Annotated in this window: 80 protein-coding genes and 3 pseudogenes; 50 read left to right on the plus strand and 33 right to left on the minus strand. The window is 66.5% G+C overall.

All coding sequences use genetic code 11. The features are described from left to right. Nucleotides 1-128: 128 nt before the first annotated feature. Nucleotides 129-326 (plus strand): annotated as a pseudogene (locus GH681_RS17255) (transposase domain-containing protein); the annotation flags it as partial. An 819-nt stretch (nt 327-1,145) separates the two neighbouring features. Here the strand turns inward: GH681_RS17255 and GH681_RS17260 are convergent. After that, entirely contained in the window at nt 1,146-1,934 is a 789-nt protein-coding gene (locus GH681_RS17260) for a hypothetical protein (RefSeq protein WP_153162781.1), read from the minus strand. A 177-nt stretch (nt 1,935-2,111) separates the two neighbouring features. On the opposite strand from GH681_RS17260, the gene GH681_RS17265 reads away from it, so the two are divergent. Continuing rightward, the gene (locus tag GH681_RS17265) at nt 2,112-3,071 is read left to right on the plus strand and encodes an alpha/beta fold hydrolase (RefSeq protein ID WP_153162782.1); all 960 of its coding nucleotides are present in this window, start codon (nt 2,112-2,114) and stop codon (nt 3,069-3,071) included. 40 nt (nt 3,072-3,111) lie between these two features. Here the strand turns inward: GH681_RS17265 and GH681_RS17270 are convergent, their stop codons facing one another. Further along, nucleotides 3,112-4,026: a LysR substrate-binding domain-containing protein gene (locus GH681_RS17270; RefSeq protein WP_153162783.1), complete on the minus strand. Its 915-nt coding sequence runs from the start codon at nt 4,024-4,026 to the stop codon at nt 3,112-3,114. Between the two features lie 124 nt (nt 4,027-4,150). Here GH681_RS17270 and GH681_RS17275 point away from each other — a divergent pair, with 124 nt between their 5' ends. From GH681_RS17275 to GH681_RS17285, 4 genes are read left to right on the plus strand one after another with little or no spacing between them, the layout of a single operon-like run. After that, the gene (locus GH681_RS17275; RefSeq protein WP_153162784.1) at nt 4,151-5,371 is read left to right on the plus strand and encodes an MFS transporter; all 1,221 of its coding nucleotides are present in this window, start codon (nt 4,151-4,153) and stop codon (nt 5,369-5,371) included. Next, nucleotides 5,368-5,490, plus strand: coding sequence for a hypothetical protein (locus tag GH681_RS23985; RefSeq protein ID WP_255425195.1), 123 nt, complete (start codon nt 5,368-5,370; stop codon nt 5,488-5,490). Before GH681_RS17275 ends, GH681_RS23985 begins: the two co-directional genes overlap by 4 nt. A gap of 25 nt (nt 5,491-5,515) precedes the next feature. Further along, nucleotides 5,516-5,734 carry a hypothetical protein gene (locus tag GH681_RS17280; RefSeq protein WP_153162785.1) on the plus strand — a complete coding sequence of 73 codons (219 nt, stop codon included), beginning with the start codon at nt 5,516-5,518 and terminating at the stop codon, nt 5,732-5,734. Between the two features lie 9 nt (nt 5,735-5,743). Beyond that, nucleotides 5,744-6,298 (plus strand): hypothetical protein, encoded by a 555-nt coding sequence (locus tag GH681_RS17285; protein WP_153162786.1) that lies wholly within the window; start codon nt 5,744-5,746, stop codon nt 6,296-6,298. Nucleotides 6,299-6,351: 53 nt separating this feature from the next. On the opposite strand, the gene GH681_RS17290 is transcribed toward GH681_RS17285, so the two are convergent. Further along, complete coding sequence (locus GH681_RS17290) at nt 6,352-7,242, minus strand: LysR family transcriptional regulator (protein WP_153162787.1); 891 nt, start codon at nt 7,240-7,242, stop codon at nt 6,352-6,354. 102 nt (nt 7,243-7,344) lie between these two features. On the opposite strand from GH681_RS17290, the gene GH681_RS17295 reads away from it, so the two are divergent. Continuing rightward, nucleotides 7,345-8,451: an alkene reductase gene (locus GH681_RS17295; protein WP_153162788.1), complete on the plus strand. Its 1,107-nt coding sequence runs from the start codon at nt 7,345-7,347 to the stop codon at nt 8,449-8,451. Then, nucleotides 8,448-9,464: a zinc-binding alcohol dehydrogenase family protein gene (locus GH681_RS17300; protein WP_153162789.1), complete on the plus strand. Its 1,017-nt coding sequence runs from the start codon at nt 8,448-8,450 to the stop codon at nt 9,462-9,464. The genes GH681_RS17295 and GH681_RS17300 overlap by 4 nt, the downstream gene beginning before the upstream one ends. Nucleotides 9,465-9,510: 46 nt before the next feature. Here the strand turns inward: GH681_RS17300 and GH681_RS17305 are convergent, their stop codons facing one another. Beyond that, nucleotides 9,511-14,250 carry a PAS domain S-box protein gene (locus GH681_RS17305; RefSeq protein WP_153162790.1) on the minus strand — a complete coding sequence of 1,580 codons (4,740 nt, stop codon included), beginning with the start codon at nt 14,248-14,250 and terminating at the stop codon, nt 9,511-9,513. 190 nt (nt 14,251-14,440) lie between these two features. On the opposite strand from GH681_RS17305, the gene GH681_RS17310 reads away from it, so the two are divergent. The 17 genes from GH681_RS17310 to GH681_RS17390 all read left to right on the plus strand — a co-directional run bounded on the left by GH681_RS17310 (nt 14,441) and on the right by GH681_RS17390 (nt 26,027). After that, the gene (locus GH681_RS17310; protein ID WP_153162791.1) at nt 14,441-14,578 is read left to right on the plus strand and encodes a hypothetical protein; all 138 of its coding nucleotides are present in this window, start codon (nt 14,441-14,443) and stop codon (nt 14,576-14,578) included. Nucleotides 14,579-14,665: 87 nt separating this feature from the next. Continuing rightward, the gene (locus tag GH681_RS17315; protein ID WP_153162792.1) at nt 14,666-15,100 is read left to right on the plus strand and encodes a cyclic nucleotide-binding/CBS domain-containing protein; all 435 of its coding nucleotides are present in this window, start codon (nt 14,666-14,668) and stop codon (nt 15,098-15,100) included. A gap of 115 nt (nt 15,101-15,215) precedes the next feature. After that, nucleotides 15,216-15,827: a riboflavin synthase gene (locus GH681_RS17320; protein WP_153162793.1), complete on the plus strand. Its 612-nt coding sequence runs from the start codon at nt 15,216-15,218 to the stop codon at nt 15,825-15,827. After that, nucleotides 15,824-16,924: a bifunctional 3,4-dihydroxy-2-butanone-4-phosphate synthase/GTP cyclohydrolase II gene (gene ribBA / locus GH681_RS17325; RefSeq protein WP_153162794.1), complete on the plus strand. Its 1,101-nt coding sequence runs from the start codon at nt 15,824-15,826 to the stop codon at nt 16,922-16,924. The genes GH681_RS17320 and ribBA overlap by 4 nt, the downstream gene beginning before the upstream one ends. 31 nt (nt 16,925-16,955) lie before the next feature. After that, the gene (gene ribH, locus GH681_RS17330; RefSeq protein ID WP_153162795.1) at nt 16,956-17,426 is read left to right on the plus strand and encodes a 6,7-dimethyl-8-ribityllumazine synthase; all 471 of its coding nucleotides are present in this window, start codon (nt 16,956-16,958) and stop codon (nt 17,424-17,426) included. Continuing rightward, nucleotides 17,423-17,899 (plus strand): transcription antitermination factor NusB, encoded by a 477-nt coding sequence (gene nusB / locus GH681_RS17335; protein WP_153162796.1) that lies wholly within the window; start codon nt 17,423-17,425, stop codon nt 17,897-17,899. Before ribH ends, nusB begins: the two co-directional genes overlap by 4 nt. 29 nt (nt 17,900-17,928) lie before the next feature. After that, on the plus strand, nt 17,929-18,897 hold the full coding sequence (gene thiL / locus GH681_RS17340) for a thiamine-phosphate kinase (protein WP_153162797.1): 969 nt from the start codon (nt 17,929-17,931) through the stop codon (nt 18,895-18,897). Then, nucleotides 18,894-19,373, plus strand: coding sequence for a phosphatidylglycerophosphatase A (locus GH681_RS17345; protein ID WP_153162798.1), 480 nt, complete (start codon nt 18,894-18,896; stop codon nt 19,371-19,373). Before thiL ends, GH681_RS17345 begins: the two co-directional genes overlap by 4 nt. After that, complete coding sequence (locus tag GH681_RS17350) at nt 19,373-19,858, plus strand: CinA family protein (protein WP_153162799.1); 486 nt, start codon at nt 19,373-19,375, stop codon at nt 19,856-19,858. The genes GH681_RS17345 and GH681_RS17350 overlap by 1 nt, the downstream gene beginning before the upstream one ends. Nucleotides 19,859-20,032: 174 nt before the next feature. After that, nucleotides 20,033-21,067: a recombinase RecA gene (gene recA, locus GH681_RS17355; RefSeq protein WP_153162800.1), complete on the plus strand. Its 1,035-nt coding sequence runs from the start codon at nt 20,033-20,035 to the stop codon at nt 21,065-21,067. A gap of 28 nt (nt 21,068-21,095) precedes the next feature. Continuing rightward, entirely contained in the window at nt 21,096-21,545 is a 450-nt protein-coding gene (gene recX / locus GH681_RS17360) for a recombination regulator RecX (RefSeq protein ID WP_153162801.1), read from the plus strand. Continuing rightward, a complete protein-coding gene (lptB, locus tag GH681_RS17365) occupies nt 21,532-22,254 on the plus strand; it encodes an LPS export ABC transporter ATP-binding protein (RefSeq protein WP_153162802.1) in 723 nt (240 codons plus the stop codon). The genes recX and lptB overlap by 14 nt, the downstream gene beginning before the upstream one ends. Before the next feature lie 15 nt (nt 22,255-22,269). Continuing rightward, nucleotides 22,270-23,727 carry an RNA polymerase factor sigma-54 gene (locus tag GH681_RS17370; RefSeq protein WP_153162803.1) on the plus strand — a complete coding sequence of 486 codons (1,458 nt, stop codon included), beginning with the start codon at nt 22,270-22,272 and terminating at the stop codon, nt 23,725-23,727. Between the two features lie 16 nt (nt 23,728-23,743). Continuing rightward, nucleotides 23,744-24,067 (plus strand): ribosome-associated translation inhibitor RaiA, encoded by a 324-nt coding sequence (raiA, locus tag GH681_RS17375; RefSeq protein WP_153162804.1) that lies wholly within the window; start codon nt 23,744-23,746, stop codon nt 24,065-24,067. Nucleotides 24,068-24,222: 155 nt separating this feature from the next. Next, entirely contained in the window at nt 24,223-24,708 is a 486-nt protein-coding gene (ptsN, locus tag GH681_RS17380; RefSeq protein ID WP_153162805.1) for a PTS IIA-like nitrogen regulatory protein PtsN, read from the plus strand. Then, nucleotides 24,677-25,612 (plus strand): HPr(Ser) kinase/phosphatase, encoded by a 936-nt coding sequence (gene hprK / locus GH681_RS17385; RefSeq protein WP_153162806.1) that lies wholly within the window; start codon nt 24,677-24,679, stop codon nt 25,610-25,612. The genes ptsN and hprK overlap by 32 nt, the downstream gene beginning before the upstream one ends. 115 nt (nt 25,613-25,727) lie before the next feature. Further along, a complete protein-coding gene (locus GH681_RS17390; RefSeq protein ID WP_153162807.1) occupies nt 25,728-26,027 on the plus strand; it encodes a PsiF family protein in 300 nt (99 codons plus the stop codon). Nucleotides 26,028-26,105: 78 nt separating this feature from the next. On the opposite strand, the gene GH681_RS17395 is transcribed toward GH681_RS17390, so the two are convergent. From GH681_RS17395 to GH681_RS17405, 3 genes are all read right to left on the minus strand, one after another. After that, nucleotides 26,106-26,969, minus strand: coding sequence for an FHA domain-containing protein (locus GH681_RS17395; protein ID WP_153162808.1), 864 nt, complete (start codon nt 26,967-26,969; stop codon nt 26,106-26,108). 96 nt (nt 26,970-27,065) lie between these two features. After that, nucleotides 27,066-27,992 (minus strand): tRNA 2-thiocytidine(32) synthetase TtcA, encoded by a 927-nt coding sequence (ttcA, locus tag GH681_RS17400; RefSeq protein WP_228111955.1) that lies wholly within the window; start codon nt 27,990-27,992, stop codon nt 27,066-27,068. A gap of 82 nt (nt 27,993-28,074) precedes the next feature. Then, nucleotides 28,075-28,824 (minus strand): pteridine reductase, encoded by a 750-nt coding sequence (locus GH681_RS17405; protein ID WP_153162810.1) that lies wholly within the window; start codon nt 28,822-28,824, stop codon nt 28,075-28,077. A gap of 145 nt (nt 28,825-28,969) precedes the next feature. Here GH681_RS17405 and GH681_RS17410 point away from each other — a divergent pair, with 145 nt between their 5' ends. Continuing rightward, nucleotides 28,970-30,130 (plus strand): class I SAM-dependent methyltransferase, encoded by a 1,161-nt coding sequence (locus GH681_RS17410; RefSeq protein WP_153162853.1) that lies wholly within the window; start codon nt 28,970-28,972, stop codon nt 30,128-30,130. A 76-nt stretch (nt 30,131-30,206) separates the two neighbouring features. Here GH681_RS17410 and GH681_RS17415 read toward each other — a convergent pair whose 3' ends face one another. Then, nucleotides 30,207-30,413, minus strand: a complete 207-nt coding sequence (locus GH681_RS17415) for a hypothetical protein (protein ID WP_228111956.1) — start codon at nt 30,411-30,413, stop codon at nt 30,207-30,209. A gap of 219 nt (nt 30,414-30,632) precedes the next feature. Further along, nucleotides 30,633-31,436 (minus strand): alpha/beta hydrolase, encoded by an 804-nt coding sequence (locus GH681_RS17420; RefSeq protein WP_153162811.1) that lies wholly within the window; start codon nt 31,434-31,436, stop codon nt 30,633-30,635. 272 nt (nt 31,437-31,708) lie between these two features. On the opposite strand from GH681_RS17420, the gene GH681_RS17425 reads away from it, so the two are divergent. Together GH681_RS17425 and GH681_RS17430 are read left to right on the plus strand one after the other, a co-directional pair. After that, nucleotides 31,709-32,542: a PEP-CTERM sorting domain-containing protein gene (locus GH681_RS17425; protein WP_153162812.1), complete on the plus strand. Its 834-nt coding sequence runs from the start codon at nt 31,709-31,711 to the stop codon at nt 32,540-32,542. A 78-nt stretch (nt 32,543-32,620) separates the two neighbouring features. Further along, entirely contained in the window at nt 32,621-32,818 is a 198-nt protein-coding gene (locus tag GH681_RS17430; RefSeq protein ID WP_153162813.1) for a DUF2905 domain-containing protein, read from the plus strand. Here GH681_RS17430 and GH681_RS17435 read toward each other — a convergent pair. The 4 genes and pseudogenes from GH681_RS17435 to GH681_RS17450 all read right to left on the minus strand — a co-directional run bounded on the left by GH681_RS17435 (nt 32,783) and on the right by GH681_RS17450 (nt 39,166). Beyond that, nucleotides 32,783-34,822: a transglycosylase domain-containing protein gene (locus GH681_RS17435; RefSeq protein WP_194271267.1), complete on the minus strand. Its 2,040-nt coding sequence runs from the start codon at nt 34,820-34,822 to the stop codon at nt 32,783-32,785. The two genes, GH681_RS17430 and GH681_RS17435, sit on opposite strands and share 36 nt — an antisense overlap. 70 nt (nt 34,823-34,892) lie before the next feature. After that, nucleotides 34,893-36,149 (minus strand): multifunctional CCA addition/repair protein, encoded by a 1,257-nt coding sequence (locus tag GH681_RS17440; RefSeq protein ID WP_153162815.1) that lies wholly within the window; start codon nt 36,147-36,149, stop codon nt 34,893-34,895. A gap of 34 nt (nt 36,150-36,183) precedes the next feature. Next, nucleotides 36,184-37,138, minus strand: a pseudogene (locus GH681_RS17445) (complex I NDUFA9 subunit family protein). A 78-nt stretch (nt 37,139-37,216) separates the two neighbouring features. Then, nucleotides 37,217-39,166: a lytic transglycosylase domain-containing protein gene (locus tag GH681_RS17450; protein ID WP_228111957.1), complete on the minus strand. Its 1,950-nt coding sequence runs from the start codon at nt 39,164-39,166 to the stop codon at nt 37,217-37,219. An 82-nt stretch (nt 39,167-39,248) separates the two neighbouring features. Here GH681_RS17450 and GH681_RS17455 point away from each other — a divergent pair, with 82 nt between their 5' ends. Next, nucleotides 39,249-39,878, plus strand: coding sequence for a 5-formyltetrahydrofolate cyclo-ligase (locus GH681_RS17455; RefSeq protein WP_228111958.1), 630 nt, complete (start codon nt 39,249-39,251; stop codon nt 39,876-39,878). On the opposite strand, the gene GH681_RS17460 is transcribed toward GH681_RS17455, so the two are convergent. Next, nucleotides 39,865-40,785 carry a hydrogen peroxide-inducible genes activator gene (locus GH681_RS17460; protein ID WP_153162818.1) on the minus strand — a complete coding sequence of 307 codons (921 nt, stop codon included), beginning with the start codon at nt 40,783-40,785 and terminating at the stop codon, nt 39,865-39,867. The two genes, GH681_RS17455 and GH681_RS17460, sit on opposite strands and share 14 nt — an antisense overlap. 226 nt (nt 40,786-41,011) lie before the next feature. On the opposite strand from GH681_RS17460, the gene GH681_RS17465 reads away from it, so the two are divergent. Beyond that, a complete protein-coding gene (locus GH681_RS17465; RefSeq protein ID WP_153162819.1) occupies nt 41,012-42,520 on the plus strand; it encodes a DegQ family serine endoprotease in 1,509 nt (502 codons plus the stop codon). A gap of 155 nt (nt 42,521-42,675) precedes the next feature. Further along, nucleotides 42,676-44,706, plus strand: coding sequence for a TonB-dependent siderophore receptor (locus GH681_RS17470; RefSeq protein ID WP_153162820.1), 2,031 nt, complete (start codon nt 42,676-42,678; stop codon nt 44,704-44,706). Nucleotides 44,707-44,718: 12 nt separating this feature from the next. Here GH681_RS17470 and GH681_RS17475 read toward each other — a convergent pair whose 3' ends face one another. From GH681_RS17475 to GH681_RS17495, 5 genes are all read right to left on the minus strand, one after another. Then, nucleotides 44,719-45,048 carry a P-II family nitrogen regulator gene (locus GH681_RS17475; RefSeq protein ID WP_153162821.1) on the minus strand — a complete coding sequence of 110 codons (330 nt, stop codon included), beginning with the start codon at nt 45,046-45,048 and terminating at the stop codon, nt 44,719-44,721. Nucleotides 45,049-45,177: 129 nt separating this feature from the next. Next, nucleotides 45,178-48,276: an efflux RND transporter permease subunit gene (locus tag GH681_RS17480; RefSeq protein WP_153162822.1), complete on the minus strand. Its 3,099-nt coding sequence runs from the start codon at nt 48,274-48,276 to the stop codon at nt 45,178-45,180. Continuing rightward, a complete protein-coding gene (locus GH681_RS17485; RefSeq protein WP_228111959.1) occupies nt 48,273-49,496 on the minus strand; it encodes an efflux RND transporter periplasmic adaptor subunit in 1,224 nt (407 codons plus the stop codon). The genes GH681_RS17480 and GH681_RS17485 overlap by 4 nt, the downstream gene beginning before the upstream one ends. Before the next feature lie 14 nt (nt 49,497-49,510). Then, nucleotides 49,511-50,809, minus strand: coding sequence for a TolC family protein (locus tag GH681_RS17490; protein ID WP_153162823.1), 1,299 nt, complete (start codon nt 50,807-50,809; stop codon nt 49,511-49,513). Between the two features lie 104 nt (nt 50,810-50,913). Continuing rightward, nucleotides 50,914-51,228: a hypothetical protein gene (locus GH681_RS17495; RefSeq protein ID WP_153162824.1), complete on the minus strand. Its 315-nt coding sequence runs from the start codon at nt 51,226-51,228 to the stop codon at nt 50,914-50,916. A gap of 116 nt (nt 51,229-51,344) precedes the next feature. Between GH681_RS17495 and GH681_RS17500 the strand changes: the two genes are divergently transcribed. The 6 genes from GH681_RS17500 (at nt 51,345) to GH681_RS17525 (ending at nt 56,503) form a co-directional block, all read left to right on the plus strand. After that, nucleotides 51,345-52,469 carry a D-alanyl-D-alanine carboxypeptidase family protein gene (locus tag GH681_RS17500; RefSeq protein WP_153162825.1) on the plus strand — a complete coding sequence of 375 codons (1,125 nt, stop codon included), beginning with the start codon at nt 51,345-51,347 and terminating at the stop codon, nt 52,467-52,469. Between the two features lie 137 nt (nt 52,470-52,606). After that, nucleotides 52,607-52,876 (plus strand): YbeD family protein, encoded by a 270-nt coding sequence (locus GH681_RS17505; protein ID WP_153162826.1) that lies wholly within the window; start codon nt 52,607-52,609, stop codon nt 52,874-52,876. Further along, on the plus strand, nt 52,873-53,490 hold the full coding sequence (lipB, locus tag GH681_RS17510; RefSeq protein WP_153162827.1) for a lipoyl(octanoyl) transferase LipB: 618 nt from the start codon (nt 52,873-52,875) through the stop codon (nt 53,488-53,490). The genes GH681_RS17505 and lipB overlap by 4 nt, the downstream gene beginning before the upstream one ends. 18 nt (nt 53,491-53,508) lie before the next feature. Further along, nucleotides 53,509-54,456 carry a lipoyl synthase gene (gene lipA / locus GH681_RS17515; protein ID WP_153162828.1) on the plus strand — a complete coding sequence of 316 codons (948 nt, stop codon included), beginning with the start codon at nt 53,509-53,511 and terminating at the stop codon, nt 54,454-54,456. Between the two features lie 126 nt (nt 54,457-54,582). Then, nucleotides 54,583-55,128 (plus strand): glutathione peroxidase, encoded by a 546-nt coding sequence (locus GH681_RS17520; protein ID WP_153162829.1) that lies wholly within the window; start codon nt 54,583-54,585, stop codon nt 55,126-55,128. A 142-nt stretch (nt 55,129-55,270) separates the two neighbouring features. Further along, nucleotides 55,271-56,503, plus strand: a complete 1,233-nt coding sequence (locus GH681_RS17525) for a SpoIIE family protein phosphatase (RefSeq protein ID WP_153162830.1) — start codon at nt 55,271-55,273, stop codon at nt 56,501-56,503. A gap of 75 nt (nt 56,504-56,578) precedes the next feature. Here the strand turns inward: GH681_RS17525 and GH681_RS17530 are convergent, their stop codons facing one another. Next, nucleotides 56,579-57,433 carry a TorF family putative porin gene (locus GH681_RS17530; protein WP_194271268.1) on the minus strand — a complete coding sequence of 285 codons (855 nt, stop codon included), beginning with the start codon at nt 57,431-57,433 and terminating at the stop codon, nt 56,579-56,581. Between the two features lie 176 nt (nt 57,434-57,609). Between GH681_RS17530 and GH681_RS17535 the strand changes: the two genes are divergently transcribed. The 7 genes from GH681_RS17535 (at nt 57,610) to GH681_RS17565 (ending at nt 65,976) form a co-directional block, all read left to right on the plus strand. Beyond that, the gene (locus GH681_RS17535) at nt 57,610-59,298 is read left to right on the plus strand and encodes an APC family permease (RefSeq protein ID WP_153162832.1); all 1,689 of its coding nucleotides are present in this window, start codon (nt 57,610-57,612) and stop codon (nt 59,296-59,298) included. A gap of 13 nt (nt 59,299-59,311) precedes the next feature. After that, nucleotides 59,312-59,896, plus strand: coding sequence for a dimethylamine monooxygenase subunit DmmA family protein (locus GH681_RS17540; RefSeq protein WP_153162833.1), 585 nt, complete (start codon nt 59,312-59,314; stop codon nt 59,894-59,896). Next, on the plus strand, nt 59,893-60,843 hold the full coding sequence (locus tag GH681_RS17545; RefSeq protein ID WP_228111960.1) for a PDR/VanB family oxidoreductase: 951 nt from the start codon (nt 59,893-59,895) through the stop codon (nt 60,841-60,843). Before GH681_RS17540 ends, GH681_RS17545 begins: the two co-directional genes overlap by 4 nt. 20 nt (nt 60,844-60,863) lie before the next feature. Continuing rightward, complete coding sequence (locus GH681_RS17550) at nt 60,864-61,940, plus strand: DUF3445 domain-containing protein (RefSeq protein ID WP_153162834.1); 1,077 nt, start codon at nt 60,864-60,866, stop codon at nt 61,938-61,940. A gap of 148 nt (nt 61,941-62,088) precedes the next feature. Beyond that, nucleotides 62,089-63,471: an acyl-CoA dehydrogenase family protein gene (locus GH681_RS17555; RefSeq protein WP_153162835.1), complete on the plus strand. Its 1,383-nt coding sequence runs from the start codon at nt 62,089-62,091 to the stop codon at nt 63,469-63,471. 58 nt (nt 63,472-63,529) lie between these two features. Continuing rightward, nucleotides 63,530-64,069: a flavin reductase family protein gene (locus tag GH681_RS17560; RefSeq protein WP_153162836.1), complete on the plus strand. Its 540-nt coding sequence runs from the start codon at nt 63,530-63,532 to the stop codon at nt 64,067-64,069. Beyond that, a complete protein-coding gene (locus GH681_RS17565; RefSeq protein WP_153162837.1) occupies nt 64,066-65,976 on the plus strand; it encodes a DUF1989 domain-containing protein in 1,911 nt (636 codons plus the stop codon). Before GH681_RS17560 ends, GH681_RS17565 begins: the two co-directional genes overlap by 4 nt. Before the next feature lie 70 nt (nt 65,977-66,046). Here GH681_RS17565 and GH681_RS17570 read toward each other — a convergent pair whose 3' ends face one another. The 6 genes from GH681_RS17570 to GH681_RS17595 all read right to left on the minus strand — a co-directional run bounded on the left by GH681_RS17570 (nt 66,047) and on the right by GH681_RS17595 (nt 74,896). Further along, a complete protein-coding gene (locus tag GH681_RS17570; RefSeq protein ID WP_153162838.1) occupies nt 66,047-69,100 on the minus strand; it encodes a type I restriction endonuclease subunit R in 3,054 nt (1,017 codons plus the stop codon). Then, nucleotides 69,097-69,768, minus strand: a complete 672-nt coding sequence (locus GH681_RS17575; protein ID WP_153162839.1) for a retron system putative HNH endonuclease — start codon at nt 69,766-69,768, stop codon at nt 69,097-69,099. Before GH681_RS17575 ends, GH681_RS17570 begins: the two co-directional genes overlap by 4 nt. Beyond that, nucleotides 69,765-71,141 (minus strand): AAA family ATPase, encoded by a 1,377-nt coding sequence (locus GH681_RS17580; RefSeq protein ID WP_153162840.1) that lies wholly within the window; start codon nt 71,139-71,141, stop codon nt 69,765-69,767. Before GH681_RS17580 ends, GH681_RS17575 begins: the two co-directional genes overlap by 4 nt. Then, the gene (locus GH681_RS17585) at nt 71,138-72,439 is read right to left on the minus strand and encodes a restriction endonuclease subunit S (protein ID WP_153162841.1); all 1,302 of its coding nucleotides are present in this window, start codon (nt 72,437-72,439) and stop codon (nt 71,138-71,140) included. The genes GH681_RS17580 and GH681_RS17585 overlap by 4 nt, the downstream gene beginning before the upstream one ends. After that, the gene (locus tag GH681_RS17590) at nt 72,436-74,565 is read right to left on the minus strand and encodes a class I SAM-dependent DNA methyltransferase (protein ID WP_153162842.1); all 2,130 of its coding nucleotides are present in this window, start codon (nt 74,563-74,565) and stop codon (nt 72,436-72,438) included. The genes GH681_RS17585 and GH681_RS17590 overlap by 4 nt, the downstream gene beginning before the upstream one ends. A gap of 151 nt (nt 74,566-74,716) precedes the next feature. Then, entirely contained in the window at nt 74,717-74,896 is a 180-nt protein-coding gene (locus tag GH681_RS17595; protein WP_153162843.1) for a hypothetical protein, read from the minus strand. A gap of 102 nt (nt 74,897-74,998) precedes the next feature. Here GH681_RS17595 and GH681_RS17600 point away from each other — a divergent pair, with 102 nt between their 5' ends. Next, nucleotides 74,999-75,454 (plus strand): hypothetical protein, encoded by a 456-nt coding sequence (locus tag GH681_RS17600; protein ID WP_153162844.1) that lies wholly within the window; start codon nt 74,999-75,001, stop codon nt 75,452-75,454. 31 nt (nt 75,455-75,485) lie between these two features. Here GH681_RS17600 and GH681_RS17605 read toward each other — a convergent pair whose 3' ends face one another. Next, nucleotides 75,486-76,025, minus strand: coding sequence for a DUF3455 domain-containing protein (locus GH681_RS17605; protein ID WP_153162845.1), 540 nt, complete (start codon nt 76,023-76,025; stop codon nt 75,486-75,488). 185 nt (nt 76,026-76,210) lie between these two features. Continuing rightward, nucleotides 76,211-77,980: a PAS domain-containing protein gene (locus tag GH681_RS17610; protein ID WP_153162846.1), complete on the minus strand. Its 1,770-nt coding sequence runs from the start codon at nt 77,978-77,980 to the stop codon at nt 76,211-76,213. A gap of 135 nt (nt 77,981-78,115) precedes the next feature. Between GH681_RS17610 and GH681_RS17615 the strand changes: the two genes are divergently transcribed. Together GH681_RS17615 and GH681_RS17620 are read left to right on the plus strand one after the other, a co-directional pair. Further along, nucleotides 78,116-79,642, plus strand: a complete 1,527-nt coding sequence (locus GH681_RS17615) for an ATP-binding protein (protein WP_153162847.1) — start codon at nt 78,116-78,118, stop codon at nt 79,640-79,642. Beyond that, nucleotides 79,639-80,319, plus strand: a complete 681-nt coding sequence (locus GH681_RS17620; RefSeq protein ID WP_153162848.1) for a response regulator — start codon at nt 79,639-79,641, stop codon at nt 80,317-80,319. Before GH681_RS17615 ends, GH681_RS17620 begins: the two co-directional genes overlap by 4 nt. 222 nt (nt 80,320-80,541) lie before the next feature. Here the strand turns inward: GH681_RS17620 and GH681_RS17625 are convergent, their stop codons facing one another. The 5 genes from GH681_RS17625 to GH681_RS17645 are packed head-to-tail and all read right to left on the minus strand — an operon-like array spanning nt 80,542 to nt 89,751. Next, nucleotides 80,542-83,529: a type I restriction endonuclease subunit R gene (locus GH681_RS17625; RefSeq protein ID WP_153162849.1), complete on the minus strand. Its 2,988-nt coding sequence runs from the start codon at nt 83,527-83,529 to the stop codon at nt 80,542-80,544. Beyond that, on the minus strand, nt 83,522-84,736 hold the full coding sequence (locus tag GH681_RS17630) for a restriction endonuclease subunit S (RefSeq protein WP_153162850.1): 1,215 nt from the start codon (nt 84,734-84,736) through the stop codon (nt 83,522-83,524). The genes GH681_RS17625 and GH681_RS17630 overlap by 8 nt, the downstream gene beginning before the upstream one ends. Further along, nucleotides 84,733-86,625 (minus strand): ATP-binding protein, encoded by a 1,893-nt coding sequence (locus GH681_RS17635; protein WP_153162851.1) that lies wholly within the window; start codon nt 86,623-86,625, stop codon nt 84,733-84,735. The genes GH681_RS17630 and GH681_RS17635 overlap by 4 nt, the downstream gene beginning before the upstream one ends. Then, complete coding sequence (locus tag GH681_RS17640; RefSeq protein ID WP_228111961.1) at nt 86,618-88,249, minus strand: class I SAM-dependent DNA methyltransferase; 1,632 nt, start codon at nt 88,247-88,249, stop codon at nt 86,618-86,620. The genes GH681_RS17635 and GH681_RS17640 overlap by 8 nt, the downstream gene beginning before the upstream one ends. Further along, on the minus strand, nt 88,246-89,751 hold the full coding sequence (locus GH681_RS17645; RefSeq protein ID WP_228111963.1) for a class I SAM-dependent DNA methyltransferase: 1,506 nt from the start codon (nt 89,749-89,751) through the stop codon (nt 88,246-88,248). Before GH681_RS17645 ends, GH681_RS17640 begins: the two co-directional genes overlap by 4 nt. Nucleotides 89,752-89,948: 197 nt before the next feature. Here GH681_RS17645 and GH681_RS17650 point away from each other — a divergent pair, with 197 nt between their 5' ends. The 3 genes and pseudogenes from GH681_RS17650 to GH681_RS17660 form a co-directional block, all read left to right on the plus strand. After that, nucleotides 89,949-91,064 (plus strand): aminomethyltransferase family protein, encoded by a 1,116-nt coding sequence (locus GH681_RS17650; RefSeq protein WP_228111962.1) that lies wholly within the window; start codon nt 89,949-89,951, stop codon nt 91,062-91,064. Nucleotides 91,065-91,142: 78 nt separating this feature from the next. Beyond that, nucleotides 91,143-92,009 carry a formyltetrahydrofolate deformylase gene (gene purU / locus GH681_RS17655; protein WP_153162852.1) on the plus strand — a complete coding sequence of 289 codons (867 nt, stop codon included), beginning with the start codon at nt 91,143-91,145 and terminating at the stop codon, nt 92,007-92,009. 115 nt (nt 92,010-92,124) lie between these two features. Further along, a pseudogene (locus GH681_RS17660) lies at nt 92,125-92,365 on the plus strand (IS110 family transposase); the annotation flags it as partial.

Genomic DNA, 92,365 nt, shown 5'->3' on the forward strand with positions numbered 1-92,365 from the left:
TTCCTGCAGGCTCTTTGATTATGCGCAGCCGGTATGGGCGGGGCGCCGCGGATCGGGCGGCCCGCCGCCGGCGACTCAGCATAATCGCGGACTGGACATAATTGCGCTTATGTCGAGTTCAGCATAACCGAAAGAACTGGCTCTTCGCCGGGTCGCTGCGCGCTGGCAAACGGGCGGCGGCGATCATGAGCCTGATCCAGTCCGCGCGCCTGAATGGCCACGAGCCCTTCGCCTATCTGAAGGACGTCCTCACCCGACTGCCGACTCAGCCTCAGAGCCGGATCGGGGAGCTGTTACCGCATCGGTGGAGGTCGGCGTCAGCCTGAGGCACGGTCAAGAGGGGATCGCCGGGGGCTTACCCACAACCAGACTAGAACACCGGGCCGGCTTCTAGCGGCGTGCGAGGGCAGGAAGGCTTTCCGCTGTTTAGCGTGACGTTGGCGGGGTCGCGCCCCCGCAGGCGCCCTACTTTCTTGCTTCGCCAAGAAAGTAGGCAAAGAAGGCGACCCGGCTTCACCGGTCGGCCGTTGGCCGACTCCCCTGCGCTGCTCGAAGTGGGCGGCCGGCGCGGAACTCGCCGGCGTTGCCGGCTCAGTTGGGTAGGTCAGGTTAGCGCAGCGTAACCCGACGCCACCTTTGCCTCGGCACGCGCCATCGTTCGGTGCAGGCTCCTCGCGATGGTCCGCGGTTTCTTGATCCAGACTCGTTGAGCGCCCATCGCGCAACGTCGGGTTACGCTGCGCTAACCCGACCTACCCAGAGAAGAACGCCACTCGACAAAAAATCCATGCCCCAACAGAAAAGGCTCGGTGCTTCCGAGAAGCCCGTCTGAACCGCCGAGCAGCGGAGAAGGGGGCGGGGCCTTCCGGCGCGGCTGTCTGAGCCGGCAACGCCGGCGAGTTCCGCGCCGGCCGCCCACTTCGAGCAGCGCAGGGGAGTCGTTCGCGCAGCGGACGACCGGTGAAGCCGGGTCGCCTTTCTTGCCTACTTCTTTGGCGAAGCAAAGAAGTAGGTCGCCCGCCGGGGCGACTCCCGGCCAATTCCTGCCAACCGAAGCCACCCTGTAGGTCGGACTTCAGTCCGACATCACGGCCGCACAAACCTCGGTTTGTCGGACTGAAGTCCGACCTACAGCACGCAAAACCTCACCCCTCAAAATACGGCAACAACGCCTTCGCCGCCTCGATCCGATGATCCGCACTCGCACCCGGATCATTCATCACCGCCATCAGAAAACTCTTCGGATCGACAAACCCGCTCCCCACCGCCAACCCGATGTGCGGCGCCGAGCCGGGCACGGCGGGTGGTTCCATCACCAGCCCAGCCACCGGGCCGATCGGGGCAGGCACCACCGGGCCGCCGGGTTCGAGCACCGTCATCGCCCGCACGAAATCCGCCGCGCCGATCGACTTGAAGCCGGCCAGAAGATCGGCCTGGCGCTCCGGGCTGGGCGCCATGTCGAGCCAGGTCTCGTCGGCGAACATGCCGCCCATGGCCGGATCGATGAAGGCCGTCCAGCGGCCATCGCCCGCCGCCTGGGCCGGGGCGAGGGGCACCAGCCGCGCCGACGACGACGGCAGCAGGCTCACCAGCGCTGCCGGCACGTCGGCCAGGAAGCGCGCCTGCAGGCCGGCGAGGAAAGCCTCGGCCCGCTCCAGCGGCACCGGGTCGGCCAGCGAGAACCACACCCGGAAGCCCGCGCTGCCCGCCACCGACACCGCCGGCGCGGGCAGCTCCAGCTCATTCACCACGCCTTCGCACAGGGCCGCCACCGGCGCCCAACCGGCTGCCGGGGCGATGCCGATCACCATCGTCCACACCCGCGCGTCCGGGCTCACCAGATCGAGGGCGAAGCCCGCCTCGGGCAGCGGGTCGGGCAGATCCTGCCCGGGCCGGCCAAACAGGCGCTGCAGTTCGGCAATCAGGGAATGCATGCTCATCCTCCTTCAGGAACACATCGACGGGGCGCAATTTACAAGCGCGCCCCGGGCTTGCAAAGGCCGCCGGCCGCATTCTTTGGCCGCATGCAAGCCATGCAGACGAATCGTTTGAAGCCACCGGGCCCAGCCCCTACCATTTCTTCCATCGAATCAACGCCCCGGCGCAGCCCCATGGACCCGAACACCCCATCCGCCCAGCCGATCTCCTTCACCGCCAGCGACGGCTACCTGCTGCGCGGCTTCTGCTGGCGCCACGCGGACGGCGACGCCCGCCGGCCAGTGGTGATCATCAACCCGGCCACCTCGGTGCGCTGCCGCTATTACGCGCGCTTTGCGGCCTTCCTGCACCGCCACGGCTTTGACGTGGTGAGCTACGACTACCGGGGCATCGGCGAATCCCGTCCGGTGCGGATGCGCAACTTTGAAGCCGGCTGGATCGACTGGGGCCGGCTCGATTTTGAAGCCGCGCTGCAATACGCCTTCGCGCAGTTTCCCGGCCAGCCGGTGCAGGTGGTGGCCCACAGCGTCGGCGGCTTCCTGATCGGGCTGGCCGAATCCAGCCACCGGGTGTCGCGGGTGTTCACCATGGGCGCCCAGTACGCCTACTGGCGCGACTACGCCCCCACCCGCCGGGCCGGGCTGCTCTTCAAGTGGCACGTGGTGATGCCGGCCCTCACCGCCGTCTTCGGCTACTTTCCCGGCGGCCGGCTGGGCTGGCTGGAAGACACCCCGAAAGGCGTGGTGCGCGACTGGACCGCCCGCCATCCCCGCTTCGAGGACATCTGGCGCCGCGGCGGTGCCCGAGTGCTGCCGGACGCCGAGCGCACCGAGCTCGTCCGCCGCTTCACCGCCGTGCGCGCCGACACCCTCGCCCTCAGCGTGTCCGACGACGAGTTCGGCACCACCTCGGCCATCCAGCGCCTGCTCGGCTACTACCAGAACAGCCCGCGCACCCACCTGCACCTGCGCCCGGACGCCATCGGGCAGCAGGCCATCGGTCACTTCGCGTTCTTCCATAGCCGCTTCGAGCACGACCTGTGGAAGATCCCCCTCGAATGGCTCCGCCACGGCCGCCTGCCGCCCGCGCCCAAAGGGCAGGTAGTGGGTGAATGGGGAGTGGGTAATGGGTAATGGGTACTGGGGAGTAGGGGCCGCGCCCACTACCTACTTCCTACTTCCCACTACCCCCCGCTGCCTCCTCCCGCACCCACGCCACCACCGCCGCCACCTCGGGCCGCAGCGGCGCCTCGGCGTGCAGCAGCCAGAAGGCGTGCTCCGGGTGCGGCCCCGGGCGGGGGATCGTCAGCCGCACCAGCCGGCCGTCGGCCAGCATCGGCGACACCAGGGGCAGGCGCCCCAGCGCGATGCCCTGACCGGCCACCGCCGCGTGGACCAGCTGGTCATACACGTTGAAGCGCAGCACGCCGCGGGGCTTGGCGCCCTCCCATCCGAAGCGCGCCAGCCATTCGCTCCACTGCAGCCACGGGCGGAAGGGGCCGTCGAACTCCAGCAGCACCTGCCCGGCCAGCACCTCGGGCGAATCCAGCGCGGTGAGGCCCAGCGACGGGTGCGCCACCGGCACGATGGTTTCCTTCAGCAGCAGCTCGGCGCCTTCCGGCATGGCGCCCGGCGCGCCGTAGCGGATCGCCAGGTCGATGCCCTCGGCCTTCAGGTCCACCGCCCGGCTGTTGGCCGACACCCGCACTTCGATCTCCGGGTGGCGCTGCAGGAAGTTGCCCAGCCGCGGCATCAGCCACAGCCCGGTCAGGCCCATGGTGGAGGTGATCGTCACCATGCGCCGGCCGCTGGGGCCTTTCAGCTCGCCCACCACGTCCTGCAGCTGCTGCACGGCGCTGTCGGCACTGCGGAAGAGCCGCTCACCCTCCGGCGTGAAGGCGATGGAACGGTGCCCACGCACCAGCAGCTTGATGCCCAGCGCGTCTTCCAGCGCGTGGATCTGCCGGCTCACCGCCGACTGGGTGAGGCACAGATCCTGGGCCGCGAGGGTGATGCTCATCCGCCGCCCCACCGCCACGAAGCCGCGCACGAGATCCAGCGAAGGCAGCCGAACAAGCGGTGCTGACATTCCGATTCCTCATCCCAGTTGATCGAAAAACTCGTTTGAGCCGCAGGCAGCGCCCCGCTTTAATCAAGGCACGGCGCGAAGCACGCGCCATTGTGGATTCACCAACGGAATGCGAGCAAGCACCATGACCGATCACTCCAAGCCCGGGCCCGCGTGGCTCGCCAACCCCTGGCTCATCGTCATCGCCGGCGGCCTCATCATGGGGATGGGCCTCGGCGTGCGGCACGCCCAGGGCATCTTCCAGCTGCCGATCATCCTCGACCAAGGCTGGTCGCGGGAGGCCTTCGGCTTCGCCATCGCGCTGCAGAACCTCATCTGGGGCATCGCCCAGCCCTTCACCGGGATGATCGCCGACCGCTTCGGGTCGCGCCGGGTGCTGGCCGGCGGGCTGCTGTGCTACGCGGCGGGCCTGCTGGCGATGTCCCAGGCCGGAAGCCCCGCCGCCTTCACCCTGTCGGCCGGGCTGGTGGTGGGCGTGGCCCTGTCGGGCACCGCCTTCGGCGTGGTGTATGGCGCCATCAGCCGCCTGATGCCGGCCGAGCGGCGCAGCTGGGCGCTGGGCGTGACCGGCGCCATCGGCGGGCTGGGGCAGTTCGTGCTGGTGCCGGCCTCGCAAGGGCTGATCGAAGGGCTCGGCTGGGCCGGCGCGCTGGTGGCGCTGGGCATCGCCTGCGCGGTGCTGCTCCCCTGCGCCGTTCCGCTCCATGACCGACCCGCCGCCCACGCCGCCCGCCAGAGCCTCTCCGCCGCGCTGCGCGAGGCCTTCGCCCACCGGGGTTTCCTGCTGCTGGTGGCGGGCTTCTTCGCCTGCGGCTTCCAGCTCGCCTTCATCGCCTCGCACCTGCCGGCGTATCTGATCGACCGGGGCCTCACCGGCAACCACGCGGTGGCCGGGCTGGCGATCATCGCGCTGGCCAACGTGGCCGGCACCTATGTGTGCGGCTGGCTGGGCGGCATGGCCCGGCGCAAGCAGCTCCTGGCCGGCATCTACCTGCTGCGCGCCGCCGCGATGGCCGCCTTCGTGCTGCTGCCCATGAGCCCCGCCAGCCTGTATGGGTTCTGCGCGGTGATGGGCTTTATCTGGCTCGGCACCGTGCCGCTGACCAGCGGCATCGTGTCGCAAGTCTTTGGGGTGCAGTACATCACCACCCTGTTCGGCTTCGTGTTCTTCGGCCACCAGCTGGGCGCGTTCTTTGGCGTGTGGCTGGGCGGCTACGTGTTCGACGCCACCGGCTCCTACAACCTGATCTGGCTGGTCAGCATCGGGCTGGGCGTGGTCGCCGCCCTGCTCCACTGGCCCATCGACGACAGCGAGATCGTCCGCCCCGCGGTGGCCACGCCATGAAGCTGCTGCCCATCGTCACCGCGCTGCTCCTCGCCGCGGTGATCGCCCTGGCCTGGTCGGGCTGGACCAACCCGGCCCACGTGCTGAACCTCGTTGCCGGGCTGGCCTTCTGCCAGTAGGCAGCGCCCAACCGGAGGAATTGCCATGAAAGCCCTGCACCCCACCCACGCCGCCGTCAGCCTGCCGGCCGCGGGCTTCCTCACCCACTGGCTCAACACCCTGCGCGCCCGCCTCCACCGCCGCCCCACCGACGACTACCCCCTCACCCCCGCGGCGCTCGCCGACATGGGGCTGAACGAATCCGACCTGATGGCGATCCGCAGCGGGTTGTTTGAGGGGGACGGGACGCGGCGGGGGCGGTGAAGCATCGGCATGGCGAACAGATTGACCAGCTCGGGTGGCAGGCAGCCGGAAGCGGCCTACAATTTCTCGCAACCCGCCACCCACCCGCCGAGGCTGCCCATGCACATCTCCCGGCCAAACCGTGCCCGCCTTGAAGGCCTGTTCCTGCTGGTGTTCTGTATCGCCATCCCGCTCGCCCTGCACATCACCTTCAGGGGCAGTCATTTGGACACCGGCGGCGGCGAGCACAGAACCTACTGGATCGACCCCATCGGCACCACGCTGCCCTTCGTGGGGCTGGCGGCCCTGGTCATGCGCCGCACCAGAACCCTCGCCGACCGCTCACCCCTCCCCACCTATCTGGGCGGCGCGCTGGGCTGGCTGGCGATGATGGGGTTCTCGCTCTACCTCGCCAGCCTTCCCACCGGCCCGGACAGTTCGTCAACCATGGGCGTGGCGATCATCTTCACGCCCCTCTTCTACCTGCCCTACCTGCTCCTGCCCTACGGGCTCGACCTGCTGATCAGCTCAACCACGCGCGGCAAGGCTTCCGACAACGCGGGCGACAGGAACAGCGGAACCTGAACCCGCCCCCCCCGCCAGCGCGACCGGCACAGCTGCGGGAGACACAGCCCAGGTCAGCTACCCCCAAACCCCACCTCCAGCCAGTCCAGCAGCGCCTTGATCCGGGCCGGCTGGTAGCGTCGGCTGGGATAGGCCACGTACAGCGGGGTGCGGTCGTAGATGGCGTCGGGGAAGAGGTCGACGAGGCGGCCGGCGTCCAGGTCGGCCTGCACGTCGATGCGGGATTTGTAGGCGATGCCGTGGCCGGCGACGGCCCATTGGCGGACGAGGGCGCCGTCGTCGGCGGCGCGGTCGCCTGTCACCACGATCTCCCGGTGCTGGCCGTGGTGGAACAGGCGCCAGCGGTTGAAGAGCTCGCCATTGCGGTAGAAGCAGATGCAGTTGCGCCGGGCCAGCGCCTCAAAGCTTTCGGGGTGGCCGTGGCGGGCGAGGTAGTCCGGCGAGGCGACCAGCACGCGGCCGTTGTCGCACAGCTTGCGGCCGACGAGGCCGGAATCCTCGCTGAGGCCGTAGCGCAGCACCAGATCGATGGGATTGCGGTAGAGGTCGATGAGCCCGTCGGAGAGATGCATCACCAGCCGCACCTGAGGGTGGCGCTGGCGGAAGGGTTCGAGGAGCGTATCGAGCCGGTCACGGCCCAGGTCGGAAGGCGCGCCCAGGTGGATGTCGCCGGAGAGCTGCTCGCGGCCCTGGCGCAGCGCCGAGAGGCCCTCCTCCAGCGCCAGCTGGGATTGCTGGCAGTAGGCGAGGAAGGTCTCGCCGGCCTGGGTGAGCCGCAGCGAGCGGGTGGAGCGCTCGATGAGCTGGCTGTCGACCCGCTGTTCGAGCCGTTTGATGGCGGCGCTGGCAGCGGCGGGGCTCATGCCCACGGCGCGGCCGGCGGCGCTGATGTTGCCGAGTTCGGCCACGCGGATGAAGAGTTGCACGTCGGGCAGGTGGAGCATCTTCAAATCTCGTTTGATATTGCGTCAAAGGATAGACCAATTATCAAAGCAGATCGCCCGCCCTAGACTTTCGGCCATCTTCCCCAACTGAGTGTTGCCGCCATGACCTCTCCGCTTTTCGAGCCGACCCGCATCGGCGACCTGCCCCTCCCCAGCCGCATCGTGATGCCGCCCCTCACCCGCGCCCGGGCGGCCCAGCCGGGCAACGTGCCCACCGCGATGAACGCCGCCTACTACGCCCAGCGGGCGAGCGCCGGGCTGATCATCGCCGAGGCCACCGACATCTCGGCGGACGCCAAGGGCTATTCCCTCACCCCGGGCGTGCACAGCGCGGCGCAGATCGCCGGCTGGAAGCTCGTCACCGACGCCGTGCATCGTCAGGGCGGGCGGATCTTCCTGCAGATCTGGCATTGCGGCCGGATGTCCCACGTGGATTTCCACGGCGGCGCGCTGCCGGTGGCACCGTCGGCGGTGGCCTTCCCGGGGCAGATCTGGAAATCCGGGGAGCATGGCGAGGGCGGCATGGTGGCGTGCCCGACGCCCCGCGCGCTGGAAACCGCCGAGATCGCCGGCATCGTGGCGGATTTCCGTCAGGCGGCCATCAACGCCATCGAGGCCGGGTTTGACGGGGTGGAAATCCACGCCGCCAACGGCTACCTGATCGACCAGTTCCTGCGCAGCACGTCCAACCAGCGCAGCGACCAGTACGGCGGCAGCCGCGAGAACCGCCTGCGCTTTCTGCTCGAAGTGACCGACGCGGTGACCGGCGCCATCGGCGCGGCCCGCACCGGCGTGCGCCTGTCGCCGCGCAACCGGGCCAATGGCATGGACTGCCCGGACAGCATCCCCACCGCCGTCGAGGCCGCTGCCCGGCTTGCCGAGCGCGGCGTGGCCTACCTGCACACCAACGAGCCCGGCGACGACAGCCCGGAAGCCACCGAGGTGCGCCAGCAGCTGCGCGCGGCCTTCCCCGGCCCGATCATCGTGGCCGGCGGCTACACCCGGGAGCGCGCCGACGCGGTGCTGGCCAGCGGCGACGTGGATCTGGTGGCCTTCGGCAAGCTCTTCATCGCCAACCCGGATCTGCCCGCCCGACTCCAGCACGGCTGGCCCCTCAACACGCCGGAGCCCGCCACCTTCTTCGGCGGCGACGCCCGCGGCTACATCGACTACCCCACCCACACCGCCACCGAGGAGCAGCCCGCATGAAAGCCGTCGGCTACCAGCAACCCGGCGCCATCGACCGCGCCGACGCCCTGATCGACATCGAGATCGCCCGCCCGGTGCCCACCGGCCGCGACCTGCTGGTGGAGGTGCAGGCGATCGCGGTGAATCCCGTCGATACCAAGGTGCGCAGGAGCGCCGCCCCGCCCGAGGGCGAATACAAGGTGCTGGGCTACGACGCGGTGGGCATCGTCCGCGAGACGGGGCCGGACGCGACCTTGTTCCGCCCCGGCGACGCGGTGTGGTACGCCGGCGCCATCGACCGCGCCGGCAGCAATGCGGAGTTCCAGCTGGTGGATGAGCGCCTCGTCGGCCGCAAGCCGGCCAGCCTTTCCCCGGCCGACGCCGCGGCGCTGCCGCTCACCGGCATCACCGCCTGGGAGCTGCTGTTCGACCGCCTGCAGGTGCCGCTGGCCGGTGAAGGCCGGCCGGGCACGCTGCTCATCGTCGGCGCCGCCGGCGGGGTGGGCTCGATCCTGATCCAGCTGGCCCGCCAGCGCACCGGGCTCACCGTGGTCGGCACCGCGTCGAGGCCGGAGAGCCGGGCCTGGGCGCTGGCGCTGGGCGCCCACCACGTGATCGACCACCGCCAGCCCTTTGCAGCGCAGATCGCTGCCCTCGGCGTGCCGCCGGTGGATTACGCCATCAGCCTGACCCACACCGACCAGCACTTCGCGCAGCTGGTGGACGCCCTGGCGCCCCAGGGCAAGCTGGCCCTGATCGACGACCCGGAGCCCATCGACGTGCGCCTGATGAAGCGCAAGAGCCTGAGCCTGCACTGGGAGCTGATGTTCACCCGGCCGCTGTTCCACACCGACGACATGGACGCCCAGCACCGCCTGCTGAACGCCATCGCCGATCTGGTGGATCAGGGCGCGATCCGCAGCACGGTGCAGGCGAAGCTCGGCCCGATCTGCGCGGCCAACCTGCGCAAGGCCCACGCGCTGCTGGAGAGCGGCACGGCGGTGGGCAAGATCGTGCTGGAAGGGTTTGCGTAAGCCGCAGCCCGGCGGGCCGGGCCAAAACCCGGCCCGCCGGCCGCGGTCAGTCTGACGGCTTGCTGGCGCCCCGCCGCAGCCAGCGCAGGATGGTGGTGAACAGCCGGTCGGGCTCGACGGGCTTGGAGAGGAAATCGTCCATCCCCGCGGCCATGCACTGGGCGCGATCTTCGGCGAAGGCGTTGGCGGTCATCGCGACGATGGGTACCGTCTCGCGGCCGGGCAGCAGCCGGATCCGGCGGGTGGCTTCGAGGCCGTCCATCTCGGGCATCTGCATGTCCATCAGGACCAGGTCGAAGGGCGCGTTGCCGAGCATGTCCACCGCCACCGCGCCATTGCCGGCGATCGCCACGTCCAGCCCCGCGTCGAGCAGGAACAGGCGCGCGACCTCCTGATTGACCGGCTCGTCCTCCACCAGCAGCACGTGGGCGCCGGCAAAATCGCGACGCAGGATCACGTCGGCCTGACCCGCCTCGGAGGGCAGCGCCGCCTGGGCATTCACCGCCCGGCCAACCCCCACCCAGGCGGTGAACCAGAAGACGCTGCCGACCCCCTGGGTGCTCTCGGCGCCGGCCTCGCCGCCCATCAGCTCGGCCAGGCGCCGGGTGATCGCCAGCCCGAGGCCGGTGCCGCCGTACTTGCGGGTGTTGGAGGCGTCGCCCTGCTCGAAGGCGCCGAACAGCTTGGGCAGCACTTCGGGGGGCACGCCCACGCCGCTGTCACGCACCTCGACCCGCAGCTTGATGCGCCCGTCGCGCCGTTCGAGCACCCGGGCACCGAGGGACACCGTGCCTTTCTCGGTGAATTTGACCGCATTGCTGGCGAGGTTGAGGATCGCCTGGGTGAAGCGGGTCGCGTCGCCGCGCACCAGGCTGGGCAGGCTCTCGATGTTGAGCTCCATCCGCAGGCCCTTGGCGCTGACCCGCTCGTTGAGCATCGAGGCCACGCCCGAGACGATGCTGTCGAGGGCGAACTCGCTGTCTTCGAGCAGGAACTTCTCGGCCTCGATCTTGGAGAGATCGAGGATGTCGTTGATGACGCCGAGCAGATGCTGGGCGGCGCTGTCGATCTTGTCGAGCTGCTCGGCCTGCTGGGCGCTGACGCCCTCGCGCCGCATGATGTGGGCCATGCCCAGCACGGCGTTGAGGGGCGTGCGGATCTCGTGGCTCATGTTGGCCAGGAAGGCGCTCTTGGCGCGGCTGGCGCTTTCGGCGGCGTCCTTGGCCAGGGCCAGCTCGCGGGTGCGCTCCTCGACCAGGCTTTCCAGGTGCAGGCGGTAGCGTTCGAGCTCCTGCTCGATGCGCTTCTCTTCGGTGATCTCCCGGTTGATGCACAGGTAGTGGGAGATGCTGCCGTCGGCCCGGCGCACCGGCGAGATCACCGCCCACTCGACATACACGTCGCCGTTGCGGCGGCGGTTGATGAGCTCGCCGCGCCACGAATCGCCCCGCGTGAGGGACTGCCACATCTGGCGGAAGACCTCCGGCGGGGTCTGCCCGGACTGCATGATGCGCGGGTTCTTGCCGCGCACTTCGTCGAGGGTGTAGCCGGAGACCTGCTCGAAGGCGGCATTGACGTACAGGATGCACGCGTCGAGATCGGTGAGGACGATGCTGCCCGGGTTCTGCTCGACGGCCGTGGACAGCATGCGCAGCTGCTCCTCGGCGAGCTTGCGCTCGGTGATGTCGGTGGAGATGCCGCACAGGGCGTAGATGGTGCCGTCCTCGCGGCGCAGCGGCAGCTTGACCGACAGGAAGCTGCGGGTCTGCCCGCTGTTGACGTCGCGATTGGTCTCCTCGAGTTCGATCCGCTCGCCACCGGCGATCACCCGGCGGTCGTTCTCGCGCAGCCGGGCGGCGGTGGGGCTGTCGAAGAACACGTCGTCCGACCTGCCAACGACCTCCTCGCGGTCGGCGCCAAACAGCGCGCACACCTCGCGGTTGGCGTAGGTGTAGCGATAGTCCACGTCCTTGATGTAGATGTAGGCGCCCACGTTGTCGAGGATGGTGGCGAGCATCTCCTCGCTCTGGCGGCGGCGCTCCTCGCCGAGGCGGCGCTCGGTCACGTCGAGCACGATGCCGATGTAGCTGATCAGCCGCGCCTGATCGTCGAACACCGGCTGGCCGCGGCACAGCAGCCAGCGGGGCGGGGTGTCGGGCGGCAGCATCACCCGCCATTCGGTCTCGAAGGCCGCGGCGGTCTGGCGGGCCTCGGTGACGACGGAGATGACCCGGTCCAGGTCGTCCGGGTCGATGGTCTGCCACCAGGTTTCGGACGACGGGATCACCCCGTCGGGCGGCAGGCCGTAGAGCGCCCACAGTTCGTCGGACCAGAAATGGTTGTTGCTGTCGATGAACCATTCCCACGAGCCGGCCCGGGCGGCGTCGAGGGCCAGCCGCAGACGCCGCTCGCTGGCCCGGAGCAGCGCTTCGGAGAGGCTGCGCTCGGTCACGTCGGTGACCGTGACGAGGATGTGCTCGACCCCGTCCAGCGACAGGCCGGCGAGGCTGATCTCGACGGCCAGCTCGGAACCATCCTTGCAGCGGCCGAAGAGGTTGCGCCGGTTCATCAGCGTCTGGGCCTGGCCCGGCAGGGCGCGGAACATGTCGCGCTGGATGGCGTGGTTGACGCGCAGCTGGTCGGGCACCAGCTGCTCGACCAGCGCGCCGGTGAGTTCGCCCGGCAGGTAGCCGAACATCCGCTCGAGGGCCGGATTGACCAGCACCATATGGCCGTCGCCCGACACCACGGCCAGGCCGTCGACGCTGGTGTCCCACACCTGGCGGAAGCGCGCCTCGCTGTGGGCCTTGGCTTCCTCGGCCCGGTGCAGATCGGAGATGTCGGTGAAGGTGAGCACCGCGCCGGCGTTGCGGCCGTTCTCGTCTCGGTAGGCGTCGATCTGCATCAGGTAGTGGAAGCCACGCTGATGAACGTGCTCGACGGTGGACTCGCTGCGCGCCACCACGCCCTCGACCCACTCCCGCAGGCGCGGCAGATCGAGATAGCACGGCACACCATACAGAAACTGCCCGATGTCGTTGGGCAGCAGGCCAAAAATGCGCGAGGCCAGCGGGTTGAAGCGGGTCACCCGGCCATCCCGGTCGACCACGATCAGGCTGGTGCGGATGGAGTTCTGGATGTTGCCGAGGGTGGCGTTGAGGCGGGCGTACTCGACCGACTTCACCTGCAACTCGTCGTTGAGGCTGGTGAGCTCCTCGTTGGTGGCCTGGAGTTCTTCGTTGGACGCCTGGAGCTCCTCGCCGGCGGATTGCAGCTCCTCGTTGAGGCACTGGAGTTCTTCGTTGGAGGCTTCGAGCTGCTCGATGACCGCCTGCAGGTGCTCGCGGGTGTCGGCGAGTTCCTGGCGCAGCCGGCCGATCTCGTCGGCCGCCTCGCCCGGCGGCAGCACCTCGACGACGCCCGTGGCGCGCACGGTTGGCGTGGTCCGGGTTTCCTCGAAGCCGATCAGGAACGCCCACTGGGGATCGGTCCCGCCGCTCTCGACGCGTCGCACCACCGGACGCACCTTCAGGGTCTCGTCGCCAAAGCGCACCAGGGTGCCCAGGCCCTGCAGCTCCTGGAGCTGCTCCTGGCGCATCCGGAAACACAGGGCGCGCAGCTCGCTGCGCAGCTCGGGCAGGCACAGGCCGAACACCGAGAAATCGGCGCTGCCCGCCGGCAGGGTGAAGTAGCGCCGCGACGCACCGAAGAAATGCAGCGGCTCGAAGCTCGCGTCGATCAGCACCGCCGGCGGCCCGTAGGCATCGAGCAGCACCTTGCGGCTGACATCCACCAGCGATTCGCGCCGCACCGCACTGGGCGGCCGCGGAACCACCGGCCGGGCCGGCGCCGCCAGGTGGGTGACGTGGGGCCGCGCCACCGGCAGCGCGCAGCTGCGGTAGAGCTTGCCGCTGGCGTCCAGCGACTCGAAACCGTCGCCGTCGGGGCCGACCGACTCGGACTTGCCCAGCAGCAGCAGCAGGCCGCCGGGCTTGAGGGCAAAGTGGAAGCTGCGCAGCAGCTCGGCCTGCCGGCCCGGCTTGAAGTAGATCAGGATGTTGCGGCAACTCACCAGATCCATCCGCACCAGCGGCGGATGCCCGACCAGATCGTGCACCGAGAAGACGCACATCTCGCGCAGCTGCTTGGCCACCCGCCAGCCATCGCCCTCGGCGGTGAACCAGCGGGCCAGCCGCTCCGCCGACAGGCCGGCGACCTCCGCCGCCGAATACAGGCCCGCCCGGGCCACGTCGAGGGCTTCCTCGTCGATGTCGGTGGCGAACACCCGGATGTCCAGCTGGCTGAAGCGTTCGCCGAGGATCTCGGCGAGCACGATGGTGATCGAGTAGACCTCCTCACCGGTGGCGCAGGCCGGCACCCACACCCGCAGCGTGTCGCCCGCCTGCTTGCCATCCACCACGGTCTGCAGGGCCCGGGCCAGTTCGGTGAAGACTTCCGGGTCGCGGAAGAACGACGACACCGAGATCATGAAGCTCTGCTGCAGCCGGTCCAGCTCGTCGGCGCTCACGCACAGGTGCGCCAGATAGGCGTCGAGCCCGGCCATGTCGAGGGCCCGGCAGCGACGCAGGGTCTGACGAAGCAGCGTGCTCTCCTTATAGCAGCGCATGTCCACGCCGCTCTCGCGGGACACCAGGCTCAGGATGGCCTGGAAGGCCTGGGCGTCGTGGCCCTCGGCGCCGCCGGTATCCGGTTCGGCCGGCTCGCCCGCCTGGGCAGCGGATTGTTGATCGAACTCTGGGGAGCTTTTCTTCGTTTCGTCGGTCATCTGTTCACCGGACCATGAGCCACCACGCTCAGACAGCCATGTTAAGCCGAAGCCGCGCCGGTCGACTGCGTTTTGTGCGGTAGTTGACGCAATTCGGCACAACCGGCGCGGCCGGTCAGAAAGCACGTGCGGTCCTTGCGAAAGCAGCCCGGACGTTCCATGATGAAATCACCGCCCTGCAGGAGATGACATGATGATCCGCAAGATTGCACTTCTTCTCGCCCTGGCCCTGGGCTTTGCCGCTGGCGCCCAGGCGTGCGGCGAAAACGGCGCCAAGAGCGGCAAACCCGACATGAGCAAGCCGGCCACCCCGAAGCCGAGCACCTGATCCCGGACACCACATAACAGTGAGGGCGCGACAGCGCCCCTCGCGATGATCGCCTCTGCCCATTCCAAGCCCATCAGGAGACAACCCATGCCCCACAGAACCCTGCGTCAGGTCGTTGAAGGCCAGACCCTCGTATCCGCCCTGGCCGATACCACCGTCCGCGCCGCCGCCATCTCGATGGCCAGCAACAACGTGGGCGCGATCCTCGTGGTCGACGCCGCCGGAAAGCTCGCCGGCCTGTTCACCGAGCGCGACGTGCTCAACCGCGTCGTCGCCCGCGGCCTCGACCCGGACGCCACGCCCCTCGCGGCGGTGATGACCACCAAGCTCCAGACCGCCAGCCCCGACAAGCCCCTCGCCCACGCCCTGCACATGATGTTCGAAGGCGGCTTCCGGCACGTGCCGGTAGTCGATGACGGCAAGCCGGTGGGCATGGTGTCGGCACGCAACGCCCTCGGCCTCGAAATCCACCAGTTCGAGCAGGAACTCGTCGAGCGCGACCACATCGCCGAGATTCTCTGATCCCCCGCAGCCGGGGGCGCGTCCCGCCCGGAGGTGCCCCCAGCCGTCAAGCCGGCGCGGAAATCAGCGCAAATCGCGCTAAAATTGCGGTTTCCCCTCTGGTCAGCCCAATCCCATGTTCTCCGGAATCGTTGCCGCCACCGGCCGCATCCTGAGCGTCACGCCCCTTGAAGACGGCGTGCGCCTGGCCGTCGATGTGGGCACCCTTGATCTCGACGACGTCCAGCTCGGCGACAGCATCGCCAACAACGGCGTGTGCCTCACCGTCATCGCCCAGGACGGCAAGGTCGTCAGCTTCGACGTCTCCCGCGAAACCCTCAACTGCACCGTCGGCCTCGACGCCCCCGGCGAGGTGAACCTCGAAAAGGCCCTGCGCCTGGCCGACCGCCTCGGCGGCCACCTGGTCACCGGCCACGTCGATGGCATCGGCAGCGTGCGGAAGTTCGAGCCGGTCGGCGAAAGCCACGAGCTCATCATCCGCGCTCCCGAAAGCCTCGCCGGCTACATCGCCCGCAAGGGTTCGATCACCGTCGACGGCGTGAGCCTCACCGTCAACTGGGTGAAGGGCTGCGACTTCTCGATCAACCTCATCCCCCACACCGTCCAGGTCACCACGCTCAAGCGCCTCGCCGCCGGCAGCACGGTCAACCTCGAGATCGACCTCATCGCCCGCTACGTCGAGCGCATGCAGGCCTGGCACAACGAGCAGGAAGGAAGCCCCGCATGAGCGCGCTGGCCCCGATCAACGAAATCATCGCCGACATCAAGGCCGGCCGGATGGTCATCCTCGTGGACGAGGAAGACCGCGAGAACGAAGGCGACATCGTCATTGCCGCCGAGCACATCACGCCTGAAGCCATCAACTTCATGGCCAAGCACGCCCGCGGCCTGATCTGCCTGACCCTCACCGAAGAACGCTGCCGCCAGCTGGGCATCAACCAGATGGCCCGCGACAACCGCAGCCAGTTCTCCACCGCCTTCACGGTGTCCATCGAAGCCGCCGAAGGCGTGACCACCGGCATCTCCGCCGCCGACCGCGCCCGCACCGTGCAGGCCGCCGTGGCCCGCCACGCCCGGCCCGCCGACATCGTCCAGCCCGGCCACATCTTCCCGATCATGGCCAAGCCCGGCGGCGTGCTGATCCGCGCCGGCCACACCGAAGCCGGCTGCGACCTCGCCGGCATCGCCGGGCTCGAACCCGCATCGGTGATCTGCGAGATCATGAACGACGACGGCACCATGTCGCGCATGCCCGAACTCATCGAGTTCGCCCAGCACCACGGCCTCAAGATCGGCGCGATCCGCGACCTCATCGAATACCGCGCCCGCACCGAGAAGCTCGTCGAGAAGGTCAGCGAGAAGACCGTCAGCACCCCCCACGGCGACTTCCGCCTGTCGGCCTTCGAAGACCGCACCTCGGGCGACGTGCACCTCGCCATGACCTACGGCGCCATCTCGCCCGAGGTCGAAACCTTGGTGCGCGTCCACGAACCCGTCTCGGTGCTCGACTTCCTCGACCCCACCAGCGGCCGCCACACCTTCCCGATCGACGCCGCGCTCAAGCGCATCGCCCAGCACGGCAACGGCGTGATCGTCCTGCTCTACCGCCCCCAGAGCGGCCAGGAACTCCTCGCCCAGCTCGCCACCGACCCCACCGCACCGCGCGCCGCCCTGAAGTGGGATCCGCGCCTGTTCGGCGTCGGCGCCCAGATCCTGCGCGAACTGCAGGTAGGCAAGATGCGTCTGATGGCCAGCCCGCGGAAGATCCCCAGCATGACCGGCTTCGGCCTCACCGTCGTCGGCCACGCGGCCCTCGACGCCTGACCCGGCCTCCACTCCATTTTCAGGTAACACCATGCCCCGTTACGACAACATCCCCGAAATCGAACCCAACCTCGACGGCCGCGGCCTGCGGGTGGGCGTCGTCATGTGCCGCTTCAACCTCGACGTGTGCGAAGGCCTGCTGTCCTCCTGCACCGCCGAACTGCAGCGCCTCGGCGTCGCGGCCAACGACATCACCATCGCCACCGTCCCCGGCGCCCTCGAAGCCCCCCTCACCCTCCAGGTGATGGCCCGGAGCGGCCGCTTCGACGCCCTGGTGGCCCTCGGCGCGGTGATCCGCGGCGAGACCTACCACTTCGAGCTCGTCTCCAACGAACAGGGCGCCGGCATCACCCGCGTCGCCCTCGACACCGGCGTGCCCGTCGCCAACGGCATCCTCACCACCGAAGACGACGATCAGGCCCTCGCCCGGATGCAGGTCAAGGGCGCCGACTGCGCCCAGGCCGCCGTCGAGATGGCCCGACTCCTGAAGGCCCTGGCATGAGCACCGCCAACAAATCCCCCCGCCGCCGCGCCCGCGAATTCGCCCTGCAGGGCGTTTACCAGTGGCTGCTCAACCAGTCGCCCGTCACCTCCATCGAATCCCAGCTGGCCGAAGTCGCCGGTTTCGACAAATGTGACCGCGAGCTCTTCGTCGGCCTCCTGCGCGGCACCATCACCAACGCCCCCGAACTCCAGGTCGGCTTCGCAAACTACATCGAGCGCCCGCTCAATGAGCTGTCGCCGGTCGAGCGCGGCATCCTGCTGATGTCCACCTTCGAGCTCGCCCACCGCCCCGAAACCCCCTACCGGGTCATCATCAACGAGGCCATCGAGCTGGCCAAGGGTTTCGGCGGCACCGACGGCCACAAGTTCGTGAACGGCGTGCTCGACAAGCTCGCCGCCCGCCTGCGCGCCGACGAGGTCGAAGCCAACGCCCGCGAGCGCCAGGCTGCCCGCGGCAACAAGCCGGCCTGACCCGCCAGCTGCCGGAACCATCCCGCGCGATGCCGTCCGAGTTCGCCCTGATCCGCCGGCACTTCACCCGTCCCGCCCGCCACACCGATCTGGCGGTGGGCGACGACGCGGCGCTGATCCGCCCGGCCCCCGGCATGCAGCTGGCCATCTCCACCGACATGCTGGTGGCCGGCACCCATTTCTTCCCCGATACCGACCCCACCGATCTCGGCTGGAAGACCCTCGCGGTCAACGTCTCCGACCTCGCCGCCATGGGCGCCCAGCCCCGCTGGGTGGTGCTGGCGGCCAGCCTGCCCGGCGCCGACGAAGCCTGGATCGAAGCCTTCGCGGGCGGCTTCTTCGCCTGCTGCGAAGCCTTCGACATCGACGCCATCGGCGGCGACACCACCCGCGGCCCGCTCAACCTGTGCCCGACGATCTTCGGCGAAGTGCCCACCGGCGCCGCCATCACCCGCAGCGGCGCCCGGCCCGGTGACGACCTGTGGGTGTCCGGCGCCCCGGGGCGCGCCGCCCTGGGCCTTGCTCACCTGCGCGGCGACACCCACCTCGCCGACACCTACCGCGACGACTGCCTCGCCGCCCTGCACCGGCCTCAGCCGCGGGTCGCCCTCGGCCTCGGCCTGCGCGGCATCGCCAGCGCCATGCTCGATGTGTCCGACGGCCTGCTGGGCGATCTCGACCACATCCTCGAAAGCTCCGCGGTCGGCGCGGTGATCGACGAAGCCAACCTGCCCCTCGCGCCCCTCGTGGCCGCCTGCGGCGATCCCGCCCGGGCCTTCGCCGCGTGCACCGGCGGGGGCGACGACTACGAGCTGCTGTTCACCGCTCCGCCCACCCAGCGCGCTGCCCTGGCCGATCTTTCCGCCCGACTGGCCCTGCCCCTGCACCGCATCGGCAGCATCACCCCGGCCACCCGCGGCCTGCACCTGCGCGACACCGGCGGTACCCTGCGCGAGCTCGCCGCCCGAGGCTACGACCACTTCGGCAACGGCGCATGAAGCCCAACGTCCGCTTCCTGCTCTCCGATCCAGCCCACTTCGTCGCCCTCGGCTTCGGCTCCGGCCTGTGGCCCAAGGGCCCCGGCACCGCCGGCACGCTGGCGGGCTGGCTGCTGTTTCCCCTTGTGCGCGCGCCGCTCACCGACGGCCTGTTCGCCGGACTGCTGGTGGCCTGCATCCTGTTTGGCATCCTCGCCTGCGAACGCACCGGCCGCGCCCTCGGCGTCGCCGACCACGGCAGCATCGTGTGGGACGAGATCGTCGCCATCTGGCTGGTCCTGTGGCTCACCCCCGAAGGCCTCGGCTGGCAGCTCACCGCCTTCGTGCTGTTCCGCTTCTTCGACATCGTCAAGCCGCAGCCCATCCGCTGGGTGGATGACCGCACCCGCGGCGGCTTCGGCGTGATGCTCGACGATCTCATCGCCGCCGGCTACACCCTGCTCGCGCTGGCCCTGCTCGTGAGGTTCCTCGGTTAATGGACGCCCAGCTCGAAACCCTCTCCCGCCTTGTTGGCGACCATCTCGCCGCCCGCGGCTGGCGCCTTGCCACCGCCGAATCGTGCACCGGCGGCTGGGTCGCCGAGGTCGTCACCGCCACCGCCGGCAGCTCCGGCTGGTTCGACTGCGGCTTCATCACCTACTCCAACGACGCCAAGTGCGCGCAGCTCGGCGTCTCGCCGATGACCCTCGCCCGCCATGGCGCAGTCAGCGAGCCGACCACCGCGGCGATGGTCCGCGGCACCCTCGAACGGGCCGAGGCCGACCTCGCCCTGTCGATCTCCGGCATCGCCGGCCCGGGGGGCGGATCGGCCGACAAACCCGTCGGCACCGTGTGCTTCGGCTGGGGCCGGACCGGCGAATCCCCCCAGACCGCCACCTGCCGCTTCGACGGCGACCGGGAGGCCGTCCGCCGCCAGGCAGTGGTCTTCGCGCTCACCGAACTCATCCGCCGCTACGCCTGAAATCCCATCCGCATCAAGGCCTTGGCAAATCCGGTAGACGTTCCGCCGCAACTGTATAAAATACCAGCCTGCGCGACTTTCTTCGCTCCGATACCTCTCGTGACGACGCGCGATCACCCGCACGCAAACTCTGTGCCATAATCTCCAAAACCCTTTTTACAAGGATCACGACAGATGGATGACAACAAGGCCAAGGCCCTCGCCGCCGCGCTTTCCCAGATCGAAAAGCAGTTCGGCAAGGGCTCGATCATGCGCCTGGGCGACGGCGAAGTCGAAAGCGACATCCAGACCGTCTCCACCGGCTCCCTGGGCCTCGACATCGCCCTCGGCATCGGCGGTCTGCCCCGCGGCCGGGTCGTGGAAATCTACGGTCCCGAATCGTCCGGCAAGACGACCCTCACCCTCCAGGTCGTCTCCGAGATGCAGAAGCTCGGCGGCACCGCCGCCTTCATCGACGCCGAACACGCGCTGGACGTCACCTACGCCCAGAAGCTCGGGGTCAACATCGGCGACCTCCTGATCTCCCAGCCCGACACCGGCGAACAGGCCCTCGAGATCGCCGACATGCTGGTGCGCTCCGGTGGCGTCGACGTGGTCGTGATCGACTCCGTGGCAGCCCTCACCCCGAAGGCCGAAATCGAAGGCGAGATGGGCGACCAGCTCCCCGGCCTGCAGGCCCGCCTGATGTCCCAGGCCCTGCGCAAGCTCACCGCCAACATCAAGCGCACCAACACCCTGGTCATCTTCATCAACCAGATCCGGATGAAGATCGGCGTGATGTTCGGCAGCCCCGAGACCACCACCGGCGGCAACGCCCTCAAGTTCTACGCCTCGGTGCGGATGGACATCCGCCGCATCGGCACCATCAAGAAGAACGACGAGGTGATCGGCTCCGAAACCAAGGTCAAGGTCGTCAAGAACAAGGTCGCCCCCCCGTTCCGCGAAACCCTGTTCGACATCCTGTACGGCGAAGGCACCTCCCGCGAAGGCGAGATCATCGACCTGGGCGTCCAGCACAAGTTCGTGGACAAGTCCGGCGCCTGGTACGCCTACAACGGCGAGAAGATCGGCCAGGGCAAGGACAACGCCCGCGAATTCCTCAAGAGCAACCCGCACATCGCCCGCGAGATCGAAAACAAGATCCGCGTCGCCGTCGGGCTGCCCGAGATGGCCGTGATCGCGCCCGCCGCCCCCGCCGCGGCAGCCTGAACGTCTCCGGCAGGAAACACCGTCGTCCATGGCCACCAGTCTGCATGAGCGGGCCCTGCGCTGCCTGGCCCAGCGGGAGCATTCCCGTGCCGAGCTCGCCCGCAAGCTGGGCACCCTCGGCAGCGAGGAAGAGGTGAGCGCCGAACTCGACCGTCTGGTCGAGCTTGGCCTCCTCTCCGACGCCCGCTTCGCCGATGCCTACGTGCGCGCCAAGGCGGCCCGCTTCGGCGCCTCCCGGCTCAAGAGCGAGCTCGCCCGGCGCGGCGTCGGCGCCGAGCAGATCGGTCTGGCCATTGCCGACAACTGTCCCGAGAGCGAATTCGAACGCGCCTGCGACATCCATCGCCGAAAGTTCGCCGCAGCACCGGCAGACGCGCGAGAATGGGCGCGCCAGGCGCGTTTTCTTCAAGGTCGCGGCTTTTCGACCGAAATCATTCGTAGAGTCCTGAAAGAACACCCCGGCGATGAGCCTGCTTAAAGTCAGCAACCTGCGCAAGAAGTACAAGGCCCGCACCGTCGTCCACGACGTCTCCTTCGACGTCGGCAGTGGCGAGGTGGTCGGCCTGCTCGGCCCCAACGGCGCCGGCAAGACGACCTGCTTCTACATGATCGTCGGCCTCGTGGTCGCCGATGGCGGCGAGATCACCCTCGACGATCAGGTGCTGACCCATCGCCCGATCCACCAGCGCGCCCGCCTCGGCCTATCCTACCTTCCCCAGGAGATGAGCGTCTTCCGCAAGCTCACCGTGGCCGAGAACATCCAGGCGGTGCTCGAGCTGCAGAATCTCACTAAGGCCGAGATGGCCGAACGCCTCGAACAGCTCCTTGGCGAGCTGGGCATCGAACACCTGCGCGACAACACCGCGATCTCCCTCTCCGGCGGCGAACGCCGGCGCTGCGAGATCGCCCGCGCCCTCGCCTCCGACCCGCGGCTGATCCTCCTCGACGAGCCCTTCGCCGGCGTCGACCCGATCGCCGTGATCGACATCCAGAAGATCATCCGCTTCCTCAAGGAAAAGGGCATCGGCGTCCTCATCACCGACCACAACGTCCGCGAAACCCTCGGCATCTGCGACCGCGCCTTCATCATCAATGCCGGGGAAGTGCTGGCCAGCGGCCGCCCGGAAGACATCGTCCGGAATGAACAGGTCCGTCAGGTTTACCTCGGCGAGCACTTCCGGCTTTAAGGCATCATTGTTGTCATGAAGCCCAGCCTCCAGCTCAAACTCTCCCAACATCTCGCGCTCACCCCGCAGCTACAGCAGTCCATCAAGCTGCTGCAGCTATCGACCCTCGAGCTCAACCAGGAGATCGAGAAGATCCTCCTCGAGAACCCGATGATCGAGCGGGACGAGCCGGAATCGAACCTCGGCTCCAGCCGTCTCGAAGCCCCCGGCCCGGCCGCCCCCGCCGGCAGCGAGGCCGCCCATGAGCGCGAGCAGGAGCAGGCCCGCGAATCCGACCAGCGCGAGCGCGACACCGACCGGGAGTTCGACTTCGCCGAAGGCGGCGACTGGCAGGGCTCCGGCAGCGGCTCGCGGGACGATGACGACGACAACGATTTCCAGGATCTCCAGGCCACGGTCACCACCCTGCGCGACCACCTGGACGCCCAGATCGCCCTCACCCAGCTGTCCGACCGGGATCGCGCCCTCACCCGCTTCATGATCGAGGCCCTCGACGACGACGGCTACCTCAGCCAGGCCCTCGAAGACCTCCTGCCGCTGCTGCCGCCCGAGCTCGAAGTGGATCTGGACGACCTCACGATCGCCCTGCGCCACATCCAGAGCCTCGACCCCTGCGGGATCGGCGCTGCCGACATCGGCGAATGCCTCGGCCTGCAGCTGCGCGCCCTGCCGCCCAGCCGCGAACGCGAGCTGGCGCTGGCCATCGTCGCCGAACACCTCGAACTCCTCGCCGCCCGCGACTACCTCAAGCTCAAGCGCGCACTGCGCTGCACCGACGACGAGCTGCGCGAAGCCCACGCCCTGATCCTCGACCTCAACCCCCGGCCCGGCGCCCGCTTCGCCCAGTCCGACATCCGCTATGTGGTTCCGGATGTCATCGTCCGCAAGGTCCGCAGCACCTGGGTTGTGAACCTCAACCCGGACGCGATGCCCAAGCTGCGCATCAACCAGCTTTATGCCCAGATCCTGCGGGACAACCGCGGCGCCAGTGGCTCCCTGTCCAATCACCTTCAGGAAGCCCGCTGGCTCATCAAGAACGTTCAGCAGCGTTTCGACACCATCCAGCGTGTGTCGCAAGCGATCGTTGACCGGCAGCGTCAGTTCTTCGATTATGGCGATGTGGCGATGCGCCCTCTGACACTGCGTGAAATCGCCGAACAGTTGGAATTGCACGAGTCCACCGTCTCGCGGGTGACCACCCAGAAGTACATGGCCACACCAAGAGGCATTTTCGAGTTCAAACATTTTTTCGGCAGTCACGTCGCCACCGACACCGGTGGGGCGGCTTCCTCGACGGCGATTCGGGCGCTGATTCGCCAGCTGGTAGCCGCGGAAGACAAGAAGAAACCCTTGTCCGACGCCAAGATTGCCGAGTTGTTGGGCCAGCAGGGTATCGTCGTGGCACGCAGGACCATCGCAAAGTATCGCGAGTCCCTCGATATCCCGCCGGTCAGTCTGCGCAAAACCATCTGACAGAAAGGTAAGAACCATGAACCTCAACATCACGGGGCATCACGTCGAAGTTACGCCGGCCATCCGCGAATACGTCACCTCCAAGCTCGATCGCGTGATCCGTCATTTCGACAACGTCACCAGCGTCGGCGTGATCCTCTCGGTGGAAAAGCTGCGTCAGAAGGCCGAAGTCACCGTTCACGTGCGTGGCAAGGACATCCACGTCGAGAGCGAGGATGCCGACATGTATGCCGCCATCGACGCCCTGACCGACAAGCTCGACCGCCAGGTTCTGAAGTACAAGGACAAGGCCTCCGATCACGGCCATGACTCCCTGAAGCAGCACCTCGCCGAATCCTGATCTTCGGCCCCAAGTAATCCCCTTCTCCCCGGGACCGTTGTGGCTATAATGCGCCCCAACTGACACAACGGCCCCGGCGGCACCCGCCCCCGGATTTTCCAGATTCGTTCCCGGAAACCTGTCCCGGTCCCACCGCGTACAGGAGCGTCCCGCCCATGAACCTCATCGCCAAACTTCTGCCTCCAGCCAATGTGGTCGTCGGCCTCGAGGCGAGCAGCAAGAAGCGTGCTTTCGAGCAGGCCGGCCTGCTGTTCGAGAACAATCACGGCATCGCCCGGAGCACCGTCTTCGACAGCCTGTTTGCCCGCGAGAAGCTCGGCTCGACCGGTCTCGGGCAGGGCATCGCGATCCCCCACGGACGCATCAAGGGCCTGAAGGACGCGCTGGGTGCCTTCATGCGCCTCGCCGAACCCGTTCCCTTCGACGCGCCCGACGGCCGTCCCGTGTCGATGCTGTTCGTGCTGCTGGTGCCCGAACAGGCCAACGAACACCACCTGCAGCTCCTCTCCGAACTCGCCCAGATGTTCAGCAATCGCAGCTTCCGCGATCAGCTCCTGGCCGCCCCGGACGCCCTCGCGGCCCACTCCCTCTTCGCCCAGTGGGGCAGCGATGCGCCAGACAACAGTAGCGCGGCTGTTTGACGACAACCTCGACCGCCTGAGGCTGCGCCACATCTGCGGCAGCCTCGACACCCGCATCTCGGTCTCCGAAGACCGCATCTGGCCCGCCGACATGGTCGGCCACCTCAACCTGATCCACCCCGACCGCCTGCAGATCCTCGGCTCGTCCGAGCTCGCCTGGGCTCGCCGCCAGACCCGCGACAAGGTGATCCACCATGTCCGCGAGATCCTCTCCTACGGCCCGCCAGCCATCATCGTCGCCGACGACGAAGACATCCCCAGCCTGATCCGCACCGTCTGCGCCAACGAAGACGTGGCCCTCTTCGCCAGCCCGCTGCCGGCGGCCAACGTCATCGACCTGCTGCGCAGCTACCTGTCGCGCAAGCTCGCCGAACGGGTCGCCCTGCACGGGGTGATGATGGACGTGCTGGGCCTGGGCGTCTTCATCACCGGGGATTCGGGCGCCGGCAAGTCCGAGCTCGCCCTGGAACTCATCTCCCGGGGCCATGGCCTGGTGGCCGACGACATCGTCGAGTTCTCCCGCATCGCTCCGACCGTCCTCGAAGGCCGTTGCCCGGCCCTGCTCCAGGACGTCATCGAAGTGCGCGGCCTCGGCATCCTCAACATCCGAACGATCTTCGGCGAGACCGCCTGCCGGCGGAAGATGAAGCTCAAGCTGGTGGTTCACCTCCAGCGCCGCCAGCCAGGCGACCAGGATCCGCTGCGCCTGTCCCTCGAAGGCGAGCAGCAGATGATCCTCGGCGTGCCGCTCCGCCGCGTCGTGCTGCCGGTGGCGGCCGGCCGCAACCTGGCTGTGCTCCTGGAAGCCGCAGTGCGCTCGACGATCCTGCTGCTGCGGGGCATCGACTCGACCCAGGAGTTCGTCGACCGCCAGCGTCGGGCGATGGAAGACGGCGGCTTTTGACCAAAAGACACGGCATCCGACCGCCCCGGCGGACCGGGCCGTCAACGGATTCACCCAAGCACCGTTAATGATGATGTTGCAGTTCCGACAACCCGCCCATACGAGGAGTGGCCAGATGAAAAAATTGATCCTGAGTGTCGCTGTTTCGATGTTTGCCGCCGGTCTGGCACCCGCCGCCTTCGCGGCCTCCACCCAGCAGAACAAGATGAAGGAATGCAACGCGTCCGCCGCCGACAAGAAGGGCGACGAGCGCAAGGCCTTCATGAAGGAATGCCTCTCCGCCAAACCCGCCGCCGCCGAAGCCAAGGGCACCCCGCAGCAGGAAAAGATGAAGGCCTGTAACAAGGAGGCCGGCGAAAAGGCCCTCAAGGGCGACGACCGTAAGAAGTTCATGAGCACCTGTCTGAAGGGCTGATCGCCCCCAGGCGCACATGAAACACCGAGGGCCCGTGAAGGGCCCTCTGCTTTTGCTGCACGGCCGACGTTGCCCGGCTCAGTCGAGGGCGAACGCCACCGCGTCGGACATGTTGTCACCCACCGAGAAACCGCAGCCGATGTGGCCTTTCTCGGACAGCGCGAACTCTCCGCGCTTGATGCAGTGTTCCGCCACCCCCTCCTCCAGCAGGTAAGTGCCGTTGGTGCTGGAATCGGCCAGATAGAACATGCCGTTGCGCAGCTCGATGCGTGCGTGCTGGCGGGAAACCCGCGGGTCGGACACGACGATGTCGTTGCCGGTTTCGCGACCGAACAGCAGGGTCGGATGGGCCGCATCGATCACCCACTTCTGGCCCCGGAAACTGACCCGCAGCTGCCTGACCGACTGCATCGCTTCCTGGCGGAGCTCGGCCGGCGTGGGCGGCGGCGCGTTGCCCAGTTCAAGCGCGGGAAAGGGTGCGTTGCTGGCTGCGTCGTCGAGCTTGCCGAGCAGGCGCCGCATGGACGGCGAGAGCAGCTCGGAAAGGCTCTCGGAGACGGTGATGGTGTCGGGATTGCAGCCATCCACCAGGCGGGCGGCCATCTTCTCGGCAGCGCCTTCTTCGTCGCCCCCTTCGGACTCCAGCACCACCCCGGCCCGCAGCACCAGCTTGATGCCGCTCATCGGCGGCAGCGCCCGTACCCTTTCGCGCATCTCGCGGGCCGCCAGCAGGGCAGAATCTGCATCGCCGAAACGGGCAACAATCACTTCCGGACGCAGCTCCAGCCCTTCGGCCGAATAGGCCTCCGCGCAGCGGGACATGCGGTTAAGGCAACGCTCGACGGCGTAGCCAGCCTCCGCCTCACCCAGCTTGACGGACAAACGGACACGACCTGCCACATCTGCATACAGCAGGCACCGGGTGGCGGCACGCTCATTCATCGTGGCATGCTCCGGTGATCCCCGTCTGACAGGGGGAGACAGTCACGGTGAATCCCTCAGACGTGCGCGGGAGACTGGGTGGGCGATCCATAAGCTCTAACTTCTCCAGATCCCGATGGGGATCGCTGAGGCATCTTCTTGCGCGACTGGCGGAAGTTCGGGAGTATCGAACACGATGTCGCCCTGCTCCACTTCCGTGCCGCGCGTGACGTTCAGGAAATCGAACAGCTTGCCGTCCGCCAGATGGGACGGAACGACGTTCTTCATCGCGGTGGCGATGGATACGATACGACCGGGGAAGCGACTATCCCAATCGCGTAGCATAGCCTTGATCTGCTTGCGCTGCGCGTTTTCCTGGCTGCCGCACAGGTTGCACGGGATGATCGGATATTCCATGCCCCGGGCAAACCGCTCGATGTCCTTTTCCGAGCAGTAGGCCAGCGGGCGGATCACCACGTTCTGACGGTCGTCGCTCACCAGCTTGGGCGGCATGGACTTCATCTTGCCGCCGAAGAACATGTTGAGGAACATGGTCTCGATCATGTCGTCCCGGTGGTGACCCAGGGCGATCTTGGTGGCGCCGACTTCCTTGGCGGTACGGTAGATGATGCCGCGACGCAGACGGGAGCACAGGGAGCAGGTGGTCTTGCCCTCGGGGATCTTGTCCTTGACGATCTTGTAGGTGTTCTCGGTGACGATCTTGTAGTCGACGCCGATGGATTCGAAGTACGCCGGCAGCACGTGGTCGGGGAAGCCGGGCTGCTTCTGGTCGAGGTTCATGGCCACGACGCGGAAGTTGATCGGCGCCCGCTCGCGCAGTTCAAGCAGCAGCGAGAGCAGCGTGAAGGAATCCTTCCCGCCGGACACGCAGACCATCACCACGTCGCCTTCCTCGATCATGCCGTAGTCGACGATGGCCTCCCCCGTCTTGCGCATCAGGAATTTCTTGAGGCGCAGGAAGGAATTGGAGAAACGGGATTCCGTTTCGGGAGAGTCGTCTGCCACCGGCGCGGGGACTGCCACTGCGTGTTCCATTGTTTTCCAGATGTTCGATGATTATAAGTCGGGCGAAAAGACGATCCGAAGGTGATAAATGTTAAATACGTTATAAATGCGCACTGCGCCCACCATCGACCGGAATGATCTGACCTGTGACGTAGGGCGCATCGAAGAGCAAAAAACGGACTGTCCGGGCGATATCCGACGGCGCGCCGACCCGCTGCAGCAGCGTGTGGGCCACCACGGCGTCGCGCTCGGCGGGCGGAAACTGCCCGTCCTCGGGCCACTCGATCGCGCCGGGGGCAACACCATTGACCCGGACCCGCGGCGCCAGTTCAAGGGCCAGCGCACGGGTCAGACCCAGCAGACCGGCCTTCGCGGCGCAGTAAAGCGGGTAGCCTTTCAGCGGGCGCTCGGCGTGGATATCGACGATATTGACGATCGCCCCCTGGGCTGCCTGCAGCCAGGGATTGGCCGCCTGGGCCAGGAACAGCGGCGCCTTGAGGTTGGAGCCAATCAGGTCCAGCCACGCCACCTCGTCGATCTCGCCCATCGCGGTGGGAAAGAAGCTCGACGCGTTGTTGACCAGCGCATCCAGACGCCCATAATGGGCAACAACAGCATCGACCAGACCGCCCAGCGCCCCGGTATCCAGCAGATCGGCCTGCACGACCAGCGCCGAATCGGGCCGCGCGGCATTGAAGGCCGCGGCGAGGGCATCGGCCTCATCCCGCGACTGGCGGCAATGGAGCACGACCCGCGCGCCTGCGGCATGCAGGTGGCGGGCGATTTCAGCGCCGACGCGCCGGGCTGCGCCGGTCACGAGGGCGACAGGCGCAGCTGCCGGTTGATTCATGACTGCCTGAAAAAGGGTTCTACGGGGAGCGATATCATACGGTGCCGCTGGCCGAAATGGCGCTGTCTTGCGACGTGCGGCATCCACGCGCCGCGGCACGGTAGCGCGGCAGGGTAAAATGCGGATTTTACACGCCAGCGCCGCCATGAACCTGCCCCAGCCGTCAGCCGAAGCCCTCGAACAAAGCGCTGCCCTCGTCGCCCGCCTGCAGGCCTTGATCGCTGCCGAAGGGGGCTGGATCCCGTTCTCCAGCTACATGGCCGAAACCCTCTACGCGCCCGGGCTGGGCTATTACAGCGGCGGCTCGCGCAAGTTCGGGCCGGGCGGGGATTTCATCACCGCACCGGAGCTCACGCCCCTCTTTGGCCAGGCGCTGGCCAGCCAGCTGCAGCAGGTGATGAGCCTGTCGGCGCCCCACATCATCGAAGCCGGCGCCGGCACCGGGCTGCTCGCCGCCGATCTGCTCCTCGAACTCGAGCTCCAGGGCGCGCTGCCCGAAAGCTACGGCATCCTCGAGGTCTCGGGCGAGCTGCGCGAACGCCAGTTCGACACCCTGGCCGCCAAGGTGCCCCACCTGGCCAGCCGCGTGCATTGGCTCGACACCCTGCCGGAGCGGTTCTCCGGCGCCCTGGTGGCCAACGAGGTGCTCGACGTGATGCCGGTGCATCTGGTGGCGTGGCGCCCGGAAGGCATCTTCGAGCGCGGCGTGAGCCTCGATGGCGAGGGGCGCTTCGTGTGGGCCGACCGCCCTGTCGCCGGCCGGGTGGCCGAGGCGGCCGAGGCCCTCGCGCTACCCCTGCCCTCCGAAGGCGAATACGTCAGCGAGATCAACCTCGCCGGCCGGGCCTGGGTGGCCGAATGGGCCGCGCGCCTCGAACAGGGCGCGATGATCCTGATCGACTACGGCTACCCCCGCGCCGAGTACTACCTGCCCAGCCGCAGCACCGGCACGCTGCTGTGCTACTACCGCCACCACGCCCACGGCGATCCCTTCCTGTGGCCGGGGCTCAACGACATCACCGCCTTCGTGGATTTCACCGCCATCGCCGAGGCCGGCTTCGAGGCCGGGCTGGATGTGATGGGCTACGCCGACCAGGCGAACTTCCTGTTCAACTGCGGCGTGCTGGCCTGCCTCGCGCGCCGGGCGCCCGAAGACAGCGCCGACTACATCCGCGCCTCCAAGGCCGTGCAGCGCCTCACCGGCCCCCACGAGATGGGCGAGCTCTTCAAGGTGATTGCCCTGTCGCGCAACATCGGTCAGCCCCTGATCGGCTTCCTGCGCGGAGACCGCCTGCACAGCCTGTAAGGCGGCCCAGCCAAAAAAACAGCCCGCCGACGCATCACGCCGGCGGGCTGTTTTTTGATCGAAACGCTGGGGCTGATTATTCCTGGAAGCGATACACCGCGCTCAGGAAGGCATCCACGTCGGTCGGCACCGCGTGACGCTCGTGGCTGGTGGCCGGGATCTCCTGCAGGCCAAGCGCGAGCTCGGGCGGCAGCAGGTTGGCGTTCAGCACTTCGTCATCATAGGCCGGCCCGTCGGACATCTCGGGCTCGAGGTAGCTCCGTTCACCGCTTTCCATATCCATGAAGATCACCATTTCGGCCTCCGTTCCGGGGTGAGAGACGTGTCCCCCTATTTTTCTTAACGGCTGTGGCCTCCAAAGGTTGAAGGAAATCCGGCAGACGACACCGGAAGCCCGCTTCAACGCTCCGAAATCACCGCCAGTCGCACGATTTCAGGATGGAACACAAAATGGGCGTCCGCAATGACGAAGTTCACGGCCCCGCGCGATTGGCACGACCCGTCACAGATCGAGCGACTTCAGCCACGCCAGGATTGGATCGGCCGCCACCCGCCAGTCGCTCTCCAGCATCATGCCGTGGCCGAGGCCCGGCAGGATCTGCGGTTCGACGTCGTAGCGGCGGGCGGTGAGACGCACCTGGTCGGGCGGGATCAGCACGTCGTGCTCGGCGCCCAGCACCAGCATCGGCGGCAACTCGATGCGCGCCAGGGACGGCAGGTCGAACAGCGACATGTCCCAGATCGCCCGATGGGATTCGGGCTGACAGAGGTGGTAGTAGCGCAGCAGGCGCTCGAGTTCGATGGCCTCGTGGAACAGCGCGTGGCGCAGGGTTTCCACCTGGGGCTGGCCGCCGCCCATGATGCGGTTGAGGTCGCCCAGCAAGTGCGGCTTGGAGAACGCCAGCCCGAAGGCCGAGCCAAGCAGGCCCTGGGGCGGCACCGACGACATCAGCACCACCGCCGGCGCCGTGTGACGCTCCAGGTACTTCTGGACCACCATCCCGCCCATCGAGTGGCCAATGAGCACCGGCGTCGCGGGCAGCTTGCCGGCCACCTCCGCCACGTCATCCACGTAATCCGAGATCGAGAAGCTGTCGAGGTAGGTCCGGCCGCGACTACGCCCGTGGCCCGACAGGGACACCGCATACGACGCATACCCCTGGGCGGCGAACCACGGCAGGAACTGCTCTTCCCAGCACCACGCGGCGGTGTAGGCGCCGTGCACGAACAGGAGAGGCGTCTCGCGGACCGGGCCGGAGGGGGTGTGACACAGCACTTCCAGATCGCCGAAGCGGGAACGGTTCATGGACGGAATCCTGCGGTCAGGCGGAGGGGGCTGCGGGCGGGGGAAAAGGTCATCGGCTCGGGCGTTGGAAGTGTTCAGGCGGAGAACTTACCCCAGCCGGGGAGTAGAGAAAAGCAAAAGACACGCCCGAACACCGCAGCGGCACTGTCGGGTGTCTTTACACTTTGTGGCGAATTATTTCAGCACCAAACCCAAGCCATTGTTTTACATAAACAAACCATTTTGGGCGTAAATTTTGCTTGAAATTCGTGAAATTTTTCACGGAGGCAGAAATGCGCAGGAAGCTGGCATGCAGTGCCGTTGGCAGTTTATTGTCCCTGGGCGCCATCGCGGCGCCGGTCATCTACAACAATGACGTGCTCAGTGGCCGGGCGGCCTTCGACAGCACGATCACCGGCGTCGGCGGCACGGTGCAGACGCTGGCGCTCTCCGGCCTGACGTCCAACGCCTCGAGCTGGACGCTGCCCGGATTGACGATCCGCGCCACCGACAACACCGACCGCTTCGTCTACGGTGACTACAACGGCTATCGCGCGGCGGGCCGGCCATACGCGGTCGGCGGCGCGACCATCGCGATCGCCCCGGCAGTGCCGGCGTCGGGCTCCGGGCTGACCTTCACCTTCGCCACGCCGGTCAACGCCTTCGGCCTCGAGATCGCCGACTGGGCCACCTGCTGCACCAGCGTGCTCCACCCGGACACCGGCGCGCCTGTCGGCTCCAACCTGTTCATTTCCTTCGACGGGGGCGCCACCCGCATCGTTGCCAACGCCATCAACGCCGATTCCAACCCCGGCAACAAGGATTACGACGGCGACGGCACCACCGATTACGCGTTCACCAACTTCGTCGCAGCCATCGACGACAGCCGCACCTTCTCCACCGTCACCTTCTATGGCGACGGGCTGGGCGAGGCGCTTTACGCCGGCGGCACCCTGCGCTGGGCGGCGGTGAGCACCGGCTCGGTGTCGTCCCCGGCCGCTGCGCCCGCGCCGTCGGCGATCGACGAACCGGCGGTCGTCGGGCTGGCCGGGATGGCCATCGGCGGCGCGCTGCTCAACCGCCGTCGCCGTCTGCGCTGGCAACACGGGCGGCCGGAAACGCGGTAAGGTCCGGGCTCCCGCGTTGTCGGCCGGTGCCCGTTGCGCCTGCCCGACGCTTCATTTTCGACGGCAGGTAGAGGGCCGATGCTCAAGTGGTTGCTGGCAATCGTGGTGCTGGCGGTGGTGTCGGGGCTGAGCTCCGGCTTGCCGCTGCGGCGCTGGCGCATCGGGCATCTGCCCGGCGATCTGCATTTCGACGCTTTCGGACGTCACATCCACATCCCGTTCACCAGCACGCTGCTGATGTCACTGGCGGTCTGGCTGCTGGTCCGCTGGCTTTGACGGCTCGTCGTCGAGAGGCGCGCGCACCGCGAAGGTGACGCTGTCGAGGAGCTGCCCGTCGGCGGCCATCAGATCCAGCACATGACGGCCCGCCACCGGCCGCCAGCTGGCTCGCCCGCCATTGCCGTTCGTGCTGCCATTTCCGTTGCCCACCCGCTCGCCGTTCAGACGCCACCAGGCGCCGGGCGGCAGGCGGCTGCCCTCGAAATGGATGCGAAAACCCGGATCGCCCGCCAGCGCCAACGCATCCACCAGCATGCCGTTGGCCGGCCAGGCAATCCGCGGCAGGCTGCGGGGCAGCGCCACCCGTTCCACTTCCGTGCCGCGGATGAACCACTCCCGGCGCGGGCTTTCCACCGGCGGCTCGAACACCACCAGGGTCGACACCACACCCGCCGGCGGCACCGGTCGGACGGCCGGCTGGTTGCGGTGCAGGCCGCGCAGGATCTCGTGCCAGGCGGCATTGGCCTGCGCCGGCGTGCCACGGGCACCCGCCGACCACAGGGCCACGGTGTAGCGGTCTGAAAAACCCGCCACCAGCGTCTCGCGCCCGTCGGGCACGTACTGGCGGATCACGAAGGGTTGGGGCATGCCCTCCGGGTCCAGCTCGGTGAGGATGTCGCCCACGATGAAGCCCGCCTCGGGCCGCAGCATACGCCGGGCGACCCGCTCGCCGCCGGGCGTGCTGCGCGGCGCCAGCCATAGCCCGCCATTGCCCAGGCTGCGGTAGAGGCCGGCGATGGCCAGCAGGCCGAGATCGGCCTGGCCACTGCGCCCCACATCCAGATCAGCCACCCGGAAGCGCTCGGGCAGTTGTTCGCCCACCATCCGCAGCACCGCCTGGGAGGGTTCGGAGAGGTTCTCGCCGAGGGCCCGGCGGGCGCTCACCCACAGGCGTTCGTCGGGGTTGGTGGGCGCGTGGTTGGAGAGGGAATCGTCCAGCAGGGTTGCGGCGGTGAGCTGACGGCGCTCGATCGCGATGCCGTAGACGAAGGGCAGGAGCAGGTTGCCGCTGCTGCGCAGGATCGCCGCGTGATCCGCCTGGGCCGCATCCGGCGCGCCCACGTAGGCGAGCACGTCGGCGCTGGCGTTGTCGATGACCACCGCGGCCGCATCGGTCGGGCCGAGCCGGCGGAGGGCCGCAAGGGTCAGACGCTGGGCGTCGGCGTCGAGGGTGGTGACGAGGCGCTCGCCGGGCTGCTGGAGGAGCTGGCGGGCGAGATGCGGTGCGAGCTCCCAGCGCGGGCCGAGGTGCTGCCGGTCGAGGGTCGCATCGGCCAGGCGCCGGGCAGGGCCGCAGGCCGACGGGCTACCGATGCGCTCGGCGAGCACGCAGGCCCGGCGCCCGACCACGTCGGCCTTGGCATTGGGGCCGCGCAGCAGCACCGCCAGGACCAGCGCCTCGGGCCGGCCGAGCTCCCCCGGCCCCTTGCCGAACAGCGCCCGGGACGCCGCATGCACGCCCTGCAGGTCGCCGCGGAAAGGCGCCAGATTAAGGTAGGCCTCGAGGATCTGCTCCTTGGTCCAGCGGTTTTCCAGCGCCTGGGCGGCGAGGGCCTGATCCCATTTCTGGCCGATGGAGCGCCGCGGTGCGCCGTCACGGCCGAGGGCGAGCTCCGGGTCGAGCAGCCCGGCGAGCTGCATCGACAGGGTGGAGGCGCCGCGTTTGCGGTCGTACCACAGGTTGTGCCAGAGCGAGCCGGCGAAGGCGCGCCAGTCGACCCCGGAGTGTTCGAAGAAGCGCTTGTCCTCGGCGGCCAGCAGGGCTTCCTTGAGGGCTGGCGACAGGTTGGCCAGGCCGACCCACTCCAGCCGCCGCACCCGCGGGTCGAGCCGCCGCTCGGACAGCGGGGTGCCGTCCCGGGCGAGCAGCACCCCCACCGACGGCGTGGCGCCGGCCTTCACTTCGGCAAAGGCCGGGATCGGCTGGGTCGCCCGGGCGGCGGTCGCCGAACCGGCAATCAGCAGGATCAGCGCAAATCGCCGGAATGGGGCCGGAAGCACGGAAAAAACCAGGTTCGAGGACATGTCTGGGCGGCATTGTATGCCCCCCGTCGCCAGGGTTGCCGCGGGATTACTGCCGGGCCTCCGGCGACAATCTGTCAACATTCGTTTCGTCATCCAGACCGAGCTTGCGCACCGCCGCCACCCGCGCCGCATGGACCTCCGTCGGGATCCGCGACTTGTCGGCAAGGCCCCGGGCGATGGCGCCGGCATCGACCCCGCGCACCGCCGCGAGCGCCGCCAGCAGGCGATCGCGCTGGGGATAGGGGCGGCTGGCGAGTCCGGCGCGGCCCCGGTGGTCGCAGGCGCAGGCGTCGAGCAGCGCCGCGAAGCGCTCGGGGCGGCGCAGGCCGTCGCAGCGCTCGATGAGCTTCACCACGGTGATGGCGCGCAGCACCATGGCCTGATGCACGATGCCGTGCTCGCGAGCGGTCATCAGCGCCAGATCGCGGCAGTCGGCGGGGCACTTGAGGCGTTCGCAGACTTCCTTGGCGAGCCGCTCGCTGATCGCCTCGTGGCCGTAGTGGTGGGGCAGCAGGTCGGGCCGGGTGAGGCCCTTGCCCAGGTCGTGGAGCAGGCAGGCGAAGCGCACCGCCAGCGGCTGCCCGGTGGCGGCGGCTTCGTCGAGCACCAGCAGCAGGTGCGCGCCGCAGTCCACTTCAGGGTGATGAGTCGCCGGCTGGGGCACGCCGAACATCCGGTCCACCTCGGGCAGCAGGCGGGCCAGGGCGCCGCAGTCGCGCAGCACCTGGATCATCCGGGATGGCCGGGCCTCCATCAGGCCGCGGGCGATCTCCTGCCACACGCGCTCGGGCACCAGCGCATCCACCTCGCCGGCGGCGACCATGCCGCGCATCAGATCAAGGGTTTCGGACGCCACGTGGAACTCCGCAAAGCGGGCCGCGAAGCGCGCCAGGCGCAGGATGCGCACCGGGTCTTCGGCAAAGGCCGGGCTCACGTGGCGAAAGATACCGTCGGCCAGATCGCGGCGGCCGTGGAAGGGATCGACCAGCACGCCGTCGGCGCCGCGGGCGATGGCGTTGATGGTGAGGTCGCGGCGGGCGAGGTCTTCTTCGAGCGTCACCGACGGGTCGGTGTGGAAGACGAAGCCGGCGTAGCCCGGCGCGGTCTTGCGCTCGGTGCGGGCCAGCGCGTATTCCTCGTGGGTGCGGGGGTGGAGGAAGACCGGAAAATCCTTGCCGACCGGCTTGTAGCCTTCGGCGACGAGGGTTTCAGGGGTGGCGCCGACGACCACCCAGTCCCGGTCCTTGACCGGCAGACCGAGCAGTTCGTCGCGGATGGCGCCACCGACGCAGTAGATTTCCATGGATCAGACGGGGGGTTGCAGGATCGGGGCGGGCCTAGTCGCGCCGCAACTGCGCCGCATCGAGGCGGCCGCGCTTGTTGGCGGTGCCCAGGTAGCACGGCGCGATGGCTTCCAGCGAGGTGGGCCTCCGCCCCCAGGGCTGGGGGGCGCCGCTGGCCACGTTGTCGGCGCGCATCGAGCGCACGTTGTCGCGGCTCATCAGCGTGCCGGGCAGGCATTCGAGGACAGCCGCCTGGAGCATCGCCAGCCCTTCGGGCAGCGGGATCACCGGGCGCCGGCAGCCGGTGAGCAGCCCCACGTATTCGACCAGCTGGCGCAGGGTGTAGACCTGCGGGCCGGTGAGCTCGAAGGTCTGGCCGACGGCATCCTGGCGCTCGAGGCATTCGGCCACCACGTCGGCCACGTCGCCCACAGACCGGCTGGAAGCGGGCGCTGGCGCCGCCCAGGGGCATCAGCGGAAAGCGCCGCACGAGGCCCGCGAAGAGATTGAGGAAGCTGTCGCCGGGCCCGAAGATCACCGACGGACGCAGGATGGTCCACGCCACATCGGGGCTGCCGGCGCGGATCGCGGCTTCTCCGGCGGCCTTGGAGCGCTGGTATTCCGACGGCCCGGCGGGATCGGCGCCGAGGGCGCTCACATGCACGATGCGCCCGACGCCGGCCGCCCGGGCAGCGGCGACCAGCTTGGTCGGCAGCTCCACGTGGGCGCGGGCGAAGGCCGGGCCCCACGGTGTGCCGGGGCTTGAGTGGAGCACGCCGACGAGGCTGACCACGGCATCGACGCCGTTCATCAGGCGGGCCAGCGCGGCGGGATCGAAGACGTCGGCTTCGACCACTTCGGTGCCAGGCAGGACGCGCAGGTGGCTGGCATTGGCGAGCCGGCGGGTTGGCACGATCAGGCTGACGCCGTCACGGGTGAGGCGCTCTGCGATCGCGGTACCGACAAAACCACTGCCGCCAACGAGGAGGATCTTGCGGGGAAGGGGCATGGCCGGTCTCCGGGGTAAGAAAGGGTGGGGAATCAGCTTGTTGGAGTGCGCAGCGGGCAGCTAATTCCCTACCCGCCCTTATTCGTTGCTGCCGGCGCCCGGTGTAGGCTCGTCGAGGCCGGCGCCAGGGGCCGCACTGCCCAGCCCACGGGTGCTGCCGTCGCTCGCCGCGATGGTGCCGAGCCTGGCCTTGAGGGAGGGCGCACGGCCTTCAAACAGGGCGGCATAGATGACGGCGTTGGCCATCACCTTCTTCACGTAGTCGCGGGTTTCGTTGAAGGGGATGCATTCGGCGTAGATCGCACCTTCGAGGGGCTTCACGTCCTTCCACTTCTTGGCGCGGCCGGGGCCGGCGTTGTAGGCCGCCGAGGCGAGCACCGGGTGATTGTCGAGCCCTTCGAGGACCATCCGCATGTAGGTGGTGCCGAGCATCACGTTGGTGTCCGGGTCCTGCAGCCAGCCCACGTTGTAGCCGCTCATGCCGAGCTTGCCGGCGACCCACTTGCCGGTGGCGGGCATGATCTGCATCAGCCCCTGGGCGCCGACGCCGGAGCGGGCGGCGGTGACGAAGCGGCTCTCCTGGCGCATCAGGCCATACACCCAGCCCGGGTCGAGATCGCGGCTGCGGGCGTTGGGCTCGACGCGCTCCCGGTAAGGAGAGAGGTAGCGCAGGCTGTAGTCGTGCTCGTTGCGGGTCTTGTCGGCGGCGTTGATGGCCCGGTCGTAGATGCCGAGCTGCTGGGCGAGCTGGGCGGCGGAGAGGAGGAAGCGGTCGTCCCGGTTGCGCAGGGTCCAGTTCCATTCGCGCGTGCCTTCGGTGCGCAGATCCAGGCGGAACAGGGCGATGGCGCGCTGGATGCCCGGGGTCTGGCGGGTCTGCTCGAACTCGTCGGCACTGGGCGCACGGGCCTTTTTGGGCAGGGTGAAGGTGCGGCCCAGCTCTTCGTCGGCGAGGATGCTGTAGAAGTTGGGGTGGCCGGCGATGCGCTCGAACTCCTTGCGGGCGGCCTCGCGGTTGCCCTGGGCCTGGTGGGCGCGGCCGAGCCAGTAGGTCCAGTCGGGCTGGGCGCGCTGGTCGGCGGACATGGCCTCGACGGCGGTGCGGACGGCCTTCCAGTCGCCGGCGCGCAGGGCGGCACGCACGCGCCAGGCGGCCTGCTCTTCGGACATCGGGGTGTCGCCGGCGGCCTTGAACCAGGCGTTGGCGTCGGGCATCAGTTTGGCAGCGGCCTGCCAGGCGATCTGGCCGACGGCGTAGCTGCGTTCGGCGGCGGAGAAGCGCTCGTTGAGGCCCACGTAGCGCGCGTAGGCGCCCTGGGGATCGTCACGGGCGAGGCGGGCCAGGGCGATCAGGGCGAGCTCGCGCCCGGGGCGGCTGGCGGCAAAGTTGACCGGCAGGCGGTCGAGCCAGGTGGACGGGTTGGCACCGGCGCGCTCGAGATCGAGGGAAGCGGGCTGCTGGTCGAAGGGCAGCAAGCTGGCCGCGCCCTTGGCGCCGGTGGTGCGCTTGGCTTCCATCAGGCGACGCACGCGGCCCCAGATTTCGTCCGGGCTGACCAGCGCCTCCCGGGCCAGGGCCTGGAGGATCGGCACGCAGCTTTCGGGCGTATCCACCAGCGAGAACCACATCGGGCGCACTTCCGGGAGCAGGGCGGGATCGCCGCTGCTCAGGCGGGCCTGGTGGTGGTAGCACTTGATGTCCTGGTCGGGCTGTTCGAGGTTGCCGAACTCGGCCAGCAGCGGGCCGAAATCGCCCCGCTTGCCGAGGTAGCGCAGCCAGTCGGCGCGCAATTTTTCGGCGGGCCAGCTGCCCGGGTAGCGCTGCAGGAAATCGCGGATGCGGGCCGAATCCACGTCGTTGGGACGGGCCAGCATGTTGGACAGGGCCCAGAACTCGGGATAGGGATCGAGCACGTGGCCGGTGGGCGGGGCGTAGAGGTTGAGCCGGCTGCGGTCGCCGCTGCGGGCTGCGTCCCGGGCGAGCAGGATGCGCTCGTCCCCCGGATCGCCGCCGGCCGGCATGGCCATCCACAAAACTGCCGCCAGGACGGCCCACGCGCTATTCTTCATTGCTCTACGTCTCACCAAAATGCCGTCGGAGAATAGCACAGTGACCCCGCCCCTCCCCCCTTCCGGGGGTCTTTCCGAAGCCGAAATTTCCGCGCTGCGCAAAAACCTCCGGAATGCCCGGATCGCCGCCCGTGAAACCCTGCCCGCCGCCGATCGGGTCGCGCGCACCGCGCACGTCGAATCCCATCTGGACGCCCTGGTCGACCGCCTGCGCCCCCGGCGCCTGGCCTTCTGCTGGCCGTGGCGGGGCGAGGTGGATCTGGTGCCGTGGATGACCCGCTGGCTGGCCGCCGATCCGGCCCGTCAGGCGGCCCTGCCGGTGGTGCGCGCGGCGGGCCAGCCGATGATCTTCCTGCGCTGGCACCCCGAGGCGCCGATGGCCACAGACCACCACGGGATTCCAGTACCGGCAGGGGACGAGCGGATCGAACCGGACCTGATCCTGGTGCCGCTCAACGTGTTCGACGGGGCGGGGTTCCGGCTGGGCTATGGCGGCGGCTATTTCGACCGCACCCTGGCGGCCCTCGACCCGGCGCCGGCCACCGCCGGGGTGGCCTTCGAGCTGGCCCGGGCCGACACCTGCTGGCCGCAGCCCCACGACCAGCCGATGGACTGGCTGGTCACCGAGGCGGGCTGGTGGGATGTCCGGGCGAAATCTAGCGGGGATTGATCGGGCGCACGCCGTCGAGCGGGCTGGCGAGGATCGCCTGGCGGATCACGTCGATGGCGCCGCTGCGCGGGTAGGTGACCCGCCACGCCAGCGCGATGCGGCGGAAGGGTTCCGGCGCCTCGAAGGGACGCACGGTGAGGAGCGGGTTGCCGCCGGGGATCGGCGCCGCGGCGGTGCTGGGCAGCACGGTCACGCCGGCGCCGGTGGCCACCATGTGGCGGATGGTTTCCAGCGAGCTGCCTTCCAGCGTGCGCTGCAGGCCCTCACCGGGGCGGCACAGGGGGCAGACTTCCAGCACCTGATCGCGGAAGCAGTTGCCGGCACCGAGCAGCAGCAGCTGCTCTTCGGCGAGGCGCTTGGCGGGGATCGCGGTGTCGTTCTCCCACGGGTGGCCGGTGGGCATCAGCACCCGGAAGGGCTCGTCGTACACCGCCTGGGTGACGATGCCGGGCTCTTCGAAGGGCAGCGCGATGACGATCACGTCGAGATCGCCGCGCTTGAGGGATTCGGCCAGCCGGGCGGTGTAGTTTTCCTGGATCAGCAGCGGCATCGACGGCGCGGCCTGATGCACGCGCGGGATGAGGTGCGGCAGCAGGTAGGGCCCGATGGTGTAGATGACGCCGAGCTTGAGGGGGCCGGAGAGCGGATCGCGGCCGGCGGTGGCGAGCTCCTTGATCTGGCCGGCTTCGAGGAGCACCTTTTCGGCCTGGGCGACGATGCGGGCGCCGATGTCGGTGATCTTCACGTCGGCGGCGCTGCGCTCGAAGAGCGTGACCGCCAGCTCGTCCTCGAGCTTCTTGATGGCCACCGAGAGCGTGGGCTGGCTTACGTTGCAGCGTTCGGCCGCGTGGCCGAAATGCCTTTCGCGGGCCAGCGCGACGAGGTAGCGAAGATCAGTCAGCGTCATGAAGCACTCCCGGCAATCACGATAGTGATTAACTATACATCGGAAGTCGGCCATGGGAAGCGGGTAATGGAAAATGGGTTGGAAGGGATTGCAATCACCCTGCTCCGCCCCCACCTTCGAGCATCCCGACGCCCAGCGTCACCCCCGGTTTGTAAGCGTTTGTTTGTATCGGGAACAGCACACCACGGCCAACGTCCACCGTCCCGTGAAAAAACAGGAGCCCTGCATGAAACCTGCCGTCGTCCGATCCGCCCTCGTCACCTCCGCCATCGCGCTGGCGCTCGCCGGCTGCCTGCAGGAGGGCGGCGCGATCTCCCCCTCCCACGCCGCCAACGGTGCCGCCCCGGCCACCGCGCCGGCCGTCCAGCCGGCCCAGGTGCCAGCTGGACGCCATGGCCTGCCGGATTTTTCGGCGCTGGTCGAGCAGGTCGGGCCGGCGGTGGTGAACATCAGCACCACCCAGCGCCTGACCCGCGGCAACGGTGGCGCCAGCGGCGAAGACCCCTTCGCCGGTGATCCGTTCTACGACTTCCTGCGCCGCTTCGGCGTGCCGGTGCCGGGCATGCCGGGTGGTGGTGGCGGCCGGGCGCCGGAGCAGATCCAGCAGGGCGTCGGCTCGGGCTTCATCGTGAGTGCCGACGGCTTCGTGCTGACCAACGCCCACGTGGTCGATGGCGCCACCGAGGTTACGGTGCGCCTCACCGACAAGCGCGAGTTCAAGGCCAAGGTGGTGGGCGTGGACAAGCGCACCGACGTGGCGCTCCTCAAGATCGACGCCACCGGCCTGCCCGCCGTGCGCACCGGCGACGCCGAGCGCGCCAAGGTGGGCGAGTGGGTGGTGGCGATGGGCTCGCCCTTCGGCTTCGAGAACACCGTGACGGCCGGCATCATCAGCGCCAAGGCGCGCCGCCTGCCCGACGAGAACTACGTGCCCTTCCTGCAGACCGACGTGGCGATCAACCCGGGCAACTCCGGCGGCCCGCTGTTCAACCTGGCGGGCGAGGTCATCGGCATCAACTCGCAGATCTACTCCCGCTCCGGCGGCTTCATGGGCATCTCCTTCGCGATCCCCATCGACGTGGCCATGAAGGTGAAGGATCAGCTCCAGAAATACGGCAAGGTGTCGCGCGGCCGGCTGGGCGTGGCGATCCAGGGGCTCGACGCCGATCTCGCCCAGAACTTCGGCCTCGACAAGCCAGGCGGCGCGCTGGTCTCGAGCGTGGAGCCGAGCTCGCCGGCCGAGAAGGCCGGCCTGCAGCCCGGCGACGTGGTGCTCGGGGTGAATGGCCAGAAGGTGGATAACTCGGCCGACCTGCCGCGCATCATCGGCGAGCAGAAGCCGGGCACCGTCGTCCGCCTGTCGGTGTGGCGCGACCGCAAGGCCCGCGAGGTGAACGTCACCCTCGGCGAACAGGCCGGCGAGAAGGTTGCCGCGATGGGCTCGCCGGACAAGAAGAATCCGTCGGCCAGCGGCAAGCTGGGCGTCACCGGCCGGGCCCTGACCGCGCAGGAAGCCGCGCGCCTCGGCGTGCCCGGCGGAGTGGTGGTCGAATCGGTGAACGGCCCGTCGGCCAAGGCCGGCCTGCAGCCCGGTGATGCCATCGTCGGGGTGAACAACCAGCCGATCACCAGCATCGACCACTTCCGCAAGCTCATCGAATCCGCCGGCAGCCGTTTTGCCCTGCTCGTCCAGCGGGGCAACAGCCGGATCTTCGTGCCGCTGCGGATGGACTGAGCGGCATCACGGGGCGGGCGGCGGGCGGACGGCACCGCCTCCGCCACGTGACAAGATTCAGCAGCCCGCCCCGGGAGGGCTGTTTATAATCCGGGCACCGTGGAATTTCCGGAATCGGGTCATCGTCCCGTCCGGATCAATAACAACAACACCCGATGTCCTTGCCGCCGTCACGTCGGATTCTGCTCGCCGCGATCGTGGCGGCCTTGCCTGCGCTGAGCGCCTTCGCCAGCCAGTCGGCCGACCGTGAAGGCGGGGAATCCCCGTTCTTCGAGGAACTGCCGACCGTCCTGTCGGCCTCGCGCCTCCCCCAGGCCCTCAACGAGGCCCCGGGGGCGGTGACCATCCTCGATCGGGATTTCATCCGCGCCACCGGCTACCGCGACGTCGCCCGCCTGCTGCGTCTGGTGCCCGGCATGCAGATCGGCCAGGAACGCGGCCACGCCCAGTGGGTCACCTACCACGGCCTGGGCAGCGACTACCCCACCGAAATCCAGGTATTGATCGACGGCCGCTCGGTGTATGCGCCCAGCGCCTTCGGCGGCGTCGACTGGTCGGCCCTGCCGCTCACGATCCAGGAGATCGAGCGCATCGAGGTCGTCCGGGGCACCAACTCCAACGCCTACGGCGCCAACGCCTTCCTGGGCGTGATCAACATCATCACCCGCCACAGCCATCAGGATCAGGGCGCCTCGGCCCAGACCAACCTGGGTTCCCACGGCATCGCCGACTTCCACGCCAGCTGGACGGGCAGCAGCGACGGCCACGGGCTGCGCCTGTCCGTCGCCCAGAACCGCGACCAGGGCTTCGGCAGCCTGCGGGACAGCCACGTCAGCCGCACCTTCAGCCTGCGCAGCGACTTCCGCCTGGACGCCCAGAACGAGCTCACCCTGCGCGCCGGCTACAACCAGATGAACCGCGACCAGGGCTATCCGGATTCGGTGTTCGGCAACAACGGCGAGCGCAGCACCGGCAGCGAGGGCAGCACGGTCCACCTCGCCTGGCGGCGCGTCGTCTCGGAAGACGAGGAATGGCTGCTCAGCTTCTACCGCAACCGCGAGCGCAGCATCGACCGCTGGCTGGCCGCCGCGCCGCCGAGCTATCCGGCGGTGCCCCTCGACCGCAACCGCTCCAGCGACCGCACCAACATCGAGCTGCAGCACCGCTTCGCCCTTGGCAGCAAGGCGCGCATGGTGTGGGGCCTGGAAGGCCGCCGCGACGAAACCCGGGCACCCTTCCTGTTCGCCGGCGGGCGGCCCGAGCCAATGGACCTGTACCGGGCCTTCTCGAACCTCGACTGGCGCCTGACGCCCGAATGGCAGCTCAACCTGGGCGGGCTGCTCGAGAAGAACGGCGCCGTTGCACCGCAGTTCATCCCCCGCGCCTTCGTGAACTGGCATGCCACCGCCAGCGACACCTTCCGCGCCGGCTATGCCCGCGCCTGGCAGCAGCGCAACCTGTTCGAGCTCCACGGCGACGTGCGCGCCTACGACCCCGCCACGCCCGGCCTGCTCCTCGCCTGGCCCTACCAGGCCAACCCCAACCTGAAGGTGCCGCGGGTCGACACCGTCGAGATCGGCTACCTCGGGCGCTTTCACACCCTCGATGCGACTCTCGATGTGCGCATCTTCAGCGAGCGGATCAGCGATTTCGTGATCCGCCGCATCGTGCCCTCCGGCGGCGCGGTGCTGCCGCTGCCCAGCTCCCAGTTCGTGAATCTCTCCTCACCGGTGCTGCTGCGCGGCATCGAATACCAGCTGCGGACCAAACCCCGGGCCGGCACCGAGGTGCTGTTCAGCCACACGCTGATCGACCGTCACACCGATGACCCGGAAGTCGCCAAGCGCACCGCGCCATACACCGCCAGCCTCACCTGGCTGCAGGATTACGGCAACGGCTGGAGCAGCACCGCCAGCCTGCTGCGGATGGGGCCGCTGGCCGGCGGCTACGGCTACGTGCCGGGCTGCGACTACACCTCGCGGGCCTACACCACCGGCGACCTGCGCATCGCCCGGGCCTTCCGCCTCGACGGCCGCAGGGCCGAGGTGTCCATCAACGGCATGAACCTGGGCGGCCGCCACCAGGAAATCACCGACCGCTCCGAGCAATGTCTGCCAGCCCACCTGGGCTCACCGGTCAATCCGGTGGCGGCGATGGGCTGGCTGTCCTTCTCGGTCGAACTCTGACCCCGGCGACCCTCAGCCTGCGCCCACCGTCTTGCGGATGAACACCGCGCGCTGGATGTCGGTCACCCACACCAGCCCGTCGCCCGTCTGGCCGGTGCTGGCCACCTGGACGATGCACTCCACCAGTTCGTCGGCGATCTCGTCGGGGGCGACGATCTCGATGCGCACCTTGTCGGTGAAATCGGTGAGCTCCTCGCGGATGTTGCTCGGCGCGTGACGCACGGTGGCGCCACAGCCCACCGCCTTGCTGATGGTCATCCCCGGAAAACCGGGAAGCCCCCGCAGCACCTCGCGCAGGCGGGGCAGCTTCTGGGGGCGGATGACGGCGCGAATCTCCTTCATTGCATGTCCTTCTCAAAACGTCGCCGGGCAGCCCGGTCTTTTCCAGACAGAACCGTGCGGTTCTGCATTCATTCCCCCGGCCATCCGGCCGGGGGCTGCGTCACACAGGGGTTTTCAATTGCCGGGGGATCAAGCCTCGTAGGGGGTGTCGTCGAACCACTTGTAGAGGGTCGGCAGCACCACCAGGGTCAGCAGGGTCGAGGTGATCAGCCCGCCGATCACCACGATCGCCAGCGGCCGCTGCACCTCCGAGCCCGGCCCGGTGGCGAACAGGAAGGGCACCAGCGCCAGCAGCGCCACGGTGGCTGTCATCATCACCGGCCGGAAGCGCAGGGTCGCGCCCTTGATCACCGCCTCGGCGAGCGGCGTGCCCTCGCCCCGCAGGCTGCGGATGTAGCTCACCAGCACCACCCCGTTGAGCACCGCGATGCCCCACAGGGCGATGAAGCCCACCGAGGCCGGCACCGACAGGTATTCGCCGGTGATCAGCAGCCCGATCACCCCGCCCACACTGGCAAACGGCAGCACCAGGATGATCAGGCTGGCAAGCCGGAGCGACCGGAACAGCAGGAACAGCAGGAAGAAGATTGCCCCCACCGTCACCGGGATGATGATGGTCAGGTGGCCCATCGCCCGCTCCAGGTTCTGGAACTGGCCGCCCCACTCGAGGTAGTAGCCTTCCTTCAGCTCCACCTGGGCGCCGACGGTCTTCTGCAGCTCGGCCACGAAGCCGCCCAGGTCGCGGTCTTTCACGTTGATCGCCACCACCACCCGGCGCTTGGCCAGCTCGCGGGAGATCTGCGCCGGGCCGTCGGCCACGCGGATGGTCGCCAGGTTTTCCAGCGCCACCTGCACGCCGCCCGGGGCGCTCACCAGGATGTTGCCGATCTTCTCGACCTTGTCGCGGAAGTTCTCCGGCAGGCGCACCACCGCCGCAAAGCGCCGCTCGCCCTCGTAGATCTCGGTGGCCTGCTTGCCGCCGATGGCCGCCTCGATCACGTCGTTCACGTCCGACACGTTGAGCCCGTGGCGGGCGATGGCGGCGCGGTCGATCTCGATGGAGAGGTACTGCTGGCCGCTCACCCGCTCGACGCGGATGTCGGTGGCGCCCTGGATGCCGCCGGCCACCCGGGCGATCTCCTCAGCCTTCTTCTTGAGCAGGTCGAGGTCGTCGCCGAAGACCTTGATCGCCACGTCGGAGCGCACCCCGGTGACCATCTCGTCCACCCGGTCGGAGATCGGCTGGGCCATCACCACCTGGGCGCCGGGCAGCACCTTGAGCTTCTCGCGCATGGCCTCGGCGATGGTGTCCTGGGTCCACCCGGCCGGCCACTCGTCGCGGGGCTTGAGGCTCACGATGGGGGTCGACTCGTTCTGGCCCTGGGGGTCGGCGGGCGATTCGCCCCGGCCGACGCCGGAGATCGCCGACTTGACGCCCGGCACCTCCATCACCAGCTTCATGGCCTGCATTTCCATCTTGATGGACTCGTCCAGCGAGATGTTGGGCACCCGGTTGATGCCCGGCACCACCGAGCCTTCCTTCATCTCGGGGATGAAGGCGGTGCCCAGCAGCGGGAACATCGCCAGCGTCGCCACCAGCAGCACCACACCGCCCACCACCGTCTTGCGGCTGTTGGCCACAGCCCAGTGGAGCATCGCCAGATACGGCGCCTTGAGCTTGGCGATGAGCCAGGTGTCGTGCTCGGCACCGCCCTTGAGCAGGTAGGACGACAGCACCGGCGTGAGGGTGAGCGACAGGAACAGCGACACCGCCAGCGCGATGGCGATGGTGTAGGCCAGCGGCGCGAACATCTTGCCTTCCATGCCCTGCAGGGTCATCAGCGGCAAGAACACCAGAATGATGATGCCCACGCCGAAGATCACCGGCGTCGCCACTTCCTTCACCGCGTCGAAGATGATCCGCACCTTGCTCTCGCCCTTGCCGGCATGGCCGAGGCGCCCGAAGGCGTTCTCCACAACCACCACCGAGCCATCCACCATCAGGCCGATGGCGATGGCGAGGCCGCCCAGGGACATCAGGTTGGCCGAGATGTGATAGCGGTTCATCACCATGAAGGTGACGAGCGGCGTGAGCACCAGCGTCGCCACCACGATCAGGCTCGAGCGCACGTCGCCCAGGAACAGGAACAGCACCACCACGACCAGGAAGATGCCCTCGATGAGCACCTTGCTCACCGTCCACAGGGCCGCATCCACCAGTTCGGAGCGGTCGTAGTAAGGCACGATCTTCAGCCCGTCGGGGAGCATGTTCTTGTCGTTGATCTCGGCCACCCGGGCCTTGATCCGGCTCACCACCTCCTTGGCGTTGCCGCCGCGCAGCATCATCACCACGCCGCCCACCGATTCGGTGACGCCGTTCTTCACCACCGCGCCCTGGCGCACCTCGTGGCCGAAGGTGACCTCCGCCACGTCACGCACGTACACCGGCGTGCCGCCGACCTCCTTCAGCACGATGGCGCCGATGTCGGACAGGCTCTTCACCAGGCCCACGCCGCGGATCAGGTACTGCTCGGCGTACTGGGGCAGCACGCCGCCGCCGGAGTTGGCGTTGTTGCGCGCCACCGCCTCATAGACCTCGCGCACCGTCAGCTTGTAGTGGCGCAGCCGGTCGGGATTGACCAGCACCTGGTACTGCCGCGCGTAGCCGCCCTGGGAGTTGATTTCCGCCACGCCGGGGATCGAGCGCAGCAGCGGGCGCACCACCCAGTCCTGAACGATGCGCCGCTCGGTGAGCTCCTTCTCGGTGAGCTCCCGGTCGCCGTCGTCGGGGTGGTCGAGGGTGTACTGGTACACCTCGCCCAGGCCGGTGGACACCGGCCCGAGCACCGGCACCACGCCTTCCGGCATCCGCGCGCCCACTTCGAGCAGGCGCTCCATCACCAGCTGGCGGGCAAAGTAAACGTCGGTGGCGTCGGTGAAGACGAGGGTGATCAGCGACAGCCCCGGCTTGTTCAGGGAGCGCATCTCCTCCAGCCCGGGCAGGCCGGTCATGGAGATTTCCAGCGGCACGGTGACGAAGCGCTCCACCTCCTCGGGCGAGCGGCCCTTGGCTTCGGTGGCGATCTGCACCTGCACGTTGGTCACATCGGGAAAGGCATCCACCGACAGCTTGCGCGCGGCGTTGAGGCCGAAGGCGAGGAGGATCACCGCCACCACCACCACCACCAGACGCTGCTGGAGGGCGGCGCGGACGAGGGACTCGATCATTCCAGTTCCTTCCGCTTGCGTTCGTTGTTCAGATGGAAGGCCCCGGCCACCAGGATGCGCTGATCGGGCTTGAGGCCCGACAACACCGGCCGGCGCCCGTCAGCGTCCGGCCCCAGACGCACCGGCGTGAGGCGGAAACGATTGGGGCCGACCTCGACGAACACGTTGTCGGCGTCACCCTCGCGCACCACCGACTGAGCCGGCACCACCAGGGTCTGGGCGGGGGCGGCCTGGATCAGCATGGTGGCGAGCATCGCCGGCTTGAGCTGGCGGCTGGCGTTATCCACGGCGCTGCGCACCGTGACCGTGCGGGTTTCGGGATTGACCGTGTCGGCCACGAAGATCAGCTTGCCGGTGAGCCGTGCGCCGAGGGCCGGCACCTCGATCTCCACCGCCTGACCGGCCTTGACCAGCGCGGCCTGCTGCTCGGGCACCTCGGCGGTCACCCACACCTGCGAAAGATCCGCCACCATGAACAGCGCGTCGGAGGGCTGCACCACCTGGCCCTGGGCCACCTTGCGCTCGACCACCGTGCCGGCCATGGTCGACACCACCGGCGTCACGGAGTTGATCGCCCCGTTACCGCCAAGCCGGCTGATCGCCGCCGACGACATGCCGAGCACCCGCAGCTGGTCGGCCGCGCCGCGCAGTTCAGCCGAGGCAATCGACAGCTCGCTCTCGCGTCGCTGCAGTTCGGCCCGGCCGATCACGTCGGCGGCAAACAGCTGGCGCGCCCGCTCGACGCTGCGCGACTGCAGGTCGGCCTGGGCACGGGCCTTCAGGTAGTCCAGCTGGGCCTGGCCCAGCTCGGTGCTGTTGATCACCGCCAGGGGGTCGCCCACCTTCACCTGCTGGCCAAGCTGGGCATCGATCTCGATCACCCGGCCGGTCACGGTGGCGCCGATGCGGCTCACCCGGCGTTCGTCAAAATCCACCTTGCCGGCCACCCGCAGGGTGTCGGAAAGGGCCGCCGAGCCCACCGGCGCCACCCGGATCTCGGCGCCGAAGTTGGCCGGGACGGCCACCAGCAGCGGGTCGGCCGGGGCGGCGGGGTCTTCGGGCGCGCCTTCGGTGAGGGCGGATGTGGCGGGGGCAGCGGCCTTGCCGGCGTTCTTGCCGGCGGGCGAGGCTGCATCCTTGCAGCCCGCCAGCGGCAGGCCGAGCAGCGCGGCCGTCATCACGGCCAGGGCAAAGGATTGAAGGGAAGCGTGGGGTTTCATGGGAACGGTCCGGTTCAGGGAGCAGCGCGCAGGCGCTCGATGTCGATGACGGCCAGCTGCAGTTCGTAGCGGGCGGCGATGAGTTCGTTGCGGGCGGCACGGAAGACGCGCTGGGCATCCAGGTAATCGAGAATGCCCCGCTCGCCGAAGCGGTAGGCAGCCTCGGCCACCTTCAGGGCCGCCTCGGCTTCGCGCAGAATGCCGTTTTCCAGCGCGCTCACCTGGTTGCGGTTGATCTCGTACTGACGGTAAGCGCCCTCCAGAGCCTGGATCAGCGCCAGCTCCTGGGCGGCCAGCTCGCTTCGGCTGCGGTTGAGCAGCGCACCGGCCTCGGCCACCGGGCCCTGGCGACGATCCCAGATCGGCACCGACACCACCACGCCGAGGCGGGTGTCGCGCAGCTCGTGGTCGCGATCCTCGGCCACCTTCAGGGCCACCTCGGGCTGGCGGCGCAGGCGTTCGAGCTCCAGCTGGCGCTCGGCGCGGCGCACTTCGGCCTGGTTGCGCAGCAGCTCGGGGTTGCGGGCCAGCACTTCGGCACGCAGCTGGTCGAGGGGCGACACGCTCACCGCCCCCGACAGGGAACCGTCGAGCTGGAAGTCCGCCGGCAACCCGGGGCCGACCAGCGCCCGCAGTGCCGCCCTGGCCTGGGCCACGCGCAGGTTGGCACTCTCGGCCGACTTCTGGGCGTTGAGCAGCTCGGTGTCAGCCTTGATGAGCTCGTAGCGGGGCGATTCGCCGGTATCGACGCGCACCGCCACCTTGCTGCGGATCTGCTCGGCGAGCTGGAGATCCTCGCGGGCGGCGCGCAGCTCGGCGATGCGCCGGAGCACCTCGAAGAAGCGCTGGTCGAGGCGCGCCAGCAGGTCGTTCTCAAATCCGCGGCGCTCGGCCTGACGGGCCTCCAGCCCGTGGCCGGCAGCGGCAATGCGCGCCTCGCGCTGCCACGGGTTGTCGATGCGCTGCTGAATGGTCAGCGTCTGGGCGCTGCCGCCGGTCACCCCGGGCACCCGGGCCTGGGTTCGGCCGGCGAGGAATTCCACATCAGGGTTGGGATAGGCCGCGGCGGTGGTCACCTGGGCGCTGCCGGCTTCCACCAGCGCCTGGGCGGCAGCGAGGGACGGGTGGCCGGCCCGCGCCAGCTCACGCAGGGCAGGCAGGGAATAGACCGGGGTCGAGGCGGCTGGCGCCACCGGTGGCGCCGGCGCCCGGGCAGGCGCGGGCGCAGCCGCAGGGGCCCGGCCGGCAGGCGCCGACAGGGCCGGAACTGCCGTCGCCACAAGGGCAACGGCCAGAACGGACTTGGAGAACATTTTGATCCTTCAGCGCTTGAACAAGCCGCTGGTATCGATTCACGGAGGACGCGGAAGGGCACGGCCAGAGGCCGCCGGCTCCTTCCGGAGCAGACAGACAGAACTCAGGCTCGCCTGGGCGGCGGCGACGTGGGGCGGGGAAGGAGCGAGCGGAAGGGTGGCGGAGGCGCCACCGGGCGGCTTTCGACAAGCGCAGGGGAGACCAGCGTGAAACCGCTGACGAAGGCGGGGCAGTCGAGCGGCTCATCCACCCCGGGATCCTGGGTGAAGGTGGGATTGCCCTGCTCGCTGATCTGTTCCACCAGCTCGGACGCCGAATCGAAGGCTTCCGAAGCCGTGGCCGCACCCGCCCATGCCAGCACGAGGCCAGCCAGGGCAAAGGAAAGCAGGCGAAAGAGGACCAGATGAACAGTGTGCATCGCAACATTCAAGACCGGACAGTCTACCGGGAGTTCCCGCCGAAACCGAAAATTCCGCGGCAAACGTGACTAACGGCGCGTCTATAATCGCACCTTTTCCGCTTTTGCCCCTCGCCATGCTGCAACGCATCATCCTGCTCCTGCTGGTCCTTCCGACCCTCGCCTTCGCCCAGTTGACACCGCCCCCGGTGGCCGCCAAGGCGTGGCTGCTGCTCGACGTGGGCTCCGGCCAGATCCTCACCACCGAGAAGCCCGACCAGCGCATCGAGCCGGCGTCGCTCACCAAGCTGATGACCGCCTACCTCACCTTTGCGGCGATCAAGAACAAGACCCTGGCCCTCGACCAGACCATCCCGGTCTCCGAGAAGGCCTGGAAGGTGCCCGGCTCCAAGATGTTCATCGAGCCCCTCAAGCCGGTGACGGTGGATGAACTGATCCACGGCATGATCATCCAGTCGGGCAACGACGCCTGCGTGGCGCTGGCCGAAGCCATCGCCGGCTCCGAAGAAGCCTTCGCCCAGCTGATGAACAAGGAAGCCGCGCGCCTGGGCATGAAGAACACCCACTTCGAAAATTCCACCGGCCTGCCGCATCCGTCGCACCTCACCACCGTGCGCGACCTGTCGATCCTGGCCGCCGCGATCATCCGCGACTTCCCCGAGTTCTACCCGATCTACTCGATCAAGGAATACGCCTACAACAAGATCAAGCAGCCCAACCGCAACCGCCTGCTGTTCATTGATCCGACCGTCGACGGCGTCAAGACCGGCCACACCGACAGCGCCGGCTACTGCCTGATCGCCTCGGCCAAGCGCAACGACCGCCGTCTGCTGTCGGTGGTCGTCGGCACCACCAGCGACAGCGTGCGCGCCCAGGAAAGCCAGAAGCTCCTCAACTGGGGCTACCTAGCCTACGACACCGTGAAGGTGTACGGCGCCAACCAGGCGGTCAATGAGTTCCGCGTCTGGAAGGGCAGCGAGAACACCGTCAAGGCCGGCTTCCTGAACGACTTCGTGCTGTCCCTGCCCAAGGGCGACGGCGCCAAGCTCAAGGCCAACGTGATCAGCCAGCAGCCGCTGATGGCGCCGCTGGCCAAGGGCCAGCCGGTGGGCACCCTGCAGCTGTCCCTCGACGGCAAGCCGATCGGCGACTACCCCATCGTCGCCCTCGACGAAGTGCCCCAGGCCGGCTGGTTCGGCCGCATGTGGGACGCCATCCGCCTGTGGTTCAAGAACCTCTGAGCCAGCGCTGAACAAGGCCGGGATTCATCCCGGCCTTGAACTTTCCGCCCCTCGCACCCATCTTGAGATCATCCGGTGTCCGCGGATGCCGCTTCAACGCCCCTCACGCCTCCCTTTCACGCCTCCTTATCCAGGCCATGACTGAAGAACGCCAGACCCTGCTCGAGTTTCCCTGCGAGTTCCCGATCAAGATCATGGGCGCGCGGGTCGATCACTTCGCCCAGACGGTGCTGGAGGTCGTGCTCCGCCACGCCCCCGATTTCGAGCCCGGCTCGATGCAGATGCGCCCCTCGTCCAAGGGCAACTACCTGGCGATCACCTGCACCCTCAACGCCACCTCGCAGCTGCAGCTCGACAACCTGTACCGCGAGCTGTCGTCCCACCCGATGGTGAAGGTCGTCCTGTGATCGTCCGCCGCCTCGGCCTCGCCCCCTACGAGCCCACCTGGCGGGCGATGCAGGAATTCACCGCCACCCGCGACGACGCCACCCCCGACGAGCTGTGGCTGGTGCAGCACCCGCCGGTCTACACCCTCGGCCAGGCCGGCAAGCCCGAGCACCTGATCCACGCCACCGAGATTCCGCTCGTCAAGATCGACCGGGGCGGCCAGATCACCTACCACGGCCCCGGCCAGGTGGTCGGCTACCTGCTCCTCGACCTGCACCGCCGCCAGCTCAAGGTGCGCGAGATGGTCAATCTGCTCGAACAGGCCATCATCGACTGCATCGCCGACTACGGCCTCGACGCCCGCCGCAAGGACGGCGCGCCGGGTGTCTACATCGACGGCGCCAAGATCGCCGCGCTGGGCCTGCGCGTGAAGAACGGCTGCTCCTACCACGGCCTGTCCCTCAACGTCGATATGGACTTGACACCATTTACCTGGATCAATCCCTGCGGCTATAGTGGGCTCAAGACCATACAACTCAAAGACTTCGGCGTCACCGAAGCGCCCGACACCGTCGCCGAGCGGCTGCTCGGCCATCTGCGGCGGCACTTTCCCGATACCGCCCCCACTGCCTGACCAAAGGACGCAGCCCCCATGGAATCCGAGAGCCGCAAACAGCGCGGCGCCGAAAAGACCGCCCGCATCCCGATCAAGATCGTCCCGGCCGAACGCCTCAAGAAGCCGGAGTGGATCCGCATCAAGCTCGGCGCCGGTGCCGAAGTCGAGCGCTTCAACGAGATCAAGGACACCCTGCGCGAGCACAAGCTCCACACCGTGTGCGAGGAAGCCTCCTGCCCGAACATCCACGAATGCTTCGGCAAGGGCACGGCCACCTTCATGATCATGGGCGACATCTGCACCCGCCGCTGCCCCTTCTGCGACGTGGGCCACGGCCGCCCCGAGCCCCTCAACGCCAACGAGCCGGCCGATCTCGCCAAGACCATCGCCGCGATGCGCCTCAACTACGTGGTGATCACCAGCGTGGACCGCGACGACCTGCGCGACGGCGGCGCCCAGCACTTCGTCGAGTGCATCCGCTCCACCCGCGAGGCCAGCCCCAAGACCAGCATCGAAGTGCTCGTGCCGGATTTCCGCGGCCGCATGGAGATCGCCCTCGACATCTTCGACCAGGCCCCGCCGGACGTAATGAACCACAACCTCGAGACCGTGCCGCGCCTCTACAAGCAGGCCCGCCCGGGTGCGGATTACGCCTACTCGCTGGAGCTCCTCAAGCAGTTCAAGGCCCGCCACCCCGATGTGAGCACCAAGTCCGGCCTGATGGTCGGCCTCGGCGAAACCGACGACGAGATCCTCGAAGTGATGCGCGACATGCGCGCCCACAACGTGGACATGCTCACCATCGGCCAGTACCTCCAGCCCTCCGGCGGCCACCTGCCGGTGCTGCGCTACGTCCATCCCGACACCTTCAAGATGTTCGAGACCGAAGCGCTCAAGATGGGCTTCAAGAACGCCGCCTGCGGCCCCATGGTCCGCTCCAGCTACTGGGCCGACCAGCAGGCCCACGGTGCAGGCGTGGTGTAAGCCACCGCAGCCTGGCCCGCGAATGCCCCGCTCAGGCGGGGCATTTTCATTTGGACGGGAACTCCCGGCGCCCGCCCGGGGTCCGTCCCATTCCACAACAAAAACACCCCAACTCCAGGAGATCCCATGACCCAAGCCCTTTTCGACATCCCCCTCAACAAGATCGACGGCACCCCCGCCACCCTCGCCGAGCACGCCGGCAAGGTACTGCTGGTGGTCAATGTGGCCTCCAAGTGCGGCCTCACCAAGCAGTACGAAGGGCTCGAGGCGCTGCACGAGCGCTTTGCCGACAAGGGTTTCACCGTGCTGGGCTTCCCGGCCAACGATTTTGCCGGTCAGGAGCCGGGCACCGACGCCGAGATCGCCAGCTTCTGCACCGCCAACTTCGGCGTGCAGTTTCCGATGTACAGCAAGCTCGTCGCCACCGGGCCGGACAAGCATCCCCTGTACGCGACCCTGACCGCGGCCAAGCCCGAAACCGAAGACCGCCAGGGCATGGAGGACATGCTGCGCGGTTACAAGATCGAGCCGACCGCCGCGCCCGAGGTGGTGTGGAACTTCGAGAAGTTCCTGATCGGCCGCGACGGCACCGTCCTCCGCCGCTTCGCGCCGGATACCGCCCCCGACGCCGACAAGCTGGTGGCCGCCATCGAGACCGCCATCACCGGCTGATCCTCGCCTGCCGGCGGCGCCCGTCGCCGGCCCGCCCCGGGGCATCGCCCCGGGCGCCCGAACCGTAAATCAGGGTCAAACATCGCCCCCGCCGGCCGTTAATGCCCGGACCACCGTCCGTCCATTCCGCCGGAGACCCGCGATGCCGACCGTCCACGCGCCCCCCGCCGCCAGCGCCGCCACCCAGCCCAACCCGACCAATTTCGCCATCACGCTGATGGAGCACCTGGTGGTGCCCACCTTCGTGCTGGACGCCGAGCAGCGGGTGCTCATCTGGAACCGCGCCTGCGAGCGCCTCACCGGCATCCCGGCCCACGAAGTCATCGGCACGCGCGATCACTGGCGCGCCTTCTACGACAGCCCACGGCCCTGCCTGGCCGATCTGGTGGCCGGCGATGACTGGTCGCTGATCGACAAGCTCTACACCACCCACGACGAACCCAACACCCCGGCCCACGGCGTGCACGCCGAAAACTGGTGCACCATGCCGCGCCGAGGCAGGCAGCTGTATCTGGTGGTCGATGCCGGCCCGGTGTTCGACGACGCCGGCAAGCTCATCGCGGTGGTCGAAACCCTGCGCGACAACACCGAGAGCAAGCTCACCCAGATCAAGGTGGCCGAGCAGGCCAGCCTGCTCCAGCACCACTACGACGAGCACGAGCGCGAAGCCAAGATGGCCCGGCGCATCCTCGACCACCAGATCCGCACCGACCTCATCCGCCAGGCCGGCATCCACTACACGGTGATGCCCGCCACCAACTTCTCGGGCGACCTGATCCTCGCCGCCCGCTCGCCCGACGGCCGGCTCCACGCGCTGCTGGCCGACGCCACCGGCCACGGCCTGGCCGCCGCGGTGAGCGTGCTGCCGGTGGTGCAGGAGTTCTACCGCCTGGTGGAGCAGAACGAGCCCCTCGCCGGCATCGTGGACGCCATCAACTTCGTGCTCGCCAACTCGCTGCCGGCGGGGCGCTTCGTGGCCGCTGCGTTCGTCAGCCTCGACGAGCAGGCGCGGGAAGGCGAAGCCTGGGTCGGCGGCATCCCCGGGGTGCAGATGATCGACGACAGCGGCCGCATCGTGCGTCGCTTCGAATCCCGCAACCTGCCCCTGGGCGTCACCCGCGAAGCCGACGGCATCCGCGCCTTCGAGCGCTTCAGCTGGGCCGAGCCCGCCCGGCTGGTGATGCTCTCCGACGGCGTCGTCGAAGCCACCGCCCCCGACGGCGAAGCCTTCGGCGAGGCCCGCCTCGCCCACAGCCTCGGCAGCCCCCGCAGCGAAGACCTGATCGCCCGCCTGCGCGCTGCCCTCACCACCCACCTCGCCGGCACCCCGGCCCACGACGACATCTCGATCCTGGTCATCGACTGCCCGGCGTAAGCCACCGGCGGCAAAACGACAAAAGGCGGCACCCGCACCCGGGGCCGCCTTTTTGCATTTCTGCCTGACGTGGGATCAGAAGGTTCGATTGACCGACGCGATCCAGGTGCCTGCGCCCATGTCCTTGGTGGTGCCGTTGCCGGCGACGCTGGGGTAATTCTTCCAGTAGTCGGTGCCTACCGTCGCGGTGTAGGCGAGGCCCAGCACCCAGCCGCCGTCCATGGTCTTGGTCACGCCGGCCTTGTAGTCGGAGTAGCTGAGGCCGGTGGAGTGGGTGATGGTCTGGCGGCCGGCGTGGAGCATGCCCGTCCAGCCGGGCAGGAATTCGTAGGTGGCGTTGGCCTCGATATACCACGAGCCGGAGGTGTCGCTGCCCGTCACCCCCGCGCCGGGCTTGCCGGGGAAGGCGCCGAAGCCGGCGTTGTTGTCGTTGAAGCCGAAGTAGCCCACGTCGGTCATGGCCCGCGAGTACTTCACGTTGAGCCACTTCCAGGTGCCCGAAAGGTAGAGCTCGGTGGAGTTGTAGCGCTTGCTGGCATAGCTGCCGGCGGGGGTGATCTTGTCGTAGTTGGCCCCCGGGAAGAGGAACTGCAGCACGCCCACGTCGTAGCTGAAGTCATCCACCGCGCCCCGGTAGCCGCCGTACAGGTCCACCTCGATGTTGGCGTTGGCGTACAGGTTGCCACTGGTGTTGGAGAGCCAGGCGCCGGCGTAGAAGCCGCTCGCGTGGGCGTAGTCGACGCCGCCCTGCAGCGCCGGGTTGCCCCAGGTCTGACGGATGCCGCGGAAGACGTACTCCGACACGATGCCGACGTTGCTGGTCAGCGCCGGGGCGGGGGCCGGCGCGTCTTCGGCGAAGGCCGGCGCGGCAAGTGCCGGCAGGCCCAGCAAAAGGGCAAGGCGCAGGGCTTTCGGGGTCGTGGTTTTCATGGTCATGCCTCTGTCGGTGTTGGGGTGATGCCATTCCACGCCCGCGCGCGGTGATCCTCAATTCCCCCTCCGACCTACTCCCAAAGTCGAATTGTTCAGTGCACCAACGAAGCCGAGAGTGCAGCCGTATCGCATTGATTGCGGTGTGACTTTTTCGACCTTCGAGGAGTACGCAGATGAACACGACGACAGTGGATGCCGTATCAGGCGGCATCGAGAGTGGCGGCGCGACGCTCCACCGCCGGATAGGCTGGGCCGGCGCCTTCTGGGTGGCCAGCGGCGTACCGGCGCTGGTGCTTTTCTCCATCGGCTCCATCGCCGCCACGGTGGGCAAGCCGTCGTGGGCGGTGTGGATCATCTCCATCGCCTTCGGCTTCCTGCAGTCCTTCACCTACGCCGAGATCGCCGGGTTGTTCCCGCACAAGTCGGGCGGCGCGTCGGTGTATGGGGCGGTGGCCTGGGTGCGCTACAGCAAGATGCTGGCGCCGCTCTCGGTGTGGTGTAACTGGCTGGCGTGGTCGCCGGTGCTGGCGATCGGCTCGGGGCTGGCGGCGGGCTACATCCTGTCGATCCTGTTCGCGCCGGACGCCGCCATCAACACCTGGCAGATCACCCTGATGGACCTGGGCTTCATCAAGGGCGGCCTGGCGCTGCGGGTGAACGCCACCTTCGTGGTGGGCGCCGCGGTGCTGCTGGCGGCCTTCGCGATCCAGCACCGGGGCATCCTGCAGGCGGCGCGCATGCAGATGGTGCTGGGCGTCGCCGCCCTCGCCCCGCTGATGCTGATCGGCCTGTGGCCGCTGGTTTCTGGTGACGTGCCGGGTGCCAACCTGGCGCCGCTCTACCCCCTCGCCAAGGACGCCGGCGGGGCGGTGATCGACGGCGCCTGGGACATGGCCGGCTTCACCCTCATCGCCGGCGGGCTGTTCATGGCCGCGTGGTCCACCTACGGCTTCGAGACGGCGGTGTGCTACACCCGCGAGTTCCGCAACCCGCGCACCGACACCTTCAAGGCCATCCTGTACTCGGGCCTGCTGTGCATCTTCGTGTTCACCGTGGTGCCCCTCGCCTTCCAGGGCAGCCTGGGCCTGGGCCAGCTGGTCACCCCGGCGGTGCTCGACGCCGCCGGCAACGTGGTCACCCCCGCGGTGTACGACGGTATCCTGTCGCCGGACATCTACAGCGGCATGGGCGTGGCCCAGGCCATGGCCCACATGCTGGGCGGCGGCCCGCTGGTCGAGCACGTGCTGATGGCCATGCTGGTGCTGGCCCTGGTGCTGTCGATCATGACCTCCATGGCCGGCTCGTCCCGCACCCTCTACCAGGCCTCGGTGGATGGCTGGCTGCCCAAGTACCTCTCCAACGTCAATGGCAACGGCGCCCCCACCGCCGCGATGTGGACGGATCTGGGCTTCAACCTGCTCCTGCTGCTGATGTCCGACTACGTGTTCGTGCTGGCCATCTCCAACGTCTGCTACATCCTCTTCAACTTCCTCAACCTCAACGCCGCCTGGATCCACCGCATCGACCGCCCGCGCTGGCCGCGCCCCTACCGCGCGCCCACCTGGCTGATCGCCGTGGGTACCGTGCTGGCCTTCGTCAATCTGGCGCTGATGGGCATGGGCGCCGACATCTGGGGCGCCGGCACCCTGGCCACCGGCCTGCTGGCGGCGGCGCTGATCCTGCCGGTGTTCTTCTACCGCCACTACATCGTCGACAAGGGCCAGTTCCCGGCGGCGATGCTCGAAGACATGCACCTGGGCAGCGAATCGGGCGTCGGCACCCGCGCCGGCATCCTCCCCTGGCTCACCCTGGTCGGTGGCGCTGCGGTGATCGCCATCGCCCACGCCGTGGCCGTGATCTGAGGAGGCCGCCGCCATGATGATCTCCGACATCAAGAGCCGCCCGATCTACCGCGACCTGGCCCCCGAACCCACCGCCAGCGGCCACCTGCTGGTGGTCGAGGGCGAGACCCTCACCCCGGCCCTGCTGGCCGCCTTCGCCAGCGCCTTCGGGCCGGTGGCGCCGCGGCTCCACATCTGGCTCGTGGGCGGCCCGCAAGACGTGGGCGCCCACCCGGGCCGACTGTGGCGGCTTGGCAGCCTGGCCGACGTGGAGGACAGCCTCTCCTGCGCCAGCCGCGGTTTCGGCATCGGCGACCGCCTGTACGTGAGCGGCACCGAGCCCTTCCTGTGGCGCGTGGCCGAGGCCGCCGGCCATGTGGGTTTCGCCAGCGGGCAGATCCAGCTCCACCACGCCGGCAGCCTGCGCCGCCGGGTGTGGTGCACCCACTGCCACAGCATCACCGACGACGTGACCACCCACATCGCCGACTGCGCCGGCTGCGGCCGCCACCTGCTGGTGCGCGACCACTTCTCCCGCCGCCTGGGCGCCTTCATGGGCGTGATGGTGGATGCCGAGGCGCCCGGCCAGGTACCCGCCCGCGAGGAGGTCTTCGCATGATCGGCGACACCCTCCTGCTGCGGGTGGATGCGGCCACCGCCATCGCCCCCACCCTGCGCCACCTGCGCCTGGTGGCGGCGGACGGCGGCAAGCTGCCCCCGGCCTCGGCCGGCGCCCATGTGCAGCTCAGCCTCAAGGCCGCGGCGCGCACCCACCGCAACGCCTACTCGCTGGTCAGCCGCCCCGGCGCCCGCGACGCCTACGAGATCATCGTGCGGCGCGTCGAAGCCTCCCGCGGCGGCTCGGCCTTCATACACGAGCAGCTCGCGGTGGGCGACACCGTCGAGGCCGCGTGGCCGGGCAACCTCTTCCCCCCGGTGCGCACCGCCCGCCACCAGCTGATGGTCGCCGGCGGCATCGGCATCACGCCCTTCCTGTCATACCTGGCCGAGTTCGGCCTGAGCGGCGCGTCCCACGCGCTGCATGTGTGCTGCCGGCCGGACGAACGCGAGGTGTTCGCCCCGTGGCTACCGGAGGGCGCCAATGTGGACTTCCACTGGGACGCCGACGGCCACCGGCTCGACATCCCCGCCCTCCTCGCCGCCCAGCAGGCCGGCACCCACCTCTACGTGTGCGGCCCGGCGGCCATGAACGATGCGGTGATCGCCGCCGCCCGCGACGCCGGCTGGCCCGACAGCCACGTGCATTGCGAGCACTTCGGCACCGCCCTCAGCGGCGGCGAGGCCTTCCGCGCCTTCCTCGCCCGCTCCGGCATCGAGGTGAGCGTGGGCGAGGACGAGAGCCTGCTCGAAGCCATCGAGCGCGCCGGCGTGGCCGCCCCCTGCCTGTGCCGCGGCGGCGCCTGCGGCGTATGCGCGACGCCGCTGCTCGAAGGCGACGCCGAACACCGCGACCACTTCCTGTCCCCCACCGAGCGCGAAAGCGGCCGCCTGATCATGCCCTGCGTATCTCGGGCGCGCTCGGGACGGCTCGTGCTGGACCTGTGACCCTGCCCCGGAGACCCATCATGACCCTCGCCTTCAAGCCCGACGAAACCTTCCGCGGCGACTACACCTACCGCAACAGCGACGCCGCGATCCTGCGTTTCCCCTTCCCCTTCCCGGAAGACCGCTACATGTACAGCGTCAACATCGAGCCGCACACCCGCAGCGGCCCGACCGACGTCTTCCGCCGCCCCTTCGACGTGGATGAGCACTACATCGCCGAATGTCGCGACAAGGCCATCACGCTGGAGCGCGACCCCAGCCGCTGCCAGGCCCTGCCCCACATGATGCTGGCCCAGTGGGACACCCTCGAGCTGCTGATGGAGAGCCTCGCCGCCGATTACCCGGCCCACTTCGCCCTCATCAAGGAAGGCGACGACTTCGGCAGTCGGTGGACGTGGATCAACCGCCCGCTGGGCATCGAGCAGAGCTTCATCTTCGGCAACCCCGACACCCTACCCTGCGAGCCCTTCGAGTACATCACCCGCCAGGCCCAGGGCGACTTCGCCATCTGCGACCAGCGCGACAACAACCTCTTCATGGACGCCGGGATGGTCACCTCCCAGGCCGACTGGTCGCTGGCGTTCGACGTGGGCATGAGCTTCATGGAATGGCACGGCCCGGTGCCCCTGGCCCACCAGGCCGGCGTCTTCGAGCGGGCGCTGAAGTTCCTGCTGATGCTTCGCCTGGGCCAGCCGATGCGCCGCCTCAACTGGACGATGACCATCAACCCGCGCCTCGACACCTCGCCCGAGAGCTACCCCGAGTGGGGCCCGGACCGCGCCAGCCTCACCCCGGACAACATCGGCCGCAAGCTGCACCTGCGCGTCGAGCTGCAGACCCTGTGGCGGCTCCCCCGCAGCAACGCGATCCTGTTCCCGATCCGCTGCTACCTCGCCTCCCTCGACGAGCTGGCCCGCGTGCCCAAGTGGGGCGCCCGCCTTCACCGGGTGCTCTCCACGCTGCCGCCAGAGCTCGTCGACTACAAGGGCCTCACCCGCTTCCTGCCCACCGCGCTGGACTGGCTCGCCGCCCACGACGACGGCCGCGAGCTGCCCATCGGCATCGAGCCGGGCATCGCCACCCTGACACCGCGCTGACCTGCCGGGGCGGCGGTAGGGGCGACTTCAGTCGCCCAAGGCCTCCACCCAACGGCATGTCGATGAACCAACCCACGGCGGGCGACTGAAGTCGCCCCTACAGCCCCACCCGAATTCCCTCTCAAACACTCACGCAAAGGAAACCACCATGAACGCACCCACCCAGATCACCCCCACCGGCATCGGCGCGGAATGGAGCCCCCAGTGGCTGCTCACCCCCGAGCAGCGCGCCCTGCAGGCCGACCTGATCGCCCTGTGCGAGACGACCCTGCGCCCCAACGCCATCGAGAGCGACAAGAAGTACATCTACCCGCGCAAGAACTTCGAGGCGCTGGCCTCGATGGGCCTGCTGAGCCTCACCATCCCCAAGGAACTCGGCGGCCGCGGCGAGAGCCACGTGTGCGCCGCAATGGTGGTCGAGACCATCGCCCGCTACGGCTGCCCCTCCACCGCCATGTGCTACACCATGCACCTGGGCGCCTGCGCCGCCGCGCTCTTACGCCACCACGACAACGAACGCCTGAAGGACATCCTGCGCCGCGTGGATGAAGACGTGCTGATCGGCACCCTGTCGTATTCCGACCCGGAGACCGGCTCCCACTTCTGGTACCCCATGTCGTCCCGCGCCGAGCGCACCGACAACGGCTGGAAGGTCTTCAAGAAGGCATCCTGGACCACCTCCGGCGGCTTTGCCGACTGGTACATCATCCAGACCACCTCGCCCGATTTCGGCGGCGACTACTCCAACCTCTCCTGCTTCCTCGTCACCAAGGACCAGATCCACGCCGACCCGGCCAACTGGGACGGCCTCGGGATGCGCGGCAACCAGTCCGGCCCGATCTCGGTGGATGGCGTCGACATCGCCCCGGACGCGCTGGTCGGCCCCATCGGCGACGGCGCAAAATCCAACGACGAAGTGGTTGATCCCTTCTTCCTGGTGTGCTCGTCGGCCTGCTGGAACGGCATCTGCCTCGCCGCCATGGACATCACCAAGAACCACACCACCCGCAAGGTGCACAACGACGTGGGCATGCGCGTGGCCGACTACCCGACCATCCAGGACTACGTGGGCGAGTGCCTGATCGACACCAACGCCAGCCGCAGCTACGTCTATCTCGCCGCCAAGGCGCTGGACGACCTCACCGACGGCTGCGACTGGTCGGCCCACGCGAAGATCGACCACCTGCCGCGCACCCAGATCCTCAACTGGCTGTGGCAGGTCAAGTTCTTCGCCTCCAAGAACGTCACCTACGTGGTGGACAAGATGCTCCACGCCTGCGGCGGCACCGGCTACAAGCCCGCCCTGGGCATCGAGCGCCTGCTGCGCGACGGCAAGGCCGGCTGGGTGATGGGCCCCACCAACGAGGTGCTGCGCCAGTTCGTCGGCAAGGCCGCGCTGCTCGGCTTCGAGGTGCTGGATTACTGGAACCAGTCGGTCAACCAGCGCGTCCTCAACAACGAGCTCAAGAAGATGAGCAAGGACGAAAAAGCCGCCTTCGCCGCCAAGCTGCTGGCCGAAGCCCAGGCCTGACGCAACCCGGGCCGTCCGCCGGGCGGCCCGCCCCTCCGCCCCCGAAAACGGAGACATCATGACCACCGCCTTCTGCCCCTCCGCGCCAGCCGAGAACCTGCTCAGCGCCCCCTTCGACGCCCGCCTGTTCCGCCGCGTGCTGGGACTCTTCCCCACCGGCGTCACCATCGTCACCACCTGGGATGCCGACGGCCGGCCGGTTGGCGCCACCGTCAGCTCCTTCAACTCGGTGTCCCTCACGCCGCCGCTGGTGCTGTTCAGCCTGGCCTGCGAGAGCGCCGCCTGCGAGGTGTTCTCGGGCGGCGGGCCGCTGGCAATCCACGTGCTCGGCCACGAGCAGGAAGCCCTCTCCAACCGCTTCGCCCGGGGCGGCGCCGAGAAATGGGCCGATCTGGTGTATGGCACAGGCGAGCTGGGCAGCCCGCTGCTGGAAGGCGCCCTCGCCACCTTCGAATGCGTGCCCTACGCCCGCTACCCCGGCGGCGACCACACCATCTTCGTATGCGAGGTGCGCGGCCTGCGCTTCCGCGACGGTGAACCGCTCATCTTCAGCGGCGGCCGCTACCGCAGCCTGGCGAGCCAGGAGGCCTTTGCATGAACGACCCGACCCCGCTCCCGGCCCTCGACCCCGAAGCCGGCACCGACCCGTATCTGCTCGACACCGACGCCCCGCCGCCGGCCCCGCAGGCCTTCCCCGAGCCGCTGGAGGTGATCCGCGTCGCCGCCGCCAGCGCCCGCGCCTTCACGGTAAAAGCCGGCCAGTTCATCCAGGTGATCGACGTGGACGGCAGGCAGTGCTCCGATCTCCTCGCCTTCGACGCCGAAGCGCTCGCAGCGGGCGAGGAATGGGGCCTCGACCCCACCGTCACCCGCACCCTCGCCGGCTCGGCCTATCCGCTGCCGGGCCTCCACGCCAGGTATTTCGACGCGCGCATGCAGCCGCTGCTCGAAACCGTGCAGGACACCGTCGGCCGCCACGACGCCTTCGCGCTCGCCTGCACCGCCAAGTATTACGAGGACGCCGGCTTTCCCGGCCACCCCAACTGCAGCGACAACTTCTCGGCCGCGCTGGCGCCCTTCGGCATCAAGCCCCGGGCCGGCTGGCCGGCGATCAACTTCTTCTACAACACCTTCATCCAGCCCTGCGGCAGCCTGGGCTTTGCCGAGCCGTGGTCGAAGCCCGGCGACTACGTGCTGCTGCGCGCCCTGAAGGATCTGGTGGTGGCGGTTTCGTCCTGCGCCGACGACATCGACCCCGCCAACGCCTGGCAGCCCACCGACATCGAGGCGCGCATCTTTGATGCCGCCCATCACTTTCCCCGAGCCCTGGCCCATCGCATGACGCCCGACGCCCCCGCCCGCCTGACCCGCCCGAGCGCCTTCGCGCCGGTCACCGAAACCCTCACCCGCGACTTCATCGACTACAAGGGCTTCTGGCTGCCCCGCAGCTTCGTGGGCCACGGCACGCTGGCCGAGTACTGGGCCTGCCGCGAGAAGGTGGCGGTGATGGATCTCTCCGCCCTGCGCAAGTTCGACGTCACCGGCCCCGACGCCGAGGCCCTGCTTCAAAAGGTGCAGACCCGCGACATGCGCAAGCTGGCCGTCGGGCAGGTGGTCTACACCGCCGTGTGCCACGCCCACGGCGGCATGATGGACGACGGCACGGTGTTCCGCCTGGGGCGCGACGTGTTCCGCTTCGTGTGCGGCGAAGACACCACCGGCCTGTGGCTGAAGGAGCAGGCCGCCGCCGGCGGCTTCGACGTGCGCATCCGCGACGCCACCGACGCGCTGCACAACCTCGCGGTGCAGGGCCCGAAGAGCCGCGAGCTGCTGGCCAAAATTTTGTGGACGGCCCCGATCCAGCCGGCCATCGGCGAGCTGGGCTGGTTCCGCTTCACCGCCGCGCGCCTGGGCGGCCCCACCGGCATTCCGCTGGTGGTGTCGCGCACCGGCTACACCGGCGAACTGGGCTTCGAGCTATGGTGCGCCCCCAAGGACGGCCCGGCCGTGTGGCAGGCAGTGATGGAAGCCGGCGCGCCGCTGGGCATCGTGCCGCTGGGTTTCGACGCGCTGGACATGCTGCGCATCGAAGCCGGCCTCGCCTTCGCCGGCCACGAGTTCTGCGACCAGACCGACCCCTTCGAGGCCGGCATCGGCTTCACCGTGGCGCTCTCCAAACCCGACGACTTCATCGGCAGGGCCGCGCTGGAAGAACGCAAGGCCCACCCGCGCCGCAAGCTGGTGGGCCTCGCCATCGCCAGCAACGAGCCGGCCGCCCACGGCGACGGCCTGTACGTGGGCCGCGCGAAGGTGGGCGAGATCACCAGCACGGTGCGCTCGCCCATCCTCGACACCCAGATCGCCCTGGCGCGGGTGGATGTGGCGTATTCGGCCATCGACACCGCGCTGCAGGTGGGCCAGCTCGATGGCCACCGCAAGCGGCTGGATGCGACGGTGGTGGCCTTCCCGCACTTCGACCCCACCAAGGCGCGGGTGCGGGCGTAGCGTGTCGGGCCAGCGAGGCCCGGAAGGCATGCTACAACCCGGCGACCAGCTATCCGGCAACGTCCGATGGCTAGTCGTGAAGAGTCGGTTCAACATCCAAGCCGCCCGCCATCCTGACCGCACAAAGCCGGTTGTAAACTTGGCTACCGAGCCACTTGGACACCAGCTCCTGCACATCGAGTTTGCCCATGTAGTCCGCGAAAAGCTCTTCGTTCAACTCCATTCGTTCGATGAAAAGGGACTCGAGCACCTGCCGGAACACCAGTTGAAATTTTTCGAGGGAATTAACCTCAGCCGCTTTCTGCAGCGATTCGTTGAGGATCGCGGCCTCAGCGATCTGATCGAAGAACAGCTGGTCTGCCTCGTTCAACTCACCACCGAAGCGCTGGTTGATGATGTCAATAAGGCGAGACAACGAAACGAGCTCTTCCCGCACCATGCCCGACCCCACCTCTCGTGGGCCGTCCAGTGGTGTGGCGTAGCCTTCATTGAGGCTGATCGAGCCTTCACTGATCTTCTGTAACCGGTAGTAATCAAGCTCAACCTCCTCGTCGAACTGGTAACCCGGCCCGCTCCTGCGCTTTGGCAGCTTCAACGCGAGGTGTCGCAAGTAGGTGAATAGCTTTTCCAGATCGCTATCCTGGTAAGGGATCACCTGACTCAGGAAACTGTATAGATTACGGAAGGCCTGCAACTTTCCACGCCATAGTTCCGCTTCCTCCTCTTCGGTGTTCTGCAAGTGGACGAAGCGCGCGACCGCCTGATCGAGCGTCGCGTTCATCCTCTTGTGGTCTCCCGGGCTCTGGCGGCGCTTCGGCGCAAAAAAGACCCGAGAGAACTCGGTCACTTCGGCATGCAGGTAGATGCCCGATGCATCCAGCTCTGCCTTTACCTCGTACAGCTTGTCGGGGTCGACTTCCTCTCCCATCACCGAGCCCTCGTAGTACTGGCGAAACGCCTCCTGAATCTCGCCGGGCTCGTTAACGAAATCGAGCACAAAAGTGTCGTCCTTGAGCGGATGGGTACGATTCAAACGCGACAGTGTCTGCACCGCCTGAATGCCCGCAAGGCGTTTGTCGACATACATCGTGTGCAGCAGCGGCTGATCGAAACCGGTCTGGTATTTCTCGGCCACCAGCAGCACGCGAAAATCAGGCTTGGCAAACGTCTCGGGCAGCTCTTTTTCCTTTAACCCATCATTCATCCCGATTTCGGTGAAATGCTTTTCCGGGATCTTGTCGTCTTCCACGCTCCCCGAAAATGCTACCAGGCTCTTGATCGGGTAGCCTTTCTCCTGAATATAGCGGTCAAACTCCTGCTTGTAGCGCACCGCCTCAAGCCGCGAGCCGGTCACCACCATGGCCTTGGCATGACCACCGATCTTATGGCGGATAAAATGCTGAAAATGCTCCACCATCACCTCGGTCTTCTGGCCGATGTTATGCGGATGCAGGCGCATGAAACGAGCCAAGGCCTTGGCTGCCTTCTTGCGTTCGACACTGGGGTCGTCCTCTGCCCGCTTGATCAGCTTGTAATAGGCTTTGTACGTAACGTAGCTCTTCAGCACGTCCTCGATAAAGCCCTCCTCAATCGCCTGCCGCATCGTGTAGCGGTCGAAAGCCTTACCGTTGCGACCAAAGATCGCCAAGGTCTTGTGCTTTGGGGTTGCCGTGAAGGCGAAAAAACTCATGTTGGGCTGCTGGCCTCGTTTGACCATGGCGCGGAACAAGCGTTCGAGTTCCGCCTCGCCCTCCTCCTTGGCCATTTCCTGCGCCTTGTCGCGCAATTCAGCGCCGCCCAGCACACCTTTCAACTCAGTAGCCGTTTCCCCCGATTGCGAGCTGTGCGCCTCATCAATGATGACCGCGTACCTGCGTGTGGGCAGATGGCTCCGGCTGGCTTCGCCCCGCTCTTCGTTCAGCTTGGCCAGCTGAGCCGACACAAACGGAAATTTCTGCAAGGTCGTGATGATGATGGGCACGCCTGCCTCAAGCGCCTCGGCTAACTGACGCGAATCCTCATCGATCTTTTGCACCACACCTTGCCGATGATCGAACTGGTAAATGGTGTTCTGCAATTGGCGGTCCAGCACCACACGGTCGGTAATGACGATCACGCTGTCGAACAGCCGCTCATCCCGCTCGTCATGCAGGCTGGAGAGCCGATGCGCCAACCAGGCGATAGTGTTGCTTTTACCGCTGCCCGCCGAATGCTCCACCAGATAGCTACGCCCAACGCCCTCATGCGCCGCTGCTGCAACCATCTCGCGCACGGCACGTAGCTGGTGGTAGCGCGGAAAGATCAGGGTTTCCTTGCGCACCTTCTTGCCGTCGTCCGTGTTTTTTTCTTCGACGTTCAAGTGCAAGAAGCGGGCAAGTAGATCAAGCAGGCTGTCGCGTTGCAATACCTCTTCCCAGAGATAGGCTGTCTTGTAATTGCGACCACTCTGGTCGGGCGGGTTGCCAGCGCCGCCTTCGAAACCGCGGTTGAACGGCAGGAAATACGTAGAAGTCCCGGCCAGGCGCGTGCTCATGTGCGCCTCTTCGGTATCCACGGCAAAATGCACCAGGGTGCGCTTGGCAAAAACAAAAATCGGCTCACGCGGGTCGCGGTCATGGCGGTACTGATGGATGGCGTTGGCTGCGGTCTGCCCGCTCAGTGGATTCTTCAGCTCCAGCGTCACCACCGGAATGCCATTGACTGACAACACCACATCTAGTGATTTTTCGTTTTTGGGGCTGAAGTGAAGTTGCCGTGTCAGCCCCAGGCGGTTGGCCTGGTAACGTGCTTCCAGCTCGGGATTCAAGCCGTGGGCCGGGCGCAAGAAGGCAATGCGCAGCGTTCTGCCAAAGCACTTGAAGCCGTGGCGCAAGGTGGCCAACGCACCATGGGTATCCAGCCATTTGCACATAGACTCCAGCACCCGGGCGCCGGTCTGCTCGCCGTGCAGGGCCTCCAGCTTCGCCCACTCCTTACCTTGCGTCGCGCGGATGAAGCTCAACGCTTCGTCGGGAAAGACGGCTTGCTCGCGATTGAAACCTAGTCCCTCAAGTCGGTCATACCCTTTGAGCAACAGAGTCGCCTCGATGATGCTTTCAAAGGCGGCTTCACTGGTGCTTTTCACTTTTCTTCCGCCCCCGCGATATATTTTGGCAACAACTGCTTCAGTACAAAGCAGAACTCACGAAGCCGACCGTCTCCATCAAAACGATCAATATTTTGCAAAGCAACCTTCGCCTCTGAGATTGACAATGGCTTTGCACGCGTCCTTGCACCAAAACCAAAAAATCCGTCCACTCTTGATTTGCGCAGCAACTGCAAAGCCCGCACATCCAAATGAAGTACATCAATGGTCGCCTTTGCCGACTGATGATCTTCAGGATTCGGAAAAACGTGCCCACCCCATGAAAATCTAAATCGCCGCTCACAATCACCGGCCAACGGCGAAACGAATTTTTCTTTTTCCCACCAGCCGCCCTTGATCGGAGCACCATACCCATGGCTCTTATCTCCACCATCCGCGGGAAAACATGCCACTACATTGCGGTATTCTACATCCTCCCACTCATCGCACGCAGTCTGAGGCTTCAAGTGCTCCACATGCGAGGTTTCATTTTCTATTCTCACACCAGTGTAGGCGCACAACCATCCTTGCTCATTTAGAAGCTTCATTTTTAGTTTTTGATGAGCCGCCGTGCCGAGCATATCGCTGTAACTGTGATTATGCTCTTTGTTTTCGTCGCACCAAGTATTTAACTCTGTGGGCGGATGCGTTTTTACAATACGTCTCATTCAGCCCTCAGAAGTGCAAAACGATCCAAGAGCGCCATAGCCTCCTGAAGATCCGGAAAATCACCAACTTCTGCCCGTAACCTCGCCACCAGCGCTCTTGCATCATCTAATTTATCGGCATCAATTGCCTGATAGATGTCCGAAAGCCTTTGCTCGGTTTCAAAATCTCTTGCAGGAACTCCCATAATGTTTTGAAGCACCCAACTGCTATCCATACCAAAAGACTGCGCCGCCCCGGCCTTTACAACCCTCCCTGACGCATCAAAATGCAGGAGCTTTAATTTCTGTGGCCGAACCTGCCCAATGACTTGCGGTGAATGGGTGGTAACAATAAATTGGCATCGAGAAAAAACACTTTGCAGCAGTCTCAATACTCGTCGTTGCCAACTGGGGTGTAGATGCAATTCGACCTCGTCGATCAAGACCAGAGCAACGCCTTCGCCGATCGGATCCTCGCTGTTGGGGTTCGCAATGGCTAGTCGGCGAACAAGATCAAACAGCAGCGCCAGCAACCCGCGCTCCCCGTCGGACAACTGCTCAAGAAATAGCGTCTTACCACTCTTTGTTACACTAAATCGTGGCGGCCTTCCTTCGTGAAGGATCAGATTAGAGACCTCAGGCAGGAATTCTTTAATCGCCCGCTCGAGCTGCTGAAATAGTCGTTTTTTGGTTTCTGCTACTGCCTCAACTGAGACTACTCTATACCAATTCGCAAAGTCATTGAGCGACACCTCCAGCTGGTTAAGAGCCTTATCGTAGGCCATCGCTGGCTCAAGTTTCTTGGTTTTTGGCAGGGACGGTGGAAGACGTGACAAAAATCGCGAGGTCGTATAAAGCACCGCGAGCGGTTGTACGCTGCTGCTTTTTGCGACAGCGACAACCTCATCCACTTCAGCAGCTGCATCAACTGGCAGGATACGCACGGCCGCGATATCCGAAGCATGATCAAGTTGCATTTCGATTCGCCGAATTTCGTCACTAATTACTCGTTCTTCTTTCGACCCCTTCTTCGTTTCACGCGTAGCAAAGCGCAGGTCATCTCGACGCTTTAGCAAACTCTCAGCCTGATCTGCGTCGAGCTGGGCTGCACGAGTTAGATCAATCATGACGTTTGCTGCATCGAGCCGGAGCGTGACCGACACCGACAGCCCAGGCTTCCCCGATTGAACGTCGGTTTCATTCAATCCAAGCGGTACCTCGTTGGAAGCCGTTAACTTTGGCAATGCGAGCGACAGAGCACTCGTGAGCGCCCTCAATATTCCTGATTTTCCCACCCCATTGACACCGGCAATAACTGTCACATCCTCCTCGAAATCAATATCAATTTGTTCGAAGCCGCGAAAATTGGCCAGCGAAAGTTTTCTCACCTTCATAGAAACATCTCCTCCAGGGAGACCTGACCTGTGACAGCGGCAGCAATCATCGCAGCGCGGCGCTCAGCAAGCAGATCCAGTGAGCGCTGAATTTCCGAGCGAAGCGGCATGAAAGCATTGAGAGAGTGCTTGAGCCTGGCACAGATCTCAGCTTGCTCTTCACTAGGCGGAACAGGTATTTTTATGTTTTCCAGTTGTTCGCAAGTAATTGCGCCCTTAGTGCTGCCCGCGCCATCACTATCGCTTCGCAAAAAGGCATACGCATGCCCCAACAGATAATACAGATAGTCTGCATTGAGCTCTTGCGTGCGGGGCTTAATGAATGCGAGATGCTGATTAATAGTGGCCTCGATCCCCAACACTGAGGCCATACCTCGCGTCTTTCCTTGTCCAGTGATACCAACCAGCACTGCGGGTGGTTGAATCTTAGGTAGGTGACACTCTCGAAGGGCGAGCTCTGTCACAAATCTGCTTGCGTTTGTGGCAGGCGAGACGTTAACGACTGAACTATTCAGCCAAGGATAGCCTTCTTCACTCCAGTAATCCGAATTTTCGACGGAAGGAGTTGATCCGTTGCCAACGAAAGCCAAGTATTTGATTGACTGAACCTCCCAATGAGCCGGAATCTCGCCCAACCATTCGTGGCCAGAGGATTTGAGCGGGGCATTGGGATCAACGCCACGGGTGACAAGGCGGCTGATGAGGGCTGCGCGCTTTTCTTCCAACAGCACCAGCATGCGCTCCTTCTCGGACATCAGGCTGTCAATGCGAGCAGTTTCTTGATCGAGGTAGTTAGCGATGCAGGATTGATGACGAAATTCAATTTTCGGAAACGGAAAATTCCTCACTTTTTCGGCATTCAAATTATCTTGGGTATTACTGCTCGCCTCCGCAATCAGTAAAGGTTGAAGGTGACGTAACCACCATTTCGCGAAACCCCACTCTACGCCATTAGCGAACTCCAAGCCGAGCAAAGCCTGGTTGATTGTTGCCGGTATCGCAAGTTCTGCGACGTGTCCCATGCTTGCATATATGGAGTAAATAAGCGTCCCGGGCGGCAAAACGCACAGGCGCTTGGATGCGATGCCACTTTCAGTAATTCTCCTCTCGGTAACATCGACTCGATCTTTTGTGCTCATGTCGCCAATTGCGACCCAAGCGATGCCTTCACCGGCTGCAGCCCAATACTCATCATTGTTCGTGTCTGGTGTTCCCCCAGAAAAAAGACCGGACAGGACGTGTTTCAGCCGTGGGGTAGCTCTGTGGATGTTGCCAGTGAGGCGATTCTGTTTATTCACTCCGTCACCTCCCGCAGCAAGCCCATGATCCGCTTTTCCACTTCAGCCAGCTCCGCATCTATCTCATGCAGCGGTCGAGGCGCTTTGTACTGGAAGAACACTCGGTTGAAGTTGATCTCATAGCCCACCTTGCCGATGCCGCCATCCTGCTCGTCCAGCGTTTCCCGGTCGATCCAGGCGTCTGCCACATAAGGGCGCACCTCGTTCAGCAGGTAGCTGACGATGTCTTCTTTGAGCGGGATGCTTTCCGCGTCCTTCAGCGCTGGGTCGGGTTCGTACTCCACGAGAGCTTTGCCATGGGTGTGTAGCCCCAGCAGCGCGTACAACTCTGTGGCTTCCAGCGTGGGCAGGGTCTGCTGCGGAAACAGTTCCGCGCCGATGGAAACCTCGCCCTTCTTGTGGCGCCTGGCGATGACCGGAGCGGCATCGGGGTCGACGGTCGTGAAACAGTCCCGAAAGATCTTTCTCTGCGCGCTTCCCTTAGTGCCCTTGGCCCACCCTTCCATATCGTCGGGCAGCTTCTTGAAGATTTGCTGCACCTGATCCCACACCTGGTTCCAGTCAGAATGTGGCTCGCGGCCGAGTTGCTCTTCCACCGCCAACAGGGCGTCATACAGCTCGGGGCAGGTGTTGAGAAAACGCTCGCGGGCGTGATCGGTGATTTCAAAGCGCAGGCGCAAGGGGCGCAGTACGGTGATGCGGCGGTAGCCGAAGTCGGTGTTGTCGAACACCCGGCTGGTTTTGCCACTCTCCATCGCACCGTGTTCGCGGGTGACTGCATCGATGGCAGCCTGGTCCAGATAGCGGCGTTTGTCACCCAGGCTGCGCTTCATCGGGGTGTAACGCTCGCGGGCGTCGATGAGCTGGACCTTGTTCTTTCGGTCGGCAGCCTTGCGATTGGTAACGATCCACACAAATGTGCCGATACCGGTGTTGTAGAACATCTGCTCAGGCAAGGCGATGATGGCTTCGAGCATGTCGCGCTCGATGATCCAGCGCCGGATGTCGCTCTCGCCGCTGCCAGCGCCACCGGTAAACAGAGGCGAGCCATTGAAGACGACAGCCGCCCGCGAACCGGGCAAATCTTTGCTGCCCGGCTGGTAGTCGGCAAACTTGCTGACCATGTGCAGCAAGAAGAGCAAGGCGCCGTCGTTGATGCGTGGCAGTTTGCCGGCGTAGCCACGGAAGTTGGGCCAGCGGTCAATTTCCTTTTTCTCGGCCTTCCAGTCCACACCAAACGGCGGGTTGGCCAGCAGATAATCGAACCAGTGCATATCGTCAAAGCGGTCATCGGTAAGCGTATTGCCGAGCTCGACGCGGCTGTCCTTCTGGCCTTTGATCAGCAAGTCGGAGGCCGCCACTGCGTAGGAGCGCGGGTTGTAGTCCTGCCCATACACTTTCACGGTGGCCTGGCCGTTGTGGGCGCGTATCCAGTTTTGCGCTTCGGCCAGCATGCCACCCGTGCCGCAAGCCGGGTCGCAGATGGTGACGACGATGCCTGCTTGGGTGAGCACCTTGGTATCCGGCTCCAGCAGGAGGTTAACCATGAGCTGGATGACTTCCCGCGGGGTGAAGTGGTCACCCGCGGTTTCATTGGCCGACTCGTTGAAGCGCCGGATCAGGTCTTCGAACACCAAGCCCATGGTGATGTTGTCAACCTTGCGCGGGTGCAGGTCGATTTCGGCGAACTGGGAGACGACCTGATACAGGCGGTTGGATTCTTCGAGCTTCTCAATTTCCTTGTCGAAGTCGAAGCGTTCAAAAATCTTGCGGACGTTCTCCGAGAAGCCATTGATGTAATCGGTCAGGTGACGGGCAACGTTGTCCGGGTCGCCTTTCAGCCGGTAAAAATTCAGTTGGCTGTGGTTGTGAAAACCCAGCGGCGTTCCCTCGTCGTTTTTAGCGACTTCGTTCAGCACCCTGTCCACCAATACGGGCTCCTTGCCCTTCAACGCCTCATAACGTGCAAGCACGGCTTCTTTTGTGGGTGCCAGCACCGCATCGAAGCGGCGTAATACTGTAAGCGGCAACATCACGCGTTCGTACTGTGGTGGGCGATACGGTCCACGCAGGAGATCCGCGACAGACCAGATGAAGTTGGCAAGCTGTTGGAAATTGGCACTCATGGCTAAGGTCTGAAATGCGAGGGGTTCTTGACACTATCGCAGCCCATGGGGCGTACGTTACGGAGGGCTGATCGTCTGGTGTTTCGATGGCCGGCACTTTGGCTCAACCCAGACGCATGAGCCAAGCAGAAAATTCCTTTATGGCAAGGAGTTAGCTGAAAAATCTTGCCGTTTGGAGCAAGGCATTGACCAAGGCCTCGCCGATAGGCTCATTGTTGAGCCAAGTGTGGGCAAGCAAAGCGCCGTCCGCTGCTTCAACGCTCGTCTGATCCACGCAAGTCGCGATGTTATCGCGTGCCATATTGTAGTGACGAGCGAAACGCGAAAGCATCCGCCGGCCCTCCTAACCTGTGCCCCGGCGGCTTCACCGCCATCAAGGCGCCGCCCCAGGGCGACGGGTATAACAACCCGCCAGCCCCATCGGAGCCCGCCCATGACTACCCCCCGCCACATCCTCCGCGTCGTCTTCGCCCTCAGCGCGCTCGCGTGCTCGGTCATCCTGGTGCTCTTCGTGCGCGGCCGGGCGGAATGGAGTGATGCCTTCTGGCTCCAGCTCGCCGCGGCGTCGAGTGTCCTGTGCGCGGCGGCCTGCGTCGTGGCCTTCCGCGACGGGCGGCTGCGGCTCGACGGGGTGCCGATGCTGCGCTTCGTCCTTGTCTTCCTGCGCGAGCTGGCGACCATCTACATCGTCTCCGGCGTGGCCGTCACGGCGATTGCGCTGGCGGTGATCTACGGCGTCACGCGCTCCGGCGCCAACGCGCTGGCCCTGGCGGTCCTTGCCGGGCTGTGGCTGTCCCTGTGGCTGGCGCCGGGCATCGCGTCCTTCACCACCTGGCGCAGGCTGCGCAGCGCAACGGCTGGCGACATCCGGCAGCCCGCAAGGCCATGAAGCGCGGCCGCCACGCCCGGGCGGGAGACGATCAGCGCGCTTTCCAGAAGATGTAGTCGGCCTGGTAGGTCACGGTTTCGCGCTTGCCGCGGGTTGCGGGGCTGCACTCTGCGGCCGGTGCCACGCCGCCCTTCAAGGCAACGCGCTGGATGTGGGTGACACCGGTGAGGGCGCCCTGGCCCATCGCAGGGTTGGCCTTGACGACCTGATAGGGCAGGTTGCCGGCCCCCGCGGGCGCCACGGCCAGCTGGGTGCCGGTCAGCCGCGAGCCGTCGCTGGCCTCCCAGGTGGCCGGGGGGCCGTAGTAGCTGCCCACCACCTTGCCGGCGCGGTCCTTGAGCACCGCCTTGGGGCCGACGAAGACCCATTCTGTCTGCCCGCTGGCACCGGCCTTGTCCCGGCATTCGTAGGTGATGTCGCCGCTGCCGACGGTCTCCCAGGCCACCGCGTGGCCGGCGGGCACCCGGATGCTGTCGGGGAGGCCGTCCTGACTGTAGGCGCCGCTCATGGGGGTGGTGGAGCAGGCGCCGAGGGCAAGGGCGGAAGCAAGGGTGACGATGGCGGTTTTCATGATCGTTTCTCCGTGGGTTGGGGGCTGCGGTGAGCCTTTTTGGGGCAACGCGCAAGGCGCTGCTGTAGTCACTACTCACGGCGGAGCGATCTGGATGCAGATATCTGAAAATATTTTTCTGGCGATGCCACCCCGCCCCACTGGCCCGGTTCTTTTGCACTGAATTCTCGCCAGCGGGGCAACGCTCACGCAGCCCTCAGCGCTTCGGCCAGCAGGGCCGAAGCATCGGTGCAGGTGGAAGGCGCGGGCGCAAGGCCGATGCGGGCCTGCAGCTTGATGGCGTGCCCATCGATACGCAGGGGGCGCTCCACAAGGCCGGCAAGGGCCGCGGCCAGATCGCCCACGCCACCTGACGCCGCCGGCCCCGCCCAGGCCAGCGTGGCCGGCCGGAAATCGGTGATCAGCACCGCAAAGCCGTTGCCGTGGCGGGTCGCGCCGTTGCAGTCGCCATGCACCACGCGCAGGCGCTTGCCGGTCTCCACCATCACCCGCTCGGCCATCGCCGGGCCGTAGTTGGCGGCGAGTGATTCCAGCGCGTCGATCTCCAGGTGGATCAGCGCGAAGGGGTAGCCGGCGATGGCCGAGTGGGCTACCACGTGCTGCAGCCGGTCGAGGAACAGGCTGAAGCTGAGCAGCCCCGTGGCGTTGTCGAAGAACAGCCGGCGGCGGGATTCCTCCTGGGCCTCATGGCGGCTGCTCACGTCGGTGATGAAGCCCTCCAGCCCGAGAAACTCGCCCCGGCTCGAATGGATGCCGCGCCCCTGCTCCCACACCCAGCGGGTCTGGCCGTCCCGGTCGATGATGCGGTAGCTCAGCTCGTAGCGCTCGCGCCGGGCGAGGCGCATCTGCACGTAGTTCCACACGAAATCCCGGTCTTCCGGGTGGATCAGCTCGGCAAAGCTCGCCGACTGGTTATCCACCAGCTCCAGCGGGGTGTAGCCGGTGAGCTCGAAGCAGCCTTCGCTCACGAATTCCATCGTCCAGTGCTTGTCGTTCTGGCCCCGGTAGATCATGCCCGGCAGGTTGTCGAGCATGGTGTGCAGGCTGCGCCGCTGGGCGCGCAGGGCTTCCTCGCCGCGGCGGCGCTGGTCGATGTCGAGCAGCAGGCCGACGATGCCGCCGTCGCCGTCGGCCCAGGCGCGCAGCTCCACCCAGCGCGGCGCACCGCCGCGGGTGGTGACGAGGCGCACCTCCAGGCACAGGCCCTCGCGCCCGCCGGCCTGCAGGCGGCGCAGGCCCTTGGTGAGCGCCGTGCGGTCTTCCAGATGAAAATGCGGCAGAAACGGCGCGAACTGGCAGTCGGCGAGGCTTCGCCCGGTGCTGCGCGCCCACTGGGGGTTGAGCCAGGTGACGGCAAGCTGCGCGTCCAGCGCAAAGAGGATCTCCCCCGCCTCGTGGGCCAGCCGGTTGCCCCACTGGCCGTCGGGCCCGGCCTCGGGCAGCGCGTCCGGCGCGGCAAACTGCAGCAGGGCCACCGACGAACGGTCCGCCCGGAACAGCGACAGCCGCGCCGCCCACGGCAGGCCGTCGGCGCGCAGCAGCGTCACCGTGCCGGCGTCGCCGGACGCGCCTTCGGCCGCCAGCAGCGCCGCCACCTGCCCGTGGTGGCGCGGATGGACGATGTTCTCCAGGGGCATGCCGATCACCTCGTCGCCCCGCTCGGCGAGGCCCAGCCCCTTGAGCAGCGCCCGGTTGGCGTGGGCGATGCGCCCGCCCTCCACCAGCAGCGCCGGCAGGCTGCTGTATTGGGCGAAGTGGGCCAGCGGCCGGCTGGCGCCTTCCGCCTGACGGGCATGGCGCGGCCGCCATCCACCGGGGGCGAGGCGCAGGGCCAGCCAGGTGGCGGCGGGCAGCAGCGGCAGCCCCCACAGCAGCGGAAGGCCGAGGCCGGACTGGCTGAGCACCAGCGCGGAGAGGCTGGTGGCAAGCAGCGTGGCGACCAGATAAAGCGTCATCGGAATCCATCGTCCGCAGAGTTGGAACACCCCGAATCAAGCAGGAATCACTCCACCGGCGCACCTGTATTGTTTCACCACAGGCGCAAAAGTTGCTTTTTACTCCTCAGTTCATCGACCGCGAGACGCCCATCCGTGCTGGCCCGCTACCCGCTCCTCGCCCATCTGGGACTGCTGCTGGCCTGTCTCGCCAGCCTGGCAGCGGCGCTGTTCGCATGCGCGGGGCTGCTGGCGCGGCTCGAAGCCACGCAGCTCTCCACCCAGCAGGCGGGCGTCGAGCTGACCATCGCTACCCTGGCGCTGCTCTACGCCGGCGGCTGCGCGCTGATCCTGCGTCTCGCCTGGAAAGCCCTTGTGCAGCGCACCAACATCGCGCTGTCGCGGGTCGCCGCGCACACCGCCGGTGCGGTGACGGTGAGCGGCGAAGGCGCCGACGAGATCGACCGGCTGGCCCGCGCCCTCGATTCGGTGTCGGGCCAGCTGGCCTGCCGCATCGCCGACAGTGCCCGGCTGTCCCGCCAGGCCGAGGAGCAGGAGCGCTTCGCCACCCGCTCGCTGGAGTTCATCTACCGCACCTGCGCCAGCCTCGCCGGCCACGGGGGCAGCGCCGGCGCGCTGCAGGCGATGCTCGAAGACCTCGCCGACAGCCTCGACGCCCGCGCCTGCGCCCTGGCGCTGCTGGAGCCGGTGGCCGACGGCCTGGGCGTGCCGGAGCAGATCGGCGCGCCGCGCATCCCCGCGCTGCTCGACGAGTTCGACCCCGAGATGCTCGCCCGCGGCGGCGGCCTGCGCCGCTCGGCCAGCGGGCCAGAAGGCGAGGTGGTGGAGCTGGCCGTGCCGGTGGGCGACGCCGACGAGATCTACGGGGTGCTGGTGGTGGAGGCCCGCGGCAACTTCTGCTTCGAGAGCCGCCACCGCCGGCTGGTGGATGCGGTGGCCGGGCTGCTGGCCCTGTCGCTGGGCAACCTGCAGCGCAACCAGCGGCGCCGCCGGCTGGCGCTGATGGACGAGCGCAGCGCCATCGCCGGCGAGCTGCACGATTCCCTCGCCCAGGCGCTCTCGTACATGAAGCTGCAGATCGCCCGCCTGCAGCTGGAGATCGGCCGCAGCTGCACCGCCTGCACGCCGGGCAGCGCGATGCTCGACATCTCCGGCGAGATCAAGACCGGCCTCGACAGCGCCTACCGCCACCTGCGCGAGCTGCTGTCGGCCTTCCGCACCTCCATGCCGCCCGGCGGCCTCCACCAGGCCCTGCGCGAGGTGGTGGATGAGCTCGAAGCCCGCGCCGGCACCGGCGTGAGCCTGGATTTCCGCCTCGGCAGCCAGCCCCTCACCGCCAACGAGGAATTCCACCTCCTGCAGATCGTCCGCGAGGCGCTCACCAACGTCATCCGCCACGCCCGCGCCGCCCACGCGGTGGTGCATCTGGCGCCGCTACCCGGCGGCGAGGTGGCCGTGCGCATCGAAGACGACGGCCGCGGCATCGCCCCGGACGCCGGCGGCGAAGGCCACCACGGCCTGTCGATCATGCGCGAACGCGCCCGCCAGCTGGACGGCACGCTCGCCATCCGCCCCGGCACCGGCGGCGGCACCTGCGTCGAGATGCGCTTCCGCCCCCGCACCGCGCCCACCGAATCCAACCTCCGGGAAAGCCCCCCATGAACCTGCCCGACACCCCCGGCGGCAGCCCGCCGATCCGCATCGTGGTGGTGGACGACCACGCGCTGTTCCGCCGCGGCGTTGGCCAGCTGCTGTCCATGTACCCCGACATCCGCGTGGTGGCCGACGCCCCCAGCGGCGCCGAAGGCATTGAGGCCATCCTCACCCACCGCCCCGACGTGGCGCTGATCGACCTGCACATGAAGGGCCTCGACGGCATATCGGTGATCCGCGCCCTGCAAACCGCCGGCAGCCCCACGCGGCTGGTGATGCTGACGGTGTCGGATTCCAGCTTCGACGTGATGGAAGCCCTCAAGGCCAGCGCCGCCGGCTACCTGCTGAAGGACATGGAGCCCGACGAGTTCTGCCGCAAGCTCCGCCAGGTGGCCGCCGGCGGCACCGTGCTGTCACCCGAAGTCGGCGGCGTCCTCGCCAAACCCCAGGCCGCCAACCGCGAAAGCATCGACGCCGGCTGGGCCTCCCTCACCGTGCGCGAACAGGAGACGCTGGAACTCGTCTCCAAGGGCGCCTCGAACAAGATCATCGCCCGCTCGCTGGGCATCGCCGAGAGCACGGTGAAGGTGCATGTGAAGCACGTGCTGCAGAAGCTGAACCTGCGGAACAGGTTCGAGGCGGCGGTGTGGTTGAGGGAGTTGAGGGAGGAGGAGCGTAGCGGCTGAGGGGTGGGCGACGGCACGGGCTTTCGGGAGGCACTTCGGTTACGCCAGCCGCAGGCGTTTTACTCACATTTATCGGCTTTCCAATAAATTATCGCTGCCGCGATAATTTCCGATAATTGGCATTCTCTATGAGAGGGGTCAGCAATCGATCAGACCCAGCGGCCTTGTGAGTCGTCGCTCGCGTTGGAATCAATCACGCTGCCGATTGTGAGGATGCCCTTTTCAGTAATACTGCCGGATGTAGTTGAATGCCTTTTCGAAAAGCTCATCATCCGCGTGCAGCTTGTACTTGAAGAGCGCCTTTCGTAGCGCCTTCTTCACCTCACGCTCTCCGGCCTGCGTTCCTTGCCACCCCGGGAAACGAACCAGGCGCACGATCTCGTCAATGTCGGCCACCACGCGCTCAACCATGATGGGCGTCTCGGGGGTCCTTATCTCGTTGAACAGTTCGGTCAGGGCCGCCTTGCCGCGATCCTCATCCTCTTCGGGCAGTACTTCCTTTTCGGCCTGCAGGGCTTCCCTGGCGATCTCCAGCAACTGTTTCAAGAATTCGACGCTGTTGATCTGACCGGACTCAAAGCGGTCTTTCAAGGCATCAAGCCGCTCGGACAGCTTCTTGAACTTGGGGTTGCCACCATGCCCGCGCAGTCGGCGCTTGAGCTTGATCTCGATTTCCCTGGTCTTTTTCGGATCGGGGTTCGAGAGCACCGCTTCCAGCAGGTCGGCATCCAACACCAAGGTGTCGAGATCATCGCGCACCGCATCCACATGCACGTTCTGGTGAATCAGTTCAATGGTCTTTGCACCCAACGAATGCCAGATCAGCTTGCCGTGTCCGCTGGACGGCTGGACCGACTGGTACACCTGAGACAGCCACTTGTAATCCTTCTCGAATGGGCCCAGCACGGTGTCCGGTGACAGCGCCTCCCAGATACGGCCCAGTACGCTGAACTCGGCGGCGAAGTTGTCTCGCACCTCATTGTTGGGCAGGCACTGCTGTGCAGCGATCAAGCCTTCATAGCCCTGCAAGTTGCGATCACAGCCAGCAAAGAACGCCAGGCATTTCTGCAGAGCCTCGGGCAGCCTGTCCTTCAGCTCCTGGATGTTGCTGACCACCTGCCTGACGCTTTGGTCGTCGAATTCCAGTGCGGCGGCCACATCGTCAAAGATGCCCAGGTAGTCCACGATCAGGCCGTGGGTCTTCTGCTCCGAATAAGAGCGGTTCACCCGGCAGATGGCCTGCAGCAGCGTGTGATCGCGCAGCGGCTTGTCCAGGTACATGGCCTGCAGGATGGGAGCGTCGAAGCCCGTCAGCAGCTTGGCCGTGACGATGATCAGCTTGAGCGGATCGGCCGGGTCACGAAAGCGCTCCAGCAGTCGCTCCTCGTCGTCGCGGCTTCGGTCATAGGGCGCGAACTCCGGGTGTTCCTTTTTGTCTGCCGCCTGCACCGACATGACGATGTCCGTGGCCTCGGGCGGCAGCAGCTTGTCCAGTTCCGCCTTGAACAGCAGGCAGGACGCCCGATCGAAGGTGACGATCTGACCCTTGAAACCGTTGGGTTCCACCTTGGTCTGGAAGTGTTCGACGATGTCTTCGCAGATATTGCGGATGCGCTCGGGCGTCTTCATCAACACGGCCATTTTGGCAGCCGTCTTGGCGAGATTGTCCTTGTCCAGATCCGACAAGCCCCCGGTCAGGTCTTTGTACGCCGCATCCAGTGCTGCCTTGTCGATGTGCAGTTCGATCAGCCGGGGCTCGAAGTGCAGCTTCAGGGTGGCGCCGTCGCGAATCGACTCCTCGAAGCCATACCGGCTCATGTAGCCCTTCTCGTCCTCATCGGCACCAAAGGCGTAAAAGGTGTTGCGGTCGGCGCGGTTGATCGGCGTGCCGGTCAAGCCGAACAGAAACGCGTTGGGCAGGGCCTCGCGCATCTTGCGCCCCAGATCACCCTCCTGGGTGCGGTGCGCCTCGTCCACCAGCGCAATGATGTTGCTGCGGTCGTTGAGGCAGCCCGTGGCCTCGCCGAACTTGAAGATCGTGGTGATGATGATCTTGCGCACGTCCTGCGCCAGCAGCAGCTGCAGCTTCTCGCGGCTGTCAGCCTTCTCCAGATTGGGAATGTCCGCGCCGGTGAAGGTGCCGGTGATCTGGCTGTCGAGGTCGACCCGGTCCACCACGATCAGCACGGTGGGGTTCTTCAGGCCCGCGTGCATGCGCAGCTTCTGCGCGGCAAACACCATCAGCAGGGATTTACCCGAACCCTGGAAGTGCCAGATCAGTCCTTTCCTGGGGTAGCCCGCCAGCACGCGCCCGACAATCCTGTTGGCCGCTTCAAACTGCTGGTAGCGGCAGATGATCTTGATGCGCTGCTTTTTCTTGTTGGTGGCGAACAGGGTGAAGCTGCCCAGGATGTCCAGCACCACCTGCGGGCGCAGCATGCTGCTGGCGGACAGCTTGAGCGACTTGAGCGGGTGGAGCTGACCATCCTCACCGTCACCGCCCAGATGCCAGGGGCCCCAGTCCTTGACCGGCAGGCCGATGGAACCATAGTGGTACGCCTTGCCCTCGGTAGCCACCGAAAACACATTGCAGACGAACAGCTCCGGCACGTAACGTTCGTAGTCGTCGTGCACCTGCGCCGCCCCATCGACCCAACTGATGCACTTCTTGACCGGCGTCTTGGCCTCGATCAGCACCAGCGGCAGGCCATTGACCAAGAGCACCAGATCGGCGCGGCGCTCTGTAGGCCCTGCGCGGTAGATGAACTGTTGGGTCACGACGTATTGGTTCTGCGCGAGGTCGTCCAGGTCGATCAGCCGCACCGGCACATGCTCGTTGTTCTGGCCGAAGGGCATCGAGCGCTCGCCGCGCATCCACGCGGTCATTTCCTCGTTGGCGCGGATCAGCCCATCCGAGCGCACCGACAGCACGATGGCGCGCAGCTTGTAGAGCACCTCGTCGGCTCGGTCAGGCTGGGCGACAATCTCCGGGTTAAGGCGGATCAGCGCGTCGCGCAGCCAGGGCTCGACCAACACTTCCTGAATCTGGCGCGGCACGTCGGCCGGGGCGGCGTAGCGCCAGCCGATGCCTTTGGGGCTGGGGCCGTAGCTGGCTTGAGGTTCCCGAACGGTGTTGGCAGGTACGACCTTGACGGGGCCGGCGAGCAGATCGCGGACGTAGGCTTCGACGGTGTTGGATTCGTTAAACATTTTGCCTTCCGTTGCACTCTTCCATCGCCAAAGAAAGGACACAAGATGCAGAACGCTGCCGGCCTTCTAGGTTCGCAATCACTGAGTCGATTCTCTCAATCTCATCCGCTATTTCAATTTGTTCGCGTAGGGTGGGAAATGGGAAGAGCATAGCTCTTAACCGTTCCGCAGGCAGGTGGGGAATCGTTGTTTCCCCAGTGATTGCCACGAATCTCGCCGTCCACGAATAGTATTGAAGGCAGTGGAGCAAGTACCGAGGGTCGTCGTCGTTAGACAGCCGTCGAAGCCTATGTAATGCCTTCTGATAGCAAGCCCCAGGGATCTCCTCTCTCCACATCGCAGACTTGCCGACGTGCCGGCCCTCACAGGCGAGAATATCCCCATATCGGAGAGAGAATTTTTCCTTTTCCTTTGAACTGAACGCCATTTCAGCGACGTCCTTTAGATCCAGTCTATTCCATTGGACGTTCGCGTTACGGAGGTAAGGAGTATGACCAAGGGACGATCTCGCTCTTTCAGACATCATCTTACCTAGCTGCACCTCATACCGATTCCCGAGCGAAGCCACGACCCATGACGCGGGAAGCTCGCCAATAGGCGTAGCCACTCTTTCCTCGTGATTAATCCCCCTCTCAAAGAAGTGGCTGAACGCAGCGCGTCGCATATGCCGAGCATCCGCAATCGCCCGTGTGCACGCCTCATAGACTTCGCGCACAGCGTCAAGCAACACTAATAGGCGTATCTGATCATCCATCGCCGGCAGGGCGAACTCGAAGTCCGCCAAACTCGTCCAGTTCGTCCGCGGACTCAGCGATCCCGCCGACGTGCCCACTGCGTGATCGAAGAAGGCGTCGGTCTGGCAAATGAAGGGCAGCAACTCCGGCAGCAAAACCTGCGCGTCCTTGGTCTCCAGCACGTAGATGTCTCCGGAACACACCCCGGAAAAATCCGCCACGGCCACCTTGCGCTGGTAAGCGCGGCGCTTGCCGAACAGCACCTGGCCGGGTTGAAACACGCTGGTGAAGGTCACGCCGTCGGCCACCTTGCCCCAACGGCGGATGCGCAGGTCACCGGGCTCCAGATGTTCCAGACCGACGTAGCGCTCGATGCCATCGGCCAGCGGGTCTTGGCTACGGGCCTTGGAGAGGCGCACCACGTCGCCGAATTTCACCCGGCGCCAGCCGGGCTTCAGTGTCTTTTCAGTCATTGCTTTGCAATTGTGTCCACCGGCGCCACGTAAGCCTGATGGGGGTGTTTCGCGCTTTCCGGGTAGCGGAAGCGCAGCTGGCCGCTGCCCACCATGGGAATGAGGTGCTTGTTGCGCAGGTAATCGCGGCTCTTGCCCAGCAAGGTTGCAAGCTGCTCCACGGTGAGCGGGGCCCAGGCGCACAGGCGCACGATGGCCTGACGCAAGGCGTCCTCCTGGGCTCGGCCCTTCAGGGTTGCAAGCAAGGTTGCAAGCTCGGGGGGCAAGGTTGCAAGCGCTGGGTTGCAAGCCCCGAGGTCGAGCCCTGTAACAGTGGCGTCCAGTTCCGCCCCTGACGTGGCCGGGGCGGGCGTCGCCCCGATGTCCAGCGCCAACTGCGCGGGCGGCGCTGGTGGCGTAGCGTTGGCGTGGGCCAACACGTAGTAGGTACTGCTGCCAGAGCCTGCTTTGTCCAGCAGCCCCCTGTCGCGAAGGCGACGCAACACCTGGCTGGCCGCCAGGGTATCGAGGCCGCAGAAGTCACGGCAGGCGCTGTTGTCCACTGCTCCGGTCTCGCGGGCGTAGATCAATACCTTGGCCTCATCGTCACTCACGACGCCGCCGGCAAAGCTGCGCAACCAGGCGTGATCGTCTTCGGTAAGCAGGTTGTGCAGGAAGAGGGTGAGCTTGAACTCGTTGGCCTGGCGGTCGGAATGGAATTCGGGGGCGGTGAGGCCGGCTTCTGCAGCCAGGCGGCGCATGGCGCGGATACCGGTGCCCTTTGCTTCGGCCAGATGCAGGTCGTGCAGCACCGCCGCAATCGCGGGGTTGCGCAGACGTGAGCCCGGCGCGCCCAGTTGCTCGGGTGCCTTGAGCGAGTAACCCACGTTGCGCACCTCGATGCGGTTGCTGTAGCGAATGATCTGCGTGGGGCTGTGAACGGTGTAACTGCGGTGCATTGCCGCATTGGCCAGGGCCTCGCGGATGACCTTGCGCGGCAGGATCGGCTCTTGCACGCTTTGAAGCTGGCCTTCGGGTAGCCGGAAGCCTCTAGGCAGCTCGTCGATGATGCTGGCCTCCGCCTGGGGCAGGGCCATCAACAGGGGCTTGCGGATGTCGATGGACTGGAAGCGGTTCTCCGGGTCTTCCACCCATTCGTTGCCGGGCACGCGGATGTAGTCGATGCGCACCATCGGCAACAGCCGCCGCAAGGCGAGTGGCTTGCCGAACAGCACAATGCCGGCCAGTGTGGGCAGCAACACGCCGTCCATGCGGCGCAAGGCCCCCAAGGCTTCGAGCATGTCCTCATCGCCATAGGCAAGCTCTTCGGCCTGCGGGTTGATGTGCGCCCTGTCCCGGCGGTAAGCGGCAATTGCGGCCGGGTCGAAGTCGTCCAGCCGCGCATCGGGCAACACGCTGGTATCGGGGCCGTGGCTGGGCTGGCTTTCGCCACGCAACACCCAGAGATCTTCGTCGACGCAGTGCTGGTCTGTGCTGCCGATGCGCCGGAAAGCCCCCCGGGGCAGGCCGGTGGCCTTCAGGTAAACGGGCTTGTGGGTGACATCGGCCTCGGGCACGTAGACCACCAGCACGACGTGGCCATCCACGGTCTCCAGCTGCATCTCAGGGCGGAGCGTGACACTGAGCATGCTGGCGCACTGCGACGCCAGATCCCGCTGCACCTTGTCCGGGTCCGGCAGGCCTGCGGCCCGGTAGACCGTGTCGCCTTTGTCGTTGATGGACCAGTCGGCCCCCAGGAGCAGGTAGCCGCCGTTGAGACCGGGCTCGTTGGCGTATGCAATCACGGTCTGCATGACCGACTTGCCCAGCTCACTGGCCCGCTTGGCTTCGATGCGGGTGGACTCGTCCACGGCATTGAGTTCATCAAACAGGTCTGCGGCGCTACGCATGGGGAGACTCCTGCTCGACCAGGCTGTCCAGGATTTCAACCAGAGCATCCATCTGATGCCAGAACGCACGCCCTTCGGTTTGCCATGTATCCCAGGCAGCGCGCAATGAGACCACCTTGCCATTGCCGTCCGTGGCGACTGTCGGGGTGATGCGCTTTACGTACAGCGGGATCGAGAGGTTGCCCGAATTGGCGCCGATTTCGGCCAGGGTGGCGAGGTGGGCGAAGCCGGGCACATCCAAAAAGGCCTTGAAGGCACCCAGGATGCGCTGCTGGTGCTCAGGCTTGAGAAAGCTCTGAGCCCGCTCCCGCGTAACCTCGTTCACCGCGTCGATGAAGATCACCTTGCCCTTGCGAGCCGCCGGCTTCCTGCGGTTGCAGATGACGATGCACGACTCCATCGGCGAGTTGTAGAACAGGTTGGGGCCCAGGCCGATGACAGCCTCGACCCAGTCCTGTTCGACCATCCGGGCGCGCATGGTCTGTTCCTCGTTACGGAACAAGACGCCGTGGGGCCAGAGCACCGCACACCGACCCTTGGCGCTGAGGCTGGTCAGAATGTGCTGCTGGAAGGCGTAATCGGCGCGGCCCTGCGGGGGCGTGCCCAGCGAGTTGCGGCCCCACTTATCGCTACTCCAGGCCTCACGGTTCCACTGTTTGATGGAGTACGGCGGGTTGGCCAGGATCACGTCGAACTGCCTCAGGCGGTCACCCTCGACGTGCTTTGGTTCGGCCAGCGTATCTCCCCGCATGATGTCGAAGTCCTCCACGCCATGCAGGAACAGGTTCATGCGGGCAATGGACGAGGTGATGAGGTTGCGCTCTTGCCCGTAGAGCTTGAGGGTGCGGTACTCACCGCCAGAGCGTTTCACTTCGTCCAGGGCCGAGATCAGCATGCCGCCCGTCCCGCAGGTGGGGTCGTAGATCGACTCGCCCGCTTGCGGCGCCAGGAGTTGCGTCATCAGGTGCACGACGGTACGGTTGGTATAGAACTCGGCAGCCGTGTGGCCGGAGTCATCCGCGAATTTCTTGATCAGGTATTCGTAGGCGTTACCCAGCTCATCCTCGGGGACGTTGGCAACCGAAAGGGTCTGCGTCGAGAAGTGTTCGATCAGGTTCTTCAGCGTTTCGTCGGGCAGACGCTCGCGGTTGGTCCAAGGGGCATCGCCGAAGATGCCGTCGAGCATGTCAGGGTTGGCCGACTCAATGGCGCGCATCGCCTTCTGGATGGCGGCACCGACGTTCTTCGGAGTTTGCCGCACATCGTTCCAGTGTGCGCCCGTGGGAATCTGGAAGCGGTGGTTCTCCGCAAATTGGGCGTAAGACAAATCACCCTCGGAATCCGCCAGGGCACCCTGGTATTCCTCGTCCCAGACATCCGAAACGCGCTTGTAGAAGAGCAGCGGAAAGATGAATTGCTTGTAGTCACCCGCGTCGATGAGGCCGCGCAGCAGCACGGCGGCACCCCAGAGGTAGCTTTCGAGTTCTTGTTGAGTAATGCGTTTGGTGCTACGAGCGCGCTCTTGTTCCGTTCGAAAAAGCGCTTCCTTCAGCCGAGCGCGTGCAGCATCCGCCATTTCTTCAGTAAAAATCCTGTTGGCTTTGACGGGACGGTCCGAACTCATTGCAGCCCCCCTCCTTCGGTCATGACCTGCATGAGCTGTTCTTCGGCTTCACGGCAGCGGGTGAGCGCGTCCCTGAACGCCGCGATGGCGTCGGGCAGCGGTGGAATGTCTTCCTGCAAGGGTGGCAAGACATAGCGCGAGATGTTCAGCGTCCAATCCTCAGCCTTGATCTCATCAAGGCTGACCACGCGAACCGCGTCTTGCACATCGGCAAAGCTACGATACCAACGGAGGATCTCGGCAGCGTGCTCGGGCTCCAGATAGTTTTGCGCCCGCCCTCGACGGAACAGCCGCGAGGCATCAACGATCAGCACTTTCTTCCTGCAGTCGACCGGCTTGCGCTTACGCAGTATCAGAATGCACGCGGCGAGACCGGTGCCATAGAAGAGGTTTGGCGCAAGTCCGATCACGGCCTCGACCAGATCCATCTCCAGTAGCTTCCGGCGAATGCCGCCTTCCACCCCTTTACGGAACAGAGCACCCTGAGGAAGCACCACGGCCATTCGACCGGTCACATCAGCCATCGATTTGACCATGTGCTGTACCCATGCAAAGTCGCCGCTGGATGAGGGCGGCAGGCCGGCAAAATTGCGGCCAAAGGGGTCGTCCAGCCACAGCTCTTCGCCCCATTTTTCAAGCGAGAAAGGTGGATTGGCGATGACGCAGTCGAAGGTCGCCAGTTGGTCGGTTTCGAAGAAGGCCGGGTTGCGCAGCGTGTCGCCACGCACTACTTGAAAGTCCTCGATGCCGTGGAGAAACAAGTTCATCCGGGCAATGGATGATGTCGTAAGGTTTTTCTCCTGCCCATACAACCTGCCCCACAGCCGCTTGACGTCGCCATGCTGCTCCTTGACGTGCTGCACGGCAGCCAACAGCATGCCGCCGGTGCCACAAGCGGGATCGTAGATGGTCTCGGCTTCCTTGGGGTCGAGCATGTCGATCATCAGTCGAACTACGCTGCGCGGGGTATAGAACTCGCCGGCCTTCTTGTTGGTCGCGTCGGCGAATTTCTTGATCAAGTATTCGTAGGCGTCGCCGAGCAAGTCCGAGTTAACATTCTTGTTGCCGAACGGTAGCTTGGAGAAGTGCTCGATCAGATCCTTGAGCAAGGCATCAGACAACCGCTCCTTATTCGACCATTGGGCATCGCCGAACACGCCGTACAGCGTGTCCGGATTGGCTTTCTCGATCTCGCGCATCGCGCGCTGGAGGGCTGCGCCGACATTGCTGGCCTTGGTGCGAACGTCGTTCCAGTGGCAGTCTTCGGGGATCTGAAAACGGTGCGACTCGGGAAACCAGGCCAGCTCTTCGTCGCCAGTCTCATCGACGATTTCGCGACATTCCTCGTCCCAGACGTCACAGATACGCTTAAAGAAAAGAAGCGGAAAAATGTAGGTTTTGAAGTCTGCTGCATCCACCGGGCCGCGCAGGATGTTGGCAGATTCCCAGAGATGAGATTCGAGTTGTTGCAGGTCCATCAACGAAGTGTACTTGGACTGCATTTCCAAGTCATTCGCACCAGGTCTGACGCGCGCTCCACCCCGGCATCCACGTTGTACGGCCCTTCATTCCATAGCCCGCCGCCCCGCCCTCTCCCCGAAGTAGTACCAGAGTAGTATTTCCCGCCGCCCACCCGGCTGGCCTAATGGACTCAATCCCCAACGCCTTCGAGAAGGAGTCAATGATGAGTTCATGGAGAATGTCGGTTCTGGCAGACCGCCACCGCGCCCTCGGGTCCAAGCTGGAAGACTGGAACGGCATGGGCACCGCGTGGACCTACGACACCTCGCTGGCCGATGAGCACGAGGCGATCCGCACCCGCGCCGGGCTGATGGATGTGTCGGGCCTGAAGAAGATGCACATCGTCGGGCCCCACGCCGAGGCGCTGATCAACTTTGCCACTACCCGCAACGTGAGCAAGCTCTACCCGGGCAAGTCGGTGTATGCGTGCATGCTCAACGAGGCGGGCAAGTTCATCGACGATTGCGTGATCTACCGCAACGGGCCCAACGCCTTCATGGTGGTGCATGGCTCGGGCGCCGGGCATGAGATCCTGACCCGCGGCGCGGTGGGCCGCAACGTGGCGGTGCTGTTCGACGACGACCTGCACGATCTGTCGCTGCAGGGCCCGCTGGCGGTGGATTACCTGGCCAAGCACGTGCCGGGCATCCGTGATCTGCCCTACTTTCACCACATGCAGACGACCCTCTTCGGCCGCCCGGTGATGCTCTCGCGCACCGGCTACACCGGCGAGCGCGGCTACGAGATCTTCTGCAAGGCGGCCGACGCCCCGCTGATCTGGGACACCATCGTGGCCGAGGGCAAGGAGATGGGCATCATGCCGTGCTCCTTCACCGCGCTGGACTGGCTGCGGGTCGAGAGCTACCTGCTGTTCTACCCCTACGACAACTCCGACATGTACCCGATGGAGGGCGAGCCCATCGGCGACAGCCTGTGGGAGCTGGGCCTGGATTTCACCGTGTCGCCGGGCAAGAAGGAGTTCCGCGGCGCGGCCGAGCACTACCGGCTCAAGGGCAAGGAGCGCTTCAGGATCTTCGGCGTCGAGCTGGCCAGCCGCGAAGCCGCCCAGGCCGGCGACGCGCTCTACGACGGCGACACCAAGGTCGGCTTCGTCACCTGCGGGATGTACTCGCGCCTCACCGAGCGTTCGATGGCCATCGCGCGCCTCGACCCGGCCTACGCCGAGACGGGCATCAAGCTCGAACTGCGCGGCGCCAACCTCACCTGTGCGGCCACCACCCACACCCTGCCCTTCGACGATCCGGACAAGACCAAGCGCACCGCCAAGGGCTGAGCCCGTCGCCCGCCCTTTGCGCCATCACCTGCGCCACCCCGAACGGCCCGTCAGAGGCCCAGTAAAAGGAACAGCCCCATGAGCACCCCCAACCCCAGACGTTACACACTGTCGCTATCGTGCCCGGATCGCGTGGGCATCGTGGCCGCGGTGAGCAGCTTCCTGGCCCAGCACAAGGGCTGGATCACCGAAGCCAGCCACCACGCCGACCCGGAGGCGATGCGCTTCTTCATGCGCCAGGAGATCCTCGCCGATTCGCTGCCCTTCGGCATCGCCGCCTTCCGCGACAAGTTCTTCCCCATCGCCCACGAGTTCGACATGGACTGGTCGATCAGCGACAGCGCCCGCAAGAAGCGCGTGGTGATCCTGGTCTCGAAGCAGGAGCACTGCCTGTACGACCTTTTTGCCCGCTGGCAGTCGGGCGACCTGGACATCGACATCCCCTGCGTGATCTCCAACCACGAGACCTTCCGGGGTTTTGTGGAGTGGCACGGCATTCCCTTCCACCATGTGCCGGTGACGCCCGACAACAAGCCCGCCGCCTACGCCAAGGTCGAAGAACTCTTCAAGGAAGCCGAGGGCGACGTGATGGTGCTGGCGCGCTACATGCAGATCCTCTCCCCCGAGCTCTGCGCCAACTACCCGGGCCGGATCATCAACATCCACCACAGCTTTCTGCCCAGCTTCGTGGGCGCCAAGCCTTACCACCAGGCCTACACCCGGGGCGTGAAGCTGATCGGCGCCACCTGCCACTACGTGACCAGCGAGCTCGACCAGGGCCCGATCATCGAGCAGGACGTGATCCGCGTGGATCACTCCGACGCCCCGGACGACCTGGTGCGCTACGGCAAGGACATCGAGAAGGCCGTGCTCGCCCGCGGCCTGCGCTATCACCTGGAAGACCGGGTGCTGGTGCATGGCAACAAGACGGTGGTGTTCCGCTGAGCCGCATCTACGCAACCATGTAGGTCAATGAGATGGACTCCTCCCTCCTGAAACGGCTTCGATGAGCCAGACTGGGAAGTGTCACCCCCGGTTAATCAGAAAGAAGGAGTCCGCCATGAAGATTACGCGTATCGGCCTTGATCTGGCCAAGAATGTCTTTCAGGTGTTCGGCGTGGATGCCCACGACAAACGAGTGCTGTCGCGTCAGCTCAAGCGCAAGGAGATGCACGCCTTCTTCCAGACCTTGCCCGCGTGCCTGATCGGCATGGAAGCCTGCGCCAGCGCCCACTACTGGGCGTGGGTCCTCACCGAGATGGGCCACACGGTCAAACTGATCGCCCCGCAATTCGTGAAAC

This window comes from Zoogloea sp. 1C4 (assembly GCF_009469605.1).
GTDB lineage: Bacteria > Pseudomonadota > Gammaproteobacteria > Burkholderiales > Rhodocyclaceae > Zoogloea > Zoogloea oryzae.

Excerpts from the sequence above, each read along its gene's own strand:
- GH681_RS17645 (WP_228111963.1), bottom strand. The coding sequence starts at position 89,751 with ATGCAGTCCAAGTACACTTCGTTGATGGACCTGCAACAACTCGAATCT.
- GH681_RS17545 (WP_228111960.1), top strand. The coding sequence starts at position 59,893 with ATGATCGGCGACACCCTCCTGCTGCGGGTGGATGCGGCCACCGCCATC.
- GH681_RS17345 (WP_153162798.1), top strand. The coding sequence starts at position 18,894 with ATGAAGCCCAACGTCCGCTTCCTGCTCTCCGATCCAGCCCACTTCGTC.
- GH681_RS17300 (WP_153162789.1), top strand. The coding sequence starts at position 8,448 with ATGAAAGCCGTCGGCTACCAGCAACCCGGCGCCATCGACCGCGCCGAC.
- GH681_RS17565 (WP_153162837.1), top strand. The coding sequence starts at position 64,066 with ATGAACGACCCGACCCCGCTCCCGGCCCTCGACCCCGAAGCCGGCACC.
- GH681_RS17535 (WP_153162832.1), top strand. The coding sequence starts at position 57,610 with ATGAACACGACGACAGTGGATGCCGTATCAGGCGGCATCGAGAGTGGC.
- hprK (WP_153162806.1), top strand. The coding sequence starts at position 24,677 with ATGCGCCAGACAACAGTAGCGCGGCTGTTTGACGACAACCTCGACCGC.
- GH681_RS17470 (WP_153162820.1), top strand. The coding sequence starts at position 42,676 with ATGTCCTTGCCGCCGTCACGTCGGATTCTGCTCGCCGCGATCGTGGCG.
- GH681_RS17390 (WP_153162807.1), top strand. The coding sequence starts at position 25,728 with ATGAAAAAATTGATCCTGAGTGTCGCTGTTTCGATGTTTGCCGCCGGT.
- GH681_RS17490 (WP_153162823.1), bottom strand. The coding sequence starts at position 50,809 with ATGTTCTCCAAGTCCGTTCTGGCCGTTGCCCTTGTGGCGACGGCAGTT.
- GH681_RS17320 (WP_153162793.1), top strand. The coding sequence starts at position 15,216 with ATGTTCTCCGGAATCGTTGCCGCCACCGGCCGCATCCTGAGCGTCACG.
- GH681_RS17630 (WP_153162850.1), bottom strand. The coding sequence starts at position 84,736 with ATGACTGAAAAGACACTGAAGCCCGGCTGGCGCCGGGTGAAATTCGGC.
- GH681_RS17485 (WP_228111959.1), bottom strand. The coding sequence starts at position 49,496 with ATGAAACCCCACGCTTCCCTTCAATCCTTTGCCCTGGCCGTGATGACG.
- GH681_RS17265 (WP_153162782.1), top strand. The coding sequence starts at position 2,112 with ATGGACCCGAACACCCCATCCGCCCAGCCGATCTCCTTCACCGCCAGC.
- GH681_RS17290 (WP_153162787.1), bottom strand. The coding sequence starts at position 7,242 with ATGCTCCACCTGCCCGACGTGCAACTCTTCATCCGCGTGGCCGAACTC.
- GH681_RS17575 (WP_153162839.1), bottom strand. The coding sequence starts at position 69,768 with ATGAGACGTATTGTAAAAACGCATCCGCCCACAGAGTTAAATACTTGG.
- ribBA (WP_153162794.1), top strand. The coding sequence starts at position 15,824 with ATGAGCGCGCTGGCCCCGATCAACGAAATCATCGCCGACATCAAGGCC.
- GH681_RS17315 (WP_153162792.1), top strand. The coding sequence starts at position 14,666 with ATGCCCCACAGAACCCTGCGTCAGGTCGTTGAAGGCCAGACCCTCGTA.
- lptB (WP_153162802.1), top strand. The coding sequence starts at position 21,532 with ATGAGCCTGCTTAAAGTCAGCAACCTGCGCAAGAAGTACAAGGCCCGC.
- lipA (WP_153162828.1), top strand. The coding sequence starts at position 53,509 with ATGGAATCCGAGAGCCGCAAACAGCGCGGCGCCGAAAAGACCGCCCGC.
- GH681_RS17550 (WP_153162834.1), top strand. The coding sequence starts at position 60,864 with ATGACCCTCGCCTTCAAGCCCGACGAAACCTTCCGCGGCGACTACACC.
- GH681_RS17650 (WP_228111962.1), top strand. The coding sequence starts at position 89,949 with ATGTCGGTTCTGGCAGACCGCCACCGCGCCCTCGGGTCCAAGCTGGAA.
- GH681_RS17605 (WP_153162845.1), bottom strand. The coding sequence starts at position 76,025 with ATGAAAACCGCCATCGTCACCCTTGCTTCCGCCCTTGCCCTCGGCGCC.
- GH681_RS17460 (WP_153162818.1), bottom strand. The coding sequence starts at position 40,785 with ATGACGCTGACTGATCTTCGCTACCTCGTCGCGCTGGCCCGCGAAAGG.
- GH681_RS17640 (WP_228111961.1), bottom strand. The coding sequence starts at position 88,249 with ATGAGTTCGGACCGTCCCGTCAAAGCCAACAGGATTTTTACTGAAGAA.
- GH681_RS17425 (WP_153162812.1), top strand. The coding sequence starts at position 31,709 with ATGCGCAGGAAGCTGGCATGCAGTGCCGTTGGCAGTTTATTGTCCCTG.
- GH681_RS17410 (WP_153162853.1), top strand. The coding sequence starts at position 28,970 with ATGAACCTGCCCCAGCCGTCAGCCGAAGCCCTCGAACAAAGCGCTGCC.
- GH681_RS17405 (WP_153162810.1), bottom strand. The coding sequence starts at position 28,824 with ATGAATCAACCGGCAGCTGCGCCTGTCGCCCTCGTGACCGGCGCAGCC.
- GH681_RS17305 (WP_153162790.1), bottom strand. The coding sequence starts at position 14,250 with ATGACCGACGAAACGAAGAAAAGCTCCCCAGAGTTCGATCAACAATCC.
- GH681_RS17350 (WP_153162799.1), top strand. The coding sequence starts at position 19,373 with ATGGACGCCCAGCTCGAAACCCTCTCCCGCCTTGTTGGCGACCATCTC.
- GH681_RS17260 (WP_153162781.1), bottom strand. The coding sequence starts at position 1,934 with ATGCATTCCCTGATTGCCGAACTGCAGCGCCTGTTTGGCCGGCCCGGG.
- ribH (WP_153162795.1), top strand. The coding sequence starts at position 16,956 with ATGCCCCGTTACGACAACATCCCCGAAATCGAACCCAACCTCGACGGC.
- GH681_RS17465 (WP_153162819.1), top strand. The coding sequence starts at position 41,012 with ATGAAACCTGCCGTCGTCCGATCCGCCCTCGTCACCTCCGCCATCGCG.
- GH681_RS17475 (WP_153162821.1), bottom strand. The coding sequence starts at position 45,048 with ATGAAGGAGATTCGCGCCGTCATCCGCCCCCAGAAGCTGCCCCGCCTG.
- GH681_RS17610 (WP_153162846.1), bottom strand. The coding sequence starts at position 77,980 with ATGACGCTTTATCTGGTCGCCACGCTGCTTGCCACCAGCCTCTCCGCG.
- GH681_RS17530 (WP_194271268.1), bottom strand. The coding sequence starts at position 57,433 with ATGAAAACCACGACCCCGAAAGCCCTGCGCCTTGCCCTTTTGCTGGGC.
- GH681_RS17500 (WP_153162825.1), top strand. The coding sequence starts at position 51,345 with ATGCTGCAACGCATCATCCTGCTCCTGCTGGTCCTTCCGACCCTCGCC.
- GH681_RS17560 (WP_153162836.1), top strand. The coding sequence starts at position 63,530 with ATGACCACCGCCTTCTGCCCCTCCGCGCCAGCCGAGAACCTGCTCAGC.
- GH681_RS17620 (WP_153162848.1), top strand. The coding sequence starts at position 79,639 with ATGAACCTGCCCGACACCCCCGGCGGCAGCCCGCCGATCCGCATCGTG.
- GH681_RS17595 (WP_153162843.1), bottom strand. The coding sequence starts at position 74,896 with ATGCTTTCGCGTTTCGCTCGTCACTACAATATGGCACGCGATAACATC.
- GH681_RS17415 (WP_228111956.1), bottom strand. The coding sequence starts at position 30,413 with ATGGATATGGAAAGCGGTGAACGGAGCTACCTCGAGCCCGAGATGTCC.
- GH681_RS17525 (WP_153162830.1), top strand. The coding sequence starts at position 55,271 with ATGCCGACCGTCCACGCGCCCCCCGCCGCCAGCGCCGCCACCCAGCCC.
- GH681_RS17590 (WP_153162842.1), bottom strand. The coding sequence starts at position 74,565 with ATGAGTGCCAATTTCCAACAGCTTGCCAACTTCATCTGGTCTGTCGCG.
- recX (WP_153162801.1), top strand. The coding sequence starts at position 21,096 with ATGGCCACCAGTCTGCATGAGCGGGCCCTGCGCTGCCTGGCCCAGCGG.
- GH681_RS17505 (WP_153162826.1), top strand. The coding sequence starts at position 52,607 with ATGACTGAAGAACGCCAGACCCTGCTCGAGTTTCCCTGCGAGTTCCCG.
- purU (WP_153162852.1), top strand. The coding sequence starts at position 91,143 with ATGAGCACCCCCAACCCCAGACGTTACACACTGTCGCTATCGTGCCCG.
- recA (WP_153162800.1), top strand. The coding sequence starts at position 20,033 with ATGGATGACAACAAGGCCAAGGCCCTCGCCGCCGCGCTTTCCCAGATC.
- GH681_RS17280 (WP_153162785.1), top strand. The coding sequence starts at position 5,516 with ATGAAAGCCCTGCACCCCACCCACGCCGCCGTCAGCCTGCCGGCCGCG.
- ptsN (WP_153162805.1), top strand. The coding sequence starts at position 24,223 with ATGAACCTCATCGCCAAACTTCTGCCTCCAGCCAATGTGGTCGTCGGC.
- GH681_RS17625 (WP_153162849.1), bottom strand. The coding sequence starts at position 83,529 with ATGTTTAACGAATCCAACACCGTCGAAGCCTACGTCCGCGATCTGCTC.
- GH681_RS17540 (WP_153162833.1), top strand. The coding sequence starts at position 59,312 with ATGATGATCTCCGACATCAAGAGCCGCCCGATCTACCGCGACCTGGCC.
- GH681_RS17395 (WP_153162808.1), bottom strand. The coding sequence starts at position 26,969 with ATGAATGAGCGTGCCGCCACCCGGTGCCTGCTGTATGCAGATGTGGCA.
- GH681_RS17275 (WP_153162784.1), top strand. The coding sequence starts at position 4,151 with ATGACCGATCACTCCAAGCCCGGGCCCGCGTGGCTCGCCAACCCCTGG.
- GH681_RS17600 (WP_153162844.1), top strand. The coding sequence starts at position 74,999 with ATGACTACCCCCCGCCACATCCTCCGCGTCGTCTTCGCCCTCAGCGCG.
- thiL (WP_153162797.1), top strand. The coding sequence starts at position 17,929 with ATGCCGTCCGAGTTCGCCCTGATCCGCCGGCACTTCACCCGTCCCGCC.
- nusB (WP_153162796.1), top strand. The coding sequence starts at position 17,423 with ATGAGCACCGCCAACAAATCCCCCCGCCGCCGCGCCCGCGAATTCGCC.
- GH681_RS17580 (WP_153162840.1), bottom strand. The coding sequence starts at position 71,141 with ATGAAGGTGAGAAAACTTTCGCTGGCCAATTTTCGCGGCTTCGAACAA.
- GH681_RS17635 (WP_153162851.1), bottom strand. The coding sequence starts at position 86,625 with ATGCGTAGCGCCGCAGACCTGTTTGATGAACTCAATGCCGTGGACGAG.
- GH681_RS17430 (WP_153162813.1), top strand. The coding sequence starts at position 32,621 with ATGCTCAAGTGGTTGCTGGCAATCGTGGTGCTGGCGGTGGTGTCGGGG.
- GH681_RS17480 (WP_153162822.1), bottom strand. The coding sequence starts at position 48,276 with ATGATCGAGTCCCTCGTCCGCGCCGCCCTCCAGCAGCGTCTGGTGGTG.
- raiA (WP_153162804.1), top strand. The coding sequence starts at position 23,744 with ATGAACCTCAACATCACGGGGCATCACGTCGAAGTTACGCCGGCCATC.
- GH681_RS17450 (WP_228111957.1), bottom strand. The coding sequence starts at position 39,166 with ATGGCCATGCCGGCCGGCGGCGATCCGGGGGACGAGCGCATCCTGCTC.
- GH681_RS17295 (WP_153162788.1), top strand. The coding sequence starts at position 7,345 with ATGACCTCTCCGCTTTTCGAGCCGACCCGCATCGGCGACCTGCCCCTC.
- GH681_RS23985 (WP_255425195.1), top strand. The coding sequence starts at position 5,368 with ATGAAGCTGCTGCCCATCGTCACCGCGCTGCTCCTCGCCGCGGTGATC.
- GH681_RS17520 (WP_153162829.1), top strand. The coding sequence starts at position 54,583 with ATGACCCAAGCCCTTTTCGACATCCCCCTCAACAAGATCGACGGCACC.
- GH681_RS17555 (WP_153162835.1), top strand. The coding sequence starts at position 62,089 with ATGAACGCACCCACCCAGATCACCCCCACCGGCATCGGCGCGGAATGG.
- GH681_RS17285 (WP_153162786.1), top strand. The coding sequence starts at position 5,744 with ATGGCGAACAGATTGACCAGCTCGGGTGGCAGGCAGCCGGAAGCGGCC.
- GH681_RS17420 (WP_153162811.1), bottom strand. The coding sequence starts at position 31,436 with ATGAACCGTTCCCGCTTCGGCGATCTGGAAGTGCTGTGTCACACCCCC.
- GH681_RS17495 (WP_153162824.1), bottom strand. The coding sequence starts at position 51,228 with ATGCACACTGTTCATCTGGTCCTCTTTCGCCTGCTTTCCTTTGCCCTG.
- GH681_RS17270 (WP_153162783.1), bottom strand. The coding sequence starts at position 4,026 with ATGTCAGCACCGCTTGTTCGGCTGCCTTCGCTGGATCTCGTGCGCGGC.
- GH681_RS17310 (WP_153162791.1), top strand. The coding sequence starts at position 14,441 with ATGATGATCCGCAAGATTGCACTTCTTCTCGCCCTGGCCCTGGGCTTT.
- GH681_RS17370 (WP_153162803.1), top strand. The coding sequence starts at position 22,270 with ATGAAGCCCAGCCTCCAGCTCAAACTCTCCCAACATCTCGCGCTCACC.
- GH681_RS17440 (WP_153162815.1), bottom strand. The coding sequence starts at position 36,149 with ATGGAAATCTACTGCGTCGGTGGCGCCATCCGCGACGAACTGCTCGGT.